Consider the following 107,306-nt stretch of genomic DNA (forward strand, 5'->3'; position numbering starts at 1 on the left):
ACGCCAGCATCCCGCCCCAGGTGTCGACGATGTCCCGCACGATGCCCAGGCCCAGGCCGTGTCCATCGGTCTGTTCATCCAACCGCGTGCCGCGGCTGAACACCTGGTCGCGGCGGTCCGCGGGGATGCCCGGGCCGTCGTCCTCCACGGCCAGGCTGAAACCTTCGGCCGTCTCGGTCATGGTCAGGCGTACCTCGGCATCGGCCCATTTGCAGGCGTTGTCCAGCAGGTTGCCCAACAGTTCCAGCAAGTCTTCGCGATCCCAGGGCAGGTGCAGGCCTGGCGGGGCGACGTAGCTCAGGTGCAGGTGGTCACCGTGGATCATGTTCAGCGTGGCCAGCAACCCCGGCAGTTCGGCGTCACAGTCCAGGTGCGCGCCGGGCAAGGCATCGCCGGACAGGCGGGCACGGTTGAGTTCGCGGTTCAGGCGCTGGCGGACCTGCTCCAGTTGATCGAGAAACAGTTTGCGCAGCTCGGGATACGGGTCGAGCTTCTCGTTCGACGCCAGGCTTTGCAGCACCGCCAGCGGGGTTTTCAAGGCATGGCCGAGGTTGCCCAAGGCATTGCGCGAACGCTTGAGGCTGTCTTCGGTGTGGGCCAGCAGGTGGTTGATCTGCGTCACCAGCGGTTCCAGCTCCCGGGGCACCTGTTCGTCGAGTTGCGAACGCTGCCCGCGCTGCAACTGGGCAATCTGCTCCCGGGCCCGGTCCAGCGGACGCAAGGCTCGGCGCACGGTGAGGCGTTGCAGCAACAGAATCAGCAACAGCCCCGCCAACCCGAGCCCGAGGCCGATCTGTTGCATCCGGCGGAAGCTGTCCCGCACGGGTGTGTAGTCCTGGGCCACGCTGATGGAAATCGCCTGGCCCAGCCGCCGATAATCGGTACGCAGCACCAGCAGCTTCTGACCCTCGGGCCCCAGTTGCAGGTTGCTGTGCAGGCCGGGGTGGTCGAGCCGAGGCAATTCCTGGTCCCACAGGGAGCGGGAACGCCAGTGCACATCGGCAAAATCGATGCGGAAGTAATGCCCGGAAAACGGCCGCTGATAGGCCGGCGACAGGCGGCGCTCATCCAATTGCAAGCCCTGCGGGCCGCGCACCAGGGCCACCAGCAGGTTTTCGCTGTCGTTACGCAGCCCCGCTTCCAGGTAGCGCTGCAGGCCCAACTCGAACAACCACAGACTGGTTTGCGCCAGGACCAGGCCGACCACCACCATCACACCGATCAGGCCCAGGCTCAGGCGCCGCTGGATGGATCTCACTGCGCCTGCCCGCCGAACAGGTAACCCTGGCCGCGACGGGTTTCGATCACGCTGCGTCCCAGCTTGCGCCGCAGGTGATTGACGTGGACTTCCAGCACGTTGGAATCGCGCTCGGTCTCACCGTCGTACAGGTGTTCGGCGAGATGGCTTTTGGAAAGGATCTGCTCGGGATGCAGCATGAAATAGCGCAACAGGCGAAATTCGGCGGCCGTGAGCTGGATGTCGGTGCCGTCGCGCACCACACATTGGCGACTCTCATCCAGGTGCAATCCGGCAGCCTTGAGCGTCGGCTGGTTGACCTGGCCATGGGAACGACGCAACAACGCCTGGATCCGCAGGTGCAGCTCCTCAGGATGAAAGGGTTTGGTCAGGTAGTCGTCGGCCCCGGCCTTCAGCCCCTCGATACGCTCGGCCCAGGAACCACGGGCGGTGAGGATCAGCACCGGCGTGGCCAGGCCGCCAGCGCGCCATTGGGCCAACACGTCGAGCCCCGGCACGCCCGGCAGGCCGAGGTCGAGAATGATCAGGTCGTAGGGCTCGCTGCTGCCCTGGTACACCGCGTCGCGACCATCGGCCAGCCAGTCGACGGCGTAACCCTGGCGTGCAAGCCCGGCCATCAGTTCATCGGCCAGGGGCACGTGATCTTCCACCAGAAGCAGGCGCATCAGTCTTCCTTATCTTTGAGTAAACGGCCGGTCTTGGCCTCCAGGTCCAGTTCGCGCACGACGCCGTCGGTGTCCAGCAGCTCGACCTCATAAATATAGACGCCGTGTTTCTCCTCCAGCTCGGCTTCCAGCAGTTTGGCGCCGGGGTGCAGGTCCAGCGCCTGTTGCAGCAGCTGTTCGAGCGGCAGGATCACGCCCTGCTGACGCAGTTGCAGGGCCTCGTCCTGATCCAGGTCCCGGGCCATGGCCAGCGAACAAAACGCCAGCAGCGCCAGCGCCCATCGGCTGCGGGCGCATAAGTTAAGCTTCATTACAGATCCTGATGATTCTTGAGTACCTTGCCGTCGGTGGCGTCCAATTTCAGGTCCCACTCAATGCCCTTCGTATCGCGCAGCTCCACCTGATAAATGTACTTGCCGAACTCTTCGTCAAGCTCGGTATCGGTCAAGGTAGCGCCAGGGTGCAGGGCCAGGGCGGCGGCGTCGAGTTTTTCGAAGGACAGGATGGTACCAGCGTCTTGCAGTTTACGGGCTTCGTCCGCGCCCAGGTCTCGTGCGTGGGCCAGGCTCGTACCAAGGGCCATCAGGGTCGCAATGAAAAAGGCAGTCAGGCGGTTCATGGGTTGTCTCCTTTTTTATAATCTTTCACGGAGGCGACTGTATCGGGGTGAACTTAACTGAAACTGAATCGCCATCATGGAACCCACATCAATAATGTGGGAGCGAGCTTGCTCGCGATGGCGGTGGGTCAGCTTGTAACGATGCAAGATGTGCCGCCGCTATCGCGAGCAAGCTCGCTCCCACAGGGTCTTGTGTCGTTATAATCAGCCGCTTACCCGTATTCGAGACCGGTATGACCGCCATTCACATCAAGTTTCCCGCCCTCACCCTCAAGGCCGGCCCCCGTGCGTTCGGGCGGATTCGCCAGACCGGCCTGAACGCCGCCGACGTCGGCATCCTGCCCGGCGCCGCCGGTGGCCCCAAGGCCCTGGGCATCCAAGGGCTGGACCTGGCGCTGTTCGGCGAATGGCTGCCCGCCGCGCCCCGGGAACGCTCGCTGATCGGGGCCTCGGTGGGAGCCTGGCGCTTCGCCAGCGCCTGCCTGCCGGACGCCGCCGAAGGGATCCGGCGCCTGGGCACCTTGTACAACGAACAAAGCTTCGCCAAAGGCGTGACCATGGCCGGTGTCAGCCAGAGCTCGCAGCGCATGCTCGATGACTTGCTCGACGGCCGCGACACCTCGATTCTCGATAACCCGCGGTACCGGCTCAATATCATGGTCGTCAAGAGCCACGGCCTGCTCGCCCAGGATCATCGCGGTCGGCTGGGCCTGGGGCTGTCGTCGGTGATCGCCGACAACCTGCGGGGTCGTGCCCGGCTGTCGCGGCATTTCGAACGGTTGATCATCCATGATCCGCGCCTGACCCCGCCCCTGCATCCGCTGAATGACTTTCCGTCACGCTTCGTGCCCTTGGCGGCCGGCAACCTGCGCCAGGCCCTGCTGGCGTCAGGCTCGATCCCGATGGTCATGGAAGGCGTGCGCGACCTGCCGGGCGCCGGTGCCGGCACCTACCGCGACGGCGGTCTGCTGGACTACCACCTCGACCTGCCCTACAGCGGCGAGGACATCGTGCTCTACCCGCATTTCACCGACCGGGTCATTCCCGGCTGGTTCGACAAGGGCCTGCCGTGGCGTCGGGGCAACGTCGACCGTCTGCAGGACGTGCTGTTGCTGGCACCGTCCCGGGAATACCTGGCGCGCCTGCCCTACGGCAAACTGCCAGACCGCAACGACTTCAAGCGCTTCATGGGCGATGACCCGAGCCGCCGCAAATATTGGCGCACGGCGATGGACGAGAGCCGCCGGCTCGGTGACGAGTTCCTGGAGCTGACGGCCAACGGTGGCTTGGGCGAGCGTTTGCTGACCCTTTAGTCAGCACGGTCGCGCAACGCCGTTATCAAACTGATAAACTCCGCCGCCTGCCTCGCGACCGCGACCTTAAAGAGCCCGAACCTGTGGAAATCTTCAAAGAATTTACCTTCGAATCCGCCCACCGCCTGCCCCACGTGCCGGAAGGCCACAAGTGCGGCCGCCTTCATGGTCACTCGTTCAAGGTGGCGATCCACCTGAGCGGCGATATCGACCCGCACACCGGCTGGATTCGCGACTTCTCGGAGATCAAGGCGATCTTCAAGCCCCTCTATGAGCGCCTGGACCACAACTACCTCAACGACATCCCAGGCCTGGAAAACCCCACCAGCGAAGTGTTGGCCAAGTGGATCTGGAACGAGTTGAAGCCGTTGCTGCCGGAACTCAGTGCCATCCGCATCCACGAGACCTGCACCAGCGGTTGCATCTACCACGGCGAATAAAAACCTGTGGGAGCGAGCTTGCTCGCGATGACGGCGGCACATTCAACGCCTAGGTGACAGACAGACCGCAATCGCGAGCAAGCTCGCTCCCACAGGCTTGGCTGCCATCACTGTGTTTTCCTGTCCCGGCAGCATTGGCCTATGCTTGCTCCCTGAGCCATTTTCAGGGGAGTATCGAGCATGACCCACTGGCCGCTGGATCAAACCTACGACTTCAACGGACACCCCATCCGCTACGCCATCCAGGGCGATGGCCCGCCGTTGGTGTTTGTCCACGGCACGCCCTTCTCTTCCTACGTGTGGCACCGGATCGCGCCGCTGTTCTTCGCCACCCACCGGGTGCATTACTTCGACCTGCTGGGGTATGGCCAATCCGCGCAACCCGATGCCGACGTGTCCCTCGGGGTGCAAAACCTGTTGCTCGCACGATTGCTGGAGCATTGGCGCCTGGATTGTCCGGACGTGGTGGCCCATGACTTTGGCGGTGCCACGGCCCTGCGCACGCACCTGCTCAACGGCAAGGATTACCGCAGCCTGACCCTGATCGACCCCGTGGCGCTGTCCCCCTGGGGTTCGCCCTTTGTGCAGCATGTCCGCCAGCATGAAGCGGCCTTCAGCGGCCTGCCCGACTACATTCAGCGGGCCATCGTACCGACCTATGTCCGCGGCGCGATCAAACGGGACATCCCGGACGCGGAACTGGCGCCCTACGTGCAGCCGTGGCTCGGCGAGCCAGGCCAGGCGGCGTTCTACCGGCAGATCGCGCAGATGGACGAACGCTACACCCGTGAAGCCGAGGGTCTGTATCCGAACGTGCGCTGCCCGACCCAGATCCTGTGGGGGGAGGATGATCAGTGGATCCCCATCGAGCGCGGCCGGGCCCTGCAACGGATGATCCCGGGGGCACAATTTCACCCCGTTCCAAATGCCGGGCACCTGGTCCAGGAAGACGCGCCGGAAGCCATCGTGGCGGCGGTGTTGCGGTTTCTGTCATTGTCCTCCTCGACCTGAAAAACACTGCACTCCCCCTGTGGGAGCGAGCTTGCTCGCGATGGCGGCATGGCAGTCACCTTGATGCTATCTGACACACCGCTATCGCGAGCAAGCTCGCTCCCACAGGGGATCTGCGTCGACAATGAAATCTGTGTTCCAACTTGAATCACTCGCGCACCGCTTTCGATCCTTGCGCCCACCCAATCCCCTGGATTGTCTATAAATAACCTCGCGATCACTCGTTTGGCACGGCCGCTGCACGCTTGCGATATTCCCCTCATCCGCAAGGACCGCCACATGACTCAGAACGATCCGGGCAACGACTACCCCTTGAGCGAAGTCCCGATGCATGCCCGCAAGGGCCTGGCCTCCACGGCCATGGTGCTGCTGGGCTTCACCTTTTTCACCGCCACGATGTTTGCCGGTGGCAAGCTGGGCGTGGCGTTCGACTTTGCCGAGATGCTCACCGTAATTGTGATTGGCAACCTGCTGCTGGGTCTCTATGCCGCCGGCCTGGGTTACATCGCCTTCAAGAGCGGGCTCAATTCGGTGTTGATGGGGCGTTTCTGTTTCGGCGAGGTGGGCAGCAAGCTCAGTGACTTGATCCTCGGGCTCACCCAGATCGGCTGGTACGCCTGGGGCACGGCGACCGCCGCCGTGGTGCTGGGCAAGTATTTCGAATTGAGCGAGAGCACCGTGCTCGGGTTGATGGTGCTGTTCGGCCTGGGATTCTGCGCCACCGCCTACATCGGTTATCGCGGGCTGGAAATCCTTTCGTACATCGCCGTACCGGCCATGATGTTGCTGCTGATGCTGTCGATGTGGGTGGCGACGGTGAAGGTCGGCGGCTTCGAAGGCTTGCTGGCGGTGATGCCTACGGGCAGCCTCGATTGGTCCACCGCCATCACGCTGGTGTTCGGCACCTTCGTCAGCGGCGCGACCCAGGCCACCAATTGGACGCGCTTCTCCCGCTCGGCGAAGGTCGCGGTGCTGGCGAGCCTGATCGGCTTCTTCCTGGGCAACGGCCTGATGGTGCTGATCGGCGCCTACGGGGCCATCGTCTATCAGCAACCGGACGTGGTCGAAGTGTTGCTGCTGCAGGGCTTCGCCATGGCGGCGATGGCGATGCTGCTGCTCAATATCTGGAGCACCCAGGACAACACCATCTACAACTTCGCCGTGGCCGGTTGCAACCTGCTGCGCACCCGCCGGCGCAAGACCGTGACCCTCTGCGGCGCGGTGATCGGCACGCTGCTGGCCCTGTTGGGTATGTACGATCTGCTGGTGCCGTACCTGATTCTGCTGGGCACCGTCATCCCACCGATTGGCGGGGTGATCATGGCCGATTTCTTCTTCCGCTGGCGCGGCCGTTATCCTCGCCTGGCCGAGGCGCAACTGCCGGCGTTCAACTGGCCCGGGCTGTTCGCTTATGGGCTCGGCACACTCGCCGCGTTCAATTCGCCATGGGTCGCGCCACTGGTAGGAATCGCCACCGGCGCGCTAACGTATGTGTTATTGATCGGCGTAATGGGTACTCGCACCGCTGATACACCTCTACAAGACCTATAAAGGATTCGCCCGATGCACATCATCAACGCCCGCCTGCGCAACCACGAAGGCTTGCATGAACTGCACCTGGAAAACGGCCTGATCGCCAGCATCGCCCGTCAGACCGAAGCCCCCAGCCTCGGCCCGGAAGACCTCGACGCTGGCGGCAACCTGGTGGTCCCGCCTTTCGTCGAACCGCACATCCACCTGGACGCCACCCTCACCGCCGGCGAACCGCGCTGGAACATGAGCGGCACGCTGTTCGAAGGCATCGAGTGCTGGGGCGAGCGCAAGGCCACCATCACCCAGGAAGACACCAGCACCCGCGCCAAGAAAACCATCCAGGCCCTCGCCGCCCATGGCATCCAGCATGTGCGCACCCACGTCGACGTGACCGACCCCGAACTCACGGCCCTCAAGGCCATGCTGGAAGTGCGCGAGCAAAGCCGTCACCTGATCGACATGCAGATCGTCGCGTTTCCCCAGGAAGGCATCGAGTCCTACCGCAATGGCCGCGAACTGATGGAAGAGGCGATCCGCATGGGCGCCGACGTGGTGGGCGGCATACCCCACTTCGAATACACCCGCGACCAAGGCGTCAGCTCGGTGAAATTCCTCATGGACCTGGCCGAACGCACCGGTTGCCTGGTGGATGTGCATTGCGACGAAACCGACGACCCGCACTCGCGCTTTCTCGAAGTGCTCGCCGAAGAAGCCCGCAGCCGTGACATGGGCGCCCGCGTCACCGCCAGCCACACCACGGCCATGGGCTCCTACGACAACGCCTACTGCGCCAAGCTGTTCCGTCTGCTCGGGCATTCGGGCATCAGCTTTGTCTCTTGCCCGACCGAAAGCATTCACCTGCAGGGGCGTTTCGACACCTTCCCCAAACGCCGTGGGGTCACTCGGGTCAATGAACTGCTCGAAGCCGGGATGAACGTGTGCTTCGGCCAGGACTCCATCGTCGACCCGTGGTATCCCCTGGGCAACGGCAACATCCTGCGTGTGCTGGAAGCCGGGCTGCATATCTGCCACATGCTCGGCTACCGCAACCTGCAAAGCGCCCTGGACCTGGTCACCGACAACAGCGCCAAGGCCATGGCCCTGGGCGAGCGCTACGGGCTGGAACCGGGGCGCCCGGCGAACCTGCTGATCCTGTCGGCGGACAGCGACTACGAAGTGATCCGCAGCCAGGGCTTGCCGCTCTACTCGATTCGCAATGGCGAAGTGCTGATGAAGCGGCAGATGCCGGTGGTGGAGTTTGCGCAGCAGCCAGGCTGATTTCCCTGTGGCGAACTTGCTCGCGACGGCAGTAGGTCAGTTGCATTGATGTTGGATGTACTGCCGCCATCGCGAGCAAGCTCGCTCCCACAGGGGCTCTGTGTCGGACACAACATTGATGTCCACTGAAGATCCCTTGTGGGAGCGAGCTTGCTCGCGATAGCGGTATAGGCCGCACCGCAAAACCTCCAGAACGCCCTACGGCACAAGCCGCGCCGTACCGAACAACCTGACCCGCACCAACTCGCCCGCCTCTTCTTCCAGCAAAATCGGCGCCGTGCCGCCGGGCATCACCACCCTCACCACGCCCGCCTTCACCCAGCCCACCCGCCACGCAGCACTGGCCACCGCGCTGGCACTGGTGCCCGAGGACGCGGTAGGACCTTCGCCACGCTCAAACACCCGCGCCACGATTTGCCCTTCGGCCTGCAGACTGGCCCATTGCAGATTCACCCCCGCGGGGCACGGCAGCCCGGCGCCACCCGGGGCGGCATAGGCGATGCGAACCAGGCTTTGCGACAGCGCCGCAGCGCGCATCTGAGAATTGCTCGGCAACGCCTCGGTACCGTCCACCAGCGTCACGCAATGAGGATTGCCAATGTTCACGAACTGGCTGTTGCCCCACGCCGGGTTCAACCGTTCAAGCGCCGCCACACGGCTGACATCGCGCTGGTTGAACATCACACGCTCGACATCCTGGGCACCGACAGCCCCGGGCCCGAACAGCGGTTTGCCCAAGTCCAGCCAGAAGCCTTGGGCGCCTTCGAATTCAGCGGCGCGAACCGAAGTTCGCAACGGAGACAAACCGTCGGATTTATCGTGATGGACCTGCAGCAAGCAATCACCCGTCCCCGCCATCAAGCCCTGCTCTCGCAAGGCCTGGGAGAAAATCGTCAGGCCATTGCCGCTGCGCTCGGCCAGTGTCCCGTCGGTATTGACGATCAACAGATCAAAGGGCGGTTCACGCTGGAACGGGCCAATCAGCAACCCATCACTGCGATGCGCCTTGCCATCCGGCGGCGCCTCACCCGGCGCCCAGGCGCAGAACGCGTGCACGGCCGCCGTTGCCCAGGACTCGCGGGTCTGCGCGGCCTCGGCGGCCGACTGAGGCAGACCGATACCATGGTCACGGGCCTGCTGCGGTGAAACGACTCCATAGAGATTGCCACGTGCGTCGTAGAACAGTGCCATGCATCGGGTCCGGAGGAAGCCAGGAAGGGCCGGTAGTTTAGGCGAAGCCTGTCAGGTTCGACAGGTGCGCAGCCGTCTGGTGAACCCGTACAAGGCCCAGTGACCCGCAATGTCCTAGGAGGAGGCTTCAGGGCTTTGGCACCTTGGGGTCGCGGTGCGGTCAGTGAATATGCAAGCATAGCCCCCCTGCCTGCACCACCGCACTGCACTGCACGAAAACCAAGGACGTTTCATGACTGCCATTACGCCCCCGCCCGTCTTTGTCCCCGGACGCCTGGAACAGATGTCCACCCGCATCGCCTACCTCATCGCCGGCATCGGCATCGCCGCCTGGGCGCCGCTGGTGCCTTACGCCAAGGTGCGGGCGAACCTGGATGAAGGCACCCTCGGCTTGCTGCTGTTATGCCTGGGGGTCGGGTCGATCCTGGCGATGCCGATTTCCGGTGCGCTGGCGACGCGGTTCGGCTGCCGTCGGGTGCTCAGCGGCGGCACGCTTCTGATCTGCCTGGCGCTGCCGCTGCTGGCGACAATGACTTCCCTGCCCTGGCTGGTGGCCGCGTTGTTCCTGTTTGGCGCCGGGCTCGGCACCGTGGACTCGACCGTGAACCTGCAAGCGGTGATCGTCGAGCGGGCCAGTGGCAAGACCATGATGTCGGGTTTCCACGGCATGTTCAGCCTCGGCGGGATTATTGGCGCGGCCGGCGTGAGCGCCCTGCTCGGCCTGGGGCTTTCGCCGCTGGGGGCGACGCTGGTGGTCAATGGCGTGCTGCTGGTGGCGTTGTTCAAGGCGGCGCCGCACCTGTTGGCCTACGGCAGTGAAAGCTCGGGACCGGCGTTCGCCATTCCCCATGGCATAGTGCTGTTTATCGGCATCCTTTGTTTCATCGTGTTCCTGGCCGAAGGTGCGGTGCTGGACTGGAGCGCCGTGTTCCTGACCACCGAACGCGCGGTGGATAGCGCCTATGCCGGGCTGGGTTATGCCGCCTTCGCGCTGACCATGACCATCGGCCGCCTGACCGGCGATTCGGTGGTGCATCGCCTGGGGGCCAAACGCGTGATCATCTATGGCGGGTCGATCGCCGCCGCGGGGTTCCTGCTGGCGACCCTCGCGCCGATGTGGCAAGCGGCGCTGCTGGGGTATGCGTTGGTAGGTGCCGGGTGTTCGAACATCGTACCGGTGCTGTACACCGCCGTCGGCAAACAGACCCTGATGCCGGAAGCGATCGCCGTACCGGCCATCACCACTATCGGCTATGCCGGCATCCTCGCCGGTCCGGCGCTGATCGGCTTCGTCGCCCATGGCAGCAGCTTGAGCTTTGCGTTCGGGTTGATTGCGTTGTCGCTGGTGGTAGTGGCGGCCAGTGGCAAAGTGTTGAAGGTCTGATGCCTCCACACAACTCTTATGGAGAGGAGATTTATCTGTGGCGAGGGGATTTATCCCCGTTGGGCTGCGCAGCAGTCCTAAAGACGGCTGAATGCAATCAGCCTGACACACCGCTGCGACAGTAATTGGGGCTGCTTCAGCCCAGCGGGGATAAATCCCCTCGCCATAGGATTGGGTTCCAAGCCACAGAATCTTGCTTGACTCTCGATCAGAACCCCACACTCGCCTGCACAAAGAACGTACGCGGTGTGCCGACGTAAATGCCCGAGTTGTTGTCGCTGGAGCGGGTGTAGTACTGATGATCGAACAGGTTTTTCACCCCGGCGCCGACTTTCAGGTTCGACAGCTGTGCACCGAAGTCATAGCCGGCGCGCACGTTCCAGAGCACGTAGCCCGGCATGTCGCCGTACTGCCCATCGGCGGTGCCATCGGTGATGTAGTCGCCGCTGAAGCTGCCGTCGGCATTCACGTTGTTGCCCGGTGAGCGCTGCTTGGACTGGGCAAAGGCGTCGAGGTTGTAGGTCCAGCGGTTGACCTCGTAACGCAGGCCCAGGTTGGCCACCTGGCGGGAATAGAACGGCAGGTCGCGGCCCTTGAAGCTCGGGATCTCGCCTTCGTAAGTCGCGCGGGTGTAGGTGAAACCGGCGTTGGCGGTGAGGCCTTCGAGGCGTGGGTCGAGCGCGGCCATGTCGTAGTGCACCGAAGCCTCCAGCCCCTGGTGCTTGGTCGCGCCCATGTTGGTCCAACCCACGTCGTTGCTGATGTATTGCAGTTCGTCGTCGAAGTCGATGTAGAACAGCGTCACTTCCCCGCCCCACACGTCATCGTTGTAACGCGTGCCGATCTCGTAGGTCTTGGCCTTTTCCGGGCTCAAGCCGTTGGCGGTGTTGTTGCCGTCGCCGCCCTGGCCGAGCTGGAAGTATTGCAGGCTGCCGAACGAGGTCTCGTAGTTGGCGAACAGCTTCCAGGCATCGGACAGGTGATACATCACGCTCAGGGCCGGCAGCGGTTCGTTGCTGTCGATGCTGCGGCGTTTCTCCTGTACGGGGCGGCCGGCGGTGTCGAGCACCGGGCGGTCGTGCCATTCGGTGCTGATGCTTTCGAAGCGGATGCCCGGGGTGATGGTCCACTGGCCGATATCGATCTTGTCATCGATATACACCGCGTGGGCTTCCGTGCCGCCGGTACGGTCCTGGTAGACGTGGCCATCGGCCCCCGGACGCACCACCGGTTCGTTGTTACGCAACGCCAGGCGGCTGGCCTCTTCGTGCATGCCTTCCTTGAGATAACGATAACCGACGCTGGCTTCCTGGGTGGTGGGGCCCAGGTCGAACACGTGGGACACCCGGGGTTCGATGCCGAAGGTGTAATAAGTGCGCGGGGAGGACACCAGGTTGCGCTGGTCCCGGGAAGCGATGGTGCTGCCACGGTAGCTGTCGGAGTAATAGGTCAGCACTTCGGCCTGGGTGCGTTCATTGATCTGGCGGATCCACTTGAACGACACATCCTTGCGCCGGCCACTGAAGTCGTCCCAGTCGCGGTCGGACTGGTACGGGTCCGCGTCGTACTGGGCCTGGGTCAGGCCGCCGGGCATGTCGGCCTTGGCGTCGTAGTAGTGGAAGTTCAGCGAGAAGTCGTCGACATCGGTGGGGGCCCAATGGGTCTTGAGAATCACGTCGTCGATGTCGTTGCCGTTGTTGCTCCGGCGATACCCATTGCCGTTGACGCCCGAATACAACAGCGCCACGCCCAGGCCATTGTCGGCGGTGCCGCCGAGGAAGGCCGTGTCGATGTGCTTCCAGCCGCCGCGCTGGGAGGTTTCCAGGGTGGTGCCGATTTCACCGGTGGCTTTCTCCGGAATGGCACGGGTCACGAAGTTGATCACCCCACCGACGTTCTGCGGCCCGTAGCGCACCGAGCCGGCGCCGCGCACCACGTCGACGCTGTCCAGGTTGCCCAGGGCAATCGGCGCCATGGACAGTTGCGGCTGGCCATAGGGCGCGAACGCCGCCGGTACGCCGTCGATCAACACCGTGGAGCGTGGCGACAAGCGCGAGGTCAGGCCGCGCACGCCGACGTTCAGGGAAATATCGCTGCCGCCGGTACCGTTGGCCTCTTGCACCTGCACCCCCGGCACCCGCCGCAGCACGTCGCCGACGTTCATGGCGCCCTGCTCCACCATCGCTTGGCGGCGGATCACCGTACGCGCACCGGGGTGGTTCTGCACCACTTCGGCGTTGGCATCGCCGAGCCAGTCACCGACCACCTGGATTTCAGTCGCCCCTAGCTCCAGCGGGCCGGCGTTGGACGCCGAAGGTGCTGGCAACACGGTCACCGATCCCTTATCGATCTGGTATTGCAGGCCACTGCCCTGCAGCAATTGGCGCAAGGCCGCTTCCGGGGACAAGTTGCCGTCCACCGCCGGCGCTTGTTTACCGGCCACCGATTCGGGGCTGAAGAACACCTGCAACGCGGTCTGCTGGGCGAGCTGGCTCAGGGCTTGCCCCAACGGTTGCGCCTGGATGTGAATGGCGGTGGCGGCCTGATCGGCGAACGCCTGGGACATCGCGGCGCTGACCGCCAGGGTCAGGGCCAGGGGCAGCCAGCGTACGTGGGTACGGTTGTTGTTTTTGGCGGTGGTTTTCACGTCGAACCTTGTCCTGTTGATCGCAAGAATACGCGTCTGTTAATGCAAACCAGTTGCAGTTGGACAAGAAGACGAAGAACTCGGAAAAAACCTGAATCTATCGTGCGATTATTTCCTGGCTGCCGTCATCCAGGTTGCGCACGGTCACCGGCAGGATGTTCGGCAGCGCCTTGAGCAGCGCCTCGGGGTCGTCGGCGCGGAACACGCTGGTCAGGCGCAGGTTGCCCACCGCCGCGCTGCCGACCCGCAGGGGCTGGCTGCGATAACGAGAGACTTCTTCAGCCACTTCCTTGAGCGGCGCGTCGTTGAACACCAGTTTGCCATTACGCCAGGCAGTGAGCGCCTCGGTGTTGACCGCGTAAGGCGTGGCGACGTTGCCCTGGGCATCGATCTGGGTACCGAGGCCCGCTGTCAGGCTGACCAACTGAGCCGGGGACGCGGCGCGGCCCTGGACTTGGCCCTGGACTTGGCCCTGGACCTTGACGCTGCCCTCTGCCACCGCCACCCGGGTCTTGTCGGCATCGCGGCGCACATCGAAGCGCGTTCCGGTCACCGTCACCTGGCCGTTGCCCGCATCGACGGTCAATGGCCGGGCAGCATCGTGTTCGACGTTGAACAGGGCCTCGCCCTCGACCAGTTCCACCCGGCGCTGACGGTGTGCGAATTGAATACGCACCCGGCTACGGCTGTTGAGGTCGATCATCGAACCGTCCGGCAAGGCGATATGCCGACGCTCGCCAAGGGCGGTGGCGTATTCGCCGCTGTAGTCGGTGGAAGAACTCAAACCGCTGAACAGCCCCAACCCCAGCGCCACCGCGAACAGGCCGGCGGCGACGGCATAGCGCAGCAGCGGCCGACGCTTGGGACGTTCGGCGGGAGGTTCGCACAGCGCTCGCAGGCGTTCCTTGGGCAGCAGGTCCGTGGCGCTCCAGATACCCTGGAGCAATTGAATTTCGTCACGGTGGTTGGCATGTTCGTCCAGCCAGGCTTCGAAACGCTGGCGCTCCTCGACACTCATGGCCGGCGCTTGCAAACGCACGAACCATTGCGCCGCCGCGTCGCGAACCCTGTCCTGCCCGCACGGGCATTCACGGCTATCCATCATGGAAGGTCCTGTGGCTCAGGTGGAAGAAGACGACGGATCATTGGCCTGGTCCGTCCAGGCGATCGCGCAGATGCCGCAGGGTGCGGATCATATACTTTTCCACCATGTTTTTTGACAGGCCCAGGCGCTCGGCGATTTCCGCCTGGGTCAAGCCTTCGATCTTCTGCCAGACGAACACCGTGCGGCAGTTGGCCGGCAGCTCGGCAAGCGCCCGCTCGATGGAGTCCGCCAGTTGGATCGCGTGCATGAAGTGCTCCGGGTCGCCCGAAAACGACTGACCAGGGTCGATAACAGCCTCTTCCATGGCCCCCCGTCGATCTTCGCGCCGATAGCCATCCACTGCAATGTTGCGCGCCGTCTGATGTAAATAGGCCCGTGGCTGCTCGACCCCGCTCGAATCCGACTCAAGCACCCGCACGAAGGTGTCATGGGCCAGGTCCTCGGCCTGCTGGCGATTGCGCAGGCGACGGGTCCAGGTGCCGATCAACTCTTCGTAATGCTCGAAAAAGCCGGGTCTGCGGGGCTGCTTGGGGGTCATCACGGCACGCGGTGGAAACGGGGCGTGAATAGTAATGGTTACTATTCATATGAAGCAAACCTATTACGGCGCCTGTTGGCTGTAGGTTTTCGCTGATCTCTACCATCAACATGATGAACACGCAGATTGCCTGCGCCGCCCAAGAGCAGACTTCAGTCTCCGAAGAGGTGAACCGCAGCGTGCATCAGATTGCCGTAGTGGTGGAAAACGTCGTCGAGCAAACCCGACGAGCCAGGAAATAAAGCTCGGACCAATCAATAAGTCGTGACCTTTAAAATCACGATGGCGTGAATCAGCGGGTGCTCGCCCTTTTGCAGCGATGCAACCCGCAGTGCGAAACAAGTCCATCACAAGGTCGAAGGTCAATCACTCTTCTTACACGGCCCAACAGGAGCAGCCCAGGGCACCAAAGAAACTTCGTGGGTCCGATACTGGCGCATCAGATCCCCATGCACCGGCATGATCGTGACCGTGCAGGCTGCAAGAGCTTGCGCAGCCGCACGAAGCCGCGACTTGGGCGCGCAGCGGAGCCAGCGAGTTTTTGCCTGCACCCTCTGGGTCTCCCCAAGCGCCATAACCTTTGAAGGTACGCGCCGGCGACCAGTCGGGCATCGCGGGCGGTAGCGGGTTGTCGTCAAGCGGGGCGAATTGGCCGGCACCGTAGACCACGCGCCCCCCCACCACGGTCATATCGGCGGTGAGAAAAGAAATCTCGTCTTCAGGCACGGTGAAGTAGTCTTTGCTCGGCACAATCAGGTCAGCAAAGTGACCGGTTTGGATGCGACCGCGTTTGCCCTCTTCGTTAGAAAACCAGGCGACATTCTCTGTCCACATGCGCAACGCTGCTTCGCGATCAAGCAGGTTTCGTTGGGGATACAGATTCAGACCGCCCACAGTTTTACCGGTGACCATCCAAGACAGCGAAACCCAGGGGTTGTAAGAGGCGACGCGGGTGGCATCGGTACCCGCAGACACTTTCACGCCTTTTTCCAGCATGCGCGCCACGGGCGGGGTTGCTTCAGCCGCGCGGGCGCCGTAGCGCTCGACGAAGTATTCCCCCTGATAAGCCATGCGATGTTGAACGGCGATGCCACCGCCAAGTGCAGCGATACGGTCGATCGATTTGTCCGAGATAGTTTCGGCATGATCAAAGAACCAATTGATGCCAGCGAGGGGGATGTCCTCGTTGACCTTCTCGAACACATCCAGCGCACGGGTGATGGTTTCGTCGTAGGTGGCATGCAACCGCCATGGCCATTGGTTCTGCGCGAGGATGCGCACGACTTCCTCCAGTTCACCCTCCATCTCGGGCGGCAGGTCCGGTCGCGGCTGGCGGAAATCCTCGAAGTCGGCAGCGGAAAACACCAACATTTCACCCGCGCCGTTGTGACGGAAGTAGTCGTTGCCCTGCTTGTACTTGACGCTGGAGGTCCACTCGAGGAAATCCTTCTTCTCTTCCTCAGGTTTCTGAGTGAACAGGTTGTAGGCCAACCTGACCGTCATTTGGCCATTGCTGTCCAACTTCTGGATCACTGCGTAATCGTCGGGATAGTTTTGGAAACCGCCGCCCGCATCAATAACCCCTGTCACACCCAAGCGATTGAGCTCACGCATGAAATGGCGGGTGGAGTTGATCTGATAGTCGAGGGGCAACTTCGGCCCCTTGGCCAACGTGGCGTAAAGGATCGTCGCGTTGGGCTTGGCCAACAGCAGGCCCGTAGGAGCACCACTGGCATCGCGGTAAATTTGCCCGCCTGGTGGCTCGGGGGTATCTCGGGTATAGCCGACCGCACGCAAGGCCGCACCATTGAGTAAGGCCCGGTCATAGAGATGCAGCAGGAATACAGGCGTATCGGGCGCGATCGCATTGATCTCGCCGATGGTTGGCAAGCGCTTTTCAACGAACTGGTGTTCGGTGAAACCACCGACCACGCGAACCCATTGCGGTGCTGGCGTGTTAGCCACTTGGCGCTTGAGCATGTCCATGGCGTCAGCCAACGAACGCACACCGTCCCAGCGCAATTCCAGATTGTAGTTAAGACCGCCGCGGATCATGTGGGCATGGTTGTCGACTAAGCCAGGCAGTACACGACGGCGCTTGAGGTCGACAACTTTTGTGGCTGAGCCAGCCAGCGCCATGACTTCCTGGTCTGACCCTACGGCCAGAAACTTGCCATCTTTGATTGCAACGGCGTTGGCGACTGGGTTGGTGCGATCCAGTGTAGTGATCTCGCCATTGTGGAAAATGATATCCGGAATGGAATCGGTCATATTGAGCCCTTCCTTTCTTAGAGTTTCGGAAAAAGCGTTGTGTCCAAAGACGCTACCTAACGCCAGGGTGGAAGCGGCCTCGAGAAATTTTCGGCGCGATGTCATAGGTTGTGGTCCTCACAGATACAAAGCCCGTTTCCTGGGCCTTCAGGGAATAGCCGGACGCCAGAACCGGTTGCTCACGTCTGCTTGGACTCTTGCACCTGCTGCTCCGCAGCCCGACCAGGCAATTGACCTAATACATGACTCACGGCGTGGGTTTTGTCACAGGCGGCGCTGAACGCGGTTCCACACAGCAAGTGCTTGCCTATCGGGATGATCTGTTCACCGACCAGGATTCCAAGCAGCCCGACCAAAGCCACCAGCGGCGGTGCGGGAGAGCGCACGCTCAGCAGGCTATAGACGACACCAACGAGCAGGCCGGCGGCCACGGACAATGCATACATTTTCATGCTCCACCTCGTGTTTTGGACAATAACGGCGATGGGGTGGAGCTATCGCGTCAACGGTGCGCGATAGCTCTTGCATAACGGGCTTACTTGGCCGGGTTCGGACCAATGTGCTCGCCGTGTTGCACGCGCTCAGGAGCCTTATGCACCATGGTGTAGGCATAATCCACACCCATGCCGTAGGCGCCGGAGTGCTCCTGCACGATCGCCATCACGGCGTCATAGGTCTCTTTGCGCGCCCAATCCCGCTGCCATTCGAGCAGCACCTGTTGCCAGGTCACCGGTACGATACCGGCCTGAATCATGCGATCCATGGCGTAGTTGTGCGCGTCAACCGAGGTGCCACCCGAGGCGTCGGCAACCATGTAGATTTCATAGTCCGTGTCGCGCAGGCAGGACAGTGCGAAGGTAGTGTTGCAGACCTCGGTCCACAGGCCAGATACGACGATCTTCTTGCGGCCAGCCGTTGCGGACTTTGCCAAGGCGTCACGAACGTTTTGGTCATCCCAAGAGTTCATCGAACTGCGCTCGAGGATTTTGTTCTCCGGATACACCGCCAGCAACTCAGGGTATGTATTGCCAGAGAAACCTTCGGTTTCCACAGTCGTGATGGTCGTAGGTATGCCAAACGCTTTCGCAGCCTTGGCCAACCCCACGACGTTATTTTTCAACACCTGACGATCTATCGACTGCACACCAAAGGCCATTTGTGGCTGCTGGTCGATGAAAATGACCTGGCTGTTTTGCGGGGTCAGTATCTCTAGGAACTTGTTGGACATGGCGGATTTCCTTAGTCGGTAGACCTGTGCGAAAGCGGCGTTGTGCGTGGCTGCGCAAGCAGAACACTACCCGTCCCGGTAGGCGTAAGGGCCACTTTCCGGGCGAGTTCAGGGGTTGCCGAAAAGCCCCGTGATTTTATGAATGCAGGACTTACCCAGTGGCGTGGAGTGTCTGTTTCGGACGGCTGACAAGGCCTTACTTGAACGGCCTGCAATCCGCTCGCGTAGCTGACTGTGCCGACACAGGAGTAACTGTTAATAAGCATGAGACGAGCACCATTGCTGCAGTGATCGATTTGATTCTTCGAGTAATCATGAGCGCTCCGTTCCTGAGTACCATTTTTCGATTCGCACTGATCCAACCCATGCTGCGGGGTTCCAACGCGTCGAAAGCGACAAGGAGTACAAGAGCAACGGCTATGCCACTTTCCCGAAAGCCATATAAAACTCATGCTTATCAATCGGATATGGATTTCAAACCGACACAACCGGGTGTCGGACCCGGCGTTTATCGGAGGGGCTTGTTTGATCATTTGGTAAGTATTGGCGATGCCTTGCTGATTTGATCAATGCAGCTAAAGCATGGCCGACAGCGACCCGCCTGGGCGGCCACGTGAAGTCAGGCGGCGCCAGTGTCGTCGAATAAGCCGCTTTTCTTCAGACGGTAAGCCAGTGCCGGTCGGGTCAGGCCGAGCATGCGAGCGGCTTGCGAGACGTTTTGCCGCGCAAGCTCCATAGCGCGTCGCATCAGCCGTTCTTCCACAGCGTCTAGGCTGATGTTTCTTTCAAAGATCTGCGTGACCCAATCGGGGTGGGAGTCCGCATCGGTGGCCTGGACCAATGCACCATCCGCGTTGAGACGATCACCGTGCGAATTGCCTGTTTTTGGGAAGACCGCGAAGAGTGCCTCTTGCCCTATGGTTTCGTTGCTGTCGGTCAGGATGACGCCGCGTTCAATCACATTCTCCAATTCGCGAATATTTCCAGGCCAGGCGTAATGGCGACACAGTTCAAGAGCTTTGTCTGATAAACCCAGCGTACGCTTGTGATATTGCAGGTGAAACTTGCTTATAAAGTGCTCGGCCAGCAACGGCAGATCCTCAAGCCGCTCGCGCAGTGGGGGAACCTGCACCGGAAACACATTCAAGCGATAATAAAGATCAGCGCGAAATCGGCCCGCTTTGACAGCGTCAGCGAGGCTTTCATTGGTAGCAGCGATTACGCGCACATTGATCTTGCGGGTCCGTGAATCGCCTACCCGTTCGAGTTCACCCTCTTGCAATACCCGAAGTAACGTCGCCTGCGCTCTGGGCGTCAGCTCTACCACCTCGTCCAGAAAGATGGTCCCTCCGTTGGCGCGTTCGAAGCGCCCTGGGCGGGTCTGATTGGCGCCGGTAAAAGCGCCTTTCTCGACGCCAAACAATTCGGCTTCAATCAGGTCCTGCGGAATGGCCCCACAGTTCACCGCGACAAACGCTTGCTCGGCGCGATCGCTGCGACGATGCACGCTCCGTGCGATGACCTCCTTGCCGACGCCAGTTTCTCCGAGCAGCAGGACCGAAATCTTGCCCTTGGCTGCCTTGTCGATTGTCTTGCATACCTTCAAGTATGCAGGGGAGCGTCCTACTCCATAGAACTGAGTTTCCTGCTTCTCCAGGCTTCTGCGCAGAGAGCTGATCTGTGATTGCAGTTCATACAGCTCCTCGATGATTGGGTCGGCTTGAAAGTACTGTCTGAACGCTGCGGCGTTCTCCCATTCCTCAGCGGGTTTACCAATAATGATGCAGCGCTCATCGCCGCATCCGCGACAGGTCGTTTCCTGGATGATGATTTCGCGTTTCATGAATGAAGAGCTGTACGCACAGGCGTAGCCCAGCAAGGACCAACAAACTGGCGCCGCCATCAGGCCGACCTCAGTCAGGCAGTTCTCGACCTCAAAGGAGTCAATCCATTCGAGCTCGCAGTAAAAATGGCCGGTCTCCTGATCCACCTCTAACTGGATGGGTTTCGCATTGACCATGCCTTTGAGGGAATGCAGTTGCGGTCCAACCAGGAACATCTCCAATTCCGGACTGTTTGGCCTTAGCTTGCGGGCCATTTCCGCATCCTTGAGTCCAGACTGGTAGCCAAGACGCAGGAAGAACCCCTTGGCGCGGTCGACGCCGAGGCTATTGATGAGTTCACGGCGAAAATTAGCCATCGCCGACACCTGCATCAACAACATGCGCTGCTCACCGAACCAGATCTTGCCTTCCGTGCTTTGAAAGCGGACCTGATCGCTCAGGTCCTGAAAGCCGGAATAGTGGAGCTCAGGGTTGTATCTGACAGCCATTGAGAGAGACCTCGATTAATGTTTTAAGCGGTCTTGATTAAGCTATGACGCCGAATGAAAGCACCGAAACGATCAATCGCGATATCACGGGATTTTAGTCCATTGGCTACGTAGAGCCGGCCGGGCCTCACGAAGCAAAGCCACCACGGCGCACGGGCTTCACGGGACCATCAACGCATTTATCAGGCGCCAACTTTGAGAGCTGATCACAAAGCCTGCGGGATGATCGTCACAGTCCGACGTGATGTTGATGATCCGGCCCCATCCGCGCTCGGCCATCTGCGACGTTAATGCTTGATCAGCCGAATGAACTCGCCAGGGGTCCTTTATTAGGGTCAATGGCGAGAGGACGTCGGTTGCGCAGGCACAAAGCCGTTAGGCATACCGATGGGGCATGAAAGCGGGGATGGGGGCGCCTCCCTGGCAAAGCGGCACTTAACTGGCCCCTCATCCCCATGCGGATCAACCTTCAGCGGGTACCGGCGTGTTGAGCAATTGCTGCTCCCACAGATACGCAATGCCGCTACCGGCTGCGTGTTGGAGAAGCACGTCGGTTACAGCGCCTGCGGTATCGAGGCGTGCCCAGTCGCGCTGCCATTCAGCCATGACTGCCAACCAAGTCATGACATTTGCCCCGGCGCCGACCATGCGTTGGATGGCGACTTGATGGGCCTCGACCGAAACGCCACCGCACGCGTCGGTGACCACGGTCACGTCCCAGCCTTCCCCCAGTGCTTGAATCGCTGGCATGGCGACGCAGACTTCAGTCCACAGGCCAGCGAGGACCAATTGCTTGCGAGCTGTCGCCTTGACCGCGTCCACTACCTTCTTGTCTTCCCAGGTGTTGATCAGGGTTCGGTCAATCACCTCTTGGCCGGGAAAAACGTCGGTGATTTGCGGAAAAATCCAACCGCCGCGCTCGGCGATCACACTGGTCAGAATGGTGGGGACGTTAAACGCCTTCGCGGCCTTCGCCAATGCTGTCGCACAGTTGACCGCTGCGTGCGGATCGTGGCTATTCAGATTGGTGAGTTGGAAAGGCTGGTGGTCGATCAGCACCAGTACAGAGTCTTCAGGACGAAGAAGCGAAGCAAGTCCGTTACGAAAAGCCATTAATCCATCCTCTTGTTGCCGTTGGTTAGCGCGATTATTAGCGGGATCAGTTTTCGCGCAGCGTGCCTTATGAGCGACGATGCCTAGTGCACTGTGCAGGGCCCTCAAACCTTCGGGTAGTAGCGCCCGGCGACTAACTGTGTCGCGGAATGAGGAACGCCACGGTCGTTGCTGCCATTTCCCGGGCGTTGGGCTTCACGGCTTCATGACGACGCGCCGTTGCGCGCCGCTGGCGACGGCGATCACCGTAGCGCCCGCTTGCGCCGCCAGTTGAAACGCAGCCACTCCCACCCCGCCCCTGCGCGCAAAACAAGGGTGCTCAGCGAACCGCTGCTTGAATATTGCGACCAGGCGGCAAACATTCCCGAGTCGTCAGAGAGCGACAGCCACGTCACACGTAAGCGAGTATGCGGGGAGCTCACTCAAAGGCGGCGCTCGCCATCAGCAGGCCGAACATCGCCAATACGCCGCCGGTGATTCGTTTGCCCCAGGTGGCCGCGCCCGGTTTGGCCAACCTGTCAGCCATTTTTTTCGCGGTTAACGCGTAGGTCGCCGAGACCATGAATTTGATCAGCACGAAGAGCGCAATCAGGCCCAGCAGCGCACCGAGATTGGCGTGCTCAGGATTACCGACAAACTGCGGCAGCAAGGACGAAAAAAACAGGATTGCCTTGGGGTTGCTGATGCCCACCACAAAAGATTTTCCCCACAGCGTCGACCAGCGTTTAGTCGGCACGCCGGCAATTGGGTTTACCCCGCTGCGGCCCGCCAGGCGCAGTTGCTGAATACCGAGCCACACCAGATACCCGGCACCAGCCAGTTTGATCGCCAAAAACACGCCGGGGTTGGCCATCAGTAGCGCATCCATACCCAGCAGCGAACAACTGGCAAGCACCGCGATCGCCAGCAGGTCGCCGGTGAGCATCCAAATGGCCCGGCCTGGGCCGTAAACCAAGGCGTTGTTAATCAGAAAGATTGTCGACGGCCCCGGTGACCCCACCTGAGCGACAGCAATCAGCGCAAACAACAAATAGTCGATAAGCGACATGGGCGACCCTCGGACGAACCCGTTGCGAAGATGCCGCTACACTAGGCATCAAGTGGTTCATCCGACAGAGCCATTTAAACGATATTTGTATGGACCATTATGAGCAAAGGTAAAACCACTTCGGCGATTGAATTGCCGCTGCCGGCCGAGGGTAGCGCTGCGACCAAACAGGAGCGGGCATACCTGGCCATACGTGAAGCAATTTTGCAGGGCCTGCTGCACGCCGACGATCGACTGCCTTCCACCCGCGTGCTCGCGCAGCGTTGGGGAATTGCTCGCGGCACCCTTGAAAGCGTTTTCGAACGGTTGCAGTTGGAGGGTTATATCCTTCGTCAGGTGGGCTCAGGCAGCCGGGTGAGCGCGATGATTCCCGACAGCTACCTGAAGGCGGTAAGTGGCACGCGCCCACCTATGCCCGCGCCGAAAACATCCACCAGGCGCGAGTCCAACTCGACACGGCCGACAGCAGAAAATCGTGCCCAGGTCGGCGTGCCGTTTGTGGCCCGTCTGGCCAATCCGCTGCTGATTGCCCTCACTGAATGGGCAGCCCATTTGCAACGCGCCATGGCGGCAATTACGCCGGAACAAATGTGCAGCACCGAAACCGAAGGCGCGTGGGTGTTACGTGAACAGGTCGCCCGGTATCTGCGTAACCACCGCGGAATTGATTGCCAGGCCGAGCACGTGCTGATCACCAATGGCATCCGCCATGGCGTTGATCTGGTTGCGCGCTGCGTCCTGAAAGCTGGCGATCAGGTGTGCGTGGAAGATCCTGGCTACCCGGCCGTACACCGTACCTTTGCTCAGGCCGGCGCGTCGTTGCGGTATGCGCCCATTGATGAGCAAGGCATAGATCTACGCGCCTTACCCAACATGGTTAACTGCCGTTTGGCCTATGTCACGCCGGCGCATCAGTCGCCGCTTGGGGTGATCATGTCGGCCACCCGCCGCCTGGAACTCCTTGACTGGGCGCAGCGCCACGATGCCTGGATCATCGAGGACGACTACGACAGCGAGTTCAACTACCACAGCGCACCGCTGCCAGCTCTCAAGTCCATCGACTCGATGCAGCGGGTGGTGTACTGCGGCAGTTTTAACCAGGCACTATTTTCCAACCTACGCCTCGGCTATCTGCTGGCGCCGCCGCCCTTACACAATCAGATTCTCACCCTGTGGCACACGGTGGGACGCAGCGTCGGCGTCTCTGAGCAACTGGGCCTGGCGGCATTTATGCGCAGCCCCGCTTTTCTTCGCCATCTGCGCCGTGCCCGTCAGGAATACCAGACCCTGCGTGACATCGTGCTGGATACCTTGCGCACCCATGCGCCGGGGCGCTACCGCATCAGCGGTGAACACGCGGGGTTTCATTTGATCCTGTGGCTAACAGCGGAACAGGACGAAGACCTGCTCATCAAAGCAGCGAAACAGGCCGGGCTGCAGTTGCAACCGCTTCGCCAATCCTGTCATCAGATCCAGCTCAAACCCGCGCTGGTTCTGGGCTTCGCCGCCCTCACTCGCGCACAGGCAAAAAACGCCGCGATTAAGCTCGCCCAGTTGCTGAACGCACCCCGACCTTCATCCCCGGGGTGCGCTGCGGACGCTGGGTAGCAATGTTTCAGCCTCGTCCAGCGCTGCGAATAAAACCTGCGCCTGCTCGTAGTAAATGATGCCATCCGCAGTCACTTTGGCCCGGCGCGTAGCGCGACTGAGCCGCTTGACGCGCAAGCGTGCCTCCAGTTGGCGTACTGGGGTTTTGCTCATCAGCAAGGTTGGCCGACTGTAAAACCATCGACTACGTATACATAGCTGGGAAGTACAGCGTGATCGATAGCGAATCACCACTTCCATAAAAATATCCGGCACTCCATGAGGTAGCGGGAACAGTAATTAACTTACAAGTTTCCTGCCTCTAACCTGGGTAGTCAGGATGACTGAATATTTTGTTACTTCCTCTGCGTCCGCCTTGTTTATTGCTTAGTAACAGCCGTTTTGCCTTCATCTCCCACTCAGCCATGAGCTCACCAAGACTGGGTTTTCAAACTGCCCCAAGTGAACCTAAAAGCCCAGCATTGATGCTGGGCTTACTTATGGGCGCAACAGAGCTGGTGGGGTAATACGACCCAATCAGTGCACTCGAATAGTTGTCGAAAGACTTCAATTTCACACTCGTGAATAAGGCCAGCACCCAATTAGATGTTCCGATTTGTGCGACACAGTAAAGCACTCCATGAGGCTACAAACAAAGGAACTGGAACCCTAATATCCGCCCCCGTATCGGCGCGATCGCCCCATCCTTGGTGAAGGCGCGCGGCCAAATAACTGCATACCCGATAGGTGAGTAATGATGGATTTGGATGGGAAACGTGCGCTGGTGACGGGAGGAGCTCGCGGGATCGGCGCCGCTATCGCAGTAGCACTGGCAGAGAGTGGCGCCGATGTCGCATTCACCTACCAGCACTCGACGGAAAAAGCTGAGGCAGTGGCCAAATCCATCGGTGAAAAAGGGCGTCGCGCTATCGCAATTCAAGCCGACAGTGCCAACCCAGAAGCCATTGAGCGCTCTGTCGCGCAGGCCGCCTCGGCGCTAGGCGGCCTCGATATTCTCGTCAATAGCGCGGCTATCGGCTTAAGCGGAATGATCGTCGACATTAATGTGGACGACTATCAGGCGCTGATGGATATAAACGTGCGAGGCCCCGTGCTGTTCGCAAAGGCGGTCATCCCGCATCTGTCCGATGGCGGACGAATCATCTCAATTGGCTCGGGATTGGCAGAGCGGGTGCCCTTTGCGGGTGTAACAGCCTATGCAATGTCCAAGTCGGCGCTGCTCTCCTTCACCCGAGGTCTGTCGCGCGAACTCGGCCCCAACGGCATCACCGTGAATCTTGTCCAGCCGGGGTCGGTCGACACCGACGCAAATCCAGCAGACGGTCCTGCGGCCGATTTTCAACGGAGCCTGTCGTCCCTGGGGCGTTTTGGCAAGCCTCACGAGGTTGCAAGTGCGGTGGTCTATCTGGCGAGTCCTGCCGCGAGCCTGATCACGGGCGCCATCCTGACTGTGGATGGCGGTGCGATCGCTTAAGCAACGCACTCAGGCGACTGCCCGCGGCAGTCGCCTGCCACGGACTGTCGGTCAGGGGCTGAAGCGCACTTGTGGCCGTTTGCAGAGGCAGGAAGCATTGGATATTGAGGATCTTAGAACCTTCGTCGAGGTCGCTGACGCGGGCGGCGTTTCGTCCGCGGCCCGGCGTATGGGTGTCGCGAAATCGATAATAAGCCGCAGGCTTCTAAGGCTGGAAACCCAACTGGGCGTGCAGCTATTGGCCAGAACGACTCGTGGTGCAGCTGTCACTGAAGCGGGAGCCGCCTTGCGAGAGTATGCCGCACGGATCGTCGCTGAGTTTGACGCGGCCAGGGACGCCATTGTTCCAGCTGGAGACCTTCGAGGCCGCTTCCGGATCGCAGCACCGATCTCGTTTGGCCCGACACATATTGCTCCCGTGCTTGCAGAAATGGGGCGACGCCACCCTCTCCTGCACATTCATACGAGCTACAGCGATCGAATCGTCGATCTGATTGGCGAAGGCTACGATTGCGCTATTCGGGTCGGCCATTTACAGAGCTCCAATTTCATCGCAAAGCGTGTGGGCAGCATTTACGGCAAACTCGTAGCGAGCCCGGACTATGTGAAAACACATGGAGCGCCGGAGGCTCCCCACGAGCTTCTTGAACATGAATCTCTTATGCAGGGTGCGGAAACCTGGCGGTTCATGGACGGCGAAAAGCTCATCATGGTCAATCCCCAGGGGCGCTTCAAGGCTGACAATCCTGTCGCGCTCGCCGCGGCAGCCGTTGCTGGCCTGGGTCTTGGGTATCTTTCTGATAGCGTCATCGACAAGCACATCAAATCTGGCGCGCTGGTGTCCGTAATGCTCAGGTATCCCCCCATGCCGGCTGGCATTTACATTGTTCGCCCCCAAAGCCAGCACCCCGCGCGAAAGATACGGGTACTGACGGACATGCTGGTCGAGTGGTTCGGAAACGCGAGCTAGTGCAGCGCCAACTCCCTTTAAAAGGCTAGCGGTCATCCTCAGTCCATGACCCAATGGCGCACTGATCTCCCCAAGCGCTCCCTTTCTTGCGACACAGTTTGACTCGCGAGAGCAGATCGAAAGGGGGCAACCTTCTGAAAAGGGTCAATCCGAAGACGGACGCCTGAGGGAGCGTGCTCGCGATGGCGGTGCATCAGTCAACCTCATTGTTGAAAGTCAGTCCGCTATCGCGAGCAAGCTCGCTCCCACAGGTCAAATGGACTGGCCTCTGGCTGGACCAGGTCTGGCGCACGTCAAGCACACCGCCAGAACGCCACACAGGATCAAGGTCCAACCCAGCGCCTGAAACCAGGCGGCGAGCATCAACGCGCCGCCGATCAACAGGTAATAGAACAAGCCAAGCAACGCACCGGCGGTGCCCATGCAGTCGCCATAGCGAACCAGCGCGGCGCCCAGCACGTTGGGTATCGCCATGCCAAACGCCAGCACCACCAATAGCATCGCCGCAACAAAACCACCCCTGTCCAGCAAGGCCTGAACGCTCATCCCCCCGATCAGCAGCGCCACTGCCGCCATCGTCGATAATCGGTTGCCATCGAATCCCTGTGCCAGCAAGCGCTTGTTTAGCCAAGCCCCCAAGCCCGAGCCCAGCGCCAAGATCACGCCGCTGTAGCCAAACCACTCAGGGCTCAGTCCAAGTCGTTCGAACTGGAACGGCGCGAGGTTGTAGTAACTGAACAGCGCGACGTTGAAGGCGGCGACCAGAAATGACGAACGCCAGATGAATGGATCCTTGAGCATGCGCCATAGCGTCTTCGATAAGGCTTGTGCAGGGAGACGGGCCGGCAGGGTTTCGGGCAAGGCCCGTGCGCACCACACCAGTAAAATCAATGACAACATCAAGAGGCCGCCGAGTACGCCCTGGTAACCAAAGAGTCGTACCAGGCTGGCGCCGCTGAACAACCCCATCGCCGGGCTGGCGGCGAGGGCAATACCGATCACTGAAAAAACCTGGCCCAACTGTGCGCCTTGGTAACGATCACGCAGGACCGTCTGGGTCACCACCGAACCGACTGCCGCCCCAAACGCAGCCAGGGCCTGAACGGTCAGCAGCGCATCGAAGGTGTCGACATTCAACCCCAGCGTCGTCGCTACAGCATACAAGGCCAACCCGCTCAACATGGCGGGTCGACGACCGATGCGGTCACACAGCCGTCCCCACACCGCTACCCCCAGGGCGAACCCCAAGAAAAACGTGGATGACAACTGCGCGGCCATTTCTGCGCTGACGGCAAAACTCGCGCTGATGTCTGCCAACGCTGGGCTGTAGAGGGTCTGGGCAATTTGCGGAAACATCACCAAGGCAATTGCCAGGCAAAGGAAAGGTCGCGAAATCATGCAAGCCAAGCTCGTTCCAAGAAGGGCGACCAGTCTATGAAGACATGACTGTCGTATTATCCGAAGTTCGACAAATAATCCTTGAAATCGGACAAGTTATGGCCTGGCTCGACGCTCATGCCCTATTCGACCCCGACCGCCACGACGCGCCGGTGATCGGCCTCGCGGCAACGCTGGATCGCCATGATTCCGGCGTGCATCGACATCAGCGCGGACAACTGTTGTTCACACGGCAGGGCTGCACACGTATTACCCTGGCGCAGCAACTGTGCCTGCTGCCGCCATCGCGAGCGGCCTGGATTCCGCCGTTGACCTCCCATCGCGCCGTGATGCAACAGAGCGTGGACTATCGATCGATTTACCTGACAGCATCGCTGTGCGCTGACTTACCTTCACACGTGTGCATCATTGACGTATCACCATTGCTACGCGCCGTACTTGAGCCGATCACCGACGCAGCGTTCGACAGCGACTGGACACAAGGCCGTAACATGCACCTGCTGGGGTTGTGCCTGAATGAAATCCGCGAGGCACGGCAACAGCCGATGCTGCTGCCGCTGCCTCAGGACAAACGCCTGGCACCTCTGCTCGCGGCACTGCAGCATTTGCCGCCGACATTGAACGTACTGGAAGCACAAATCGGGGCCAGTGGCCGGACCATTGGCCGGATCTTTCAAAGGGAAACCGGCATGGGTTATCAACAGTGGCGGCAACAATGGCGCCTGATGCGCGCCATTGAACTGCTCGCCACCGGCCGCAGCCTGAGTTACAGCGCCTTCGAATTGGGTTTTGCCAGCGACAGCGCCTTTATCGCCTTCTTCAAGCAAATGACCGGCTTTACGCCAAAAGCCTACTTGGGTTGATTGCCGGCCGGCTTACGCCTCAGGCATCTTGCGAAAGCCCACGGCCAAGCGGTTCCAGCCATTGATGGCGTTGATTGCCACGGTCAGGTCGACCATTTCCTTGGGGCTGAAATGCTCGCTCAGCAGGGCATAGTCGGCGTCCGGCGCGTGGGTGTCGCTCAGACGGGTCAGGGCTTCGGTCCAGGCCAGTGCGGCACGCTCGCGGCCGGTGAAGAACGGCGCTTCGCGCCAGGCGGTCACGGCGTACAGGCGACGTTCGGTCTCGCCGCCCTTGCGGGCGTCGGCGGTGTGCATGTCGATGCAGAAGGCGCAGCCGTTGATCTGCGAGGAACGTAATTTGACCAGCTCCAGCAGGGACTTCTCCAGGCCCAGGTTCGAGGCGGCGTTTTCGAGGGCCAGCATGGCTTTGAAAGCATCAGGGGACGCGGTGTAGAAATCGATACGCGGTTGCATGGTGAACTCCAGAACAATGGGGTGTGGCGCTACGTTAGCCGTGCAGTGGCGCGGTACAAATAGCCAATTATTGGGAAGTTCGGGTGGCCAATGGGAACGCGTCGGGGTTTACCGGAAGGAGGGCTGAAGGCTTGTGGCGAGGGAGCTTGCTCCCGCTCGGCTGCGAAGCAGTCGTAACCCAACCGACGCAGTCCGCCAGGGAAACGGTGTCAGGCCTTTTGGGGCGGCTGCGCCACCCAGCGGGAGCAAGCTCCCTCGCCATAGGGGATAGGCTTCAGGCCCGGCTGCGCAGCCACTGCAGGAAGCGTTTCTTGACGACGGGCTTGGGCAGGTCGCGGGTCAGGTTCTGGGCCAGGTGCATGCGCACGTCCAGCAGGTTTTTCATCGCCTCGTTGATATCGCGACGGGCCTCGAGGCACGGCTTGAGGTAACTGTTTTCGATGCGGTACAGGGTGCAGAACGTTTTGGCGGAAAAAGTCGCCAGGGCCGCCTGCTCGGCGACGATCCCGGCTTCGCCGATCACTTCCCCCGGCCCCATGCGTCCGCCCTCGAGTGGCTGGCCGTTGCGCATGAGGGTGACGCTGACCACCCCTGACTCGATGATGAACAAATGATCGCTGACCTCCCCCGCCGCCAGGATCACATCGCCGGCGCGGAAGGTTTGCAGGGTCATGTTCTGGCTGAAGGTGTCTTTCTCATCCTGGCGCAGGGTGGAGAAAATGCTCGAGCTTTCCAGCAATGCCCGGGGCCGCGAGACCGCCTGGGGCGTGGCGCTTTCACTGGTGGACAGCAGGCTCACGCCCGACGCTTGCAGATGCCGGAACGCCAGGTCGAACAACTGGTTGCGCACCGTGCGTTTCAGGGCCATGGAGGCGACGAACCCGCTGATTTCATACTCCGCCCCGCCACTGTCGCTGCTCTTGAGGGCGACGCTGGGGGCCGGGATGGCGAGCAGGGAACGACAGCCGATCATGGCTCGTTCCAACGCGTCGATCACGGTTTGCGGCCGCGCGTGAGGGCTGACCTGGATGCTGATGGACAGGCCATGGACATCGCTGGGGCGACTGAAGTTGATGACCTTGGCCTTGGCCGCCAACGAATTGGGAATCACCGCCATGCTGCCCTGGGCGGTCTGCAAGCGCGTGGCCCGCCAGTCGATGTCGGTGACCCGGCCTTCAGTGCCGTCGATGGAAATCCAATCATCGAGCTGATAGGGCTTGGTGGTGTTGAGCACGATCCCGGAGAACACGTCGCTGAGGGTGCTCTGCAAGGCCAGGCCGACGATGATCGCCATCGCGCCGGACGTGGCCAGCACGCCCTTGACCGGCAAATCCAGCACGTAGGCCAGTGCCGCGATGACGGCGATCAGGAAAATCACCGCGCCGAGCAAATCCTGCAACAACCGCCCGGTGTGGCCGACCCGTTGCATCATCGCTGCCACGATCATCACCGTCAGGGTTCGCGCGGCGAACAGCCACCAGGTGATCTGCAAACCGGTAGCGGCCAGGTGCCGCGGCACATCGTCGACCCACTGCGCCGGGACCATGGGGTTAAGGCCTTCGTTGAACAGCAGCACGCTGAACAACGAGAAAATCACCAGCCTTGCGCCGACTTTCCAGTAGACCCGATCCGCACTGACCAGATGCCACATCAGTAGGTCGAGCACCAGCAGCGCCAGGGCACAGAGCAGCGGGTGCTCGGAGATCAGAAACAGCATCGGGACAGCTCCAGGTGGGCGATTGGCGAAGATTGGCACAGATTGAACACGCTGTAGAGATCCCCCGCAGATCCCCATGTGGGAGCGAGCTTGCTCGCGATTGCGGTGTGTCAGTCAAGGGTGCATTGACTATCAGACCGCTATCGCGAGCAAGCTCGCTCCCACAGTGTGCTGCGCGACTGTTGCTTTTGCGTTCAATCGTCCATCCGGCCAAAGCGCCCGGAGTGGAAATCATTGAAGGCCTGGTGGATTTCCTGTTCGCTGTTCATCACGAACGGACCATGGCCAACGATGGGCTCGTCGATCGGCTCGCCGCTGAGCAGCAACAGCACCGCGTCGTTATTGGCTTGCAGGCTCAATTGATCGCCGGCCCGGTCGAACAGGGCCATCTGCCCGGCCTCGACCCGCTCGCGGCCATTGACCTGGACCGAGCCCCGCAGCACCACCAAGGCGGTGTTGTGGCCTTCGTGCAGGTCAAGGGTGAGGTTTTTCCCGGCATTCAAGCGGATGTCCCAGACGTCGATGGGGGTGAAGGTCCGTGCCGGGCCTTGGTGCCCTTCGAAGCGCCCGGCGATCAGGCGCAGGCTGCCGGCGTCGTCCTTCAGGGCGATGTTCGGAATGTCGCCCTTGAGGATCGTCTGGTAGCCGGCCGGGGCCATCTTGTCCTTGGCGGGCAGGTTGACCCACAGTTGGACCATCTCCATGAACCCGCCCTGGCGGGCAAACGCTTCAGAGTGGAACTCTTCGTGGATGATGCCGGAAGCGGCGGTCATCCATTGCACATCGCCGGGACCGATCTTGCCGCCGCTGCCGGTGGAGTCACGGTGTTCCAGTTCGCCCTGGTAGACGATGGTCACGGTTTCGAACCCACGATGGGGGTGCTGGCCGACGCCGCGGCGCTCGCTGGTCGGCGTGAATTCGGTGGGGGCGGCGTGGTCCAGTAGCAGGAACGGGCTGATGTGCTTGCCCAGGTTGTCGTAGGAAAACAGCGTACGCACCGGGAAACCGTCGCCGACCCAGTGGGGCCGTGGGCTGGTGTAGAGGCCAATGATGTTTTTCATGCCATGTCTCCAAAATCAGGGACTGCGATTTGGTGGACACAGCTTAAAACCGACACTCTTGGAGCACTAGACGGCAAAAACCGGCCTTAGCGTTCCATTTGGAGAACGACCAAGAACCTGTGGGAGCGAGCTTGCTCGCGATGACGGGGTATCAGCCGAAGATGATCGACAGGCGGACCGCTATCGCGAGCAAGCTCGCTCCCACAGGGTCGGGTCTCGCTCATTCAAAGGTGATTGCGCTTGGCAAACTCCGACAACCCCACCAAGGATTGCAGCCCCAGCTTTTCCAACAGACGGCTCTTGTAGGTGCTGACGGTTTTTGGACTCAGGAACAGGCTTTCAGCGATGTCCTTACCGCGCATGCCCATGGCCAGCATGCGCAAGATGGACAGCTCGCGGGTGGAAAGGCTTTCCAGGGCTTGTTGTTCGCTGCGTTGCTGGAAATCCAGCCTGACGGACATCTGGGGGAAATAGGCATAACCGGACTTCAACGCCTGGATGGCCTTGGTCAGTTCCTTGAGGTCGCTTTTCTTGGTGACAAAGCCCCGGGCCCCGGCCGAGATACAGCGGTTGCAAAAGTGCTGCGCATCCTGGGACGTGAACACCAGCACGCTGCATTCAGGAAACTGCGCCATGATCCAGACCAGCAGGTCCAGGCCATCGAAGCCGTTCATCACCAGATCCAGGATCACCAGGTCTGGCGCGCGCTCCTTGATGATGCCCCTGGCATCGGTCGCGCCGCTGGCGTCCCGGATGTGGGTGAACGCCTCATTCTGGCAAATGAGCCGCAGTGCCCCTCTTATGACAGGGTGGTCATCCACGATCAACACGTCTTTCAAGGCAGCTCCCCAAAACAATACGAACGGCACCGGTGCCATCACCGCACCGAACTCTTGCACAAATGCCAAGCCCTGCCACCTGTCAAGTGTGGACCAAGGGTCTGGTCAGTGTCCATGCCCCTGCCTGAGGGGGCGTACCCACGGTTGCAGCGGCTCATGGACATGAGGATCGACCCACTCCATCAGGCGTCGCAGTGATGCGAGATCAGGCAGTGGCGCCTGGCTCAGATGCACGCTCGATCGACGCGCCACAGGCACCGGCGACTGACTGGCCGGTTGCGCGTTATAAATCATCCCGTGACGCACCTGCGGGTTGTAGATGACAAAATCGTGCAGGTCCAACGCCCCGTCCGCCAACGCCCCGTTGACGACAATCAGGTCGAACGGCTCGCTGCCGTACTCCACCAGCGTGAGCAATTCCTGCAAATGGCTCACGGGGACAATCCGGTGGTAGCCCTGTTGGTTGAACAGACGTTCCAGCACGATTCGATGGGTCTGTTGTGGGTCGGCAATCAGGATACGGAGTGCTTTGTTCGGCATGGCAAGCTTTCCAATAGCAACGCGCCAGGTAGGCACCGGCTCAAGAACATTCAGGGCGCTCAGGCTAGAGGAAGCGTTTGAAGGGCGATGTAGGACTATTCCTAAAATAAGGACAGACACAGCCCCTATGGCGAGGGAATTTATCCCGCTAGGCGCTTTGTCGGCGCTGGCGAAGCCTGCGATCTTGATCGTTCGCTTGGGATTCAAGGGGCTTTGGAAAGATCCCAGCCTCGTTGCACTCGTCAGTTCATACAGTTCCTATAGCGCCTATTCCTCCAGGTGGGTTTTCAGTCGTTCCGCCAGGTGCTCGATGGCTTGGCGAAGGTCTTCCACGGCTTCGGCGAGCAGCACCGTGTCGTTCCCTCGACACGCGCTTTCCAGCGCCTCGCAGGCGGCGATCAGCCGTTGCGCCTGGATGATCCGCGCCCCGCCCTTGATCCGGTGCGCCAGGTCCGCCAGGCCCGGCAAGTCCTGTCGGGTGGCCAAGTCCAGCAGCCGCGCTTGATCTTCGGCATTGCTGCTGACCAGTTCCTCCAGCAACGCCCTGATCGCACTCGTGTCGCCCCCGGTCAGTTGCTCCAGGCCGCTCAGGTCGAGGCCATCGCCGGACTGGGGCGCCCGCGCATCCGGCATGACCGAAGCCAGGCACGCATTGAGTGCCTTGAGGCCGATGGGCTTGAACAGGCAATCGTCCATCCCGGCTTCGACGCAGCGCTGCTTTTCCTCGGGCTGGGCGTTGGCGGTGAACCCCAGGATCACCACTGGCGACAGGCTACGATCGCGCTCTTCGGCGCGAATGGTACGGGCCAGTTCGTAGCCGCTCATCAAGGGCATGTTGCAGTCGGTGATGACCACATCGAAGGGTTCGCTGCGCCAGGCCTGCAGAGCGTCGACACCGTTCTGTGCCTCCCGGACGCGATGGCCCAGGTAGCCCAATTGCTGGGACAGCAGCAAACGGTTGGCCGGGTAGTCGTCGACCACCAGGATACTCAGCGCCGGGACCGGCAGCAGCGCCTCGACCTCGGCAGGCGCCGCCGGCAGTGTGTCGAGCAAGGGCAAGTCCAGCAGAACCTCGACCTGCGTGCCCTCCCCCGGCACGCTGTGCAACACCAGGGTGCCGCCCATCATTTCGCACAACGTCCGGCTGATGACCAACCCCAACCCGGAACCGCTGCGAGCCGGCTGCGGGTGCTGTCCGGCCTGGGCAAAAGGGCTGAACAGGCGGCGCTGATCCTCGGGGGAAATACCGCAACCGGTGTCCTCCACCCGCAGGCAAAGACCCAGGCGGTCGTGCCCGGGAGCCGGCTCGCCGCGCACACTCAGGCGCACTTCGCCCTGGTCGGTGAACTTGATGGCGTTGCTCAACAGGTTCGAGACGATCTGCTTGAAACGTAATGGATCAATCAACACGTCACGGTCGAGTCCGGCATCCAGCACCCAATGCAAGCGCAGGTGTTTCTGCCAGGCCAGGCCCTCGAAAATCCGCGCCACCGACTCGATCAACGTATGCAGATTGGCCCGTTGCGGCGCCAGCGACAACTTGCCCGACTCGATGCGGGCGATGTCGAGGATGTCGCCGATCAGGTCCAGCATGCCATGGGCCGCACCCGACGCGACTTCGATGGCGAATCGGTCGACGACGCCCTGGTCGGCTTTTTTCAGGGCCAGCTCCAGCAGGCCGATCACCGCATTCATCGGCGTGCGGATCTCATGGCTCATGGTCGCCACGAAGGTGGTCTTGGCCCGATTGGCCTCGTCGGCGCTTTCCTTGGCCACGCGCAACTGTTCCAACAGCCGCCGCAGATAAATGCCCCAGCCCAAGGCCACCAGCAACAGCAGCGCAGCAACGGCGAACCCCTGGAGGATCGTGGTGCGGTTGCGCAGCCAATAGCTGTCGTCGATCACCACCTCACTGCGCCAGCGGTTGGTCAGCTCGTCCATTTCTTCCGGGGAAATACTCAACAGCGCCTTGTCCAGGATCGAGTAAAGCGCCAATGCGCCCCGGTTCGTCGCCAGGGCGATGTGCGCGGGCAAGGTACCCACGGTGCTGGTGACTTGCAGCGTGTCGCGGTACTGGCGGGAAATCATGTAGCGGGCGCTGATCAGCGGATTGATCGCTGCGTCTGCCGTGCCGGCGGCGACCATGGCCATGGCGTCGGCCGCATTCTGCGCCGCCACCAACTGCACGCGGGGGAACTGCTCCAGCAGGTAATCGCGCAGCACGTTGCCACGCACCAGCGCCACGCGCTTGCCCGCCATCTGGTCCAAGGTCAGCGCCCTGGCCCTGATCGGCACCACCAACACGAACGGGTTCGTCAGGTACGGTCGGGTAAAGCGCAACTCGTCCTCGAGTTCGGCACTGGGTATGGCGGTTGCCAGGACGTCGGCCTTGCCGCTCTTGATCTGCCCGATCAAATCGTCAACCGAGTCGCCCCGCTGCACATCGAACTTCAAACCGGTGCGCAAGCTGATCCGGGCCAGCACATCGGCGCCGATGCCGCGCAAATGGCCTTGTTCATCGAAGAACGTCAGCGGCAGGAAGTTTTCATTGGCGGCGACTTTGATGCGTGGGTGGGCGTCCAGCCAACGCTGTTCGTTGACGCTGAAATGCAGCGCCTGCTGACCGGGCATGCTCGCCCCGCCGGCGCTCCAACGCCGCAGGATGATCATGCGTTCGCTGGCGGGAATCGCGTGCAGCGCGGCATTGACGATGCGCAACACGCGCCCGTTGTCGCGACTGACCGCAAAGGCGAACGGCTGCACTTCCATCCGCGAGAAATCGGCCAGTTGCACATTGTTCAGGTAGTTCTTGCTGATCAGGTAGTTGGAACTGATCGAATCCCCCAGGTAGACATCGGCCTGACCAAACGACACGGCGCCGATGGCACTCAAGGTGGAGGGGAACAGTTGCAACGAAGCCTCGGGATAAAACCCCTTGACCGTCTCCGGCGGCAAATAGTGATACAGCATGGCCACCCGCTTGCCCGCCAGGTCCGTGGGCAAGTCCTGGCTGTCGTCGATGCGGGCCACCAGGGTGGGCAGGTCATCGGCATAGGCCTGGGACATCGCCAGGTCCGGATCGGCGGCTTCGAAACCGTTGGCGGTGCCGAGCAGATCGATCTCGCCGCCGCGCAGGGCCTGGAGCGCTTCGGCGTGGGACGGATAGCGCTGGACCTGCACCTTGACGTGCAAGAGTTGCCCCAGCAATTGCGCATAGTCGGCAGTCAGGCCTTCGTAGTCGCGACCATTGCCGGTGATGCTGAAAGGCGCATAGTCCGGCGCCGAGGCGCCCAGCAGCAACGTGCCCTTCTGGCGCAGCCAGGCCCAGTCGGCAGCATCCAGGGACACCGAATAATCATCCACATTGGAGCGCCCGAGCACCTGCAACGACTCAGGGGTCGCGCCTACCGGTGGCGCCACGCTCAATGAGCCCAGCAACAGCGCCACCAGGCCTGTGCGTAAAAGCAGCATCATCTGGTCAGGGTGTTTCGCTTGGCGTAGTCGGCCCGGCGCACCTTCGACTGTACATTCAGTCAGGGTGGACCGGCTGAGGGTTCAGACTGCCAATACGAGGGAACAGCGAACCGAGCCTTTCAAACAGCAAGAGGCTGTGAAGTGAGTGTAGGAAATTTCTGAAGAATTTCCTGCGAGTGACCAGAGAGCGGGCCTATGACCTGTGGGAGCGAGCTTGCTCGCGATGGCGTAGTGTCAGTCACTTCAATATTGGCTGAACTGACGCCATCGCGAGCAAACTCGCTCCCACAGGGGTTGCGTTGGCTGATGGATGTCCTGCGATTGACTCGTTCCCACAGGGCCTATACAGCGGCCAACAGCAAGTCGCGCACCGGACGCGCTTGCCCGCGATTGTTCCCATGCTCATAGAGCGAGCCGGCAATCTCATCGGCACGCACCGGCAGGATCGACAGCAGCGTATCGCTCAGGCCATGGCTGGCCTGACAGAAGCCCTGCATGTAGATCGCCGCCTTGCAGCGCTCGTCGGTAATCAGCTTGTAATTGCGGTCCACCTCGAAATCCCCCAGGTACTGCGCCAGTGGCTCCAGCAAGGTGCGGTGCATTTGCCGCTCGTAACCGGTGGCCAGCACCACGGCGTCATAACGGCGTACCGTCAGCTCGCCGGTGGCGTTGTTGCGCACCGCCAGTTCCACACCGGCGTCGGTGGCCGTGGCTTTCTCCACCGTGGTGAGGGTGCGGAATGCGTGACGGGCGATGCCAGAGACTTTCTGGCGATAGAAAATCCCGTAGATACGCTCGATCAGGTCGATGTCCACCACCGAATAGTTGGTGTTGTGGTACTCGTTGACCAGGCGCTCGCGCTCGCTGTGGGGTTGTTGGAACACCAGGTCGGTGAACTCCGGCGAGAACACTTCGTTGACGAACGGGCTGTCGTCCGCCGGCTTGAGGGCCGAGCCGCGCAGGATCATGTCGACCTGTACCGAAGGGAAACTGTCGTTGAGGTCGATGAAGGCCTCGGCCGCGCTCTGCCCACCGCCGATGATGGCGATCTTCATCGGCTGGCCCTTCACGCACGGTTGGCCCGCCATGCGCTCCAGGTACTGGGAATGGTGAAATACCCGCGGGTCATCCTTGAACGCCTTGAACGCCTCGGGAATGCGCGCGGTGCCGCCGGCGCTGACCACCAGCGAGCGGGTGGTGCGAACCAGCTCTTCGCCCTGGCCGTCGCGGGAAATCACCCGCAGCGCCTCGACCTGCTGGTTGTGCAGCACCGGCTCGATGCGCAGCACTTCCTCGCCATATCGGCTCTGTGCGCTGAAGTGCCCGGCCACCCAGCGCAGGTAGTCATTGAACTCCATGCGGCACGGGTAGAAGGTGCCGAGGTTGATGAAGTCCACCAGGCGGCCATGGTGCTTGAGGTAATTGACGAACGAATAGGGGCTGGTGGGGTTGCGCAGGGTCACCAGGTCCTTGAGAAAGGAAATCTGCAACTCGCTCTGGGTCACCAGGGTGTTGCCGTGCCAGCGGTAGTCGGCCTGCTTGTCGAGGAACAGCACGTCCAGTTCACCCTGGACCGGCCCCCGCTCCTGCAGCGCGATGGCCAGCGCCAGGTTCGAAGGGCCGAAACCAATGCCGATCAAGTCGTGAACGATGGGCGATGCAATTGCCTGTGTCATGTCCAGTGTCCTCTGGAAAAGCCCCTCAACAGGGCACGAAAAGCCTGGGGAACCTGACCGGCACTGGAGGCGCCGGCAAGTCGTCTGTTGAGAGGAACGAGGACAGTGAAAAAAAATTTACCGTCGGGTGACCGGCGACGCTCGAATCAGGGCGCGTCCCACTGACGCACGCGAACGCGGCAGTGCTTCATGGCGTTGACGATGTGCTTTTCCACCAGTGCCCGGGAAATGCCCAGGCGCTCGGCGATTTGCGGGTGGGACAGGCCTTCGAGCTTGCGCAGCAGGAAACTCTCGCGGCACAGCGGCGACAGCTCGGCCAGGGCCCGTTGCAGCATGTCCAGGCGCTGGCCATGGTCGAGACTGGCGTGGGGCGATGGCGTGAAGAAGCGCTCTTCGCTGTCCAGCACATCCAGGGATTCGACCTGGCGCAAGGTATTGCGCCGATGACCGTCGATCACCAGATTCAATGCGGTGCGGTACAGGAAGGCCCGGGGTTGTTCGATGGGGGTGTCGCTGGCGCGCTCCAGCACCCGTACATAGGCGTCATGCACCACATCCTCGGCCGCCTGGCGGTTGCCTAGCCTGGCGTTCAGGAAACACACCAGCTCGCGATAGTAGTTTTCCAACATGACTCCCGTGCGCATGGCTGCGCCAGCTATTGCCCATTCGGCATGCCTGGACAGGCAATGGCACGATAGTGGCAGATTCAATGGCGTAATTTATAGTAATTCTCATATAGATTTAAAGCTTTCGTTTGTATCAGGGCTGATTCGTTCATCTCAACCCTGGCGGAGCACGGCTTTTGTGTGGCGAGGGGATGTATCTGTGGCGAGGGGATAAATCCCCTCACCACAACATCACATGACTTGGCTGCCGAGTTGCCCTCCCCTCAACCTGCTACCAAGTGTTTCAAGCCAGTAAATTCCCACCCCAAGCGCTCGTCTACCAGAACAGCCTCCCGTCCCTGCCCTGCCTGCGACGGGCCCGATATCACTGGCCGGAACCCTGCATGAAACGTCCCCGCCCTACCCGACGCGCCTGGCTTTTAACCTTGGCCCTGCTTCCGGCCGTGGCCTTCGCCGCCTGGCAAGCGGTCGCACCGAATCGCGAGCCCCTGGCCACAGCGCCCGTCACCCGTGGCGATATCGAAAACAGCGTCACCGCCCTGGGCACTTTGCAACCGCGTCGCTACGTGGACGTCGGCGCCCAGGCCTCCGGGCAAATCCAGAAGATCCATGTGGAGGCCGGCGACGAGGTTCGCGAAGGCCAGTTGCTGGTTGAAATCGACCCGTCCACGCAAAAAGCCAGGCTCGACGCCGGGCGTTTTTCGATCGAGAACCTCAAGGCCCAGCTTCAGGAACAGCGTGCCCAGCACGACCTGGCGCAGCAGAAATTCCGACGCCAGCAGCAACTCAAGGCCGGCGGCGCCACCCGCGAGGAAGACGTACAGACCGCCCAGGCCGAAGTGCGGGCGACCCAGGCGCGCATCGACATGTTCCAGGCCCAGATCCGCCAGGCCCAGGCCAGCCTGCGCAGCGACGAGGCCGAGCTGGGCTACACGCGCATCTATGCGCCGATGAGCGGCACCGTGGTCGCCGTCGGTGCCCGGGAAGGCCAGACCCTCAACGCCCAGCAGCAAACCCCGCTGATCCTGCGCATCGCCCGGCTGTCGCCGATGACGGTCTGGGCCGAAGTCTCGGAAGCCGACATCGGCCACGTCAAGCCGGGCATGACCGCCTACTTCACCACCCTGGCCGGCGGCAGCCGTCGCTGGAGCAGCACCGTTCGCCAGATCCTCCCCGTGCCGCCGCGCCCGCTGGAGGCCAGCCAGGGCGGCAGCCCCACCGGAGGCCGCAGCGGCAGCGAGCGGGTGGTGCTCTACACCGTGTTGCTGGACGTCGACAACGCCGACCGCGCGCTGATGACCGACATGACCGCCCAGGTGTTTTTCGTCGCCGCCCAGGCCAAGGACGTGCTGACCGTGCCCATCGCCGCCCTGCAGGACGCCGGTCAGGTGCGGGTGCTGGCCGACAATGGCGACGTCCAGCCGCGCACCGTTCGCACCGGCGTCAGCGATCGGCTGCGCACGCAGATTGTCGACGGCCTGAGCGAAGGCGACCGGGTGCTGATCGGCCCGGTCGGCGGCAGCGGAGGCTGAATGAACACGCCCCTAATCGAACTGCGGGACATTCGCAAGGCCTACGGCGGCGGCGACAGCCCTCGGGTGGAGGTGCTGCGCGGCATCGATTTGTCCATTCACGCCGGGGAATTCCTGGCGATTGTCGGGGCGTCCGGCTCCGGCAAATCCACCCTGATGAACATCCTCGGCTGCCTCGACCGCCCCACCAGCGGTGAGTACCGTTTCGCCGGCGAAGACGTCGCCGGCCTGGGCAGTGACGAGCTGGCCTGGCTGCGGCGTGAAGCGTTCGGCTTCGTGTTCCAGGGCTATCACCTGATCCCGTCCGGCACCGCCCAGGAAAACGTCGAGATGCCGGCCATCTATGCCGGCACCTCCGCCGCCGAGCGCCACGCCCGGGCCGGTGCCCTGCTCGACCGCCTGGGCCTGGCCAGCCGTACCGGCAACCGCCCCCATCAACTCTCCGGTGGTCAGCAGCAGCGGGTGTCGATTGCCCGGGCCTTGATGAACGGCGGCCACATCATCCTCGCCGACGAACCCACCGGCGCCCTCGACAGCCAGAGCGGCATCGAGGTCATGGCGTTGCTCGACGAACTGGCGAGCCAGGGCCACGTGGTGATTCTGATCACCCATGACCGCGAGGTGGCGGCCCGGGCCAAGCGCATCATCGAGATCCGCGATGGGCTGATCATCAGTGACAGCGCCCCCTCTTCGCCACACGAAGTGCACGCCAATCCCAAGGCCCTGCAAGCCGTGGACCTGCGCCAGCGCCTGAGCGCCGGCAGCGAACACAACGGCGCCTGGAAAGGCGAACTGGTGGACGCGGTACAGGCGGCGTGGCGGGTGATGTGGATCAATCGCTTTCGCACCGCCCTGACCCTGCTCGGCATTGTCATCGGCGTGGCCTCGGTGGTGGTGATGCTGGCCGTGGGCGAAGGCAGCAAGCGCCAGGTCATGGCCCAGATGGGCGCGTTCGGCTCGAACATCATCTACCTCAACGGCACCGCGCCCAACCCGCGCGCTGCCAAGGGCATCATCAGCGAATACGACCTGGCCGCCCTCGCCGCCCTGCCCGAGGTGCAGCGCATCATGCCGGTCAACGGTGCCAACGCCAGCGTGCGTTTCGGCAACCTCGACCACACCAGCTACGTCGGCGGCAACGACACGAATTTCCCGGCCATCTTCAATTGGCCGGTGGCCGAGGGCAGTTACTTCAGCGAGGCCGACGAACGCAGCGCGGCGGCGGTGGCGGTGATCGGCCACAAGGTCCGGCAGAAACTGCTCAAGGACGTCGCCGACCCCATCGGCCGCTACATCCTGATCGAGAACATGCCGTTCCAGGTGGTCGGCGTACTGGCGGAAAAAGGCGCCAGCTCCGGGGATTCGGACGCCGACAATCGCATCGCCGTGCCCTACTCCGCCGCCAGCGTGCGGTTGTTCGGCACGCGTCATCCCGAGTACGTGGTGATCGCCGCCCGGGACGCGGGCAAGGTCAAGGAAGCTGAGCAGGCGGTCTCCCGCACCCTGTTGCGCCTGCACGACGGCAAGCAGGATTTCGAGCTGACCAACAACGCCGCGATGATCCAGGCCGAGGCCCGCACCCAGGGCACGCTGTCGCTGATGCTCGGGGCCATTGCGGCGATTTCGCTGTTGGTGGGCGGCATCGGCGTGATGAACATCATGCTCATGACCGTGCGCGAACGGACCCGGGAGATCGGTATCCGCATGGCCACCGGCGCCCGGCAGCGCGACATCCTGCGCCAATTCCTCACCGAAGCGGTGATGCTCTCGGTGGTCGGCGGGCTCGCCGGTATCGGCCTGGCCCTGCTGGTGGGCGGCGCCTTATTGCTGGGCAAGATCGCCGTGGCCTTCGAATGGCTGGCGGTGTTCGGCGCCTTCGGCTGCGCCCTGGTCACCGGCGTCGTCTTCGGCTTCATGCCCGCCCGCAAGGCCGCCCGCCTCGACCCGGTCGCAGCCCTCACCAGTGAATGAACCCCACCCTATGAAAGCGCACCTGACCCTCCTGGCCGCCAGCCTGTTGCTGGCGGCCTGCGCCACCCCGGCGTCGGCACCGGACAGCGGCATCCAGCCGCCACCGGCCTGGCAGCACCTCGATACACCCAGCGCCCCAACGGATAACCAGCAATGGTGGACGCACTTCGGCAGCCCCCAGCTGGACCGCCTGATCGAACAGGCGCGCCGGGACAGCCACGACCTGGCCGCCGCCATGGCCCGGGTGCGCCAGGCCCAGGCCAGCGCAGTGATCGCCGGGGCGCCGTTGCTGCCGGCGGTCACGGCCGGGCTCAACGGCAATCGCCAGGAATTGTTGCACGGCAAAGGCTACAGCCAACTGGACGTGGATCGGGACAACCGCACCATCGACTACTACGACGCCAACCTCAGCGCCACCTATGAGCTGGACTTCTGGGGTGGCAAGCGGGCGGCCCGGGACATTGCGCTGAGCACGCTGTCGGCCAGCCAGTTCGACCGGGCGACCGTGGAGTTGACCCTGCTCAGCGGCGTCGCCAACAGCTACACCCAGGCGTTGTCCCTGCGCGAACAACAACGCATCGCCGAACAGAACCTGGACAACGCCCAACGCGTGCTCGACCTGGTCCAGACCCGCTACGACGCCGGCAGCGCCACGGCCCTGGAACTGTCCCAGCAAAAAAGCCTGGTGGCGGCCCAGCAACGCCGCGTGCCCCAAGTGCAGCAACAGGCCCGGGAGGCCGTGATCACCCTGGCGACGCTGCTGGGGCAACCGGTGCAATCGGTCAGGCTCGACGACGACCGTTTCGACCGCTTGCACTGGCCCGCCATCGACGCCGGCGTGCCCAGCGAACTGCTGCGCCGCCGCCCGGACATCGCCGCCGCCGAAGCGCGCCTGGCTGCCGCCCAGGCCGACATCACCGTGGCCCGCGCCGCCATGCTGCCTACCATGACCCTGGGCCTGAGCCTCGCCACCGGCGCCGACATCGCCGACCAGTTGCTGCGCAACAACGTCTACAACCTCACCGCCGGCCTGACCGCCCCAATCTTCAACAACGGCCGCCTGAGTGCCGAACGGGACAAAGCCACCGCCCGCCAGGAGGAACTGCTGGAGCTCTATCGCGCCGCCATCATCAACGGCTTCGCCGACGTCGAAAAAGCCCTCAACGGCATCCAAGGCCTGGACCAGCAACGACAATGGCAAAGCGAAGAACTACACCAGGCCCAGACCGCCTTCGACATCGCCCAGCGCCGCTACCAGGCCGGCGCCGAAGACCTGCTCACCGTGCTGGAAACCCAACGCACGCTGTACGCCGCCCAGGACATGAACGTGCAGTTAAGGCTGGCGCGGGTACAGGCGAGCGTGGCGTTGTACAAGGCGTTGGGTGGGGGTTGGCGGGTGATGTAGGCCTCGACGATCGTTCCCATGCGCAGCAAAGGGATGCCTCTACGGACGCTCTGCGTTCGGCTCTTTGGGACGCAGAGCGTCCCTGGCTGCATTCCCACGCGGAGCGTGGGAATGATCAGTAATGGTGTTCGGCTTTGGTTCTGTTTATCCGGTCGTGTAGGACTCCTGAGTGAGGCTACATCGCCTTGCGCCGTTACCTACAACTGCGCCAGAATCCGCCGGCTTGTGCGCCTGGCACCCCATCGATAACTTGTTCCCTGTCACTGTTCATCAGTGATCGGGTCTGCAAGCCCGACGAATATCAGGCGCATAGCCAAAGGTCGACACATCTGTGTTCGTTCCATGGCGGCTATGTGTGGGAGACCCTCGGGTCTGCCGGGTTCCTGATTTCCCGGTCTTGCAGACCCGCGCATAGCTGCCACCCATCATCTGCAAGTGATGTCTGGCAGCGCCCTTTGAATAATCAGGAGCTGCACCATGTTCAAGATCACCCCCAATCCCCCCGAAGACGAGTCCAAAAAACTCAACGAAGCCGCCGACCGCGCCCTCGCCTTTTACCTCGACCCCAAACCCGAAAAACCCAACCCACCACCGGGCCAGTTGTTCACCGTGGCAGAAGGCGCAGACATGGAATGCCTGCTGGCCAACCTCAGCGAGACCCTCGCTTCGGTCAACGTCATGGCAAGTGAGCAGGCCTTTGAACTGGAAGGCCCGCGGCGCCATTTTGCGCTGGGCATCCAGCAAATGATCGAGTTGGCAGAACTGTTGGCAAACCGCGCCCTGGACATCGCCGCGCCGCGCTAAACGCACATCCTCAAGCCGAGTGACACCCGTGGCGAGGGAGCTTGCTCCCGCTGGGCTGCGAAGCGGCCCCCAAACCGGCTCCCTCAAAACTTCTGCCTTACCGAGGTGCCGGCCATTGGGGCTGCTACGCAGCCCAGCGGGAGCAAGCTCCCTCGCCACAGCTGCGTTCGCTTTAGCTTTTTTGAGTCAGCGGGGGTTTTACACCGGCTTGCTCTTGAGATTACGCGCATACCACGGCCGTTGCGGCACCCGGCGGAACAGTTCGGAGAGCTTTTTGTCATCGCTGCCGAAGGTAATGCGCAAGGCCAGTTTCATGGTTTCCGGGTCCATCTCCACCGAGCGCCCGACCTGCAGCCCCGGCGTGGTGCTGCAACCGTGGGTGTCCGGGCCCAGCCAGGGGTCGGCGATTTCAACCCAGCGGCCCGGGGCGAACCAGGGCACGCCGTTGACCTCGAGCCGGCTCACTTCCCCCGGGTGGAAACGCTCGTGGGCGCGGAACCAGTCTTCGAGGCGGTCGTCGATCCAGCCGTGGAAGGCCCAGAACACCGGGCTCACGTGGGAAGAAAACGGATCGCCGAGAAAGTCATTCTCCGGGGCGTACCAGCGCTGGGCGAAGTCCGCCGGGTCGCGGGCGAACGGCACCGGGTGGCCGTTGGACGGGTCGCGCGGCACCGAGGCCCAGCGCATGTGCAGCCAGTCGTGCAGGCCCAGTTCCACTTCCGAACCAAACTGGCCCAGGGTCAGTTTCGACAGGTAGCGCGGGTCGCGGTAGCGCGATTCCCAGACCTGAAAATTGCTGTGGTAGGTCTCGGCGGTCTTGATGTCGCTGACCCACTGGGCGTACTGCTCGTCGCCGTCGGCCAACCAGGTCGGCGGCAAGGACGTGCCATCGTGGTTGTCGAGGTAGCGGGCGAACCCAAGGCGATCGCGTTCCAGCTCCGGTTGCGGCAAGGGAAAGCGTGGCCACGACGGCAGCGCCTGGAACGATCGGGCGGTGCCGAGCATGTGCCGGTGCATGAAAAAGAAGTCCACGCCCGAGCCATTGCGATCCTTGCGCGGCCCGCGGGCATCACGCTCCTGGTCCCGTGGGCCGGGCTGCCAGCCGATGCCGCGCAGGGCGTTGCGCTTGTCTTCGTCCAGGGTGTGCCATTTGTCCCGCGAGGCGTGCCAGAGCTGGTGGAACAGCCGATGCTCGGGCGACACCAGCCAGGCCAGCAGCGCCGGGCTCAGCGGCGTGCGCTCCCGCGCCTCGGGGAAGCGCTGCTTGACGGCGACGAAATGATTGTCCTGTTCAGGCAACGCCAAGGGACGGTCCAGGCGCAACACCCGGCCGCTGAGGGTGGCGCTGCCGGCATTGCCGAAACCGGCCCAGACTTCGTCCAGGGTCATGATGAACTCATAGTCCGGCGCATCGTGCCGAGCGCCCGTCAGCCGCCAGCTCAGTTGCTTCGGGTCGGTTCCGGCCAGGTCGCCCAACACCCGATAACGCGGCTCATCGGCACCGCGCAGACGTTCGGCGCTGTCGAGGTAACCCACCAGGCCACGGCCCCTCTGGCCGATATCGAGGAAGATCTGCAGATCGTCCTGCGGCAAGCCTTCGAGACCGGCGTCGCGGCCGGTGAAACGGATCGTCCAGATGCCCCGCAACGTATCGGCCCGGCGTTGGCCCGCCACGTCCGCCACGTCGAACGAGGCCTCGCCGGGGGTAATGGTCGGGTCCGGCCGGGTCAGTTCGCGATGCCCGTAATACACCGCAGGCACGGCGGCACCGGTCAGCGCCAGGCCTGCCATGAACCATCGTCGAGAAATCGTCATTGCCTTACCTGTGTCCAGCCCGGGAGCGGGCTTTATCCAAGCTAGAACGAGGGGTGGGCTGACAAATTTATAGGGAGGTAGTGGAGGCCTCATCGCGAGCAAGCTTTGCTCCCACAGGGAGCATTTGGAATGCGCTCACCTGTGGGAGCAAAGCTTGCTCGCGATGGCGGCCCCGAGAGCGCCTAAATTTCCCGCCCGATCACTCGTTCTCCCCAGATAGCAAAGGCCCCGCGCCTGTCCTTCCAAGGCGAACCTGACTGAGATCGGCAATGACAACACCTCGTTCGAAAAAGGCTCTTTTCATCGGCCTGCCCCTGGCCCTGGCGTTGGCCGTCGGTGCGGGCGTCGCGGCTTGGGACCATTGGTGGCGGGACAACCCCGGCTACCCGGTCAAAGTGATGAAAGAGGCCAGGGAACTGCACGAGCGCCTGCTGTCCTTCGACAGCCACATCACCGTGCCGCTGGATTTCGGCACCGCCGGCAATGAGGCCGACAAGGACGGCAGCGGCCAGTTCGACCTGGTCAAAGCCAACCGCGGCCATCTGTCCGGCGCGGCCCTGACGGTGTTCGGCTGGCCGGAGTTGTGGAACGGGCCCAACGCGCCGCACAAGCCCACCGCCGGTTTTGTCGAGGAAGCGCGCAACCAGCAGGAAGTGCGCTACAAGATCATCACCGGCCTGGTCCGGGACTTTCCCAACCAGGTCGCCATCGCCTACACCCCGGATGATTTCCGCCGCCTGCACGGCGAAGGCAAATTCGCGATTTTCATCAGCATGCTCAACGCCTACCCCCTCGGCCACGACCTGAGCCTGCTGGACCTGTGGACGGCGCGGGGCATGCGCATGTTCGGCTTCAGCTACATCGGCAACAACGACTGGGCCGACTCCTCCCGCCCGCTGCCGTTCTTCAACGACTCGCCCGATGCCCTGGGCGGCCTGTCGGACATCGGCAAGCAAGCGGTGACACGCCTGAACGACCTGGGCGTGATCATCGACGTGTCGCAGATGTCGACCCTGGCCCTGGAGCAAGTCGCGCAACTGAGTCGCACGCCGCTGGTGGCCTCCCATTCGGCACCTCGGGCGATGGTGGACATACCGCGCAACCTCAGCGACAAGGAAATGCAACTGATCAAGGCCAGCGGCGGCGTGGTGCAGATCGTCGGTTTCTCCCAGTACCTGCGCCCGCTGACGCAAAAGACCCAGGACAGACTCAACGCCCTGCGCGAACGCTTCGACCTGCCGCCGCTGCCTAACCTGGCGATGGCGCTGATGCCCGGCGACCCGATCATCGCCGCCTGGCCGGAACAGAAGTTCGGCGAGTACGCCGGCCAGCTCTACGGCATCCTCGAAGAAGAACCCAAGGCCAGCCTCAAGGACCTGGGGGACGCCATCGACTACACCGTGCGCAAGATCGGCATCGACCACGTCGGCATCAGCTCGGACTTCAACGAAGGTGGCGGCGTGAAAGGCTGGGAGAACGTCGGCGACATCCGCAACGTCACCGCCGAACTGCTGACTCGCGGCTACTCCGAAGCCGACATCGCCAAACTGTGGGGCGGCAATTTCCTGCGGGTCTGGGATCAGGTGCAGAAAGCCGCCCGCCCCGCCATCGCCTCGACCCAGAAGGCGGCCCAGCCATGAATGAACGTCGCACCTTCCTGAAGCAGGCCGGGATCCTCGCCGCCGGCCTGCCCCTGGCCGCCAGCCTGCCCGCCACGGCCAGCGCCGATCCACTGCCACCGCCGCCCAAGGATAAATGGGCGCAATTGCGCTCGCTGTTTAACCAGGACCCGGACTACCTGCACTTTTCCAACTTCCTCGTCACCACCCACCCGCGCCCGGTGCGCGAAGCCATCGACCGACACCGCGCCGCCCTGGATAAAAACCCGGGGCTGTTGATGGACTGGGACTTGGGCGTCACCGAAGAGCGTGAGGAAAACGTCCGCATCTGGGCCGGCCGCTACCTGCAAGCGAGTCCTGCGCAAATCGCCCTCACCGGCAGCACCACCGAAGGCCTGTCGATCATCTACGGCGGCGTCCACGTGGCGGCCGACCAGGAAATCCTCACCACCGCCCACGAACACTACGCCACCCACACCATTCTCGACCTGCGCACCCAACGCAGCGGCACCCGGGTGCGCAAGATCAAGCTGTTCGACAACGCCCACGACGCCAGCCATGAACAGATCCTCACGGCCATCGACCGCAACATCCGCCCCGAAACCCGGGTGCTGGGCATGACCTGGGTGCACTCGGGCAGCGGCGTGAAGCTGCCCATCGACAAGATCGGTGCCCTGGTGGACAAGCACAACCAGGGCCGCAGCGATGAGCAGCGGATCATCTATGTGGTGGACGGCGTGCACGGTTTCGGCGTCGAAGACCTGAGCTTCCCCGCCATGAATTGCGACTTTTTCATTGCCGGCACCCACAAGTGGATGTTCGGCCCGCGCGGCACCGGCTTGGTGTGCAGCCGCAGTGAAGAACTCAAGTACGTCACGCCGATCATTCCGACCTTTTCCGAAGCCACGACGTTCTCCACCGTCATGACCCCGGGGGGCTATCACGCCTTCGAGCATCGCTGGGCCGCCGACGAAGCGTTCAAGCTGCACCTGCAACTGGGCAAGGCCGAAGTGCAGGCGCGGATCCATGCCCTCAACAGCTACCTGAAAAAACAGCTGGTGGCACAGCAACAGATCGAGCTGATCACCCCCATGAGCCCCGCGCTGTCCGCCGGTTTCACCTTCTTCCGGGTCAAGGGCCGCGACAGCGACGAAGTCGCCGCTTACTTGATGAAGAACCGTGTGATCGCCGACGCCGTGCATCGCGATGCGGGACCGGTGGTCCGCACCGCGCCGGGGCTGCTCAACAGCGAAGCCGAGATCGATCGCTTCATGGGCTTGTTGGACAAGACACTCTGAACCTAACTTATCGAGAGAGACGGATGAACAGTTTTTCGTTGAAGCTACTCCCGGCACTGGCCCTCGCCGCCCTGCTGCCCTCCGGCGCCCAGGCCTCGCAACCGGGTCAGGTCTTTCGCGACTGCAAGGACTGCCCGGAAATGGTCGTGCTGCCCACCGGCACCTTCCAGATGGGCACCCCGGACGACGAAGTGGGACGCGAGCCCGACGAAGGTCCGCTGCACCCGGTGACGTTTGCCAAGCCCGTGGCGATCAGTCGCTTCCAGGTGCTCAAGGGCGAATGGTTCGCCTACCTGCGCGACACCGGCTACACCATGCCCGACGGCGATGAGCGTCCCGGTCGAGCCTGCAAGGCCGGCATCCCGGACTACCAGGGCAGCGACCCGCGCAAGCAATACACCGACCGGCACCCGGCGGTGTGCATGGACTTCGACGAGGCCAATGCCTACGTGGCATGGCTGTCGAAAAAAACCGGCAAACAATACCGGCTGGTCAGCGAGTCCCTGCGCGAATACGCCGCACGCGGCGGCAGCACCGGGCCGTTCCCCTTCCCGTTCGATGAAGGCAAGGAATACAGCATCGCCCAGCACGCCAACACCTACGGCGCGGCCGACGGCTACAACTTCACCGCCCCGGCCGGCAGCTTCGCGCCCAATGCCTTCGGCGTGTACGACATGCACGGCAACGTCTACGAGTGGACGGCCGATTGCTACAACGAAAACTATGTGGGCGCCCCGAGCGACGGCAGCGCCTGGCTGACCGGCAAGTGCGAATTCAAACGCATCCGCGGCAACGACTGGGGCGAAGCACCGGTGTTCTCCCGCTCGGGCAACCGCAACGCATTGGTGCCCAGCGATCGGGGGGACTGGATTGGTTTTCGGGTGGCGCGGGATATGTAAATCAACGGACTCGCCCAAATACCTGTTCGGACCGGGGACATGGTTAACCTGTGGCGAGGGGATTTATCCCCGCTGGGCTGCGAAGCAGCCCCCAAACAGGCAACACCGATCAGTCAAAAATAGCGCGGCGGTTCCATTGGGGCTGCTGCGCAGCCCAACGGGGATAAATCCCCTCACCACAAGTGCAGTGCAGCCCAGCGGGAGCAAGCTCCCTCGCCACAGGTGTTGCATTCCCCCGGATACTGGCTGGACGGCCTGGCAGCCCCGTAAAAAAACCGACCCGCACAAGGCGGGTCGGTTTTTTCTGCGCGCGCGAATCAGAACTGCGGCGTGTACTTCACGGAGAACATCAGGTTGCGCGGGTCACCGAAGTTGTTGTTGCCATTGAGCTGGTTGTAAGCGGAGGTCAAGTACGTCTTGTCGAACAGGTTGTTGGCATTGACCGCCAAAGCGATTTCCGGCGTCAGCTGGTAGCCGACGCGGGCGTTCCATACGGTGTAACCCGGGATTTCACGGTCATAGTCGTAGACCAGCGTGTGGCTTTGGGTGGTGAAACCCAAGCCCGTGCTGACGCGGCTCCAGTCACCGGTGAACTGGTAGTTACCCCACACGCGCAGCATGTGTTTCGGCGTCCAGGTACTGAAGACACGACCTTCATTGTCCGGGTCCTCCAGGTACTTGGTGGTGTTGTAGGTGTAGCCTGCGAACAGCTGCAGGTTGTCCACCACTTCACCACTGATTTCGGCATCGATGCCCTGGCTGCGCACTTTCCCGGAGGCCGCCGAGCAATCCGAGTTAACACATCCAGGAGCAGAGCTGTCGTCGATGGCACGGTTCTCGTGGTCGTAACGGAAGATGGCCAGGGAGGTATTGACCCGGCCGTCCATCAGCTCACCCTTGAGGCCGACTTCGTAGTTGCTGCCGATAATGGGCTTGAGCACCGAACCGCTGACATCGTGCTCGGTCTGGGGCTGGAATATGTCGGTATAACTGGCATACACCGCCCACTCACGGCTCAGATCATAGATGATGCCGGCGTACGGTGTGACCACGCCGGTTTCAGTTCCGGTGCTTGGCTCGTTGCGAGTGATACCGTTGGCCGCGGTTTCGGTTTTCGACTTGTAGCTGAAGTCATACCAACTGACCCGGGAACCCAGCACCAGTGTCAGATCATCGACCGGCTTGACGCGCCAGGTGCCGTATATACCCTTCTGGCGGATATCGTATTTGCTGAGGGTGCCTCGCCCACCCGGGCTATTGATCAGGCCGTCGTAGCTGATGTCCGGCCGGTTATTATTCAGGTCGAAGATCGTGTCGCTGCTGTTGTTGAAGGTACGGGCGAATTTATCATCCGTCTCCAACTGCGAGAAGTTGCCGCCCAGCATGACCTCCTGCTCCATCGAAAAGGCTTCGAACTTGCCGTTCAGGTTCATGTCGAGACCGGACTTCGTAGACTGGAAATCGGTCACGAAGTCGGCATATTGCACCCCACTGCCGTCAGGGGCGAGGCCGACACCGCCATTTTGCGTCCTTTGGTTTTTCGCCTGGTTGTCTTCGGTCATGTACACGGCACCCACCTTGAACGCCCAGTCCTCGTTGAAGCGATGCTCCAGATCGGTGTAGTAGGTGGTGACATCGATGTCGGAACGGTTCCAGCGCGCGCCGGTGTAGGTCGAACGCGATACGTCCGGCATCGAACCGTCGGCGTAGCGTGGCAGGCCGCGGATGTTGCCGCGTGATTCACCGTTGGATTGGCTGACCGCGAAGCCCAAGGTGGTGTCTTCGCTCAGGTCGATGTCCAGCGCGCCGTACAGCGAATGGGTTTTGGTCCAGGCATGGTCGACGAAGGAGTTGCTCTGGTCTTCGTCGGCGACGATACGGCCGCGGATGTTGCCGGCGTCGTTCAGCGGGCCGCCGGCGTCCAGTTGCAGGCCGTAGTGATCCCACGAGCCGGCCTTGCCGGTCAGGGTCACGGTCGGTGCGCTCTGGCCACGCTTGCGCACCAGGTTGACGGCACCGCCGGGGCTGCCTGTGCCTTGCAGCAGACCGGCGGCGCCGCGCATGATTTCCAGGCGGTCGAAGAAGATCAGGTCCTGGGTCGCCCAGTTGCCCAGCGAATAGTTGTTACGCAGGATCGGCACACCGTCGTACTGCCAGTCGTCGATCTGGAAACCGCGCGACGACAGGATCATGCCTTGGCCGACGCCCTGCAGGCCAACGACGCCGGTGGTCTGGTTGACGGCGTCCTTGAGGCTGACCAGGTTCTGGTCATCCATCTGCTTGCGCGTCATCACGGTGACCGATTGGGGAATTTCCTTGAGGGTATGGGTGCCCTTACCAATCGTCACTGCGTTACTGGTGTAGGCCTGGCTGCCTTCGGTCGTCGCGTCCAGTGCCGTTGCCTTGACGGTGGTCGCGCCCAGCTCGAGGCCACCCGTGGCAGGGCCGCGCATCAGCATCAGGGTATTGCCCTCGAAGCTGTAGCGCACACCAGTGCCCTTGAGCAATTCGGCGATGGCAGCCTGCGGGCTCATCTTGCCGCTGACGCGGGTGCTTTTCAGGCCGGCCATGTCGGCGGCGTTGTAGATCACTTGCTGGTTGGTCTGTTGACCGAACGCTTGCAGTGCCTGCGGCAGTGGTTGCGCAGGAATGTCGAGGCTGACGTCTTCAGCCATCACCTGAGCGCTGAGTGGCAGTACGCAGACTAACCCCAAACCGGCCAACACCCGACGTGAACGCAGGCCGCGGGACATGACGAGGGCCTTGAACAGAGGTTTCAACTCATGAATTGCTGACATCGCGCTCTCTATTATGGGTAGGTAAAAATCCGACACCTGGGCTGACTGCCTGCCCTGCCCGATTTGCCGCATACCTTAGTAAGACGCAGCATCTGCAAAAACCGGAATGAGTTTATTTATCGTTTTCTTACACAGTAAAGAAGGCCAGCGCGTCTGCACGACGGTCTTTTAAATGCCAATGACAGAGCTGCAGCGAAGAGCTCGTTCATAGGCCCTGCTGAACCGACCCATCGCTAAATCCCCTCTCCCTCCACTCGTTCTACAGGTGGGCACGACTCGAGCGGCGTGCCTGCGTCCCCCCCAAGCCCTTCCGGTAAACGCCCGCGAGGGCCTTCGCCCTTTTCATCAAGCAGGGAAACCTCCATGAACCAACCAAAACGCGGGGTGATCAATGAACTGTTCACCCTGCTCAAGCCCTTCCGGCTGATTGTCATCGGCGCCATTCTGCTGGGCATGGTCGGTGGCCTGAGCGTCACCGTGCTGCTGGCGACGATCAACACTGTGCTGCACGCCGAAGGCGGCCTGACCAACACCGTGGTCGGCGTATTCGCCGGGCTGTGCCTGCTGGCCCTGTTCAGTTCCATCTGCTCCGACATCGGCACCAACTACGTCGGCCAGAAGATCATCGCCAAGCTACGCAAGGAACTGGGCGAGAAAGTCCTCAGTGCGCCCATCGAGCAGATCGAGCGTTACCGCAGCCATCGCCTGATCCCGGTGCTGACCCATGATGTCGACACCATCAGCGATTTCGCCTTCGCCTTCGCCCCGCTGGCGATTTCCCTGACCGTCACCCTCGGGTGCATGGGTTACTTGGCGATGCTGTCGTGGCCGATGTTCCTGATGATGGTCGTGGCGATTGTCATCGGCACCGTGGTGCAGTACATCGCCCGCGGTCGTGGGATCAAGGGCTTCATGGAGGCTCGCGATTCCGAGGACGAATTGCAGAAGCACTACAACGCCATCGCCGAAGGCGCCAAGGAACTGCGCATCCATCGCCCCCGGCGGCAACGCATGTTCGTCTCGGGCATCGAACACACCGCCGACAAGATCTGCGACACGCAGATCCGCTCAGTGAACATTTTCGTGATCGCCAAGACCTTCGGCTCGATGCTGTTCTTCGTGGTGATCGGCCTGGCCCTGGCCCTGCAATCACTGTGGCCGAGCGCCGACAAGGCGGTGATGAGTGGTTTCGTGCTGGTGTTGCTGTACATGAAAGGCCCGCTGGAACACCTGATCGGCACCCTGCCGATCGTCAGCCGCGCCCAGATCGCCTTCCGCCGCATCGCCGAATTGTCGGAGCAGTTTTCATCCCCTGAACCGCACCTGTTGCTCAACGACCCAGGCCAGCCGAAACCCCCGGTGCAGACCTTGGAACTGAGCAATGTGACTTACAGCTTCCCGGCGGTGGAAGGTGCCACGCCGTTCCGCCTGGGACCGGTGAACCTGAAGATCGACCAGGGCGACATCGTGTTCATCGTGGGTGAAAACGGTTGCGGCAAAACCACGCTGATCAAGCTGCTGCTGGGCCTGTACGCGCCGCAGCAAGGGGAAATCCGCCTCAACGACCACGTGGTGACGGCCGTGACCCGCGACGATTATCGCCAGTTGTTCACGACGATTTTTGCCGATTACTACCTGTTCGACGACATCGTCCAGGGCGACACCCATATCCCGGACGACGCCAATAAATACCTGCAACGCCTGGAGATCGCCCACAAGGTCAGCGTGCGCGACGGCACCTTCACCACCACCGACCTGTCCACCGGCCAGCGCAAGCGCCTGGCACTGGTCAATGCGTGGCTGGAAGAACGCCCGGTGCTGGTGTTCGACGAATGGGCCGCCGACCAGGACCCGACCTTCCGGCGGATTTTCTACACCGAGCTGCTGCCGGACCTCAAGCGCCTGGGCAAGACCATCATCGTGATTTCCCACGACGACCGTTACTTCGACGTGGCCGACCAATTGGTGCGCATGGAAGCCGGCCGGGTGATCACCGAACTGCAATCGGCGTAAATAATCACGATTCTCATTCTGGTTTTTTCCGGGTCGTGCGTCCTAATTAAGAATTGATGACAACTACACCCCTATTAAAACTAAAACCTGCAAGAGTGAAACACATGCCAGCAACTCCGGGGATTCCACGTTTTACCAAGGCACTGATCATGCGCCGCCTGCTGCAACCAGGCTTCAGCGCCAGCGCATTCAGCCTGGCCTTGGCCATGCCGTTCAGCGCACAGGTCCAGGCACAGGAAGTCGATCTCAACATTCCGGCGCAGTCGCTGGCGAGTGCCTTGCAGGCGTTGAGCAATCAATCGAACATGCAAGTGCTCTACAGTGCCGATGATGTCCAGGGCCTGCGCAGCCAACCGGTCAGCGGTCGGTTGTCGCCGGCTCAAGCGTTGTCGCAGATGCTGGCGGGGACCGGCGTCATGTTCACCATCCAGGGCAACACGGTCAGCGTGCGCGCCAGGACAACGGGGAATTCGCTGGAACTGGGCGCCACGACCATCACCGGTAAATCCGCGGAAACCGCCTACGGCCCGGTGGACGGCTACGTCGCCACCCGCAGCGCCACCGGCACCAAGACTGACACACCGATCACGGAAATCCCGCAGACCATCAACGTGGTCACCGCCGACCAGATCGCCACCCAGGGTGCCCGTAACCTGACCCAGGCCTTGCGCTACACACCGGGCGTGGACACCAGCGGCTTCACCGACCGCAACACCATCGCCGATGAGATTACCAGCCGCGGGTTCGCGCCGACACAGCTGTACCTCGACGGTGCCTACCTGCCCTATGCCGGCAGCCTGGGCGGCGCGCCGCAGATCGATCCGTATACCCTGGAGCGGATCGAAGTGCTCAAGGGCCCCTCGTCAGTGTTGTACGGGCAGAACCAGCCCGGCGGCCTGATCAACATGGTTTCCAAGCGCCCAACCACTGAACAGCGCAGCCAGATCAAACTGGGGGCGGGCAGCTACAACCGAGTCAATGGCGCGTTTGACACCAGCGGCCCGATCGACGACCAGAAGGAATTCAGCTACCGCGTGATTGGCGTAGCGAAAAAAGGCAACCAACAGGTCGATCACACCCACAGCGAGCGCATGTTGCTGGCGCCGAGCCTGACCTGGACGCCCAACGAAGACAGCTCGTTGACGGTGCTGGCGCAGATCCAGCGCGACGACGGCCTGGAAGACTATCAAGCCCTGCCGAGGATCGGCTCCCTCGAACGCGGCCCCAACGGCCGGCGGATCGACCGGGACTTTTTCTCCGGCGACACGCGGTGGAACGACTACAAACGTGAGCAGTTCATTCTCGGCTACGACTTCAGCCACGAATTCACCGAAGACCTGACGTTCCGCTCCACCGCCCGTTACACCGATGTGCGTGACCAGTATCGGGGCTTCTACCTGCGTGGTTTCGTTGAGAATGATCAAACCCAGGCCACTCGCAACAAACTCGACTGGCAGCAGCACAACACCGCCTACACCGTCGATAACAACCTGGAATACAAATTCAACACCGGCGCCCTTGAGCACACCACCCTGACGGGCTTGGACTATCGCCATTTCAACCGTAAATACAAGGGTTACAACATCACAGGCGCGCCAATCGACCTGTATGGCAATAACAACAACTACGACACCAGCAGCGTCACCCCGACGCTGGATACCCAATGGGACAACACCGTTCGCCAGACCGGCGTCTACCTGCAAGACCAGATCAAGCTGGACAAGTGGATCCTGACCGTGGGTGGCCGCCAGGACTGGGCCGAAGTGGACAACAAGGACCTGCTGGCACGCAATGTTTCCTCACTGCGTGACAACAAGTTCACCGGCCGGATCGGCCTGACCTATGTCACCGATTTCGGCCTGGCTCCATACATCAGCTACTCGGAATCCTTCCTGCCGACTACGGGCACGGACGCTAGCGGCGACGCCTTCAAGCCGACCGAAGGCGAGCAATACGAAGTGGGCGTGAAGTACCAGCCGTTCGACAAGACGATGATTACCGCCTCGGTGTTCCAGATCAAACAGAAGAACCTGGTCACAGCCGACCCCGCCGATCCGCAGAACTCGATCCAGTCCGGCCAGGTGCGTTCACGGGGGGTTGAACTGGAAGTCAAATCCACCGTCGACAACATCGACGTCATGGCCGCCGCCACCTACCTCGACTCGTTCTACACCAAGGACAACTACGGCAACGAGGGCAACCGCAGCGAGCAACAGGCACCGTTCTCCGCCACGCTGTGGGTCGACTACCACTTCACCCAGGCCGTCCTCAATGGCCTGACCTTCGGCGCAGGCGCCCGCCACACCGGCCGCAAGCCGGGCGACGCGGCCAACTCGTTCGACGTCCCGGCCTTCACCGTGTTCGATACCACCATCAGCTATGACATGGGCAAGGCCACCTCAAGCCTGCGCGGCGTCACCACCAGCCTGAACGTGCAGAACGTCTTCGACCGCGAGTACGTGTCCAGCTGCAACTACTCGTTCGGCTGCTACTACGGCCAGGAACGCGTGGCCTCGCTGGACGTGACCTACGACTTCTAAACAACACCCAAAACCGGGCCCGGCCCTAATGCCAGTCAGTTAAGGATCAAGCGACTCAAAACCTGTGGGAGCAAAGCTTGCTCGCGATGGCGGCAGACCAGTCAATGACATGTCGACTGGCACACCCCAATCGCGAGCAAGCTTTGCTCCCACGGGTTTGGGGATTAACTGACCGGCATTAGGCCTGGCCCGGTTTTTTTGTGCCTGCCAATCCTGAAACCCTCCCACAGAGGATGTGTGGCAGATGCAAATCCTGAGCCCCCCCCAAAACAACTGTGGGAGTGGCATGTGCAAATCCTGAGCCCCCCTAAAACAACTGTGGGAGCGGGCTTGCTCGCGATGGCGGTGGATCAGCAAAATAATCTTGGCTGACACTCCGCTATCGCGAGCAAGCTCGCTCCCACAAGGGATTGTGGTGACTCAGGCGGTCAATGCAGTCCGCAAGGCTTGGCTCAATTGCGCGTACACCTCGTCAATCTCCGGCACCACGCTCTGCAAGCGCAGGTAGTCGTGGATCAGCCCGGTGTATTCGACCAGTTCCACGCTCACCCCCTGCTCCTGCAAACGCCGGGCGTAGGCGCGGCCTTCGTCGAGCAGCGGGTCATGACCGGCCAAGGCGATCAGGGCCGGGGCCAGGCCTGGGCAACCGGGCGCCAGCAATGGCGAGAAACGCCAGTCCAGGCGATCGGTGGGCTCATTGGCGTAGTGCCGGTAGAACCACTCGAGGGTTTCGCTCTCCAGCAAATAGCCTTCGCCGAACAGCTCGGTGGACGGGCTGCTGGTGGACGCATCGGTCACCGGATAACAGAGCAATTGAAAACACGGCTGGATCGCCAGGGCAGCGGGTTCCAGGGCCGCTTGCAGCGCCAGCACCGTCGCCAGTGTCGCGCCGACGCTGTCGCCGCCGAACGCCACGCGGCTGACGTCCAGGCCTTCGGCGCGGGCCTGCCGGGCCAGCCAGTCGAGGGCGTCGGCGCCGTCGTTCAGCGGGGTCGGGAAGGTGTGCTCCGGAGCCAGGCGATAGCCCACCGACAACACCGCGCACGGTGTCCGGGCGCAGAATTCGCGGCAGACGCCGTCGTGGGATGCCAGGCTGCCGACCACATAGCCGCCGCCGTGAAAGTACACCAGCACCGGCAGCGCCTGGGCCGAAGCCGTGGCGGGACGATACAGACGCAGCGCCAGCGTCGCGCCGTCACGGGCAGTGAATGCGTGAGCGGCACACTGCACATCCGCCGGAGCGTCCCAGCGCAATTGCCCGGTGGTGCGCTCGAACGCCTCACGGGCCTGGGCCGGCGTCGACAGGTGAAACGGCCCGGGGCCGTCGGCCTGGCTTTCTTCGGCCAGGTCGAGGAAGGCGTTGAGTTCCGGATGCAGGGACATCGCAGGGGTTCCTTATGAAAAACCATGGGTAAAAGATGAGCCACTCGGACTCATGCAAAACCCTGTGGCGAGGGAGCTTGCTCCCTCGCCACAGGTGCAAGACTTAAGCCGCCTGCGCCACGCAGTGTTCGATCAACGCTTCGAGTTCCTCCTGGTAGGCGCGCATCAAGCCCTCGACGGTCTCGGCACGGTAGCGGCGGGTACTGAAGATGCAGCGCAGCGCCAGCCGCCCGTCGTACACCTGCCCCACCACTTCCAGCCAGTTGCCCAGCGCGGCATGGGGGCTGTAGCAGCTGCCGTAGCTTTCCGCCGCCGGCACCAGCAACGCCTTGTCGTCGAAGCTCTGGTCGAACTGCCCCAGGTAGTTGAACGTCACCCGTGCCTGGGGCGCGCGACCCAGGGTGGCGGCCATCGGCTCGCCACTCATGTAGCGCAACACGCCATAGCCCAATCCCTTGTTCGGCACGGCGGCCAACTGCCGTTGCACCGCCCGCACCGATGTGCCGATGTCGGCTTCATGGCTCGGGGTCAGGCGCACCGGGAACATGCTAGTGAACCAGCCCAGGCTGCGGCTCAGGTCGATGTCCTTGACCAGGTCCTCGCGACCATGCCCCTCCAGTTGGATCAGCACCGACGGCTGCTGGCTCCAGCGGCACAAGACCCGGCTCAGCGCCGCCAGCAACACGTCGTTGATCTGCGTCTGGTAGGCCGCCGGCACCTGTTTGAGCAACTGCTGGGTGTGCTGCTCCGACAGGCTCAAATGCGCCACCGACTGGTACTGCACCTGATTCTTGCCCCGCAGGTTGTCACACGGCAACTCGCTGCCCGGCTGGTCGATCTGCTCCAGCCACCAGGCTTTTTCCTGCGCCGGATAGTCCCGCGCATAGGCTTGCAGGCCCTCGGCCCAGGCCCGGTAGCTGCTGGTGCGAATCGGCAGGTTCGGCGTCTGGCCGTCGCTGTAGGCCGCATAAGCCGTCTGCAAATCCTGCAGCAGCAAACGCCACGACACGGTGTCGATCACCAGGTGATGAATCACCATCAGCACGCGAATTTCACCGCTGCCCAGGGTCACATGCGCCGTGCGCCACACCGGCCCGTTGTGCACATCAAGACTACGTTGCACCTGCTCGGCATACAACTCCAGCTCGGCTTCATCGGCCACGCTGCGCTGCCACAGCAAAGGCTCGTTGGCCCACTGGGCCTGCACCTCCTCCAGCGCCTGGTAATGCTGCAGGTGATGCCCGCCGACCTCACTGAAGCGCAGGCGCAAGGCATCGTGCTGCTGCATCATGCCGCGCAAGGCCAATTCCAGTGCCGTCAGGTTCAACCCCTGGCGAGCCCGCAGCATCAACGCCTGGTTGTAATGATGGGGTTCGCTCATGCGCTGGTCGAACCACCACTGCTGGATCGGAATCAGGTTGAACTGCCCTTCGGCGGCCACCTGGGTCACGTCCTCGACGGTCACGGCATGCGTGTTCGAACGCTGGTCGAAAATCGCCTCGATGGTCTGGCCGCGCATCAGGTCCCGCAGCTTGAGCTCCATCTTCAGCTCCCCATGGTTGCGCACCCGCGAGACCACTTGCAGGCTGAGGATCGAATCCCCCCCCAACTCGAAGAAATTGTCGGTGATGCCCACCCGTTCGACTTGCAACACCTCGGCCCAGATTTCGGCCAGCAATTGCTCATCGCGGTTACGCCCCGACACATACTCGGCGCCCTTGAATTCCGGCTCCGGCAAGGCTTGGCGATCGAGTTTGCCGTTGGGGGTGACCGGCAACGCCTCCAAGCAGATGACCTGGGCCGGCACCATGTAATCCGGCAATTGCGCCCGCAGCTCGGCCTTGAGCCGATCGCCGATGGCCACGCCGTCGGGGGTGACCACGTAGCCGATCAGTTGCTTGCCCGAGGCACTGTCGCGGGCGATCACCAACGCATCGCTGACCTCGTCCAGTTGCCGCAGGCTGGCCTCCACTTCCCCCAGTTCAATGCGGAAACCCCGCACCTTGATCTGGTGGTCGATACGGCCGACGTAATCGAGCACCCCATCGACGCGCTGGCGTACCAGGTCGCCGCTGCGGTACAGGCGATCGCCCGGCTGGCCGAACGGATCCGGCACGAAGCGCTCGGCACTCAGGTCCGGGCGACGGTGATAACCACGGGCGATGCCCGCGCCACCGATGTACAACTCGCCGGCAATGCCCGGCGGCAACGGGTTGAGGTTGTCGTCCAGTACATACAAGGCGCGCTCCCCCACCGCACGCCCGATCGGCGCGTAGGCGGCTTCGCAACGTTCGCTGGCCGGCACCTTCCACAGCATCGGCGTGACCACGGTTTCAGTCGGGCCGTAGCCGTTGGTGAAGAAGTGCGGACGCAGCGCCGCCTTCACTTGCTCGAAGGTCTGATCCGGCACCGCATCGCCGCCGAAGCAGTACACCCGCACCGGCGGCGGTGCCAACTGGCTGTTGGCGGCGTATTCGGCCAGTTGCTTGAGGTAGGCCGGCGGGAAGCAGGCGATGGTAATGCCGTGGCGGTGCAAGGCGTCGAAGGTCTGCTCCGGCGTCCACAGCGCGCCGTCGCGAATCACCAGGGTGCCGCCGCTGAACAGCGTGCTCAGCCAGCGCTCATGGGCGCCGTCGAAGGCGAACGACATGAAATGCAGTTCGCGGGTGTGTTCGTCCATGTCATACAGCCCGGCGATGGCCTGGCAATGCATGCTCATCGGCCCGTGCGCCACGGCAACGCCTTTGGGGCGACCGGTGGAGCCCGAGGTGTAGATCAGGTAGGCCAGGTTGCCGCCGAGCAAACCACTGTGGGGCGGCAAGTCGCTGTAGCCACGGCTGTCGAAACCGTCGATGGCCAGGCGCGCCAGACCGTCGAGTTCCGGCAGGCGCGCCTGCACCCGGCTATGGGTCAGCAACAGCGCCATGGCCGAATCTTCGATCATGAACGCCAGGCGTTCGGGTGGATAATCGATGTCCAGCGGCACATACGCCGAACCGCTTTTCATCACCGCCAGCAGCGCCACGACCATGTCCACCGACCGCTCCAGGGCCACGCCGACCACCACTTCCGGGCCGGCGCCGAGCTCGATCAAGCGGTGGGCCAGGCGGTTGGCCCGGCGCTCCAGTTCGCCATAGTCCAGCGAGTCGTCGCCACACACCAGCGCCGTGGCCTGCGGACGCGACTGGGCATGCCGGCCAATCAGCTCCGGCAACAACTGCGCCTGATAGCTGCCGTTCGGTGCCGCGCTCCAGTGTGCGAAGGCCTGCCACTGTTCCAGCGACAAGCGCTGCAGGTTGCCCAGGCACACGTGGGGCGCATCGATCATCGCTTCCAGGGTGTCTTCCAGGGTGCGGCGGATTCGCTCCACCGCGTCGACGCTGAAGGCGTTGCGCAGGAACAGGTACTCGATGGACAGCGTTTCACCCAGGTTGACCGCCAAGTCCATCGGGAAGTTGGTCACGTCATGATTGCGTGACTCGCCGAAGCTCAGGCCGGTGTCCCGCTGGTCGCCCAGGCGTTCGTCGATGGGGTAGTTCTCGAACACGATGATGCTGTCGAACAAACCCTGCCCGCCCAGGCCCGACCAGCGCTGGATGTCCGCCAGTGGCGCATGGGCATGCTCACGCAGGTCCAGGTTGTAGGCCTGCAACTGTTGCAGCCATTGATCCAGCGGCTGCTCGGGGTCCAGGGTCTGGATCACCGGCAAGGTGTTGATGAACAGGCCGAGGATGTTGTCGGCGTTGACCAGCCCCGCCGGACGCCCGGCGACGGTGGCGCCGAAGACCACGGTGTTCTGCCCGGTGAAACGTTGCAACAACAGCAGCCACGCCCCTTGGATCAAGGTATTGGGTGTGATCTGCAAGGCGCGGCAGGCCTGTTGCAGGCGAGCGGTCTGTGCCACGTCCCAGCGCGAATACAGCGCCTCGTGCCCCGGCAGTGCCTCGACATGCCGCGGGAACATCGCCTGGTTGAGGGAAGTCGCCTGTTCCAAGGTGTCGAGGCGGCTGCGCCAGAAGCGCTCCAGCGCGCCCTGGTCCTGGCGTTGCAGCCATTCGATGAACTCGCGGTAGCGACCATTGCGGCTGGGCACCTGCCCATGGGCGTAGAACTGCAACACCTCACCGAACAACCGCGAACTGCTCCAGCCGTCCATGAGGATGTGATGGCAGGTCCAGATCATCTGGTAGCGATCGTCTTCCAGGCGCAGCAACAACACCCGTTGCAAAGGCGCGCGGCCCAGGTCGAAACCGGCCAGGTAGTCGGCGGTCGCCCGGGCGCTGATCGCCTGCTCGCTGATGTCCTGTCCACGCCAGTCTTCAATCTGCAACGGCAACTCGACGTGGCGATGGACGATTTGCACCGGCGCGCTCAAGCCATCCTGCCAGTGGAAACTGGTGCGCAGGATGTCCTCGCGCTCGATCACCGACGTCCAGGCCCGGGCAAAACGCTCGGTGTCCAGGCCATGCACCGGCAGGCTGATCTGGTTGATGTACAAGCCGGAGCTGTCGTCGGCCAGGGTGTGGAACAGCATGCCGTCCTGCATCGGCGACAGCGGATAGATGTCCTCCACCTGCGCCACGGGCACCGGCAGGCCATTGAGTTGCGCCTGGCTCAGGCGCGCCAGCGGGAAGTCGGAAGGTGTCAGGCCCAGGCGCCCGTCGGTGCAGCAGTGATCGATCAGTTGTTGCAACGCCACGGCGTAGGCATCGGCCAACGACTGGAGCGTGGCCGCGTCGAAAACATCGTCACTGAAGGTCCAGTCGAGGGTCAACTGGCCGTTGAAGATCCGCCCGTCGATGGTCAGCCAGTTGCCCAGGGCCACGTCATCGCCATGCCCGGCGCCACTGCCCTCCTCGCTCGGTACGAACAGCGCCTGTTCATCGAAACTCTGGTCGAACTGTCCCAGGTAGTTGAAGGTGATCCGGGCCTGCGGCAGTTTTGCCAGGCGCTGTTGCACCACCGGCTCACCGAGGTAACGCAGGACGCCATAGCCCAGGCCCTTGTTCGGCACCGCCCGCAGTTGTTCCTTGATCCGCTTGATCGACTCGGCGGGGTCGCTGGCCGGCGTCAGCAACACCGGGAACAGGCTGGTGAACCAACCGACGGTGCGGCTCAGGTCGATGCCGTCGAACAACTCTTCGCGGCCATGGCCTTCGAGCTGCACCAGGCAGGCCGGTTGCCCAGTCCACTCGCAGACCACTTGCGCCAGGGCGCTGAGCAGCAAATCGTTGACCTGGGTGCGATAGGCCGTCGGCGCCTGCTTGAGCAAACGCTGGGTCTGGGTGGCATCCAGGCGTGTGCTCACCGAACGGCCATGGGCCGCGGCCTGGCTGCCCTCGGGACGGGCCCGTGGCAGCGGCGGCAGGGGCTGGTCCAGTTGCCCGACCCAGTAATCCAGTTCCTTGTTCAGGGCTTCGCTGTGGGCGTAGTCCTGCAACTGAGCGGCCCAGGCCTTGAACGCCGTGGATTTGCCCGGCAAGGCCGGCGCCTGGTTCGCCCGCAGTTGGCGGTAGACGTTTTGCAGGTCTTCCAGCAGCACCCGCCACGACACGCCGTCCATGACCAGGTGATGAATCGCCAGGTGCAGGCGCGAACTGCCGTCCTGCACCGCGATCAGGCTGCAACGCAACAATGGGCCGTGTTGCAGGTCCAGGCTGCGTTGGGCCTGGTCGGCGATGGCGATGATCTCGGCGGCGTCCTGCGCGGTGCGCTGCCAGATCTCCAGCGGCTGCTTATCCACGGCCCGATGGCTGGCGTGCCAGCGGCCATCGTCGGCCTCGGTGAACCGCAGGCGCAGGGCATCGTGATGGGCCACCACGTGCTGGAGGGCCTGTTGCAGGTGGGCGATGTCCAAGGGTTCGCGCGGGGTCAGCAGGACCGATTGGTTCCAGTGGTCGCGGTGCGGGATATCACTGGCGAAGAACCAATGCTGCATCGGCACCAGCAGGCTGTCGCCGGTGACCGGGCCTTGGTCGATCACGCCTTCGTCGGCCGCCGTGGCGACCCGCGCCAGGGCCTGGATGTTCTGGTGCAGGAACAGGTCCTTGGGGGTCAGGCCGATGCCTTGGGCACGCGCCCGGCTGACCACCTGGATCGAGTTGATCGAGTCGCCGCCCAAGGCGAAGAAGTTATCGGCGGTGCCTACCCGCTCGACGCCAAGCACCCCTTGCCAGATGTCCACCAGTGCCCGCTCGATGGCGTTGACCGGTGCCGTGAAGGCTTCCTGGCGCTCGGCCAGGTCGGGTGCCGGCAGCGCCTTGCGGTCGAGTTTGCCGTTCGGGCTCAGCGGCATGTGTTCCAGGCGGGTCAGGTGCGTCGGCACCATGTGCTCCGGCAGGTTCAAGCGCAAATGGGCCAGCAGCGCTTCGCGCAACAGCGGCCAGTCGCTGGCGTCACCGGCCTGGGCCACCACGTAGCCGCTCAGCACCTTGCCGCTGCGGCTGTCCTGGGCCACCACCACCGCTTCTCGCACCGCCGCCTGTTCAAGCAGGCGCGCTTCGATCTCACCCAATTCGATGCGGAACCCGCGGACCTTCACCTGGTGGTCGATCCGACCGACATAGTCGATCACACCGTCCGGGCGATAGCGCGCCAGGTCACCGGTGCGGTACAGCCGCTCGCCGGCCACGAACGGGCTGGCGACGAAACGCTCGGCAGTCAGTTCGGGACGGCGGTGATAACCGCGGGCCAGGCCCTGGCCACTGAGGTACAGCTCGCCGTTGACGCCGCTCGGCACCGGGTTCAGTTCATCGTCGAGGATGTACGTCATCAGGTTGGCAATCGGCTCGCCAATCGGCACCGCATCGCGCCCTTCGTCGCGGCAGGTCCAATGGGTCACGTCGATGGCCGCTTCGGTCGGGCCGTACAGGTTATACAGCCGGGCATTGGGCAACTTGGCGAACACCTGCTGCTGGGCATCCACCGGCAGGGCTTCGCCGCTGCAGACGATGCGGGTCAGGCGGGTGCAACGGCTGACGTTGGCATCCAGCACGAACGCCTGCAGCATCGACGGCACGAAATGCAGGGTGGTGATGTTTTCCCGTTCGATCAGGCTGACCAGCTTCTGCGGATCGCGATGATCGCCCGGTGCCGCGACGACCAGGCGCACGCCGGTCATCAACGGCCAGAAGAACTCCCAGACCGACACGTCGAAACTGAACGGCGTCTTCTGCAAGACACTGTCGCCGGCCTCCAGGCCATAGGCCTGTTGCATCCAGCACAAACGGTTGGTCAGTGCGCCATGGCTGTTGCCGGCGCCCTTGGGCTTGCCGGTGGAGCCGGAGGTGTAGATCACATAGGCCAGGTTCTGGGCGACGGCCCGGGCAGGCGGATTGTCGGTGGCATGGTCACGCAGCCAGTCGTCGTCCCCATCCAGCAGCAACGTGGTGACACGGTCCCCTCCTGTGGGAGCGAGCTTGCTCGCGATGAGGCCCTCACCTTCAACATCAATATTGACTGAACCACCGCTATCGCGAGCAAGCTCGCTCCCACAGGTCAGCAGCAACTCAATGCCGCTGTCCTCGATCATGTAGGCCAGGCGTTCCGGTGGGTATTCCGGGTCCAGTGGCACGTAGGCGCCACCGGTCTTGAGGATCGCCAGTAGCCCGACCACCATTTCCACACTGCGCGGCACCGAGATGCCCACCAGCACATCCGGGCCGACGCCGCGCTCGATCAAGGCGTGGGCCAACCGGTTGGCGCGGTTGTTGAGCTGGGCATAGCTCAGCGACTGCCCTTCGAACACCAGCGCCTCGGCGTGAGGGTCGCGCTCGACCTGGGCTTCGATCAAATGATGGACCGGGAGATGGTTTGGGTAGTCGGCGTAGGTGCGGTTCCAGTCCTCGACGATCAGGCGCCGCTGCGCCCTGTCCAGCATCGGCAACTCGGCGATGCGCTGGGTCGGGTTGGCGACGATGGCGCGCAACAGGTTCAGCCAGTGCTCACCCAGGCGGGCGATGGTGCTCGGTTCGAACAGGTCGCTGGCGTAAGTCAGCGCGGCGCTGAGGCCATCGGCGTACTCGAAGGTGTCCAGGGTCAGGTCGAACTGGGCAGTGCCCGAGTCCCAGGTCAGTTGCTCCAGGCTCAAGCCCGGCAACGCCGACAGGTCACGGCGGGCATCGCTGGCATGGTTGAACATCACCTGGAACAGTGGCGTGTGGCTCAGGTTGCGCGCCGGTTCCAGCCGCTCCACCAGTTGTTCGAACGGCAGGTCCTGATGGGCCTGGGCGCCGAGGGCCCGTTGCTTGACCTGATCGAGCAACTGGTCGAATCGCAGGTTGCCGTCGATGTCGGCCTTGAGCACCTGGGTGTTGACGAAGAAGCCCAGCAGACGCTCGGTTTCCACCCGGTTACGGTTGGCGATCGGCACGCCGACGCGGATGTCGTCCTGGCCGCTGTAGCGGTGCAGCAAGGTCTGGAAGCCGGCCAGCAAGAGCATGAACAGCGTGCTGTTGTGCTGCTGGGCCAAGCGCTTGAGGCCTTCGGCCAGGGCCGGTTCGATGACGATGGGCAACCGTGCGCCACGATAGCTTTGCTGGGCCGGGCGCGGATGGTCGGTCGGCAGTTCGAGAATCGGCTGCTCGCCGCCCAACTGCTCGATCCAGTAGTCGAGTTGACGCTGCTGCTCCCCCGCCGCCAGCCACTGCCGCTGCCAGTGGCCGTAGTCGGCGTACTGGATTGGCAGCGGCGCCAGCGCCACGGGCTGGCCCTGGCTGAAGCCTGCGTACAACTGCAGCAGGTCGTCGACCATGATCTGCATCGACCAGGCATCGGACACGATGTGGTGCTGGGTCAGGATCAGCACATGGTCCTCGGCGCCCAGTTGCAGCCACTTGACCCGCAGCAACGGACCGTGCTGCAAATCGAACGGTTGCCGGGTTTCGGCTTCGATCAAGCCGCGCAAGGCATGTTCATCGACGCCGGCTTCGAGCGATTCCACCGCCAGGGCCAGCGGCGCTGGTTCGTCGATCACTTGCACGGGACGCTCATGGTCGAGCACGAAGCGGGTACGCAGGCTCTCGTGACGCGCCACCAGTGCATCGAAGCTCTGTTGCAGCGCCGCACGGTCGAGGGCGCCGCGCAAACGCAGGGCCGCCGGAATGTGGTAGGCGCTGCTGGTGGGGTCCAGTTGCCAGAGAAACCACTGCCGTTGCTGGGCGAACGAGAGCGCCAGCGGCTGGTCGCGAGGAATGCGTGGGATACCCGGTTCATCGTGCGCCGATGCCGTGCCCATGGCCTCGACAAACGCCCGCAGGCTGTTATGGGCGAACAACAGGCGCAACGGCACCTGGATATTCAGTTGCTGGCGAATCCGCGACATCACCTGGGTGGCGAGCAAGGAATGGCCGCCCAGTTCGAAGAAATTGTCGTCCAGGCCCACCCGCGGCACCTTGAGGATATCGGCCCAGATCGTCGCCACCGCCTGCTGCACGGGTGTTTGCGGCGCGACATAGGTTTTCTGCCACTGGCTGGCATCGGGCTTGGGCAACTGCTTGCGATCCAGCTTGCCGTTGGGTGTCAGCGGGAAGCGTGGCAACACCACCATGTGCGCCGGCACCATGTAGTCGGGCAGGTTGACCTTGAGCTGGGCCGTGAGGTTGTCGCGCAGGGCGCCCTGGGCGGCGGCATCCAGGTCATTCAGTTCGGCGGTTGGAACGATGTACGCCACCAGCGCTTGGCCGCCCGGTGCCTCCTGGGCCAGCACCGCCGCTTCGCGCACGCTGTCCTGTTCCAGCAGGCGCGCTTCGATTTCGCCCAGTTCGATGCGAAACCCGCGAATCTTCACTTGATGGTCGATGCGCCCGAGGTATTCGAGGATGCCGTCGGCCCGCTGGCGCGCCAGGTCACCGGTGCGATACAGGCGCTCGCCGGCGACAAACGGATGGGGCACGAAACGTTCGGCGGTCAGCGCCGGACGCTGGAAATAACCACGGGCCAGCCCCTGGCCGCCGATCAGCAATTCACCGGCCACGCCATAGGGCACCGGCATCAGGTCGGCGCCAACGATGTACAGCGCCGTGTTGTCGATGGGCCCGCCCAGCCAGGGTTGCGCGGCCTGGGTTTGCAACGGGTGCAAGGCCGACCAGATGGTGGTTTCCGTCGGGCCGTAGAGGTTCCACACTTCACCGCCAAGGGCGAGCATGCGCACGGCCAGTTCCTGGGGCAGCGCCTCGCCACCGCACAGGCACTTGCAGCCGCGCAAACTCTGGGCGTGCTCGTTGTCCAGCAACATGCGCCAGGTCGACGGCGTGGCCTGCACCACGTTGACCTGCTCGGCCGCGATCAGCGCCAGCACCGCGTACGGGTCCTGGGCGACGTGCGGGCCGGTCAGCACGATGCACGCGCCGACCATCAGCGGCACGTAGATTTCCAGGCCGAAAATATCGAACGAGAACGTGGTCAGCGACAACGCCCGGTCCTGGGCCGTCATGCCCGGTGCCTGGGCCATGCTCGCGACGAAGTTGGTCAGCGCGCCGTGGCGCACCATCACACCCTTGGGCTTGCCGGTGGAGCCGGAGGTGTAGATCGCGTAGGCCAGGTGCTCCGGGTCCAGGCGCGGCGCCGGCGCGTCGCAGGCATAGCCGTCGAGCCAGTCACCCTCCTGGTCCAACACCAACGTATTCACACCACCACCGAACCCTGTGGGAGCGAGCTTGCTCGCGATAGCGTCGGCACACTCGACATCATCATTGATTGAACCACCGCCATCGCGAGCAAGCTCGCTCCCACAGGACAGCAATAACTGGTCGAGCAGCGAACTTTGGGTCAACAGCAGCTCGATGCCGCTGTCTTCGATCATGTAGGCCAGGCGCTCCTGGGGGAACGCCGGGTCCAGCGGCAGGTAGGCGCCGCCGGCCTTGAGGATCGCCAGCAGGCCCACCAGCATGTGCGCGCTGCGTTCCACGGCGATGCCCACCAGGACATCCGGGCCCACGCCGAGGCTCTGCAGCTTGCCCGCCAACTGATTGGCCCGGGCATTGAGTTGGCCGTAGCTCCAGCGCTCACCGTCGATGACCAGCGCCGGGGCGTCCGGGGTGCGCGCCGCTTGTCTTTCGAACAGTTGATGAACAAAACCCGCCTCGGGCGCCGGCGACGGAGGGCGCTGGCCGTTGTCGAGCTGGGCCTGGCGCTCGGCCGCGTCGAGCAACGGCAATTCTCCGATGCGCTGCGTCGGGTCGGCCACGATCGCCCGCAACAGGTTCTGCCAATGCCCGGCCAGGCGCGCGATTGTCTCGGCGCCAAACAGGTCGGTGGCATAGATCAGCCCTGCCGAAAGCCCTTCACTGTGCTCCACGGTTTCCAGGGTCAGGTCGAATTGCGCCGTATGCGAATCCCAGCGCAGTTCCTCGACTTTCAATGCACCGACCGGCCCCTCGCCCGCCGGGCCTTGGGTCCGGTGGTTGAACATCACTTGGAACAGCGGACTGTGGCTCAGGTTGCGCTCGGGTTGCAGGGCCTCGACCAGTTGCTCGAACGGCAGGTCCTGATGGGCCTGGGCGCCCAGGGCCGAATGCTTGACTTGCTGCAGCAAGGCACCGAACGAATCCTGGCCCTGGACATCGCTGTCGAGTACCTGGGTGTTGACGAAAAAGCCAATCAGGCCCTCGGTCTCGACCCGGTTGCGGTTGGCCGTCGGTACGCCGACGCGGATGTCGTTCTGGCCGCTGTAGCGGTGCAGCAGCGCCTGGAACGAGGCCAGCAGGAGCATGAACAGGCTGACGCCTTCGCGTTGGGCCATGTGTTTGAGATCGCCGACCAGTACCGCGTCGATGGCCAGTTCCAGCCGCGCGCCGCGATAGCTCATCACCGCCGGACGCGGGAAGTCGGTCGGCAGTTCCAGCACCGGTTGCTGGCCGCCCAGGCGTGCGGTCCAGTATGCCAACTGACGCTCGCGCTCGCCCGCTTCCATCCAGTGCCGCTGCCAGATGGCGTAGTCGGTGTACTGGATCGGCAGCGCCGGCAATTGCGGCGCGTGGCCCTGGCTGAAGGCGGCGTAGCCGTTGACCAGTTCCTCGACCATCACCTGCATCGACCAGCCATCGGCCACGATGTGGTGCAAGGTCACGATCAGCACATGATCATCCGCCGCCAACCGCAGCAGGCGCGTGCGCAGCAGCGGCCCCTGTTGCAGGTCGAAGAGCTGGCGGGTTTCCCCTTCGATCAACTGGCGCAGCTGCGTCTCGTCCGGCAACGGTTCCAGGGTGTCTGCCTGCAAACGCACTGGCGCCGCCGCGTGCACCTGCTGCACGACCTGCTCGCCATGGGGCTGGAAGGTGGTGCGCAGGCTCTCGTGCCGGGCCACCAACGCGGTGAAACTCTGTTCAAGCGCAACGATGTCCAGCGGCCCGCGCAAGCGCAGGGCCGTGGGCATGTGGTAGGCCGCGCTCTCGGGGTCCAACTGCCAGAGGAACCATTGGCGTTCCTGGGCAAACGACAATGACAGTGTGTCGAACTCGGCACTGACAGGCGGGATCGGCAGGTTCGCCGGGGAAACGTTCTCTTCGAGCATTTTCTGCAAGTACAAGCGACGTTTTTCCAGCGGCAGCGTTATGAAGCGCCTGGCAATACGTTGTGCGACAGCGGTGTCCATCAAACCTCCTCAAATTCATCGAGCAGCGCTTCAAGCTTGCTCAATTTCGACGTACTCATGGGTTCGCCGGCAGGCTCGAGTTGCGCCACGAACGCGCCGAGTACCGGGAATTGGAAAATCAGTTGCGGGGTCAAGGTCAGGCCCAGTTCCAGTTGCAGGCGCGAGACCACGCTCACCACCAGCAGCGAATGCCCGCCCAGCTCGAAGAAATCGTCACCCAGCCCGACCTGCTCGACCTTGAGCACGTCTTGCCAGATGGCCGCGACCCGGCATTCGAGGTCGCTCTGCGGGGCCAGGTATGCCGGTTGCAGGGCACGGGTGTCCGGTGCCGGCAAGGCCTTGCGATCGAGCTTGCCGTTGGGGGTCAGCGGCAAGCGGTCGAGGAACACCCAATGGGTCGGCACCATGAAGTCCGGCACCTGGGCCGCCAGTCGCGCCTTGAGCCGTTCGCCCAGGCTGCCCTGGTCGAGAGGACTGTCCTGGCCGACCAGATAGGCCACCAGGTTCGGCCCGCTCACGTCGTCCCGCGCCAGCACCACCGCATCGCGCACATCGGCATCGGCCTGCAGGCGCGCTTCGATTTCCCCCAACTCGATACGCAGGCCACGGATCTTCACCTGATGGTCGATCCGGCCGAGGTACTCGATCACCCCGTCGGCGCCATAACGGGCCAGGTCACCGGTGCGATACAGGCGGCCGCCCGGGGCTGGCGCGAACGGATCGGGAATGAAGCGCTCGGCGCTCAGTGCCGGTCGTTGGTGGTAACCACGGGCCAGGGAATCACCGGCGATGTGCAACTCGCCGACGGCGCCCACGGCGCAAGGCTGTAGCGCCGCGTCCAGCACGTAGGTGCGCACGTTATCGATGGGACGGCCAATGGCGATGATCCGCTCGGCGTCGTCTTCGCTGCCGCGCACCACCGCATGGCTGCTGGTGTCGATGGTCGCTTCGGTCGGGCCATACAGGTTGCGCAGTTCGCCATCGAACAGCGCCATGACCTGGCGCGACAGGTGCACGCTGAGGGCTTCGCCACCGCACAGCAGCAGGCGCAGGGAGGCCAGTTGCGCGCGGGTCGCCAGTGGCAGCAAGGCCTGCAACAGCGAGGGCGCCATTTGCAGCACGCTGATGCGCCACCGCGCCACGTCGGCCCAGAGGGTGGTCAGGTCGAGGTTCAGGTGCGGGCTGGCGAGCACCAGTTGCGCGCCACTCATCAACGGCAGCCAGAACTCCCAGACCGAGGCATCGAAACTGATCGCGGTTTTTTGCAGGACGCGGTCGGCGGCCGTCAGTTTCAGGCAACCCTGCATCCACGCCATGTGGTTGCTCAGGGCGGCATGACGAAGGGTCACGCCCTTGGGCTTGCCGGTGGAGCCGGAGGTGTAGATCACATAAGCGAGGTGATCGCCGTCGATGGCCACGCCAGGGTCGCGCTCGCTATAACCGGCCAGCCATTGCCCGGGCTGATCCAACAGCAGCGCGGCCACGGCAGCGTCGCCGAACAGCGGCAGCACATCGGTCTCGGTGAGCAGCAAGGCGATGCCGCTGTCCTCGACCATGTACGCCAGGCGATCCCGGGGATAGGCCGGGTCCAGTGGCACGTAGGCGCCGCCGGCCTTGAGCACCGCCAGCAAGCCGATCACCATCTGCACGCTGCGCGACAGCGCCAGGCCCACCAGCACGTCGGGGCCGATGCCGCGTTCGATCAAGCCATGGGCCAGGCGATTGGCCCGGGTATTGAGCTGGGCGTAGGTGAGCGTCTCCTGCTCGCTGACCAGGGCGACTGCGTCGGGGGTGCTTCGGGCCTGGGCCTCGATCCATTGATGGACCGGGCGCCGAGGCGGCTCCACCACCGAGGTGGCGTTCCAGTCGTGCAGCAGCCTGTCGCGGGTCACCGCATCCAGCAGTTGGATGTCGCCCACACGACCGTCGGCCGGCAGGCTCACCATCTGCGCGAGCACGTGTGCCACCTGCTCAGCCAGGCGCTCGACGGTGTGTGTAGGGAAAGCAGCATGGGCATAGGTGAAGTGCAGGCTCAGGATGTCAGTTAGATTGACGGCCAGGGTCAACGGGAAATTAGTCTGTTCCTGGCTGGCCACGCTGCCGAAGCTCAAGCCCGAGGGCGCCTGCTCTTGCAGGGCTTGGGACACGGGGTAGTTTTCGAACACCAGCAAGGTGTCGAACAAACCGTCACCGCCCTGCCCGGCCCAGCGCTGGATTTCGAACAGCGGCGTGTGCTCGTGCTCGCGCAAGGCCACGTTCTGGCCCTGGATCTGTTGCAGCAGCGCGCTCAGCGCTTGCTCCGGGCGCGGGCTGGCGATCACCGGTAAGGTGTTGATGAACAGGCCGATCTGCTGCTCAACCCCCTTGAGCTCGCTCGGACGTCCCGACACGGTGGCGCCGAAGGCCACGGTGGCGTGCCCGGTGTAGTGCTGCAGCAGCAACAGCCAGGTCGCCTGGACGACGGTGTTGAGGGTGACTTTCTGCTGGCGGGCGAACTCGCTCAGGCGTTGGGTCTGCTGGGGCGTCAGGTCGTGATAGTGGTTGGCGTGGCTGCTTTCCAATGCCGATTGCAGCGGCGCGACACGGGTCTCGGCCAGACGGGTCGGCGCCTCCAGGCTGTGCAATTGCGCCAGCCAGAAGGTTTCGCTGGCCTGGGCGTCGCGGCCTTGCAGCCAGGCGATGTAGTCCCGATACCGCCCGGTCTGGCGTGGCAGGGCCTGGCCGTCGTAGCGTTGCAGCACCTCGCCGAGCAACTGCGAGTTGCTCCAGCCGTCCATCAGGATGTGGTGATGGGTGTAGATCAGGTGATATCGCTGCTCAGCGGTACGCACCAGCACCAGGCGCAGCAACGGTGCGCAGGCCAGGTCGAAACCCTGCTCGCGCTCGGCGTCCGCCAGTTCGGCCAGGGCCTGGCCGACATCGGCGCGGGTGCTCCAGTCCAGCGAGGTGAACGGCACGCGCACTTGCTTATGCACCACTTGCACCGGGCGCTCGCTGCCCTGCCAGATAAAACTGCTGCGCAGGCTGTCATGGCCATCGACCGCCGCTTGCCAGGCCGCCTCGAAACGCCGTGGGTCGAGGCCTTCGATGTCCAGGCACATCTGGTTGATGTACTGGCCGCTGCCCGCTTCGTACAGGCTGTGGAACAACATACCCTGCTGCATCGGCGCCAGTGGGTAAAGGTCTTCCACCCCGCGCGCCGACAGCGCCAGGCCATCGAGTTGTGCCTGGGTCAGGCCGGCCAGGGGGAAATCCGCCGGCGTCATGCCCTGGCTCGTCGGGTCGCAGCAATGGGCGATCAACAGCGCCAGCTCACGGGCATAGTCATCGGCCAAGCCCTGGATAGTCGTCGGTTCGAACTGTTGCGCACTGAACGTCCAGCCCAACCGCAGCGCGCCATCGAACACCTGGCCGTTGAGCGTCAGCCAATTGCCCAGGGTGGTCAGCGGGCTTTGCTCGTCACCGGCGCTTTCGCTGGCCGGGCTGAACAAGGCGCCTTGGGCCTGATCGAAACTGCCGTCGAACTGGCCGAGGTAGTTGAAGGTAATGCGCGGCACCGGCAACGCCTCCAGGGCCGCCCGACTGGCGTCGTCGCCCAGGTAACGCAGGGCACCGAAGCCCACGCCTTTGTCGGGAATCGTCCGCAGCCCTTGCTTGATCGACTTGATCGAGTCCGCCAGTTCCACCGCTGGCGACAACCGGACCGGGAACAGGCTGGTGAACCACCCCACCGTGCGCGTCAGGTCGACATTGGCAAACAGCTCTTCGCGGCCATGGCCTTCGAGCTGGAGCAACAGGCTGTCGTGGCCGGTCCAGCGGCAGATCACCCGGGCCAGGGCCGTGAGCAGCAGGTCGTTGACCTGGGTGCGATAGGCCGCTGGCGCCTCTTGCAGCAACTGCCGGGTCAAATGCGCATCCAGTCGCGTGTGAACGGTGACGGCCTCGCGGTTTTTCCCGATCGCCTCGGGGTCGAGACACGGTAGGTCGGTCGGCGCGTCGTGCAGTTGCCCTTGCCAGTAGGCCAATTGCTGCTGCAATTGCGCGCTGCGCGCATGGGCCTGCAACTGCTCGGCAAACACCTTGACCGAACTGGTCTTGGCCGGCAGTTGCAGCGCTTGGCCGGCGAGCAGTTGCTGGTAGGCGGTTTGCAGGTCGTCGAACAGAATCCGCCACGACACGCCATCCACCGCCAGGTGATGAACCACCAGCAACAGGCGCTGGCTGCCATCGGCCAATGTCGCCAGGACGCCGCGCAACAGCGGCCCGGCGTACAGGTCGAGGCTGCGCTGGGCCTGATTGGCGAGGGTTTCCAGCGCGCTGGCATCGGCCACCTCACGCTGCCACAGCAAACCCTTGCCCGCCCAAGCCTGTTGTTGCGCCGCCACCTCACGGTGCTCGGCGCGCCAACCTGCGGCGGTTTCATTGAAGGACAAACGCAAGGCGTCGTGGTGCAGCACCAACGCCTGCAAGGCCTGCTCCACCACGGACGCTTGCAACGGGCTGGCCGGTTTCAGCAACACCGACTGGTTGTAGTGGTGACGCTCAGGAATCGCCTCGGCGAAAAACGCCTGCTGGATCGGCAACAGCGGCGTGGACCCTTGGCTCGGCGCCTGATCGATGCCCGGCGCCTGCCCACCGGTCTGGGCGACGCTCGCCAGAGTCTGTACGGTCTGGTGCTGGAACAAGTCCTTGGGGGTAAAGCGGATGCCCGCCTGACGGGCGCGGCTGACCACCTGGATGGAGACAATCGAGTCGCCGCCCAGCTCGAAGAAGTTATCGCGCAAGCCGACCCGCTCCACCTTGAGCACGTCTTGCCAGATCGCCGCGATCTGTTGTTCCAGTTCACTTCGCGGTGCCACGTAGTCCTGCTGGACCTGGCTGGCGTCGGCGGTCGGCAAGGCCTTGCGGTCGAGCTTGCCGTTGGCGGTCAGTGGCCATTGTTCGAGGAACAGCAAGTGCGTCGGCACCATGTAGTCCGGCAGATCGGCCTTGAGCTGGGCCTTGATCCGGTCACGCAAACCGGCTTGCTCCTCGTGGGGATCTGCCGGGATCACATAGCCCACCAGTTGCTGGCCGCTCGGCCCTTCCTGGGCCAACACCAGCGCTTCACGCACCGCCGCCAGGGCGTTCAGGCGCGCTTCGATCTCGCCCAACTCAATGCGGAACCCGCGGATTTTCACTTGGTGGTCGATGCGGCCGACGTACTCGATCACGCCATCGCTGCGGTACTGCGCCAGGTCGCCGGTGCGGTACAAGCGTGCACCGCTATCGCCGAACGGATCGGGAATAAACCGCAACGCAGTGAGATCGCCACGGTTCAGGTAACCCCGGGCCAGGCCGGCGCGACCGACGTACAGTTCACCGACGCAGCCTTTCGGCACGGGGTTGAGGTCGCCGTCCAGCAAGTACCACGACAGGTCGGCAATCGGCTCGCCAATTGGGCTGCTGGCGTCCTGTTCCAGGTCTGCCAGCGACAGCGGCCGGTAGGTCACGTGCACGGTGGTTTCGGTGATGCCGTACATGTTGATCAATTGCGGAGCCGCGTCGCCGTACTTGTCGAACCACGGGCGCAGGGCCTTGACGTCCAGCGCCTCGCCGCCGAACACCACGTAGCGCAGGGTGTTGCCCCGGTCATCGGCGCAGGCTTCGTGCATCAACTGCTTGAAGGCCGACGGCGTCTGGTTGAGCACCGTCACCCCGGCCTCACAGAGCAGTTCGTGGAACTGCTGCGGTGAACGGCTGACGTCGAAGGGCACGATCAACAGCTCGCCGCCGTGGAGCAGCGCACCAAAAATTTCCCACACTGAGAAGTCGAACGCGTAGGAATGGAACAGGCTCCAGACATCTTCCGCGCCAAAGTTGAACCACGGCTCGGTGGCCTCGAACAGGCGCAGCACGTTGTGGTGCGGCAGCAAGGTGCCCTTGGGGTTACCGGTGGAACCGGAGGTGTAGATCACGTAGGCGAGGTTCGACGCATCCATCGCCACCAATGGATCGCTGTCGGCAAAGGCGCTCACGTCGGCGTCCAACAGCAGTGTCTGCACGCCGTCCGGCACCGGCAATTGATCGACCAGGGCCGCTTGGGTCAGCAGCAAGCGGATGCCGCTGTCCTGCATCATGTAGGCCAAGCGATCCTGGGGATAAGTCGGGTCCAGCGGCACATAGGCACCGCCGGCCTTGAGGATCGCCAGCAGGCCCACCAGCATGTCGAAACCGCGCTCGGCGGCCAATCCCACCAGCACATCCGGGCCGACGCCGTGGGCGATCAACTGATGGGCACGGCGGTTGGCCTGGGCATTGAGAGCACCATAGGTCAGGGTTTGGGCGTTGCAACGCAAGGCGATGGCGTCAGGCCGCAAACGCGCCTGCTCGGCGATGCGCTGATGCAGACACGCCTCGCCCGGGAAGCTACGCGGTGCCGGGTTCCATTGGCCGATGTGTTGCTGTTGCTCGGCGGCCGTCAGCAGCGGCAGTTCACCGATGCGTTGCCGGGGATCGGCGACGATGCCGTGCAGCAGGTTCAGCCAGTGTTCGGCCATGTGTTGCACGGTGCTGGCGTCGAACAGGTCGGTGGCGTAGCTCAGGGACGCGGCCAGCTCACCGTCGGTCTCGTGGGTGTCGAGGGTCAAGTCGAACTGGGCGGTGTGTGAACGCCAATCCAGGCTCTCGACCTGCAACCCCGGCAGTTGCAGGGCTTGTGCCGCGCCGCTGCTCTGGTGGTTGAACATCACCTGGAACAGCGGGCTGTGGCTCGCCTGTCGCTGCGGCGCCAGTGCCTGCACCAACTGCTCGAACGGCAGGTCTTGATGGGCTTGCGCCCCCAGCGAAGCCTGCTTGACCTGGGCCAGCAATTGCTCGAAAGGCAGGTCACCCCGCACCTGGGCATTGAGCACCTGGGTGTTGACGAAAAAGCCGATCAGGCCTTCGGTTTCCGGGCGGTTGCGGTTGGCGACCGGTACACCGACGCGGATGTCCGACTGGCCGCTGTAGCGGTGCAACAAGGCCTGGAACGACGCCAGCAAGACCATGAACAGCGTCGAGGCTTCGCGCTGGGCCAAGTGCTTCAGGCCCTGGGTCAGCCCGGCGTCGAAGCGCAGGTCCAGGCGTGCGCCGCGATGGCTCTGCACCGCCGGGCGCGGGCGGTCCGTCGACAACGGCAGGACTTCGCCGCCATCGCCCAGCCGTTCGGTCCAGTAGGCCAGTTGCCGCTCCAGCTCGCCGGCCTCCATCCATTTGCGCTGCCAGATTGCATAGTCGGCGTATTGGATCGGCAAGGCTGCCAGGGTCGGCGCCTGACCGCTGCGGTGGGCGGCGTAGAGCTGGACCAGGTCGTTGACCATGATCCGAGCGGACGCGCCATCGCAAATGATGTGGTGCTGGGTCAGCACCAGCACATGGTCATCCGCTGCCAGTTGCAGCAGCTTGACCCGCAGCAGTGGCCCTTGTTGCAGGTCGAACAGCCCGGCGATTTCCTCATCGATCAGGGCTGTGAGCGCGGACTCATCCAACACCACCACCGGCTCGATCGCCAGGCTCAAACGCGCCTGCACCACTTGTCGGGGCCCTTGCGCGCTGTCGACGAACACCGTGCGCAACACGTCGTGACGGGCCAGCAAGGCGTCGAAGCTGCGTTGCAGCGCGGGCAGGTCGAGGGCACCGCGCAGGCGCAGCGCCGTCGGCACATGGTAGGCGGCGCTGTGGCGGTCCAGTTGCCAGAGGAACCACTGGCGCTCCTGGGCGTAGGACAGGTCGAGGGTCTCGAACTCGTCGCGCATCGCCGGGATCGGCAACGTCGCCAGGCTCATGTTTTTGCTGTGCAGCTTGTGCAGGAACGCTTGCCGTTGGGCGAGCGGTAAACGGATGAAACGCTGAACCAGAGACAGGTTATCGAGCTGAGTCATTCAAAGGGTCTCCAGGTCTGCCAGGAAGTCATGCATCTCACTCAGGTCTGCGCTGGAGTGAGGGGTCAGGTGGGCCGCCAGTTGTGCGGCGTAGTCGGCCAGGGACGTGGTGCTGAACAGCAAGTCCAGGGGCACCGCGGCGCCCTGTTCCATTTGCAGGCGCGCCGTCGCTTGCGTCGCCAGCAGGGAATGCCCACCCAGTTCAAAGAAGTTGTCGTCGCGCCCTACCCGTTCGAGCTTGAGCACGTCTTGCCAGATGTCGGCGATGCCCTGTTCGAGCGCGCCCTGTGGCGCCACGTAGGCACGCAGCAGTTGCTGGGCGTCCGGCAGCGGCAGGGCCTTGCGGTCGAGCTTGCCGTTGGGGGTCAACGGCAAGCGTTCGAGCAGCAGCCAGTGCGCCGGCATCATGTAGTCGGGCAGCAAGGGCGCGAGCTGCGCCTTGAGGGCTTCGCGCAGGGCCGTGGGTTCGGCAGTCTCTGGATCGGTGGCCACCAGGTACGCCACCAACTGCAGGCCGCCCGGCCCGGGTTGCGGCACCACCACGGCTTCGCGGATCGCTTCCTGTGCCAGCAGGCAGGCTTCGATTTCCCCCAGCTCGATGCGGAAGCCGCGGATCTTCACCTGATGGTCGACCCGACCGATGTACTCGATCACGCCGTCGCCACGCTGGCGCGCCAGGTCACCGGTGCGGTACACCCGCGCGCCGTTGCCGAACGGATCCGGCAGGAATCGCTCGGCGGTCAGCGCCGCGCGGTCGTGGTACCCCCGGGCCAGGCCGTCGCCGCCAATCAACAGTTCGCCGATCAGCCCGACCGGGTTCGGCGCGAAGTGATCGCCGACGATGTACAGCGACGTGTTGGCGATCGGTCGGCCGAGGTACGGCACGCATTGCTCTTGAGTCAAGCGGTAGGCCGCCGACCAGATGGTGGTTTCGGTCGGGCCATACAGATTCCAGACCTCTCCAGCGACATCGAGCAACCGCTCGGCCAGGTCCTCGGCCAACGCCTCGCCACCGCACAGGCATTTGCGCCCGGCCAACAAACCGGACGCCGGATGGTCGAGCAACATGCGCCAGGTCGAGGGCGTGGCCTGGACCACGCTGACCTGTTGCCGGTCGATGGTCTCGAGCAGCGCCTCGGGGTCGTGGGTACTCTGCTTGTCCACCAGCACCACGCAGGCACCGCTCAATAGTGCGCCGTAGAGTTCCAGGCCGAAGATGTCGAACGAGAACGTGGTCAGCGACAGCACCCGATCACGGGCGGCAATGCCCGGTTCACGGGCCATGCTGGCGACAAAATTCACCAGCGCCCCATGACGCACCATCACGCCCTTGGGCTTGCCGGTGGAACCCGAGGTGTAGATGGCGTAGGCCAGGTGCTCCGCATCCAAGCGCGGCGCCGGCGCCTCGCCGGCATAACCGTCGAGCCAGTCACCCTCCTGATCCAGCACCAATGTCTTAACGCCAACCCCGCCCCCTGTGGGAGCGAGCTTGCTCGCGATGAGGCTCTCACCTTCAACATCACTATTGACTGAACCACCGCCATCGCGAGCAAGCTCGCTCCCACCGGACAGCGGTAGCTGGTCGAGCAGCGAACGTTGGGTCAGCAGCAGCTCGATGCCGCTGTCTTCGATCATGTAGGCCAGCCGATCCTGGGGGAACGCCGGGTCCAGCGGCAGGTAGGCGCCACCGGCCTTGAGGATCGCCAGCAAGGCGACAATCATGTCCACGCCACGCTCCAGCGCCACACCGACCAACCGATCGGGCCCCACGCCCTGTTCGATCAAGCGATGGGCCAGGCGGTTGGCCCGGACATCGAGTTCGGCATAGCTCAGCACCTGATCGGCGAACACCAGCGCCGTGGCAACCGGCGTTTGCCGGGCCTGGGCCTCGAACAGCCGATGGACGCAGCGCGCCTGGGGATATTCCGCCGCGGTGGCGTTCCAATCCTGCACGTGCTGGCGGGTTTCGCGCTCGTCGAGCACGCTCAGTTCGCCCAGGGGCCGTTGCCCGGCGTCGATCATTTGCAGCAGCAAGCGTCGCAGGTGCACGCCGATCTGCTCGACCGAGGCCTCGGTGAAACGCGCGCACTGGTAGCTGAACTGCACCGCCAGCTCGGCACCGAGGCTGACCAGCAGGGTCAGCGGGTAGTTGGTCTGTTCCAGGTTGTCCACGGCACCGAAACGCAAGCCCTCAGGCGCACCGTGTGCCAAGGCTTCGGAAATCGGGTAGTTCTCGAATACCAGGATGTTGTCGAACAAGGCTTCGCCGCCCAGGCCGGCCCAGCGCTGGATGTCGAACAGCGCCGTGTGCTCGAACTCGCGCAAGGCCAGGTTCTGCGCCTGGACGCTGTGCAGCCAGTCGCCCAGGTCCTGTTCCGGACGCGGGCTGGCAATGACCGGCAAGGTGTTGATGAACAGGCCGATCTGGCCCTCGACGCCCACCAGGTCCGCCGGCCGTCCCGCCACCGTCGCGCCGAACGCCACACTGGCCTTGCCGGTGTAGCGTTGCAACAGCAACAGCCAGGCCGCTTGCACCAGGGTGTTGACGGTGACTTTGGCCTCGCGGGCGAACTCGGCCAGGCGTCGGGTCTGCATCCCATCCAACTGCATGCGGTGATGGCCGTACAGCGTTGCCGGGACGTCCTGTGCCGGGCGCGCAAACACCTGGGCCAGGCGCACCGGCTCATCCAGCGTGCGCAGCTGTTGCGTCCAGAATCCTTCGCCGAGGCTCGCGTCCTGGCGTTGCAGCCAGGCGATGTAATCGCGATAACGGCCAGTCGGGCGTGCCACGCTGTCGCCGCGGTAATGCTGCAACACTTCGCCGAGCAACTGCGCGCTGCTCCAGCCATCCATCAGGATGTGATGGTTGGTGTAGATCAGGTGATGCCGATCCGTGCCGGTGCGCACCAGCACCAGGCGCATCAACGGCGCCTGGGTCAGGTCCACACCTTGGGCCCGTTCTTCATCGGCGAGGGTTTGCAAGGCGTCGTCGATCTCCGTCCGCCCGTTCCAGTCGAGCACACGGAACGGCACCTCGACCTGACGCTGGACGATTTGCACCGGCTGCTCCAGGTCGCCCTGCCAGAAGAACCCGGTACGCAGAATGTCATGGGCATCGACCACCGCCTGCCAGGCGGCGCGGAAACGCTGGGGATCGACGCCCTCCACGTCGAGGCGCATCTGGTTGATGTAATCGCCACTGCCGTGGCCGAGCAAGGAATGAAACAGCATGCCCTGTTGCATCGGCGACAGCGGGTAGATGTCGTCGATGGCCTGGGGGTGTGGGACCAGGGTGTCCAGCTGCACCTGGGTCAGCCGCGCCAGGGGGAAATCCGACGGCGTCACGCCACGGCTGTCGCTGTCGCAGCAATGGGCGATGAGCGCGGTGAGTTCCTGTACATAGTCATCGGCCAGGCGCTGGATGGTCGCGGCGTCGAACCTGTCGCCGCTGAAGGTCCAGCTCAAGTCCAGCTCGCCGCCAAACACTTGGCCGTCGAGGGCCAGCGGGCTGCCCAGCGGGCCTTGCAGGTTCACTTCTTCGCCGCCGCGCTCGGTGGTCGGCACGAACAAGGCCTCGTCGGCCCCATCGAAGCTGCCGTCAAACTGGCCGAGGTAGTTGAAGGTCAGTTGCGGTTTCGGCAAGGCTTGCAGGGTTTGGCGCGCAGAGTCATCGCCCAGGTGCGCCAAGGCGCCGAATCCAATGCCCTTGTTGGGAATCGCGCGCAGTTGCTCCTTGATCTGCTTGAGCGAGGCGCCGAGATCGGCAGCCGGGGTCAGCTTCGCGGGGAACAGGCTGGTGAACCAGCCGACGGTACGGCTCAGGTCGACGTGGTCGAACAGATCTTCACGGCCGTGGCCTTCGAGTTGCACCCACACGCTGTCGTCCCCGGTCCAACGCACCATCACCCGCGCCAGTGCGGTCAGCAGCAGGTCGTTGACCTGGGTGCGGTAGGCCGCCGGGGCCTGCTGCAACAGTTGCCGGGTGAGGGTTTTATCCAGTGCCGAGCGGATCGTCACGGCTTGGCTGTGTTGCTGCCCGCCCTGGGGATTATCCCACGGCAACCCCGCCGAAGCGCCTTGCAACTGTTGCTGCCAAAAGCCCAGTTCGGCCTGCAAGGGTGCGCTGGCCGCGTAGTCCTGCAACGCGGCGGCCCAGGCTTTGACCGCACTGGTCTTGGCCGGCAGTTGCACCGCCGTGCCCGCGAGCATCTGCCGATAAGCGCTTTGCAGGTCTTCGAACAGAATCCGCCAGGACACCCCGTCCACCACCAAGTGATGCACGATCAGCAACAACCGCTGCGTGCCATCGGCGAGGTTCGCCAGCAGCGCGCGCAGCAGCGGGCCGCCGTCCAGTTGCAGGCTGCGCTGGGCCCGGTTGCCCAGCACTTCCAGCTCAGCGAGATCGGCGACGTCGGCCTGCCACAGCAGCGTGCCAGCGGCCTGCGCCTCGACGTCACGATAACGCGCGGTCCAGCCTTCGCCCTCCTCGATAAAGTCCAGGCGCAAGCTGTCGTGGTGCTCGATCAGCGCGCCCAAGGCTTGCTCCAACGCCTGCGCATCCAGCGCCTGCGTCGGCTTGAGCATCACCGATTGGTTCCAGTGATGGCGGTCGGGAATCGGCTGGGCGAAGAACCATTGATGAATCGGCAGCAGTGCGGTTTCGCCGGTCACGGGTTGCTGGTCGATCACTTGCAGCGGAGCGCCGGTCTGCGCCACGGCGGCCAGGGCCTCGATGGTCTGGTGCTGGAACAGATCCTTCGGCGTGAACTGGATACCGGCTAGCCGGGCGCGACTGACCACCTGGATCGAGACGATGGAATCGCCCCCCAGTTCGAAAAAATTGTCCTGCAGGCCGACTTGCCCAAGCTTGAGCACGTCCTGCCAGATGGTCGCCAGTTGCTGCTCCAGCGGGCTGCGCGGCGCCACGTAGGTTTGCTGCAACTGGCTGACGTCGGGCTTGGGCAGGTTCTTGCGGTCGAGCTTGCCGTTGGGGGTCAGCGGCAAGCGTTCAAGCAGCAGCAGATAGGCCGGTACCATGTGCGCCGGCAGGGTCGCCTTGAGCTGCTCGCGCAGGTGCTCGGCGAACGCCTCACGCGGGGCCGCCGACTCATCGGCCACCACATAGGCCACCAGGCGTTTGCCGCTACCAGCCGGGCCTTCTTGAGCCACGACGACCGTTTCGCGCACGCCATCCAGGGCTTGCAGGCTGGCCTCGACTTCGCCCAGTTCGATGCGGAAACCGCGGATCTTCACTTGGTTGTCGATACGGTCCAGGTAATCGAAGGTGCCGTCGGCGCGTTGGCGCACCAGGTCGCCGGTGCGGTACAGCAAGCCGCCTTCCGCGCTGAACGGATCAGCGACAAACCGCTCGGCCGTCAGTCCCGGGCGGTTCAGGTAGCCCCGGGCCAGGCCGCTGCCGCCCAGGTACAACTCGCCGGCCATGCCTTGGGGCAGCAGGTTCAAGTCAGCATCCAGCACGTAGGCGCTGCGGTCGCCGATGCGGCTGCCGATGGGCGCATACGCGGCGCCGCACGTCACGTCACGACCGGCCTTCCAGATCAGCGGCGTGACCACGGTTTCGGTCGGGCCGTAGCCGTTGATGATGAAGTCCGGATCGAGGGCGCGCTTGACCCGTTCGAAACTGGCGTTGGGCACTGCATCGCCGCCGAAGCAATAGATGCGCACCCTGGGCGGGTTGCCTTCGCGCTCGGCGTGTTCGGCCAGTTGTTGCAGGTACACCGGCGGGAACGCCACCACGGTCACGCCGTGCTCACGCATCGCGTTGTAGGTTTGCTCCGGGGTCCACAGGCTGTCGTCGCGAATCAGCAGCGACGCGCCGTGGGTCAGGCTGGTGAGCCAACGTTCGTGGGCGCCGTCGAAGGCGAAGGACATGAAATGGAATTCGCAATCACTGTCGCGCATTTCATAACGCTCACCGATGGCTTGGCAGTGCATCGCCAGCGGCCCATGGGCCACGCTCACGCCCTTGGGGTTGCCGGTGGAGCCAGAGGTGTAGATCACGTACGCCAGGTTCTGTGGATCGACCTCGATCGCAGGTGCATGGATGGGTTGCAGGCTCAGGTCCAGGCGATCGAGTTCCAGCACCTGTGCGGCACGTTCCAGGGGCAGCTGCGCCGACACCCGGGAATCGGTGAGCAACAGCGCCAGCCCCGAATCCTCGATCAGATAGGCAAGGCGTTCGCGGGGGTAGCTGGTGTCCAGGGGCACGTAGGCAGCGCCGGCCTTGAGCACCGCCAGCAGCGCGACGATCACCCCTTCGCTGCGCGGCAGGGCCACGCCGACGCGAGTTTCCGGGCCCATGCCACGGGCGATCAGTGTATGGGCCAATTGGTTGGCCCGGCGGTCGATGTCGCCATAGCTGAAGCGCTGGCCATCGAAAATCACCGCTGTGCCGTGCGGTTTCAGCGCCGCCAAATGGGCGATGCGTTGATGCACGGCGATGTCGGTCGGGTATGGTTGCGGGTGGTTGGCAGCCTGTTGCGCCTTATGTTCCTCATCGCTGGCCAGGGCGATCTCACCGAGACGACGCTCGGCGGAGTCGGCAAACCGTTCCAACAGGTGCAGCAATTGCGCACTCAAGCGCTCGATAGTCGCGACGCTGAAATGCGCCCGGTCAAAACTCATGTGCAGCGCCAGCGTCTCGCCCAAGGTCACGCCCAGGGTCAGCGGGTAGTGCGTCTGATCCTGGTTGGCGACCTCTCCGAACACCACGCCTTGGGCGGTGCCACGTTGCAATGCCGCGGAAATCGGGAAGTTTTCGAACACCAGCAGGCTGTCGAACAGCGCTCCCCCGCCCTGCCCGGCCCAGCGCTGGATGTTTGCCAGCGGTGTGTGCTCGAACTCGCGCAAGCTCAGGTTCCGGGCTTGCACGGCGGCCAACCAGGCGGCGACCGTCTGGTCCGGACGCGAACCTGCGATCACCGGCAAGGTGTTGATGAACAGGCCGACCTGTTGTTCGATGCCAACCAGTTCTGCCGGTCGCCCGGCCACGGTGGTGCCGAACGCCACGCAATCGCTACCGGTATAACGCTGCAACAGCAGCAACCACGCCGCTTGCACCAGGGTGTTGACGGTGACTTTCTGCTGGCGGGCGAATGCATTGAGACGGCCCGTGCGCGGCGCATCCAGCGTGTAATGCCTGAGCGCGTGAGCGCTTTCGCTGCGCACTTCAGCACTCGCCGCGGCGGCGTTTGCGAGCAGCGTCGGCTCCTGGAGATCGGCCAGTTGCCCCAGCCAGAACGTTTCGCTGAGGGCTGTGTCCTGGCGCTGCAACCATTGGATGTAATCGGCGTAGCGGCTGACCGGACGCGGCGGCTGTTGACCGGCGTAGCGTTGCAGCACTTCGCCAAGCATCTGCGCGCTGCTCCAGCCGTCCATCAGGATGTGATGGTTGGTGAAAATCAGGTGATGACGCTCATCGCTCAGCTGAATCAGCGTGACCCGCAGCAGTCCGGCCTGAGTCAGGTCGAAGCCCTTGGCCAGGTCGGCGGCGGTGAAATCCTTGAGGGCCTGGGCAACATCATTGCGCCCGCGCCAATCGAGCAAGGTGTAAGGCAGCGCCAGGCGGCGATGGATGACCTGCAACTGCTCCTGCAACTCACCCTGCCAGATGAAGCCGCTGCGCAGGATCTCGTGGGCGTCCAGGGTCGCCTGCCACGCGGCACGGAAACGTTCGGGGTCGAGGCCATCGACATCCACGCATAACTGGTTGATGTAGGTGCCGGTGCCCTGCTCGTACAAGGTGTGGAACAACATGCCCTGCTGCATCGGCGACAGCGGGTAAATGTCCTCGATAGCGGCAGCCGGCAATGGGATCGCGTCCAACTGCGCCTGGGTGATACGCGCCAGCGGGAAATCCGACGGCGTGACGCCCATGGCATCGGCCTGGCAACAATGGTCGATCAGCGCTTCCAGTTCGCGGGCATAGTCATCGGCCAGACGGGCGATGGTCGCCTCGTTGAATTGCTCAGTGCTGAACGTCCAACGCAAATCGAGCTCGCCGTCATAGACCTGGCCCTCGATGCCCAGCCCGTTGTCCAGCGGCGCATCGAGGCTCTGCTCGAGCCCGGCGCTTTCGCCCGCCGGGCTGAACAGCGCGCCCTCGCTGGCATCGAAACTGCCGTCGAACTGACCGAGGTAATTGAAGGTGATGCACGGCAATGGCAAGGCCTTGAGACAGGCTTGTGCCGCGTCGTCGCCCAGGTAGCGCAGCACACCAAAACCTATGCCCTTGTTCGGGATCGCCCGCAGCTGCTCCTTGATCTGCTTGATCGCGGCGCCCACGCTATCGGCAGGAGTCAGCCGCACCGGGAACAGGCTGGTGAACCAGCCGACCGTGCGGGTCAGATCGACGTCGCTGAACAGCTCTTCGCGGCCATGGCCTTCCAGTTGGATCAGGGCGTCGGCGTGGCCGGTCCAGCGGCAGATCACCCGCGCCAGGGCGGTCAGCAGCAGGTCGTTGACCTGGGTGCGATACGCCGCGGGCGCCTGTTGCAGCAGTTGCTGGGTGAGGGTTTTGTCGAGTCGGCTGTGCAGCACTTTTGCGTATCGGCTTTGCCGGCTGCCTTGGGGGTTGTCCCAGGGCAAATCCACCACGGCGCCTCGTAGTTTTTGCTGCCAGAAGGTCAATTCGGTGCGCAGCGTTTCAGTGCTGGCGTAGACCTGCAGATGCTCGCCCCAGGCCTTGTAGGCGCTGGTCTTGGCCGGCAACTGGAGGGCGGCTCCGGCGCTGGTCTGTTGATAAGCCCGTTGCAAGTCTTCCAGCAGGATGCGCCACGACACGCCGTCCACGGCCAGGTGGTGCACGGCCAGTAACAGACGCTGGCTGCCATCGGCCATGTTCGCCAGTATTGCACGCAGCAGCGGGCCCTTTTGCAAATCCAGGCTGCGCTGGGCCTTGGCACAGAGGTCTTGCAGCTCAGCGGCGCTCAGGTTATCCGCGGTCCACAGCAGCTCGGAGTCGATCGCCACTGGTGCCACGTCGGCACGCCAGCCCGTCGGGGTTTCGGTGAAGCGCGAACGCAAGGCATCGTGATGCGCCACTAAGGCGTTGAGGGCCTGCATCAGCGCTGGCGCCTGCAACGGCAGGTGGCTGCGCAACAGGACAGCCTGGTTCCAGTGATGACGCTGGGCAATGGCGTCCTCGAAAAACACCTGCTGGATGGGCAGCAATGGCAGCTCGCCGCTGACCGGCCCTTGATCGATCTGCAAGCCACTGCCGCCCTGCTGCGCGACGCTCGCCAGGCCTTGTACGGTTTGATGCTGGAACAGGTCACGGGGGGTGAAATGGATCCCGGCCTGGCGCGAGCGGCTGACCACCTGGATCGAGATGATTGAGTCGCCGCCCAGCTCGAAAAAGTTGTCGGTCAGACCGACCTGTTCAAGCTTGAGCACGTCCTGCCAAATGGCCGCGATGCCGCGTTCCAGCTCACTGCGGGGCGCGATAAAGGCCTGCTGCAGCTGGCTGGCATCGGCTGAAGGCAAGGCTTTGCGGTCGAGCTTACCGTTGGGGCTCAGCGGCAACTGCGCGAGGAACAGCAGCTGGGTCGGCACCATGTAATCCGGCAGGTGGTCCTTGAGTTGCGCCTTCAGGGTTTCCCGCGCAGTGCCCTGCTCCTCGGCCGTGGCCGACACCAGCGATGCATCCTTGGGCACCACGTAGCCCACCAGTTGCAGGCTGCTGCCGCCCTGCACCGCCAGTACGACCGCCTCATTTACCGCGTCCAGTTCCAGCAGGCGCGCTTCGACTTCGCCCAGCTCGATGCGCAAGCCGCGGATCTTCACTTGATGGTCAACGCGACCGACGTATTCGATCTGGCCCAAGGTGTTGAAGCGTGTCAGGTCGCCGGTGCGATACAGGCGCGCGCCAGTGGTGGAAAACGGATCAGGAATGAACCGTTCGGCGGTCAAGCCCGGACGCTGGAAGTAACCGCGCGCCAGCAGCTCGCCGCCAATCAGCAACTCGCCGACCACGCCCACCGGCGTGGGCTCGAGGTGCCCATCGAGCAGATAGGTATGCCGGCCTGGAAGCGGTTGGCCAATGGGCAAGGTCAGCGGCAGCGGCCGGCGATTGAAGACGTAGTCGCTGCAATCAAGGGTGGTGGCGGTGACCGTGGCTTCGGTCGGACCGTAGGTGTTGAGCAACTTGACCTGCTCGAGCCCGGCCCGACGCCAGGCCTGCACGCCTTCGGGCGGCATCGCCTCGCCACCGCTGTGCACCTGGCGCAGCGCCGCGTAGTCACGCGGGCCGGCAGCGGCGAACTCCTTGGCGATCATGTTCCAGTAGGCGGTGGTCAAGTCCATGACCGTGATGCCCTGCTCGACGATGTGGCGGTACAGGGTTTCGCTGTCCCACACCTCATTGCCGCGCAGCACCACCGAGGCACCGCAGGTCAGCGGGCCGAACAGCTGCTCGCCAAAGGCATCGAAGTTGAACGTGGCGAATTGCAGCACGCAGTCGGCGCTGCTCAAGCCGTAATAGTGCTGCGAGGCAAACGCATGCTTGCTCAGCGCGCCGTGGCTGATGCCGACGCCTTTCGGGCGCCCGGTCGAGCCGGAGGTGAACATCACGTAGGCCAGGCTGTCGGCCCACACCTGGCGCTGCAGATTGCTGGCCTCGGCGTCTTCCCAAGACTGGCTCTGATCCAGGCACAAGCAACGCACGCCATCGGGCACAGGCAGGCGTTCAAGCCAATGGCTTTGGGTCAGGAGCAGGCGACTGGCGCTGTCTTGAATCATGAACCGCAGGCGATCAACCGGGTACTGAGGGTCCAGCGGCACGTACGCACCGCTAGCCTTGAGCACGGCAAGGATGGCGACCACCAGTTCCAGGCTGCGGTCGACAGCAATGCCCACCAGCACATCAGGACCGACACCGGCCGCCACCAACGTGCGCGCCAGGCGATTGGATTGGGCGTTGAGCTGGCCATAGGTCAATCGTTGTCCATCGCAGATCAAGGCGATGGCGTCCGGGCCGTGTTCAGCTTGCGCCTCGAACAGTTCGTGCACCGGGCGCTCGCTCGGCCAGGTCGTGTCGTGGCGCCCCCACTCAGTCACCAACTGCCGGTATTCAGCCGGCGCCAGCAACGCGAGTTCGCCGACGCGCCGCTGCGGGTCGGCGATGATGTTGCGCAACAGCAGCGTCCAGTGCCGGGCCATGCGCTCGATGGTTTCGGGGTTGAACAAGTCACTGGCGTAGGTGAACGCGGCATGCAATTGCCCGCCCTTTTCGTAGGTGTCCAGGCTCAAGTCGAACTGGGTACTGCGCGATTCCCATTCGATGACACCCAGCTCCAGACCGCTACCGACTTTCAGCGTGGTGACGTCGGCCACTTCCGGCTGGTGGTTGTACATCACCTGGAACAGTGGGTTGTAGCTCAGGCTGCGCTCAAGCTTCAGCGCCTCGACCAGTCGTTCGAAAGGCAGGTCCTGGTGAGCCTGGGCACCGAGGGCGGTTTCCTTGATGTCACGCAACAGGTCGCCAAGGCGGGCCTGGCCATCCAGTTGCACCCGCAACACTTGGGTGTTGACGAAGAAACCGATCAGCCCTTCGATTTCCTGGCGGTTGCGGTTGGCGACCGGGACCCCGACCCGCAGGTCGTCTTGTCCGGTGTAACGGTGCAGCAGGACACTGAAGGTACCCAGCAACAGCATGAACAAGGTGACCCCCTGTTGCCGGGCCACGCCGCGCAGTTGCTCGACCAGCGCGGCCTCCACCACATGCTCCAGGCGGCGACCGCGATAGCTCGGCAGCACCGGGCGTGGGTAGTCGAGAGGCAGTTCCAACACCGGATGCTCGTCGCCCAGTTGCGCCTGCCAGTAGTCGAGTTGCCGCTGCAGCTCACCGGCCTCCAGCCAACGCCGTTGCCATAGGGCGTAGTCGCTGTACTGGATCGGCAAGTCGGCCAACTGCGGAGCAACGCCTGCCTCATGGGCGTCGTAGAAACGGATGAACTCATCGATCAACACGTTCATGGACCAGCCATCGGAGACGATGTGGTGCAGGGTCAGCAGCAGCACGTGTTCCTGCTCATCGAGCTTGAGCAATTCAACCCGCAGCAACGGGCCGTTGGACAAGTCGAAGGGCTGCATCGATTGGGCCTCGGCGGCCAGGCGGACCGCCTGCTCGCGCTCGCCGGCCGGCATGGCACTGAAGTCTGCGTGGTCGATCACCAGTGGCGCGCTGGCCGGCACCTGCAGGAGACGGTCATCGGCCTGGCGCTGGAACACCGTGCGCAGGGTTTCATGCCGCGCCACCAGGCTGGCGAAAGCCTGCTCCAGGGCCGGCAGGCTCAACGCGCCCTTGAGCCGCACCGCGCCCGGCAGGTTGTAGGCGCCGCTGCCCGGCTCCAGTTGCCAGAGAAACCACATGCGCTGCTGGGCATAGGACAACGCCTGGCGATCCTCGGCCTCGACACCCCGGGGAATGGGAAAACCGCTGAACTCCACGCCCTCCTTGTCCAACGCGGCCAGGAACATCCGGCGCTTTTCCAGGGGCAACCCGATAAACCGGCGAGCAAGTTTCAAGGCGTCTTCAGCATTCATTTCTGGGGTATCCGGAATCAGTGGGCACAAGGCACAAAGGCAAGTCGTCCCTATGAAACGAATGCAAGCCGGAAAAATTAGCGTTTGGGAATTTGTGTCAGGAAGGGGGCAGGACGAAGATTTCGAGAATGATGCGGCCCCTCAGGTGGGAGCGAGCTTGCTCGCGATAGCGCTGGGTCAGCCTGCTGTTCGCTGACTGACACGACGCCATCGCGAGCAAGCTCGCTCCCACCGGGGATGGATCACCCCAGCCAATGTGGGGAAGGCATTTGAATGAGCTGGGAATCCAATCAGGCGCTGATGGCCAACCCATGCCGCCGATGATGCACGCTCAACTGATCCTTGATCAGCCGCAAGACCTTGGCCTCGTGCTCGTGAATGAAGAAGTGCCCGCCCGCCAGCATGTCCACTGAGAAGCTGCCCGTGGTTTCCTGGCGCCAGCCCATCAGTTGCTCCGTGGTGGCCTTGTCGGTCGTGCCGCCGAACACATGCACCGGGCAGTCGAGCAGTGGCCGTTGCCGCGGCTGGAAACGTCCGCACAACAAAAAGTCGGCCCGCAGGATCGGCAGGGTCAGGGCCATCAGCTCTTCATTGGCCAGAATCTCCTCGCTCGTGCCGTTGAGGGTGCGCAGTTGCTCGATCAACTCAGCGTCGGTTTTCGCCTTGGCGAAACCGCGGTCGTAGTCGGCCCGCATCGTCGGCGCCGCGGTGCCGGAGGCAAACAGCGCCACCGGTTCCGGACAGCCGAGCTCACGCAGGGCATGGGCGATCTCGCAGGCCAGCAGCGCGCCCAGGCTGTGGCCGAACAAGGCGTACGGGGCCTGGAGCGTCGGGTACAGCTCCTGCGCCAGTTGCATCGCCAACGGGCCCATGTCGGTGTACAGCGGCTCGTCGAAGCGCGCCCCGCGTCCTGGCAGCTCCACCGGTTGCACATGCAGCCATTGCGGCAACTTGCGCCGCCAGCGGCTGTACACCATCGCGCTGGCGCCGGAATAAGGCAGGCACAGCAGGGTCAGTTGGGTCACTGCGGTTTTCTCCGATCGGTTGTGTAGGGAAGATAACGAAATCGTAACCTACAGAATTAGTCAAAACCGTTACGTTCGCTCCATCTTCCCCGTCCGACCTTATACTGGCGACCTCGACTCACTCCAACCCACAGGAGAACGCCATGGCCTGGTCCGCCAAGCAATACGTCACCTTCGAACAGGAACGTACCCGTCCGTCCCGGGACCTGCTCGCCGCCATCCCCCCCACGCAGGCCCGTTCGGTGATCGACCTGGGCTGTGGCCCGGGCAATTCCACCGAACTGTTGGTGGAACATTTCAGCGGCGCCACGGTGCGCGGCCTGGACAGTTCCAGCGACATGGTCGACGCCGCACGCAAACGCTTGCCCGCCGTGGCGTTCGACACCGCGGACATCGGCCACTGGGATGAACCCGGGCCGTTCGACGTAATCTTCGCCAACGCAGTGCTGCAATGGCTGCCCGACCACGCCACCCTGCTGCCCTCGCTGATCGGCAAACTCGCCGCCGGTGGCAGCCTGGCGATCCAGATGCCCGACAACCTGCAGCAGCCCTCCCACCGTTTGATGCGGGAAATCGCCACCAACGGCCCCTGGGCCAGCCAACTGGCCGGGGCGGCGGATTCGCGTACCGAGGTGAAGGATCCCAGCACTTATTACTCGATCCTCAAGCCCCACTGCAGCCGCGTCGATGTGTGGCGCACCACCTACCATCACCCCTTGGCCGGTGGCGCCCCAGGCGTGGTGGAATGGTTCAAGGGCAGCGGCTTGCGGCCGTTTCTCGAGCCGCTGGACGAGACGCAACGCGAGCAGTACCTGGCGCGCTATCTCAAGGCGATCGAGCAGGCTTATCCAGCCCTGGACGATGGGACCGTGCTGCTGCCGTTTCCCCGGGTGTTCATGGTCGCGACGCGCTAGGGCGAAGGTCGGTGACGCAGCGACGAGGGCCTAAATTTCTGCTCCGGGCCCTCGTTACCTGCTAAGACCAAAAACCCGCAAGAGTGACCGCCGTGGACCTGCAAACCATCCTGGGCAAGCTGTTCGCCAATGCCGGCGCCGTTGGTATCGAAGGCGTCTTTCAATTCGTGTTCGGCCCGCACCAGGCGTACTGGTCCGAGGTCAAGGCCAGCAGCCGCACCGAGGCTGGCCGCCACACCCGCCCCGACGTCACCATCGAGGTGGCGGAGAAGGACTTCCTCGGGATCATGGCCGGCATGGCCAACGTGGAAGAACTGTTCGCCAGCGGTCGCCTGAAGATCGGCGGCAACATGGGCCTGGCGACGTTGCTGCCGCAGATCATCGACCATGCCCGGCATGGCGGTGGCGTGGTGGAAAAGGTTGACATGAACAAGCGCTACCCCACCCCGCCGCGCTTCAGCGAAAAGCTCACCGCCAGCCTGCCGACCCAACGCAGCGTGCAACGGCGGCCTCGCAGCGGGCTATCGGTGCAGGAATTTCGCGCCCAGTACCTGCCCCACGGCATTCCGCTGGTCATCAGCGACGCCTTGCAGGACTGGCCGTTGTTCAAGCTCAGCCGCGAAGAATCCCTGGTGCATTTTGCCGAACTGCAAGGCATCACCCGCCACGGCGACTACGTGAAGAAAACCTTCTCCACCGAGCGGGACTTTCGCTCCACGTCCATGGCCGACTTCATCGCCTCCCTCGACAGCCCGGCGGCCAAGGGCACCGACGGCGAACCACCGGCCTACATGGGCAACAACATCCTGCCGGCGCGGCTGATGGAGCAGATCAAGCTTCCGCCCTACTTCGACCCGTCGCTGTTCATCCCACCGCGCATCTGGATCGGCCCCAAGGGCACCCTGACGCCGCTGCACCGCGACGACACCGACAATCTGTTCGCCCAAGTCTGGGGCCAGAAAATCTTCACCCTCGCCGCGCCTCACCACCGCGAAGCCCTGGGCACCTGGTCCACGGCCCCCCAGGGCGGGCTGGACGGCTGCGATTTCAACCCCGACGCGCCGGACTACCAACGCTTCCCCCACGCCCGGGACGTGACCTTCATGCGCGTGACGCTGGAGGCTGGGGATTTGCTGTTTTTGCCGGAAGGCTGGTTCCATCAGGTGGAGTCGGTGTCGACGTCGTTGTCGGTGAATTTCTGGGTGAATTCAGGGCGGGGTTGGTAGGAGCCAAAGGTTTTGTGTGCGGCTGGAATATGAAGACAGCTTCACCCAAGTGAACTCCACCCTCCTCACACCAGTCAGCAGGTAAGGCCCTCCATTCAAGGTGCTAGACCATGCAGATATCCCTCGCCCAACAGGTTGCCCTGGTCACCGGCGCCAGCTCCGGCATTGGCGCAGGCTCGGCCAGGGCGTTGGCCGACGCCGGAGCCGCGGTGGTGCTCAACTACCACTCCAGCGCCGGCCCGGCGCAAGACCTGGCCCGTGAAATCAACGCCAACGGCGGCCGCGCCATCGCCGTGGGTGCCGATGTGTCGAAGGAACAGGAGGTCGAGCAGTTGTTCGCCCAAACCCTCGAAGCCTTTGGCACGCTGGACATCCTGGTGGCCAATTCCGGCCTGCAAAAAGACGCCGCCGCCGTCGACATGAGCCTGGAAGACTGGAACACCGTGATCGGCACCAACCTCACCGGCCAGTTCCTCTGTGCCCGCGCCGCCCTGCGGATCTTCAACCGCCAGGGGATTCGCCAGGGCGTGTCCCGGGCCGCCGGCAAGATCATCCACATGAGTTCGGTGCACCAGCGCATTCCCTGGGCCGGCCACGTCAATTACGCCGCGTCCAAGGGCGGTGTCGATCTGCTGATGCAGAGCCTGGCTCAGGAAACCAGCCACCAGCGCATCCGCATCAACAGCATCGCCCCCGGTGCCATCCGCACGGCGATCAATCGCGAAGCCACCGAGGGCGAGCAGGAGCAAAAGCTGCTGGAACTGATTCCCTACGGTCGCGTCGGCGATGTGGAGGACGTCGCCAACGCGGTGGTCTGGCTGGCCTCGGACTTGTCCGATTATGTGGTGGGTACCACGCTGTTCATCGATGGCGGGATGAGCCTTTATCCGGGGTTTCGTGACAATGGCTGATCATGACGAACCGCAAAGCCCCATCGAAAACCACGGCATCATTGGCGACATGCGCACGGCCGCGCTGGTCAATGATCGCGGCAGTGTCGATTTTTTCTGCTGGCCGGAATTCGACAGCCCGTCGATCTTCTGCTCGCTACTGGACACTCCGCAGGCAGGCATTTTCCAGCTCGCGCCAGACCTGCCGGATGCCCGTCGCCAACAAATCTACCTGCCCGACACCAACGTCCTGCAAACCCGCTGGCTGAGCGACGGCGCCGTGGTGGAAATCACCGACCTGCTGCCCATCGGCGACAGCGAGGACGATCTACCGGTGTTGATCCGCCGGGTGCGCATGACCATCGGCAGCGCGACGTTTCGCCTGCGCTGCGCGGTGCGCCATGACTATGCCCGGGCCGCCACCACGGCGCGCCAGGACGGTGCCCACATCTGTTTCGAGGCGCCGGGACAACCGAGCCTGCGCTTGTGCGCCGACCAGCCCATGACGCTGGACGGTAACGCAGCGGTGGCCGAGTTCACCCTTACCCAAGACCAGAGCGCCGAGTTCCTGCTGGGCGGCATCGACGACCCGCGCCTTCAGGACGACGTCAGCACGATATGCCTGGAGCGGACCCTGGCGTTCTGGCGCGGCTGGGTCGGCCAATCCAACTATCGCGGACGCTGGCGGGAAATGGTCAATCGCTCGGCCCTGGCGCTGAAACTGCTGACCTCGCGCAAACACGGCGCCATCCTGGCCGCCGCCACCTTCGGCCTGCCGGAAACCCCCGGCGGTGAGCGCAACTGGGATTACCGCTACACCTGGATCCGCGACGCTTCGTTCACGGTCTACGCGTTCATGCGCCTGGGCTTCATCGAAGAAGCCAACGCCTACATGCGCTGGTTGCGCGAGCGGGTCAGCGACTGCTGCGACCAGCCGACCAAACTCAACATCCTCTACGGCCTGGACGGCAGACTGGAGCTGCCGGAGACGGAGTTGCCGCACCTGAGCGGGTTCGGTGGTGCGCAGCCGGTGCGCATCGGTAACCTCGCCTACCAGCAGGTGCAGTTGGATATTTTCGGCGAGTTGATGGACGCGGTGTACCTGGTCAACAAATACGGCGAAGCCATCTCCCATCAAGGCTGGAAACACACCGTCGACGTGGTCGACCAGGTGTGCGAGGTCTGGCAGGACAAAGACGTGGGCATCTGGGAAATGCGCGGCGACACGCAGCATTTCCTGCATTCGCGGCTGATGTGCTGGGTCGCCGTCGACCGCGCCATCCGCCTGGCCGAAAAACGCTCCCTGCCCGCCCCGTTCGCCCGCTGGGACGAGACCCGCCAGGCCATCTACCAAGACATCTGGACGAATTTCTGGAACGAGGAGCACCAGCATTTCGTCCAGCGCCTGGGCAGCACCGCCCTGGACGGTTCGATGCTGTTGATGCCCCTGGTGCGTTTCGTCAGCGCCCGCGACCCGCGCTGGCTCTCGACGCTCGATGCCATCGAAAAACACCTGGTGCGCGACGGCATGGTCTATCGCTACCGCAACGACGACAGCCCCATCGACGGCCTCAGCGGCATCGAAGGCTCATTCGCGGCCTGCTCGTTCTGGTACGTCGAATGCCTGGCCCGCGCCGGCCGCGTGGAAAAAGCCCAGCTGGAATTCGAACAACTGCTGCGCTACGCCAACCCGCTGGGGCTGTACGCCGAAGAGTTCGACAGCCACGGCTACCACCTGGGCAATACGCCCCAGGCCTTGACCCATCTGGCGTTGATCAGCGCGGCGAGTTTTCTGGACCGCAAGTTGAGCGGGGAGAAGAATCATTGGCAGCCGTGAACTGAGTAGCCCTTCAGACTGGGCACAGTCCCTGTGGCGAGGGAGCTTGCTCCCGCTGGGTTTGTGATCGTTCCCACGCTCCCGCGTGGGAACGCCCGCCAGGGACGCTCCGCGTTCCGCTCTGGAGGGTGACGCAGAGCGTCACGGGATGCATTCCCACGCAGAGCGTGGGAACGATCATGGTGTACTGGCTATTGTGTCGACTCAGCCAGTTCGAGGTCATCCAGCACACGATTGGCCAGCAACTTGGCCAGCTCGATCAACTGCTGAATCCCCAGCGCAACATGCCGCCGGGAACCCTCCAGCTCGAATCCCAGGTCACTGACCAGCGCATCGGCCGAGGCCAGGGTTTCGCTGAGGCTGGTCAACACCGATTCGGTGTTTATCCCGGCGACCACGGTGAACACCTGGCCGTCCTGGGTATCGGGTTTGGCTGGGGCGGGAGACAAGTGAATGTTCAGCGCCCGGTCGGCGGCTTCGCGGAGTTTTTTTGTATCGAGGGTGGTATAGGCAGAAAGGTCTTCGGCGCGTGGAGGGTTGGGGGTGATCTTGACCATGATATGAATCTCCATTCGAACGTGGAGTTCACCATTTCCGCGACCAAGCAGAAGGTGGCGAACTGTACGCAGGTTGGTCGACCAGGGAATGGAAACCCGGCAGGGCCCGAAGCCCTCCCACGCACAGTCAGCCATAAAGCAGACAGCCGCTCGCGCGGCACCGTGCGCCATTCTAAACCCGGGCGACCAAACCCGGTCGCTGATTTTGCAGCGACGAGCAAAGCCTATCCCCGCCACTTCCGAACCAGCAACCGACGCGACTCGTCAGAAAATTCCGGTTCACCTATTTTTTTGTAGGAACACCGCGCCACTGTGGTGGGGGATTTATCTGTGGCGAGGGGATTTATCCCCGCTGGGCTGCGAAGCAGCTCCAAAATCTGGCAACTCGGTATGTCAGGTTAATTGAGGTTGTTCTTTTGAGGGGCTGCTGCGCAGCCCAGCGGGGATAAATCCCCTCGCCACAGAAGCAATCATCGCAATTCGCCCATTTATCGTTACGTCCCCTTTCGAGTTGCCAGCCCCGCCAACCCCTCCTAAGATCGATGCTCTCACGGGTGCAGCGGAGCTGCCCGATAAAAACCCGACTCAAGGACCTGACATGACCCATATCAAACGCCCCATCACCACCCCACCCCGAACAGGCCTGACCCGCGAGGACCTCTGGGAAGGCCAGGATCGGGGCCTGATCAAATGCTGGGAAATCGGCCGCGACCGGGCGATGAAGTTTCCCGAGCTGGCGCAACGTTGCCTGGCCGGTGAATTGCCGGTGCTGGGTTGGAAAGGTGGCGTCAGCCGCAGCCTGAAGAAAAACGAAAAATTCGGTTGCCTTAAGTACCTCGCTCAATGGCAGGGCCTGCGCAGTGAAGACCTGGACATCGACCTGACCCAGGAGCGTACCCTGACCTGTTCCAGCACGAACATGATCGTGACGTTTACCCCGGATCGGGCTAAATACGTCAATCAGGAACCTGCCTGAACGCAACCGCACACTGCCGGAGGCCGACATGAACCTTGAACCCAGGATCGACTTCGCCGTCACGCCATTGCTGCGCATCGCCTACGAAGAACACGGCCCCGCCAGCGGCGACCCCATCATCCTGCTGCACGGTTTTCCTTACGACCCCAGGGCGTTCGATAAAGTCGCGCCGGCCCTGGCCCAGCGTGGCTACCGGGTCATCGTGCCCTACCTGCGCGGCTACGGCCCGACCCGCTTCAACAACCCGGACATCATGCGTTCCGGCCAGCAAGCGGCGTTGGCCCAGGACCTGCTGGACCTGATGCACGTACTTTCCATCCCCCAAGCGGCGCTGTGCGGCTACGACTGGGGCGGTCGGGCGGCGTGTATCGTCGCGGCCCTGTGGCCCGAGCGTGTGCGCTGCCTGGTGACCGGCGATGGCTACAACCTGCAGGACATTCCACGTTCCACGCAGCCGCTGGACCCGGAAACCGAACATCGCCTGTGGTACCAGTATTACTTCCACACGGCCCGAGGCGTCGAGGGCCTGACCCGGAACCGGCGTGAACTGTGTGGCTTGCTCTGGCGCCTGTGGTCACCGACCTGGACACGGGGCGCCGAACTGTACCCCCTCAGCGCCGCGTCGTTCGATAACCCGGACTTCGTCGATGTGGTGATCCACTCCTACCGTCATCGCTTCATGTACGCGTCGGGCGACCCGACGCTGGATTGGATGGAGGAACGGCTGGCGGCACAACCGGCCATCAGCGTGCCGAGCATTTCCCTGTGCGGCGCCGATGACGGCGTGGGGCCCGCGTCGGAACACGATGAAGACGTCGAGCATTTCACGGGGTTCTATGAACGCCGCGTGCTGCCCGGTGTTGGCCACAATATTCCCCAGGAAGCCCCCGAGGCCACGCTCAAGGCATTGCTGGATCTGCTTGAGGGCTGACGGCGAACCGCTCGCGATAGGCCTGGGGCGTCACGCCCATGGCCCGCACGAAACTGCGACGCAGGGTTTCTTCGCTACCGAAGCCACACTGCACCGCCACCCGCTTGATCGACACCGCCGTGTCGGCCAGCAGGCGGCGAGCGGTTTCCACGCGAATCAACTCCACGGCCCGCGCCGGGGTCTGGCCGGTCTCGGCGCGGTAGTGCCGTACAAAGCTGCGTTCGCTCATACCCACCTCGGCGGCCAGGCTCGACAGGCCCAGGTCACGGGTGAGGTTTTCGGCGACCCAGGCATGCAGGTCATCAAACCGACTGCCTTGCTTTTGTAGCGACAAGGTCACGCTGAACTGCGATTGACCACCAGGGCGCTTGAGGAACACCACCAGGTGCCGGGCGACCTCCAGCGCCACCGCACGGCCCAGGTCCTCCTCGACCAGCGCCAGGGCCAGGTCGATGCCGGCCGTGACCCCGGCCGAGGTCCAGACCGGACCGTCGTTGATGAAAATCGGGTTGGGTTCGACCCGCAATTGCGGATGTTGCTCGGCCAGTTGTTCACAGCGAGTCCAGTGCGTCACCACGCGCCGTCCGTCCAACCAACCGCTGGCGGCCAGCAGGAACGCCCCGGTGCACACCGACGCCACCCGACGCGAACGCAAGCCATGATCCTTGACCCAGGCCACCAGCGCCCGGTCCTTCGCCGCTTCGTACACGCCCCAGCCGCCGGCGATCAACAGCGTGTCGCTGCCTTCGCTCGGCAGCGGCTCGGCCATCAGCGCCAAGCCTGCCGAGGACATCACCGCCCCACCGCCCACGGCGATGACCGTCGGCGTGTACGGCAGCGGCAGACCTTGCTGGCGGGCTAGGTCGTTGGCCGATGCGAAGACCTGCAAGGGCCCGGTGACATCGAGCACTTGCACGTTGGCGAAGGCCAGGACATGAACGGTTTTCGGTGGGTTGGGCATATTGGCGTGATTCGTGGGCTTATTGGCGTATACGCCAGAGCCTACGGATCTAAAGTAAAACCGTCCACCCCTCGGGCATCATCCAAAGGAGAACGCGACATGACGTTGCAGATCGGTTTGCTGTTATTCCCCCAAGTCCAGCAGTTGGACCTGACCGGCCCTTATGACGTGCTGGCCTCGTTGCCGGACGTGAAGGTCCACCTGGTCTGGAAGGACCTGGCGCCGGTCACCTCCAGCACCGGGCTGGTGCTGCTGCCCACCATCACATTCGAGGACTGCTCGAAGCTCGACGTGATCTGCGTCCCCGGCGGCACCGGCGTCGGCCCCCTGATGGAAGACGAACAGACACTGGCCTTCATCAAGCGGCAAGCCGCCGACGCGAAATACATCACCTCGGTGTGTACCGGTGCACTGGTGCTCGGTGCCGCGGGCCTGCTGCAAGGCAAGCGCGCCACCACTCACTGGACCTATCACAGCCTGCTGCAAACCCTGGGCGCGACGCCGATCAAGGAGCGCGTAGTCCGCGATGGCAACCTGCTCACCGGTGGCGGCATCACGGCCGGGATCGACTTTGCCTTGACCCTGGCGGCCGAACTGTTCGACCAGGACACCGCCGAGCTGGTCCAACTGCAACTCGAATACGCCCCTGCCCCACCGTTCAACGCCGGCAGCCCGGACACCGCGCCGACGCGCGTGCTGGAAGAAGCGAACCGGCGTGCGGCGGAATCGTTCCGGGTGCGCTCGCAAATCACCCAGCGTGTTGCGGCGCGCTTGGAACGGGCGTAACGATCAGTCCCGATGGAAATGAAATCCGTGGTGAGGGGAGTTGTCCCCTCACCACAAAGGTCATCGGCTCATCATCCCTCCTCGCGATACAACACCATCCCCGCGTGGTAGAGCACGCCTTCGCGAAAATCCCCATCGGCGGTGAAACCGGTGTCGTCGTGGTATTCGATATGGTCATCCTGCAGCCAGTAGTCGCCCTGATATGCGCTCTCACGTAAACCTCGCGCTTCGTCATAGCGTCCGCCCGGCAGCAGCCGATGGCGAATCACGCCATCAGCCGTCACCCATAGGCCGACGAATTTATCCTGGTCTCCAAATGCCTTTCTCATGGGATATCTCCTGTCGGTCAAGTCGGTCAGAATGGACTGGCGGTTGGCCGCACGATCAGTTCGCTGACGTCTACGTCCGCCGGTTGTTCGATGGCGTAGGCGATCGCCCGGGCGATGGCTTCGGCCGGAATGGAGATCCTGCGGAACTCACGCATTTCGGCACGCCCACCTTCATCGGAAATGCTATCGGCCAGTTCCGATTCGGTCACGCCGGGGGAAATCACCGTCACGCGCACATCACCCCCGACTTCCTGGCGCAAGCCCTCGGAAATCGCCCGCACGGCATACTTGGTGGCGCAATACACGGCGGCCGTCGGGCTGACGGCATAGGCACCGATAGAGGCAATGTTGATGAACTGTCCGCTGCGCTGGCGCTGCATCAACGGCAGGCCGGCGGCGATGCCGTGGAGCACGCCGCGGATATTGACGTCGATCATGCGATCCCATTCCTCGACTTTCAGCGCCTCGAGCTTGGAAAGCGGCATGACGCCGGCGTTGTTGATGATCACGTCAACCTTACCGAACCGCTCGACAGCGGAATCGACGAAGTCCTGAACATCCTCACGACGGGTCACGTCCAGCGCTTTACAAACCGCCTGCTGGCCGGCGGCTTCGAGTTCCTGCACCAGGGTTTGCAAACGATCGATGCGCCGCGCGCCAAGCACGACACGAGCACCGCGAGCCGCCAGCAACCGCGCCGCGGCTTCACCAATCCCGCTGCTGGCGCCGGTGATGACCACAACTTTGTTTTGAATATCGGACATGATGGTTCCCTCGACTGGATGTATTGGCTCCCGGTGGGAGCGTTTGACAGGTCCAGATTAGGGAACCAGCCGAGGCCGGGGTTAGCCGGATCCTCCTGCGCACTTGCACGATCCTGTAGCGATAGATCCGACTCTGGTCGACAGCCGCACAATCGGTTTTACTAGCGCGGTCTATTCATTTTGGCCAGGGAGGTTGCTTGGCATGTCGGTATCCACGTCCATCCACATTGCGCCAGACGATAGCGTCAATCAGCGTCGCGCCGAAATAGCGAGCCTGATGATGCGCTTCGCCCCGGAATTCGGCGTCCATCCCACGGCCATCGAAGCGTTGCACCTGATCCGCTGCGACCAGCCGACCGAAGCCCTGCACGTCGTGCATAAGCCCGGCCTGTGCGTGATCATCGAGGGGCGCAAGGAAGTGCGCCTGGCGGACGAATGCTACGTGTATGACCCGCTCAACTACCTTGTCGTCTCGGTGACCCTGCCGTTGGCCGGCCAGGTGATTGAAGCCAGTCCCGAGCGCCCCTACCTGTGCATCCGCCTCGACATCGATCCGGCACAGATCTGCCGCCTGATCGCCGACGCCAGCCCCATCGGCGTGCCGACCGAAAGAACCGATCGTGGATTGTTCCTGGATCGCATCGATGCGCCATTACTCGACGCGATGTTGCGCTTGCTGCGGCTGCTGGACAGCCCGGGCGATATCGCCACCCTCGCGCCGCTGGCCCAGCAGGAAATTTTCTACCGGTTGCTGCGTGGCGCCCAAGGCCAGCGCTTGCACGAAATCGCCATTCCCGACACCCAGACCCATCGCATCAGCCGCGCCATCGAGTGGCTCAATGCTCATTACGCCAAGCCACTGAGCATCGACAGCCTGGCACAAATGATCAATCTCAGCCCTTCGGCCCTGCATCACCGCTTCAAAGCCGTGACCGCCATGAGCCCGCTGCAATACCAGAAGCAGTTGCGCCTGCAAGAAGCCCGACGGTTGTTGCTGGCGGAGAACAGCGACGTTTCGTCAATCGGCTACAAGGTAGGGTATGAAAGCCCTTCGCAGTTCAGCCGCGAATACAGCCGTCTATTTGGCGCCTCGCCGAGCAAGGACATCGCTCGTTTGCGTGCCCAGGCCCTGCAAGCCAGTAGTGCCTGATCCTGCACACAGACAGGATCAGGCAAAACCAGGACAGTATCCGTCTAACGCCCGCCCCCGCCTCGCCCCTAATCTGAACCCATGCAGCAAGACAACCGTCCCGGCTGCAACGGGTTCAGCAGATCACGACATCTGAACGACCCGGCACTCAACCTGATATGACCGGAGTCTTTACCATGAAAACGTTCAACACCTTGATCGCCATTACCACCTTCGCCCTGAGCGCCAGTGTGTTTGCCCTGCCGAGCCAGCAGCAAGACCGTTTCTTTACCTGGGCTGGCGATTACCAGCAGCCGGTGGCCGCTGATGGCGCGGATCGGACGCCAGGGGGCCAGACCTTGGCTGCCGACGGTGCCGAGCGTACCCCTGGGGGCCAGACCTTGGCCGCTGATGGTGCCGACCGCACCATGAGCCGGCGCCTGGCATGATCAGGCCACTTTCCCATAGACGAAAAAAAACCCGCCTAGGCGGGTTTTTGAGGACCAATTTGACTCCCTGTCCGGCATTCCATGCCTGGTCCAATCATCCATGACCCCAAGCACTCCCTGTACTCAGTGGATGAACATAGATTAGGCCCACCGGTGACTTGGAGAAAGACGAGAAAGCAGCAACAGCGTGTAAGCGTTTCGCTATAGGACGCTTTCCTGGCTTTTCAACAGGCGAAAAAAAAACCGCCGAAGCGGGTTTTTCCAAGACCATTACGACTCCCTGTCGATAGCTAATCCTTGCATGGTCGATCGTCCCTGATCCTGAGCACTTCCTGTGCTTCAGTGGATAAGTCCAGATTACGCCTCGGATCCAAAATGAAATAGACGACATAGCTACCATCTCGTGTAAGACATTCGCTATACCTGCCCCTCCGAAAACCCTTAGTTCCGCCAGCCGGCTGGCTCAAGGCCTGTGCAGGAACGCCTCAATATTGGCCATTTGCTCGTCCCAGCCACGGCTGTCCATGCGAAAAGCCTTGAGTCGACGTGCCTCGGGAATATTGTTGAAGCCCGACTCCACGACTTTGAGCAAGGTAGCGCCATCCATGTCTTCGAGTTCGAATTGCACTCGGGTTTCGGACTCCTGGGAATAATCTACCTGCGGCTCGACAGCGTAAGGATGCCAGCGAAACGAGAACACTCGCTCGGGCTCCACCCGCTCCACCGCTACGTCCCAGATAAGGTGTTCGTAACCTGGATAAGTGATTTGCCCTTGGGTACGCTCGCCTGCCACAAACCGTTTCCCCTCAAGGGCGACACCGAACCATTGGCCAAAGGCTTCGGCATTGGCCAGGGCACGCCAGACCTGGGAGCGCGGGGCCTTGAGCAGGATCTTTCTTTCAATGCGGTCGGATGAATGCATGAGTCACCTCCTGTGTTTCAACAGTAGGCTTGTAAGACCACAAGGCCAACCGGAAAGTTGTATCAGACCGTTGTTTGGCGCTCGCCAACTTTAAAACAGCACGGTGCGATGTAAACTCCCTCGGCGATTTCACCCCCTCAAGGAGAGACCCAACATGTCCCTACGCTTGCTCCTGGCCCTGACGCCATTGCTTTTTGTCGCCGTTGCCCAGGCCGACGATTGCGCTGATGCCACTACTCAAGGCGAAATGAACCAATGCGCAGCCAAAGAAAACAAGGCCGCCGACACTGAGCTGAACAGTTTGTACAAGCAGATCACCGCTCGCCTGAAGGACAATCCCGAGGCCAAGAAAATGCTGGTCAAGGCTCAGCGTGCCTGGATAGGCTTCCGTGATGCCGAATGCGAATTCTCTGCCTCTGGGGTTGAGGGCGGCAGTGTCTATCCGCTGATCTATAACAATTGCATCACCGCCCAGACCAAGGCCCGGGTCGAGGCGTTCAAGACCTATCTCAAGTGCAAGGAAGGGGATTTGAGCTGCCCCGTACCCGAGGCTTAACAGCCAGGATGCAAAAAAGGATGACCTCTGCAGGTCATCCTTTTTTTGGGCCAACGCTTTTATTGCGGGCAAAACAAAACCCCTACCTGCATCAGCAGATAGGGGTTTCGGAATTTAATCTTGACGATGACCTACTCTCACATGGGGAAACCCCACACTACCATCGGCGATGCATCGTTTCACTTCTGAGTTCGGGATGGGATCAGGTGGTTCCAATGCTCTATGGTCGTCAAGAAATTCGGTAGCC

64 protein-coding genes, 1 rRNA gene and 2 pseudogenes (1 of these 67 only partly in view) are annotated in these 107,306 nt (G+C 63.0%); 30 read left to right on the forward strand and 37 right to left on the reverse strand.

The genetic code is table 11. The annotated features are described in order from the left end of the window. The 4 genes in view from BM321_RS14265 to BM321_RS14280 are tightly spaced (each overlapping or abutting the next) and all read right to left on the reverse strand, a layout consistent with a single transcriptional unit that may run on beyond the window. Positions 1–1,258: the 5' portion of a sensor histidine kinase gene (locus BM321_RS14265; RefSeq protein ID WP_092331407.1), read on the reverse strand. The gene continues 56 nt to the left of window position 1, outside the view; 1,258 of the gene's 1,314 nt are visible here — the first part of the coding sequence; the start codon lies at positions 1,256–1,258; its stop codon lies beyond the left edge, outside the window. Further along, on the reverse strand, positions 1,255–1,923 hold the full coding sequence (locus BM321_RS14270) for a response regulator transcription factor (protein ID WP_053123507.1): 669 nt from the start codon (positions 1,921–1,923) through the stop codon (positions 1,255–1,257). The genes BM321_RS14265 and BM321_RS14270 overlap by 4 nt, the downstream gene beginning before the upstream one ends. After that, positions 1,923–2,234, reverse strand: a complete 312-nt coding sequence (locus tag BM321_RS14275) for a PepSY domain-containing protein (protein ID WP_092331410.1) — start codon at positions 2,232–2,234, stop codon at positions 1,923–1,925. Before BM321_RS14275 ends, BM321_RS14270 begins: the two co-directional genes overlap by 1 nt. After that, positions 2,234–2,542: a PepSY domain-containing protein gene (locus BM321_RS14280; protein WP_092442901.1), complete on the reverse strand. Its 309-nt coding sequence runs from the start codon at positions 2,540–2,542 to the stop codon at positions 2,234–2,236. Before BM321_RS14280 ends, BM321_RS14275 begins: the two co-directional genes overlap by 1 nt. A 233-nt stretch (positions 2,543–2,775) precedes the next feature. On the opposite strand from BM321_RS14280, the gene BM321_RS14285 reads away from it, so the two are divergent. From BM321_RS14285 to codA, 5 genes are all read left to right on the forward strand, one after another. Beyond that, entirely contained in the window at positions 2,776–3,855 is a 1,080-nt protein-coding gene (locus BM321_RS14285; RefSeq protein ID WP_092442902.1) for a hypothetical protein, read from the forward strand. 83 nt (positions 3,856–3,938) lie between these two features. Continuing rightward, positions 3,939–4,295, forward strand: a complete 357-nt coding sequence (queD, locus tag BM321_RS14290; protein WP_025212792.1) for a 6-carboxytetrahydropterin synthase QueD — start codon at positions 3,939–3,941, stop codon at positions 4,293–4,295. Positions 4,296–4,475: 180 nt separating this feature from the next. Then, positions 4,476–5,306 (forward strand): alpha/beta fold hydrolase, encoded by an 831-nt coding sequence (locus BM321_RS14295; RefSeq protein ID WP_092442903.1) that lies wholly within the window; start codon positions 4,476–4,478, stop codon positions 5,304–5,306. A gap of 279 nt (positions 5,307–5,585) precedes the next feature. Continuing rightward, positions 5,586–6,857, forward strand: a complete 1,272-nt coding sequence (gene codB / locus BM321_RS14300) for a cytosine permease (protein ID WP_092442904.1) — start codon at positions 5,586–5,588, stop codon at positions 6,855–6,857. Positions 6,858–6,869: 12 nt separating this feature from the next. After that, on the forward strand, positions 6,870–8,117 hold the full coding sequence (gene codA / locus BM321_RS14305; protein WP_092442905.1) for a cytosine deaminase: 1,248 nt from the start codon (positions 6,870–6,872) through the stop codon (positions 8,115–8,117). Positions 8,118–8,315: 198 nt separating this feature from the next. On the opposite strand, the gene BM321_RS14310 is transcribed toward codA, so the two are convergent. Beyond that, on the reverse strand, positions 8,316–9,308 hold the full coding sequence (locus BM321_RS14310; RefSeq protein ID WP_092442906.1) for a diaminopimelate epimerase: 993 nt from the start codon (positions 9,306–9,308) through the stop codon (positions 8,316–8,318). 232 nt (positions 9,309–9,540) lie between these two features. Between BM321_RS14310 and BM321_RS14315 the strand changes: the two genes are divergently transcribed. Further along, positions 9,541–10,692, forward strand: a complete 1,152-nt coding sequence (locus tag BM321_RS14315; protein WP_092442907.1) for an MFS transporter — start codon at positions 9,541–9,543, stop codon at positions 10,690–10,692. A 208-nt stretch (positions 10,693–10,900) separates the two neighbouring features. Here the strand turns inward: BM321_RS14315 and BM321_RS14320 are convergent, their stop codons facing one another. From BM321_RS14320 to BM321_RS14330, 3 genes are all read right to left on the reverse strand, one after another. Next, on the reverse strand, positions 10,901–13,339 hold the full coding sequence (locus BM321_RS14320; RefSeq protein ID WP_092442908.1) for a TonB-dependent siderophore receptor: 2,439 nt from the start codon (positions 13,337–13,339) through the stop codon (positions 10,901–10,903). Positions 13,340–13,436: 97 nt separating this feature from the next. Continuing rightward, positions 13,437–14,444: a FecR family protein gene (locus BM321_RS14325; protein ID WP_092442909.1), complete on the reverse strand. Its 1,008-nt coding sequence runs from the start codon at positions 14,442–14,444 to the stop codon at positions 13,437–13,439. Positions 14,445–14,481: 37 nt separating this feature from the next. Next, on the reverse strand, positions 14,482–14,982 hold the full coding sequence (locus BM321_RS14330; protein WP_092331437.1) for a sigma-70 family RNA polymerase sigma factor: 501 nt from the start codon (positions 14,980–14,982) through the stop codon (positions 14,482–14,484). Positions 14,983–15,074: 92 nt separating this feature from the next. On the opposite strand from BM321_RS14330, the pseudogene BM321_RS31305 reads away from it, so the two are divergent. Beyond that, a pseudogene (locus BM321_RS31305) lies at positions 15,075–15,209 on the forward strand (hypothetical protein); the annotation flags it as partial. 148 nt (positions 15,210–15,357) lie between these two features. Here the strand turns inward: BM321_RS31305 and BM321_RS14335 are convergent. The 6 genes from BM321_RS14335 to BM321_RS14360 form a co-directional block, all read right to left on the reverse strand. Further along, positions 15,358–17,358 (reverse strand): amidohydrolase, encoded by a 2,001-nt coding sequence (locus tag BM321_RS14335; RefSeq protein ID WP_092442910.1) that lies wholly within the window; start codon positions 17,356–17,358, stop codon positions 15,358–15,360. 74 nt (positions 17,359–17,432) lie between these two features. Continuing rightward, the gene (locus BM321_RS14340) at positions 17,433–17,705 is read right to left on the reverse strand and encodes a XapX domain-containing protein (protein WP_092331442.1); all 273 of its coding nucleotides are present in this window, start codon (positions 17,703–17,705) and stop codon (positions 17,433–17,435) included. Positions 17,706–17,788: 83 nt separating this feature from the next. Beyond that, positions 17,789–18,481: a hydrolase gene (locus tag BM321_RS14345; protein WP_092442911.1), complete on the reverse strand. Its 693-nt coding sequence runs from the start codon at positions 18,479–18,481 to the stop codon at positions 17,789–17,791. Between the two features lie 619 nt (positions 18,482–19,100). After that, on the reverse strand, positions 19,101–20,813 hold the full coding sequence (locus BM321_RS14350) for a sigma-54-dependent Fis family transcriptional regulator (RefSeq protein ID WP_092442912.1): 1,713 nt from the start codon (positions 20,811–20,813) through the stop codon (positions 19,101–19,103). Between the two features lie 462 nt (positions 20,814–21,275). Beyond that, positions 21,276–21,926, reverse strand: coding sequence for an isochorismatase family protein (locus tag BM321_RS14355; RefSeq protein WP_092331450.1), 651 nt, complete (start codon positions 21,924–21,926; stop codon positions 21,276–21,278). A gap of 418 nt (positions 21,927–22,344) precedes the next feature. Next, positions 22,345–22,974 carry a LysE family translocator gene (locus BM321_RS14360; RefSeq protein WP_092442913.1) on the reverse strand — a complete coding sequence of 210 codons (630 nt, stop codon included), beginning with the start codon at positions 22,972–22,974 and terminating at the stop codon, positions 22,345–22,347. Between the two features lie 99 nt (positions 22,975–23,073). Between BM321_RS14360 and BM321_RS14365 the strand changes: the two genes are divergently transcribed. Then, positions 23,074–24,582, forward strand: a complete 1,509-nt coding sequence (locus BM321_RS14365) for a MocR-like pyridoxine biosynthesis transcription factor PdxR (RefSeq protein WP_092442914.1) — start codon at positions 23,074–23,076, stop codon at positions 24,580–24,582. Here the strand turns inward: BM321_RS14365 and BM321_RS30905 are convergent. Further along, positions 24,553–24,744: pseudogene (locus tag BM321_RS30905) on the reverse strand (LysR family transcriptional regulator); the annotation flags it as partial. The gene BM321_RS14365 and the pseudogene BM321_RS30905 sit on opposite strands and share 30 nt — an antisense overlap. Before the next feature lie 571 nt (positions 24,745–25,315). Here BM321_RS30905 and BM321_RS14370 point away from each other — a divergent pair. Next, entirely contained in the window at positions 25,316–26,056 is a 741-nt protein-coding gene (locus tag BM321_RS14370) for an SDR family NAD(P)-dependent oxidoreductase (RefSeq protein WP_092442915.1), read from the forward strand. A 97-nt stretch (positions 26,057–26,153) separates the two neighbouring features. Then, positions 26,154–27,026, forward strand: coding sequence for a LysR family transcriptional regulator (locus tag BM321_RS14375; RefSeq protein WP_092442916.1), 873 nt, complete (start codon positions 26,154–26,156; stop codon positions 27,024–27,026). Positions 27,027–27,278: 252 nt separating this feature from the next. On the opposite strand, the gene BM321_RS14380 is transcribed toward BM321_RS14375, so the two are convergent. After that, positions 27,279–28,424 (reverse strand): MFS transporter, encoded by a 1,146-nt coding sequence (locus tag BM321_RS14380; RefSeq protein WP_092442917.1) that lies wholly within the window; start codon positions 28,422–28,424, stop codon positions 27,279–27,281. A gap of 98 nt (positions 28,425–28,522) precedes the next feature. On the opposite strand from BM321_RS14380, the gene BM321_RS14385 reads away from it, so the two are divergent. After that, positions 28,523–29,287, forward strand: coding sequence for an AraC family transcriptional regulator (locus tag BM321_RS14385; RefSeq protein ID WP_092442918.1), 765 nt, complete (start codon positions 28,523–28,525; stop codon positions 29,285–29,287). Between the two features lie 12 nt (positions 29,288–29,299). On the opposite strand, the gene BM321_RS14390 is transcribed toward BM321_RS14385, so the two are convergent. The 8 genes from BM321_RS14390 to BM321_RS14425 all read right to left on the reverse strand — a co-directional run bounded on the left by BM321_RS14390 (position 29,300) and on the right by BM321_RS14425 (position 39,691). Then, positions 29,300–29,740: a carboxymuconolactone decarboxylase family protein gene (locus tag BM321_RS14390; protein WP_060741412.1), complete on the reverse strand. Its 441-nt coding sequence runs from the start codon at positions 29,738–29,740 to the stop codon at positions 29,300–29,302. Positions 29,741–30,014: 274 nt separating this feature from the next. Next, on the reverse strand, positions 30,015–31,457 hold the full coding sequence (locus BM321_RS14395) for a mechanosensitive ion channel family protein (protein WP_092442919.1): 1,443 nt from the start codon (positions 31,455–31,457) through the stop codon (positions 30,015–30,017). A gap of 194 nt (positions 31,458–31,651) precedes the next feature. Continuing rightward, a complete protein-coding gene (locus BM321_RS14400; RefSeq protein ID WP_092442920.1) occupies positions 31,652–32,518 on the reverse strand; it encodes a pirin family protein in 867 nt (288 codons plus the stop codon). Positions 32,519–32,742: 224 nt separating this feature from the next. After that, the gene (locus BM321_RS14405; RefSeq protein ID WP_175534927.1) at positions 32,743–33,396 is read right to left on the reverse strand and encodes a response regulator transcription factor; all 654 of its coding nucleotides are present in this window, start codon (positions 33,394–33,396) and stop codon (positions 32,743–32,745) included. A 66-nt stretch (positions 33,397–33,462) separates the two neighbouring features. Beyond that, entirely contained in the window at positions 33,463–33,897 is a 435-nt protein-coding gene (locus BM321_RS14410; protein WP_092442921.1) for a PleD family two-component system response regulator, read from the reverse strand. Positions 33,898–34,164: 267 nt separating this feature from the next. Further along, the gene (locus BM321_RS14415) at positions 34,165–37,371 is read right to left on the reverse strand and encodes an ATP-binding protein (protein WP_092442922.1); all 3,207 of its coding nucleotides are present in this window, start codon (positions 37,369–37,371) and stop codon (positions 34,165–34,167) included. 341 nt (positions 37,372–37,712) lie between these two features. Further along, complete coding sequence (locus tag BM321_RS14420) at positions 37,713–39,047, reverse strand: lysine N(6)-hydroxylase/L-ornithine N(5)-oxygenase family protein (protein ID WP_092442923.1); 1,335 nt, start codon at positions 39,045–39,047, stop codon at positions 37,713–37,715. Between the two features lie 146 nt (positions 39,048–39,193). Next, complete coding sequence (locus tag BM321_RS14425; RefSeq protein WP_092442924.1) at positions 39,194–39,691, reverse strand: sigma-70 family RNA polymerase sigma factor; 498 nt, start codon at positions 39,689–39,691, stop codon at positions 39,194–39,196. Positions 39,692–40,056: 365 nt separating this feature from the next. Here BM321_RS14425 and BM321_RS14430 point away from each other — a divergent pair, with 365 nt between their 5' ends. The 4 genes from BM321_RS14430 (at position 40,057) to BM321_RS14445 (ending at position 45,385) form a co-directional block, all read left to right on the forward strand. After that, entirely contained in the window at positions 40,057–41,205 is a 1,149-nt protein-coding gene (locus BM321_RS14430; protein WP_092442925.1) for an efflux RND transporter periplasmic adaptor subunit, read from the forward strand. Then, positions 41,206–43,176 carry a MacB family efflux pump subunit gene (locus BM321_RS14435; protein WP_092442926.1) on the forward strand — a complete coding sequence of 657 codons (1,971 nt, stop codon included), beginning with the start codon at positions 41,206–41,208 and terminating at the stop codon, positions 43,174–43,176. A gap of 10 nt (positions 43,177–43,186) precedes the next feature. Next, positions 43,187–44,581, forward strand: a complete 1,395-nt coding sequence (locus BM321_RS14440) for an efflux transporter outer membrane subunit (RefSeq protein ID WP_092442927.1) — start codon at positions 43,187–43,189, stop codon at positions 44,579–44,581. 477 nt (positions 44,582–45,058) lie between these two features. Further along, complete coding sequence (locus BM321_RS14445; RefSeq protein ID WP_092442928.1) at positions 45,059–45,385, forward strand: DUF6124 family protein; 327 nt, start codon at positions 45,059–45,061, stop codon at positions 45,383–45,385. Between the two features lie 198 nt (positions 45,386–45,583). Here the strand turns inward: BM321_RS14445 and BM321_RS14450 are convergent, their stop codons facing one another. Further along, entirely contained in the window at positions 45,584–47,200 is a 1,617-nt protein-coding gene (locus tag BM321_RS14450) for a pyoverdine maturation tyrosinase PvdP (RefSeq protein WP_092442929.1), read from the reverse strand. Between the two features lie 269 nt (positions 47,201–47,469). Here BM321_RS14450 and pvdM point away from each other — a divergent pair, with 269 nt between their 5' ends. From pvdM to BM321_RS14465, 3 genes are read left to right on the forward strand one after another with little or no spacing between them, the layout of a single operon-like run. Continuing rightward, positions 47,470–48,840: a pyoverdine-tailoring dipeptidase-like protein PvdM gene (gene pvdM / locus BM321_RS14455; RefSeq protein WP_092174148.1), complete on the forward strand. Its 1,371-nt coding sequence runs from the start codon at positions 47,470–47,472 to the stop codon at positions 48,838–48,840. Next, positions 48,837–50,117: a pyoverdine-tailoring periplasmic protein PvdN gene (locus BM321_RS14460; protein WP_092442930.1), complete on the forward strand. Its 1,281-nt coding sequence runs from the start codon at positions 48,837–48,839 to the stop codon at positions 50,115–50,117. The genes pvdM and BM321_RS14460 overlap by 4 nt, the downstream gene beginning before the upstream one ends. 23 nt (positions 50,118–50,140) lie before the next feature. Beyond that, the gene (locus tag BM321_RS14465) at positions 50,141–51,016 is read left to right on the forward strand and encodes a dihydropyoverdine dehydrogenase (RefSeq protein ID WP_092442931.1); all 876 of its coding nucleotides are present in this window, start codon (positions 50,141–50,143) and stop codon (positions 51,014–51,016) included. Positions 51,017–51,333: 317 nt separating this feature from the next. Here the strand turns inward: BM321_RS14465 and BM321_RS14470 are convergent, their stop codons facing one another. Further along, positions 51,334–53,814, reverse strand: a complete 2,481-nt coding sequence (locus BM321_RS14470) for a TonB-dependent siderophore receptor (RefSeq protein ID WP_092442932.1) — start codon at positions 53,812–53,814, stop codon at positions 51,334–51,336. A gap of 363 nt (positions 53,815–54,177) precedes the next feature. Here BM321_RS14470 and BM321_RS14475 point away from each other — a divergent pair, with 363 nt between their 5' ends. Continuing rightward, entirely contained in the window at positions 54,178–55,827 is a 1,650-nt protein-coding gene (locus BM321_RS14475; RefSeq protein WP_092442933.1) for a cyclic peptide export ABC transporter, read from the forward strand. 104 nt (positions 55,828–55,931) lie between these two features. Continuing rightward, positions 55,932–58,367: a TonB-dependent siderophore receptor gene (locus tag BM321_RS14480; RefSeq protein WP_092442934.1), complete on the forward strand. Its 2,436-nt coding sequence runs from the start codon at positions 55,932–55,934 to the stop codon at positions 58,365–58,367. 420 nt (positions 58,368–58,787) lie between these two features. Here BM321_RS14480 and BM321_RS14485 read toward each other — a convergent pair whose 3' ends face one another. From BM321_RS14485 to BM321_RS14505, 5 genes are all read right to left on the reverse strand, one after another. Further along, the gene (locus BM321_RS14485) at positions 58,788–59,750 is read right to left on the reverse strand and encodes an alpha/beta hydrolase (protein WP_092442935.1); all 963 of its coding nucleotides are present in this window, start codon (positions 59,748–59,750) and stop codon (positions 58,788–58,790) included. A gap of 103 nt (positions 59,751–59,853) precedes the next feature. Next, positions 59,854–72,342, reverse strand: coding sequence for a non-ribosomal peptide synthase/polyketide synthase (locus BM321_RS14490; protein ID WP_092442936.1), 12,489 nt, complete (start codon positions 72,340–72,342; stop codon positions 59,854–59,856). Further along, complete coding sequence (locus BM321_RS14495; RefSeq protein WP_092442937.1) at positions 72,342–80,243, reverse strand: non-ribosomal peptide synthetase; 7,902 nt, start codon at positions 80,241–80,243, stop codon at positions 72,342–72,344. Before BM321_RS14495 ends, BM321_RS14490 begins: the two co-directional genes overlap by 1 nt. Then, on the reverse strand, positions 80,244–92,807 hold the full coding sequence (locus tag BM321_RS14500; protein WP_092442938.1) for a non-ribosomal peptide synthetase: 12,564 nt from the start codon (positions 92,805–92,807) through the stop codon (positions 80,244–80,246). A 290-nt stretch (positions 92,808–93,097) separates the two neighbouring features. Then, entirely contained in the window at positions 93,098–93,832 is a 735-nt protein-coding gene (locus tag BM321_RS14505; RefSeq protein ID WP_092442939.1) for a thioesterase II family protein, read from the reverse strand. A gap of 143 nt (positions 93,833–93,975) precedes the next feature. Here BM321_RS14505 and tam point away from each other — a divergent pair, with 143 nt between their 5' ends. The 4 genes from tam (at position 93,976) to BM321_RS14525 (ending at position 98,699) form a co-directional block, all read left to right on the forward strand. Beyond that, positions 93,976–94,746, forward strand: coding sequence for a trans-aconitate 2-methyltransferase (gene tam, locus BM321_RS14510; protein WP_092442940.1), 771 nt, complete (start codon positions 93,976–93,978; stop codon positions 94,744–94,746). Positions 94,747–94,838: 92 nt separating this feature from the next. Continuing rightward, positions 94,839–95,972, forward strand: a complete 1,134-nt coding sequence (locus tag BM321_RS14515; RefSeq protein ID WP_092442941.1) for a cupin-like domain-containing protein — start codon at positions 94,839–94,841, stop codon at positions 95,970–95,972. A 110-nt stretch (positions 95,973–96,082) separates the two neighbouring features. Beyond that, a complete protein-coding gene (locus BM321_RS14520) occupies positions 96,083–96,883 on the forward strand; it encodes an SDR family oxidoreductase (RefSeq protein WP_092442942.1) in 801 nt (266 codons plus the stop codon). Continuing rightward, positions 96,876–98,699: a glycoside hydrolase family 15 protein gene (locus tag BM321_RS14525; protein WP_092442943.1), complete on the forward strand. Its 1,824-nt coding sequence runs from the start codon at positions 96,876–96,878 to the stop codon at positions 98,697–98,699. The genes BM321_RS14520 and BM321_RS14525 overlap by 8 nt, the downstream gene beginning before the upstream one ends. Before the next feature lie 191 nt (positions 98,700–98,890). Here the strand turns inward: BM321_RS14525 and BM321_RS14530 are convergent, their stop codons facing one another. Further along, positions 98,891–99,256, reverse strand: coding sequence for a DUF6124 family protein (locus BM321_RS14530; RefSeq protein WP_092442944.1), 366 nt, complete (start codon positions 99,254–99,256; stop codon positions 98,891–98,893). Positions 99,257–99,854: 598 nt separating this feature from the next. On the opposite strand from BM321_RS14530, the gene BM321_RS14535 reads away from it, so the two are divergent. Further along, on the forward strand, positions 99,855–100,232 hold the full coding sequence (locus tag BM321_RS14535) for a hypothetical protein (protein WP_092204208.1): 378 nt from the start codon (positions 99,855–99,857) through the stop codon (positions 100,230–100,232). A gap of 28 nt (positions 100,233–100,260) precedes the next feature. Further along, entirely contained in the window at positions 100,261–101,163 is a 903-nt protein-coding gene (locus tag BM321_RS14540) for an alpha/beta fold hydrolase (protein ID WP_092442945.1), read from the forward strand. On the opposite strand, the gene BM321_RS14545 is transcribed toward BM321_RS14540, so the two are convergent. Next, positions 101,132–102,124: a GlxA family transcriptional regulator gene (locus BM321_RS14545; RefSeq protein ID WP_092442946.1), complete on the reverse strand. Its 993-nt coding sequence runs from the start codon at positions 102,122–102,124 to the stop codon at positions 101,132–101,134. The genes BM321_RS14540 and BM321_RS14545 overlap by 32 nt on opposite strands. A gap of 99 nt (positions 102,125–102,223) precedes the next feature. On the opposite strand from BM321_RS14545, the gene inhA reads away from it, so the two are divergent. Then, positions 102,224–102,910, forward strand: a complete 687-nt coding sequence (gene inhA / locus BM321_RS14550) for an isonitrile hydratase (RefSeq protein WP_092442947.1) — start codon at positions 102,224–102,226, stop codon at positions 102,908–102,910. A gap of 71 nt (positions 102,911–102,981) precedes the next feature. Here the strand turns inward: inhA and BM321_RS14555 are convergent, their stop codons facing one another. Together BM321_RS14555 and BM321_RS14560 are read right to left on the reverse strand one after the other, a co-directional pair. After that, a complete protein-coding gene (locus tag BM321_RS14555; RefSeq protein WP_092442948.1) occupies positions 102,982–103,239 on the reverse strand; it encodes an Atu4866 domain-containing protein in 258 nt (85 codons plus the stop codon). Positions 103,240–103,265: 26 nt separating this feature from the next. Further along, complete coding sequence (locus BM321_RS14560) at positions 103,266–104,003, reverse strand: SDR family oxidoreductase (RefSeq protein ID WP_092442949.1); 738 nt, start codon at positions 104,001–104,003, stop codon at positions 103,266–103,268. Positions 104,004–104,205: 202 nt separating this feature from the next. On the opposite strand from BM321_RS14560, the gene BM321_RS14565 reads away from it, so the two are divergent. Together BM321_RS14565 and BM321_RS14570 are read left to right on the forward strand one after the other, a co-directional pair. Next, positions 104,206–105,153 (forward strand): AraC family transcriptional regulator, encoded by a 948-nt coding sequence (locus tag BM321_RS14565; protein WP_092442950.1) that lies wholly within the window; start codon positions 104,206–104,208, stop codon positions 105,151–105,153. Positions 105,154–105,329: 176 nt separating this feature from the next. Next, positions 105,330–105,581, forward strand: coding sequence for a hypothetical protein (locus BM321_RS14570; RefSeq protein ID WP_092442951.1), 252 nt, complete (start codon positions 105,330–105,332; stop codon positions 105,579–105,581). A 463-nt stretch (positions 105,582–106,044) separates the two neighbouring features. On the opposite strand, the gene BM321_RS14575 is transcribed toward BM321_RS14570, so the two are convergent. Next, a complete protein-coding gene (locus BM321_RS14575) occupies positions 106,045–106,503 on the reverse strand; it encodes an SRPBCC family protein (RefSeq protein WP_092442952.1) in 459 nt (152 codons plus the stop codon). Positions 106,504–106,657: 154 nt separating this feature from the next. Here BM321_RS14575 and BM321_RS14580 point away from each other — a divergent pair, with 154 nt between their 5' ends. Next, the gene (locus BM321_RS14580) at positions 106,658–107,059 is read left to right on the forward strand and encodes a lysozyme inhibitor LprI family protein (protein ID WP_092442953.1); all 402 of its coding nucleotides are present in this window, start codon (positions 106,658–106,660) and stop codon (positions 107,057–107,059) included. A gap of 118 nt (positions 107,060–107,177) precedes the next feature. Here BM321_RS14580 and rrf read toward each other — a convergent pair. After that, positions 107,178–107,293 (reverse strand): 5S ribosomal RNA (rrf, locus tag BM321_RS14585). Positions 107,294–107,306: the final 13 nt, after the last annotated feature.

It is taken from the genome of Pseudomonas sp. NFIX10 (assembly GCF_900111955.1).
GTDB lineage: Bacteria > Pseudomonadota > Gammaproteobacteria > Pseudomonadales > Pseudomonadaceae > Aquipseudomonas > Aquipseudomonas fluorescens_AA.

Excerpts from the sequence above, each read along its gene's own strand:
- inhA (WP_092442947.1), top strand. The coding sequence starts at position 102,224 with ATGACGTTGCAGATCGGTTTGCTGTTATTCCCCCAAGTCCAGCAGTTG.
- BM321_RS14355 (WP_092331450.1), bottom strand. The coding sequence starts at position 21,926 with ATGGCTTTTCGTAACGGACTTGCTTCGCTTCTTCGTCCTGAAGACTCT.
- BM321_RS14435 (WP_092442926.1), top strand. The coding sequence starts at position 41,206 with ATGAACACGCCCCTAATCGAACTGCGGGACATTCGCAAGGCCTACGGC.
- BM321_RS14275 (WP_092331410.1), bottom strand. The coding sequence starts at position 2,234 with ATGAAGCTTAACTTATGCGCCCGCAGCCGATGGGCGCTGGCGCTGCTG.
- BM321_RS14310 (WP_092442906.1), bottom strand. The coding sequence starts at position 9,308 with ATGGCACTGTTCTACGACGCACGTGGCAATCTCTATGGAGTCGTTTCA.
- BM321_RS14350 (WP_092442912.1), bottom strand. The coding sequence starts at position 20,813 with ATGGCTGTCAGATACAACCCTGAGCTCCACTATTCCGGCTTTCAGGAC.
- BM321_RS14285 (WP_092442902.1), top strand. The coding sequence starts at position 2,776 with ATGACCGCCATTCACATCAAGTTTCCCGCCCTCACCCTCAAGGCCGGC.
- BM321_RS14545 (WP_092442946.1), bottom strand. The coding sequence starts at position 102,124 with ATGCCCAACCCACCGAAAACCGTTCATGTCCTGGCCTTCGCCAACGTG.
- BM321_RS14340 (WP_092331442.1), bottom strand. The coding sequence starts at position 17,705 with ATGAAAATGTATGCATTGTCCGTGGCCGCCGGCCTGCTCGTTGGTGTC.
- BM321_RS14395 (WP_092442919.1), bottom strand. The coding sequence starts at position 31,457 with ATGCTGTTTCTGATCTCCGAGCACCCGCTGCTCTGTGCCCTGGCGCTG.
- BM321_RS14575 (WP_092442952.1), bottom strand. The coding sequence starts at position 106,503 with ATGCATTCATCCGACCGCATTGAAAGAAAGATCCTGCTCAAGGCCCCG.
- BM321_RS14405 (WP_175534927.1), bottom strand. The coding sequence starts at position 33,396 with ATGGCACCGGTGCCGTTCGTATTGTTTTGGGGAGCTGCCTTGAAAGAC.
- BM321_RS14410 (WP_092442921.1), bottom strand. The coding sequence starts at position 33,897 with ATGCCGAACAAAGCACTCCGTATCCTGATTGCCGACCCACAACAGACC.
- BM321_RS14535 (WP_092204208.1), top strand. The coding sequence starts at position 99,855 with ATGACCCATATCAAACGCCCCATCACCACCCCACCCCGAACAGGCCTG.
- BM321_RS14530 (WP_092442944.1), bottom strand. The coding sequence starts at position 99,256 with ATGGTCAAGATCACCCCCAACCCTCCACGCGCCGAAGACCTTTCTGCC.
- BM321_RS14525 (WP_092442943.1), top strand. The coding sequence starts at position 96,876 with ATGGCTGATCATGACGAACCGCAAAGCCCCATCGAAAACCACGGCATC.
- BM321_RS14385 (WP_092442918.1), top strand. The coding sequence starts at position 28,523 with ATGGCCTGGCTCGACGCTCATGCCCTATTCGACCCCGACCGCCACGAC.
- codA (WP_092442905.1), top strand. The coding sequence starts at position 6,870 with ATGCACATCATCAACGCCCGCCTGCGCAACCACGAAGGCTTGCATGAA.
- BM321_RS14365 (WP_092442914.1), top strand. The coding sequence starts at position 23,074 with ATGAGCAAAGGTAAAACCACTTCGGCGATTGAATTGCCGCTGCCGGCC.
- BM321_RS14450 (WP_092442929.1), bottom strand. The coding sequence starts at position 47,200 with ATGACGATTTCTCGACGATGGTTCATGGCAGGCCTGGCGCTGACCGGT.
- BM321_RS14480 (WP_092442934.1), top strand. The coding sequence starts at position 55,932 with ATGCCAGCAACTCCGGGGATTCCACGTTTTACCAAGGCACTGATCATG.
- BM321_RS14295 (WP_092442903.1), top strand. The coding sequence starts at position 4,476 with ATGACCCACTGGCCGCTGGATCAAACCTACGACTTCAACGGACACCCC.
- BM321_RS14315 (WP_092442907.1), top strand. The coding sequence starts at position 9,541 with ATGACTGCCATTACGCCCCCGCCCGTCTTTGTCCCCGGACGCCTGGAA.
- tam (WP_092442940.1), top strand. The coding sequence starts at position 93,976 with ATGGCCTGGTCCGCCAAGCAATACGTCACCTTCGAACAGGAACGTACC.
- BM321_RS14345 (WP_092442911.1), bottom strand. The coding sequence starts at position 18,481 with ATGTCCAACAAGTTCCTAGAGATACTGACCCCGCAAAACAGCCAGGTC.
- BM321_RS14470 (WP_092442932.1), bottom strand. The coding sequence starts at position 53,814 with ATGTCAGCAATTCATGAGTTGAAACCTCTGTTCAAGGCCCTCGTCATG.
- BM321_RS14440 (WP_092442927.1), top strand. The coding sequence starts at position 43,187 with ATGAAAGCGCACCTGACCCTCCTGGCCGCCAGCCTGTTGCTGGCGGCC.
- BM321_RS14425 (WP_092442924.1), bottom strand. The coding sequence starts at position 39,691 with ATGCGCACGGGAGTCATGTTGGAAAACTACTATCGCGAGCTGGTGTGT.
- BM321_RS14415 (WP_092442922.1), bottom strand. The coding sequence starts at position 37,371 with ATGATGCTGCTTTTACGCACAGGCCTGGTGGCGCTGTTGCTGGGCTCA.
- BM321_RS14500 (WP_092442938.1), bottom strand. The coding sequence starts at position 92,807 with ATGAATGCTGAAGACGCCTTGAAACTTGCTCGCCGGTTTATCGGGTTG.
- pvdM (WP_092174148.1), top strand. The coding sequence starts at position 47,470 with ATGACAACACCTCGTTCGAAAAAGGCTCTTTTCATCGGCCTGCCCCTG.
- BM321_RS14335 (WP_092442910.1), bottom strand. The coding sequence starts at position 17,358 with ATGACATCGCGCCGAAAATTTCTCGAGGCCGCTTCCACCCTGGCGTTA.
- BM321_RS14430 (WP_092442925.1), top strand. The coding sequence starts at position 40,057 with ATGAAACGTCCCCGCCCTACCCGACGCGCCTGGCTTTTAACCTTGGCC.
- BM321_RS14485 (WP_092442935.1), bottom strand. The coding sequence starts at position 59,750 with ATGTCCCTGCATCCGGAACTCAACGCCTTCCTCGACCTGGCCGAAGAA.
- BM321_RS14420 (WP_092442923.1), bottom strand. The coding sequence starts at position 39,047 with ATGACACAGGCAATTGCATCGCCCATCGTTCACGACTTGATCGGCATT.
- BM321_RS14400 (WP_092442920.1), bottom strand. The coding sequence starts at position 32,518 with ATGAAAAACATCATTGGCCTCTACACCAGCCCACGGCCCCACTGGGTC.
- codB (WP_092442904.1), top strand. The coding sequence starts at position 5,586 with ATGACTCAGAACGATCCGGGCAACGACTACCCCTTGAGCGAAGTCCCG.
- BM321_RS14520 (WP_092442942.1), top strand. The coding sequence starts at position 96,083 with ATGCAGATATCCCTCGCCCAACAGGTTGCCCTGGTCACCGGCGCCAGC.
- BM321_RS14570 (WP_092442951.1), top strand. The coding sequence starts at position 105,330 with ATGAAAACGTTCAACACCTTGATCGCCATTACCACCTTCGCCCTGAGC.
- BM321_RS14490 (WP_092442936.1), bottom strand. The coding sequence starts at position 72,342 with ATGGACACCGCTGTCGCACAACGTATTGCCAGGCGCTTCATAACGCTG.
- BM321_RS14580 (WP_092442953.1), top strand. The coding sequence starts at position 106,658 with ATGTCCCTACGCTTGCTCCTGGCCCTGACGCCATTGCTTTTTGTCGCC.
- BM321_RS14555 (WP_092442948.1), bottom strand. The coding sequence starts at position 103,239 with ATGAGAAAGGCATTTGGAGACCAGGATAAATTCGTCGGCCTATGGGTG.
- BM321_RS14370 (WP_092442915.1), top strand. The coding sequence starts at position 25,316 with ATGATGGATTTGGATGGGAAACGTGCGCTGGTGACGGGAGGAGCTCGC.
- BM321_RS14360 (WP_092442913.1), bottom strand. The coding sequence starts at position 22,974 with ATGTCGCTTATCGACTATTTGTTGTTTGCGCTGATTGCTGTCGCTCAG.
- BM321_RS14390 (WP_060741412.1), bottom strand. The coding sequence starts at position 29,740 with ATGCAACCGCGTATCGATTTCTACACCGCGTCCCCTGATGCTTTCAAA.
- BM321_RS14540 (WP_092442945.1), top strand. The coding sequence starts at position 100,261 with ATGAACCTTGAACCCAGGATCGACTTCGCCGTCACGCCATTGCTGCGC.
- BM321_RS14325 (WP_092442909.1), bottom strand. The coding sequence starts at position 14,444 with ATGATGGATAGCCGTGAATGCCCGTGCGGGCAGGACAGGGTTCGCGAC.
- BM321_RS14270 (WP_053123507.1), bottom strand. The coding sequence starts at position 1,923 with ATGCGCCTGCTTCTGGTGGAAGATCACGTGCCCCTGGCCGATGAACTG.
- BM321_RS14330 (WP_092331437.1), bottom strand. The coding sequence starts at position 14,982 with ATGACCCCCAAGCAGCCCCGCAGACCCGGCTTTTTCGAGCATTACGAA.
- BM321_RS14495 (WP_092442937.1), bottom strand. The coding sequence starts at position 80,243 with ATGACTCAGCTCGATAACCTGTCTCTGGTTCAGCGTTTCATCCGTTTA.
- BM321_RS14460 (WP_092442930.1), top strand. The coding sequence starts at position 48,837 with ATGAATGAACGTCGCACCTTCCTGAAGCAGGCCGGGATCCTCGCCGCC.
- BM321_RS14445 (WP_092442928.1), top strand. The coding sequence starts at position 45,059 with ATGTTCAAGATCACCCCCAATCCCCCCGAAGACGAGTCCAAAAAACTC.
- BM321_RS14280 (WP_092442901.1), bottom strand. The coding sequence starts at position 2,542 with ATGAACCGCCTGACTGCCTTTTTCATTGCGACCCTGATGGCCCTTGGT.
- BM321_RS14565 (WP_092442950.1), top strand. The coding sequence starts at position 104,206 with ATGTCGGTATCCACGTCCATCCACATTGCGCCAGACGATAGCGTCAAT.
- BM321_RS14560 (WP_092442949.1), bottom strand. The coding sequence starts at position 104,003 with ATGTCCGATATTCAAAACAAAGTTGTGGTCATCACCGGCGCCAGCAGC.
- BM321_RS14380 (WP_092442917.1), bottom strand. The coding sequence starts at position 28,424 with ATGATTTCGCGACCTTTCCTTTGCCTGGCAATTGCCTTGGTGATGTTT.
- BM321_RS14475 (WP_092442933.1), top strand. The coding sequence starts at position 54,178 with ATGAACCAACCAAAACGCGGGGTGATCAATGAACTGTTCACCCTGCTC.
- BM321_RS14465 (WP_092442931.1), top strand. The coding sequence starts at position 50,141 with ATGAACAGTTTTTCGTTGAAGCTACTCCCGGCACTGGCCCTCGCCGCC.